Raw genomic sequence first — 114,956 nt, 5'->3', positions numbered from 1 at the left:
GCAGCGCCTTGCGGGCGGCGCCCACGAAGCGCGGGTGAATTCATTGCACGGTCAGGGTATTGCGCGACTCGGCACAGGCCTCGACGTCGAAGCACTCGCGGCGGACGGCCTGATCGAAGCAATCAGCGTCAGCGACGCCCGCGCATTCGCGCTCGGCGTGCAATGGCACCCGGAATGGAGACGCGCGGACAACGCGTTATCGACCGCGATATTTCGCGCCTTCGGCGACGCGTGCCGCCAGCGCATGAATACACGCAACCCTGCACGCATGTCCCAGGTCGCGGATCAAAACAGAGAGAACAATCATGCATGACATCGACGATTTTCTGAAAAAGCATCACGTCACCGAAATCGAAGCGATCATTCCGGACATGGCCGGCATCGCGCGCGGCAAGATCATTCCGCGCAGCAAGTTCGAATCGGGCGAATCGATGCGTCTGCCTCAGGCGGTGATGATTCAGACCGTGACCGGCGATTATCCGCAAAGCGATTCGCTGACCGGCGTCACCGATCCCGACATGGTGTGCGTACCCGACGCGAGCACGATCCGGATGATTCCGTGGGCAGTCGACCCGACCGCCCAAGTGATTCACGACTGCGTTCATTTCGATGGCACGCCGGTCGAAATCTCGCCGCGCTGCGTGTTGCGCCGCGTGCTCGATCTATACAAGGCGCGCGGCTGGAAACCGGTGATCGCACCGGAACTCGAGTTCTATTTAGTCGATATGAACCGCGATCCCGACCTGCCGCTGCAACCGCCGGTTGGACGTACGGGTCGCGCGGAAACCGGACGCCAGGCGTATTCGATCGAAGCGGTCAATGAATTCGATCCGCTGTTCGAAGACATCTACGAGTACTGCGACGTGCAGGAACTCGAAGTCGACACGCTGATACACGAAGTGGGCGCCGCGCAGATGGAAATCAATTTCATGCATGGCGATCCGCTCAAACTCGCGGACAGCGTGTTTCTATTCAAGCGCACCGTGCGCGAAGCGGCTTTGCGCCACAAGATGTACGCGACCTTCATGGCGAAGCCGATGGAAGGCGAGCCGGGCTCGGCGATGCACATGCATCAGAGCCTCGTCGATATGGAAACCGGCCGCAACCTGTTCACCGCCGCGGATGGCGAACCGACATCGCTTTTCACCGGCTATATCGCCGGCTTGCAGAAATACACGCCGGCGCTAATGCCGATCTTCGCGCCGTACATCAACTCGTATCGGCGCCTCTCGCGTTTCATGGCCGCGCCGATCAACGTCGCGTGGGGTTACGACAATCGCACGGTGGGCTTTCGCATTCCACATTCGACGCCGGTCGCGCGCCGCATCGAGAACCGCATTCCGGGTGTCGATTGCAATCCATATCTGGCGATTGCCGCGACCTTGGCCGCCGGCTATCTCGGCATCACGCAGCGGCTCGCCCCAACCGAACCGCTGGCGAGCGACGGCTATGCATTGCCCTACCAATTACCGCGCAATCTCGAAGAAGGCCTGACGTTGATGAGTGCGTGCGAGCCAATTGCCGACGTACTCGGCGAACAGTTCGTCCGCGCGTATCTCGCGCTGAAAGAGACCGAATACGAAGCGTTTTTCCGCGTGATCAGTTCGTGGGAGCGCCGGCATTTGCTGCTGCACGTGTGAGTGCCGCGGGTCAATCGGTCAATGAGAACTTTGAAAAGACGGAGGCGGTATGAGCTATAAGACTGACGATCTGATGTATGCGGAGAAAGGAGACGCCCGAGCTTGGCGCAACGATAGACGCGCCGACCTCGCAAGCCCCGTCGCGCAGCACCGCCGAATACCGCGCGCTCGATGCCGCGCATCACATCCATCCGTTCTCGGATATGGGCTCGCTCAATCGCGCGGGTTCGCGCGTGATCGTGAAGGCGCAAGGCGTGTACCTGTGGGACTCGGACGGCAACAAGATCATCGACGGCATGGCTGGACTGTGGTGCGTGAACGTCGGCTACGGACGCCATGAACTCGCCGACGCCGCCTTCCGGCAGATGCAAGAACTGCCGTACTACAACACCTTCTTCAAGACGACGCATCCGCCGGTGATCGAACTGTCGGCCCTACTCGCCGAGCTGACGCCCGCGCCGTTCAATCACTTCTTCTACTGCAACAGCGGCTCCGAGGGCAACGACACCGTGCTGCGCATCGTTCATCAATACTGGGCGACGCAACACCAGAGCGCGAAGAAGTTCGTCATCGCGCGCAAGAACGCTTATCACGGGTCGACGATCGCGGGCGGCACGCTCGGCGGCATGGCTTATATGCATGAACAGATGCCGTCGAAAGTCGAGAACATCGTGCATATCGATCAACCTTATTTCTTCGGCGAAGCGGCGAGCGGTCAGACGCCGGAAGAATTCGCGCTGGCTCGCGCGCGGCAGCTCGAAGCGAAGATTCTCGAACTCGGTGCGGACCATGTCGCCGCGTTTATCGGTGAGCCTTTCCAGGGAGCCGGCGGCGTGATCTTTCCGGCCGACACTTACTGGCCGGAAATCGAGCGTATTTGCCGCAAGTACGACGTGCTGCTCGTTGCGGACGAAGTGATCGGCGGCTTCGGCCGAACCGGCGAATGGTTCGCGCATCAGCACTTCGGCTTCGAGCCGGACCTGATCACGCTCGCGAAGGGACTCACCAGCGGTTACGCGCCGATGGGAGCGGTCGGCCTGCATGATCGCGTCGCCCGCGCACTGATCGACAATGGCGACTTCAATCATGGCCTCACCTACTCCGGGCATCCGGTCGCTGCGGCCGTCGCGCTTGCCAATCTGAAACTGCTGCGCGACGAGAAGATCGTCGAGCGCGTCAAAGCGGATACCGGTCCGTACTTTCAGAAGAGACTGCGTGAGACGTTCGCCGCTCATCCTGTCGTTGGCGAGATCAGCGGCGCGGGCCTCGTGGCGGGTGTGCAACTCGCCGAGGAGCCGCTCGCGCGCAAGCGCTTCGCGAACGGCGGCGATGTCGGCGCGCTGTGCCGCGACTTCTGCTTCAACGCCAATCTGATCATGCGCGCGAGCGGCGACCGGATGTTGCTGTCGCCGCCGCTCGTGATCAGCCGGCCGGAAATCGACGAAATCGTCTCGAAGGCAAAAGCGGCGATCGATGCGACCGCGCGGCAGATGGGCATGCTATGGTAAGGCGGATGAATGACCATTCGACAATGACGTCGTACAGAGTGTCATTTCTTTTATCCGTTCAACGCATCACAGGACCCACCCATGACCCACCAAATCGTTTTGCTCCCTGGACTGCTGTGCGACGGCGCAGTGTGGGCCGATCAGCGCGGCGCGCTTGGCGCGATCGGCGACTGCTTCGTGCCCGACTACGGCATGCGCGACTCGCTCGGCGCGATGGCCGAACTCGTGCTCGAGTCGGTTTCGGGAGACCGCCTGCTGGTCGCGGGTCATTCGATGGGGGGACGGGTCGCGCTCGAAGTGTTCCGGCGCGCACCGCAACGCGTCGCCGGGCTCGCGTTGCTCGACACCGGTTGCACGCCGCGTGCCGCCGGAGAGGCCGGCGAAAGCGAGCGCTCGCAGCGGCTGCGACTACTCGAACTCGCGCGCGCGAAAGGCATGCGCGCGATGGGCAACGAGTGGGCGCCCGGCATGGTCAACACTGATCGCCACGATTCCGCCGTCTACGAGGCGGTGCTCGACATGATCGAGCGAAGCACGCCAGATAAATTCTCGGCGCAGATCCGCGCATTGCTGGATCGTCCCGATGCGACGGCGCTGCTTCGCGACATCGCGTGCCCGACGATGATCGTGTGCGGACGCGATGACAAATGGAGTCCGTTGGCGCGTCACGAGGAGATGCACGCGCAGATTCGCGGCTCGAAGCTTCGCGTAATCGAACGAAGCGGTCATATGTGCACGATGGAGCGGCCCGACGATGTGACCGACGTGCTGGTCGAATGGGCTCGCTGGGCAGCCGGGTTCGAAACGGCTCGTTGATCTTTCGCTTTCCTTTCGTCAACTTCGACAAGGTCATTCAGTCATGAACGAATACTGCATGTTCAAGGGAAAACTGCTGCGCGCGGCGCCTTTCAAAGATTCTTATGTTGGCAGTCCGCACTATGTGATTACGGTGACTGGCAACGACAACACGCCATTCAACATCGTCGTCAATTCGGCGTCGACGCAACCGGGTGCAAGCGGTAGCGACGACGTGTACTTCTATGCCGACCTGAACTTCGCCGATCCGCTCACCGCAAAACTGCAGGCCCTGAACCTCGGCCTCTACACCAGTGGCTTTCCGCGACTCGATTACTTCCAGGACAGCAGCCTGCTCGACATTCACCGCATGCGACCGGTCCCCTACGAGGACCAGAACGGCAATCGCGCCGACGTCAACGACATCATCGACGAAATCCTGACCATCGACGAAAGCAAGCCGTCGCAAAGCCTGCCCTACGACAACGGCAGCGGCCAGTTGCATAACCGCGATTTCTGGACACCGACGACCGCGGGCATTCTGGTTTACGGGTTCGGCTTTCTGTTTCTGCCGAAGAAGGACGGTCTTCACGAAACCCACATGAATCAGGGCAATCCGCGCGGTCCGCATTACAACGAAAACGGCACGTTCCAGGACGGCGCGGTGATCGTGCAGCGCGCCGATGGATTTGCCGCCATGTTTACCGCGTTCCAGACGCAATATTTGCCGACCGATGCAGCCGGCGATCCGGCCGCGAATGCGGTGGCATTGCCTGTTTATATTCAACGAGGTTGATAGCCTCGCTACGTAAGCCGGGGCATCGCGACGGCCTTCCGCATCGATCAGCGCACGGTCGCGGCGCCTCGCCGCGGAATATGCCGCCGCACCACCGCGAGCGCGATCAGCACGACGACCATCGCGATACCGAGCATCAGCAGATAGCCCGATGCGCCGCCGGCCGTGATCACCGCGGCGCCCGCGAACGCGCTCAGAATCGCGCCGACGCGGCCGACCGCGAGTGCCGATGCGGTGCCCGTTGCCCGCACGCCGGTCGGATAGACGTAGGCGCACAGCGCGTACATCGTCGATTGCACCGCATTGACGAACAGCCCGTGCAAGCCGAGGCCGACGATCATCAACGCCGTATGCCGCGTCGCGCTGACACCGAGCAGCATCCATGCGCTCGCGACGCCGCCCGCGCAGCACAGCAGCAGCGGCCAGCGCGAGCCGTAGCGCCCGATCGCCAGCGCGCACAGCACCGCGCCGATTACGCCGCCAAGGTTGTACGCGCTCAGGCCATAGCCCGCGAGCGACACGCTCAAACCCTCGCTCGTCAGCATCGACGGCAGCCAGCTGAATGCCGCGTACACCGCGAGCAGGCACATGAAGAACGCGCCCCAGATCGCGACGGTGTCACGCGAACGGCCATCGCGAAACAGCGCGGTGAAGCCGACGTGTTTCTCGGCGCTTTGTTCGCGCACGTCGGTAAAGCTCGCATCGGCCGACACGTCGCGGGCCATGCGCCGCAGCAGCTTCGCGAGTTCTGGCCAGCGATGCGGACGGCGCGCCATAAAGCGCGGCGATTCCGGCAGCGCGGCGACGAGCACGATGCCGAGCACGAGCGGCAGCACCCCGCCCGCGACGAACAGACCGCGCCAGCCATAAACCGGCAGCACCTGCCCGGCGAACAGTCCCGCGACCATGCCACCGAGCGGCACGCACAGAATGGTCGCCGTGACCGCGAACGTACGAAAACGCGCGGGCGTGAACTCGGCGGTCAGCGTGGTCGACGTCGGTAGCGCGCCGCCGATGCCGAGCCCCGCGACAAAGCGCAGCGCCGCGATGGCCCCGACGTTCGGCGCCAGACTGATCGCGCAGGTCGCGAGACCGAACACGAACACGCTGCCGATCACGGCCCAGCGGCGGCCGAAGCGATCGGCGAACAGCCCCGCGAACGCACTGCCGATGCCCATGCCGATCAGCCCCGACGCGACCACCGGCGCAAACGCATTGCGCGTGATGCCCCACTCCTTGATCAGCATCGGAATCGCAAAGCCGATCAGCTGGCTGTCGAAACCATCGACGACGATCGACAGCGCCGCGAGCACCACCGCGATTTTCTGCAGCAACGTATAGGGGCCATCGTCGAGCGCATGACCGATGTCTACCGTGTTGCCGCCGCGCGCAATGCCGGCGAGCGCCGCGTCGTCGCGCGCGGTCGAGGTCGAGGGCGCGGCCGAAGCGGGAGGAACGTAGTTCATCGACATGTCTCCGTTGTTTGCGCTGCGCGCGCGTTGTTCGATTTTTTGGTGTCGGCAATTAGAACGGATAGTGACGCGGCGTGGTTTGCAGCGTGACCCAGTGCAGATCGGTGAATTCCGCGATCCCCGCCTTGCCGCCGAAGCGGCCGAAGCCACTCGCCTTCACGCCGCCGAACGGCATCTGCGCTTCGTCGTGCAAGGTCGGACCGCGGCGATGGCATCTTCAACGGTCGCGGCCGGCGCGCGCGACGCGACTTCGCCGTCGAGCGGATTACCGCGCTCGAAGCTCGCGCCGTTGCGCGCCTGTACCTGTTCGCCGCAGATCAGCATCGATACGTTTTTCATCGTAGGACTCCCTTCTTTTCGTAAATCGGAAATGCCGTTACGCGACGATCGCCTCGACGAGCGTGGGACCGCTTTTCCCGTCAGCTTCGGTCAACGCGCGGCGCAACACGCCGGCAAGTTCAGCCGCCTCGCTGACGCGCACGCCCGGGCAACCCATGCCCGCCGCGATCGTCACGAAGTCGAGTCCCGGCAGATCCGTGCCCTGCACGGTCTCGTTCGGCGCGAAGCCGAACACCGGCGCGAAATCCTGCAGCGCCGCGTAGCGGGTGTTGTTCAGGATCACGTACGTGATCGGCAACTGCATCTGCACCGCGCTCCAGATCGCCTGGATCGAGTACATGCTCGAACCGTCGCCGATCAGCGCGATCACGCGCTGCCCAGGCCGCGCCAGCGCGACGCCGACGGCAGCCGGCATGCCGTAGCCGAGGCCGCCGCTGTCCATCGTCATGAAAGTGCCGGGGCGCGGGATCGGCAGATAGGTCTGCATGACGGGCCGCGAGCTCGGCGCTTCCTCGACGACGATGCCATCGGGATCGCGCACTTCGGCGAGTGTCTGCAGCGCGAATGCGACCGACATCCGCTCGCCTTGCGCCGGCGGCAGCGCACGCGGCGCCGCGGCGCGCGGCGCAGGCAATTCGCGCGCTTTGGGCGCGGCGCGCGCGAGCAGGTCTTGCACACCGAGCCGCAGATTGCCGACCGCTACGATGCCTTGCGGCGTCCATGCCGCGACGCCCGGATCGTCGATCAACTGACACAGCCGCGCGCCCGGCGGCACATGCGGACCACTGCCTTCGACGTGGTACGTGAACGCGGGCGCGCCGATCACGAAGATCGCGTCGTGCGCGCCGAGCAGTTCGATGATGCGCTCGCGCATCGCCGGCAAAAAGCCCGCGAACAGCCGATGCGTTTCGGGGAAGCTGCAACGCCCGGTCATCGGCGCGACGTAGACGCGCGCGGCGTGCCGCTCCGCGAGCCGTACCACGTCTGTCGCCGCATCCGCGCGATCGACCGCGCCGCCCACCACGAATGCGGGCCGTGCGCACGCGTCTAGCACCGCGCCGATACGCTCCAGCATCGCCGGATCGGGACGCATGATGTGCGCGACCTCGCGATCGGCCACCCGTTCGGCCGGCTGATCCCAGTCGTCGGCGGGGATCGATACGAACACCGGGCCGCGCGGCTCCTGCATCGCGATCGCGTACGCACGCGCGATCGCGAGCGGCACGTCCTGCGCGCGGGCCGGCTCGATGCTCCATTTCACGTAGGGCTTTGGCAATTCGGTCGCCTGGGTCGCGGCAAGGAACGGGTCGAACGGCAGGATCGAGCGGGCCTGCTGACCCGCGGTGACGACGAGCGGCGTGCGGTTGCGAAACGCGGTGAAGATATTGCCCATCGCGTTGCCGACGCCCGCCGCCGAATGCAGGTTCACGAGCGCCGCGTTGCCGGTTGCCTGCGCGTAGCCATCGGCCATGCCGACCACGACCGCTTCCTGAAGACCGAGCACGTAGCGGAAATCCGCGGGGAAATCGCGGAACATCGGCAACTCGGTCGAGCCGGGGTTCGCGAAGATCGACGTCATGCCGACGCGGCGCGCAAAGTCGATGACCGCGTCGCGTACGGTCCATTGGGTGCCCTGCTCTTTCGTGTGTGCTGGCTTGTGCTGCGGCGCGCTGCCTGTCATGCGAGGCCTCCTGTGTGATGAGCGCGAAAGATCGACAGGCCATTATCACGGCCGCCGGGGTAACCGAAAATTGCCTAATTCGCTAAAAGGCATTACCTTTTGGCATGACCTACAACCTTCAACAACTGCAGGCGTTCGCGGTGATCGTCGAGAGCGGCAGCCTTGGACGCGCGGCCGAAGCGCTGCATATCACTCAGCCGGCGCTTAGTCGGATCATCCGCCGTCTCGAGGAACAGGTCGGCGCGCCGCTGTTCGAGCGGCACTCGCGCGGCATGCATCTGACCGCGGTCGGCGAAGCACTGCTGCCGCACGCGATCCTGTTGCAACGCGAAGCCGAACAGGCGCGCGAGGAAATCGACGCGATGCGCGGCCTCGCACGCGGCACGATCCGGGTCGGCGCGGTGGGCAGCATCGCGAGCCTGTTGTTGCCGCTCGCGGTCAGCGGCGTGTTGACGAAGTGGCCGAACCTGCGCGTGGAGATCATCGAAGGCGTGTGGGACCGGCTCGCGGATGCGCTGGTCAAACGTCAGATCGATCTCGCGCTCAGCATGGCCGTGCCCGACACCGACGAGATCACCGCGATCGCCGATTGCCGCTGGGAAGATGCGAGCTACGTGGTCGCCGCGCTCGATCATCCGCTGCGGGGTAAGCCCGACCTCAAGCTCGCCGACACGCTGGGCGAGCGCTGGGCGATTCCGCCGCGCGGCACCGGGCCGTTCGAGCACATGCAGAGCGTGTTTGCCGAGCGCGGGCTGGGTCTGCCGAACGTCGTCGTCGAAACCCGCTCGGTCACGGCGCTGAAGAGTCTGGTCGCGCGCTCGGGCTTTCTGAGCTGGATGGCGTCGACGATGTACGTGACCGAGAGCAAGGCCGGCGTGTTCGATACGCTCGGCGTGCCGGGCGTGGTCGGGCGGCGCACGTTGACCGCGTTCCGGCGGCGCCAGGGCATCCTGCCGAGTCCGGCGGTCAAGCTGCTGGAGCAGTTGCGGCAGTTGACGTCGGAGGGAATCAACGCGGGCTGAGCGCTTCCGGCACGCGCCGCCGATCGTGCATCAGTTCAACGGCAACCCGGCGATTCTCGGCGTGATCGGCGCGATCGGCGTGATGCCGCAATGGCCGACCGCTTTACTATTGCCGATCGTCAACACCATACTGTTGTACCTGTTCGTATTGCGCTTCTGAGGAGCCGCCGATGACCATCCAGCTCACCCGCGAATTCGCGTCGAAATTCGCCAATGTCGCGCTCGCTCACCTCACGCGCGAATACCCGAACAAGCTCACGCACTCGCTCGCAGGGCCGCACGACGTGCAGGGTCCGCGCGCCCTGCATCCGATCTTCTACGGCAGCTACGACTGGCATTCGTGTGTGCACGGCTACTGGTTGATCCTGCATCTGCTCGAACGCTTCCCCGATCTGCCCGAGGCCGCGCGCATCGTCGCGGTGGTCGACGAGCATTTCACCGAGGCGAACGTCGCCGGCGAACTCGCGTATCTGGACCTGCCGCACAACCGCGGCTTCGAGCGGCCGTATGGCTGGGCATGGCTGCTCGCGCTCAGCACGCAGTTGCAGTCGATGAAAATCTCCGAAGCCGCGAGCTGGTCGAAGACGTTCGTGCCGCTCACCGAGACGTTCGTCGAACGTTTCGAGGAGTTCCTGCCGAAAGCGACCTATCCGCTGCGCGTCGGCACGCACTTCAACATGGCGTTCGCACTCGCACTGACACTCGATTTCGCGCGGCATACCTCGCGCGAATCGCTCGAGGCGCTGATCGTCAGCACCGCGGAGCGCTGGTATCTGGATGACGTCGCGTGTCAGGCGTGGGAGCCGGCCGGCGACGAGTTCCTGTCGCCGTCGCTGATGGAAGCGGAGTTGATGCGGCGCGTGTTGCCGTCCGCGCAGTTCGCCGACTGGTTCGGACGATTCCTGCCGGACCTCGGCGCGAAAAAGCCGGCGACGCTGTTCGAACCGGTCACCGTCACCGATCGCAGCGACGGCAAGATTGCGCATCTGGACGGCCTCAATCTGAGCCGCGCGTGGTGCCAGCGTGCGCTCGCGCGTGCGCTGCCCGCCGGCGACGTGCGGCGCACCCTGTTGTTCGATGCGGCCGAGCGTCATCTGCGCTGCGCGCTGCCGCATGTGGCGGGCGACTACATGGGCGAGCACTGGCTCGCGACGTTCGCGACACTCGCGCTCGAAGCCTGAGCGACCGGAACCGAACTGAACCGGCTTTTAAAAAATAAAGCCGTACTGCTTGGCGCGCTTCAATGCGAAGCGCCCTTTTCTTTGCCCGCTCAAAGTCGTTGCCCGCGGCGGTAAAATCTCGCAAGGCAATTGCGCCGCTTAAAAGGTGGAAGTTTGACTGAGTTCGAGCAGGGTTTCATTTTGACCCGGCATTGGCGGGACACGCCCGCCGGCACGGAAATCGAGTTCTGGCTGGCGACGGACAGCGGGCCGCGCCACATCCGTCTGCGCCCTCAGCCGTCCGTTGCCTTCATTCCGGCCGAACATCGCGAACGCGCCGAAACGATCCTGCGCCGCGACGCGCCGCTCGATCTGCGTCCGCTCGAATTGCACGACTTCCAGCATCGGCCGGTCAGCGGGCTTTACTGTGCGCAATACCGGCAATTGAAGGGCTTCGAAAAGCGCTTGCGAGAAGGCGGCGTCGATGTCTACGAGGCCGATATCCAGCCGCCCGAGCGCTACATGATGGAGCGCTTCATCACCGCGCCGGTGTGGTTCAGCCGCGTGCCGCGGAACCAGGGCCCCTGGCTCGATGGCGAGCTCAAACCGGCCAACGGATATCGTCCGCCGTTGAAGCTCGTATCGCTCGACATCGAAACAAGCGCGCATGCCGAGCTTTATTCGATCGCGCTCGAAGGCTGCGGCGAGCGGCAGGTGTATATGCTCGGACCGCCAAATGGCAACCCCGCCGACCCCCTAGACTTCAAGCTCGAATACTGCGAAACCCGCGCGCAACTGCTCGAAAAACTGATCGAGTGGATGGAGCGGCACGATCCCGATGCGATCATCGGCTGGAACCTGGTGCAGTTCGATCTGAAGGTGCTGCAACAGCATGCCGAGCAGTATCGCGTGCCGCTGCGCATCGGCCGCGGTGGCGCGGTGATGGAATGGCGCGAACACGGTGTCACGCGAAATCACTTTTTCGCGGGCGTGGCGGGCCGTTGGGTCATCGACGGTATCGAGGCATTGCGGTCGGCGACGTGGAGCTTTCCATCGTTCAGCCTCGAATATGTGTCGCGTTCGGTGCTGGGCGAAGGCAAGGCGATCGACAATCCGTATCAGCGCATGGACGAAATCCAGCGCCGCTTCGACGAAGACAAGCCCGCGCTCGCGCGCTACAACCTGAAGGACTGCGAACTCGTCACGCGCATCTTCGCGAAGACCGAGCTGCTGCCGTTCCTGCTCGAACGCGCAACCGTGACCGGCCTGCCCGCCGATCGCAGCGGCGGCTCGGTCGCGGCATTCACGCATCTGTACATGCCGCGCATGCATCGGCAGGGCTATGTCGCGCCGAATCTCGGCGACGTGGCCGGCGCGGCAAGCCCCGGCGGCTTCGTGATGGACTCGCGGCCCGGCCTCTACGACTCGGTGCTCGTGCTCGACTACAAGAGCCTGTACCCGTCGATCATTCGCACGTTTCTGATCGACCCGCTCGGCCTCGTCGAAGGCATGCTGCATCCCGACGACGCGCACTCTGTGCCGGGCTTTCTCGGCGCGCGCTTCTCACGCACGCGTCACTGCCTGCCGTCGATCGTCGCGCAGGTCTGGCAGGCACGCGAAGCGGCCAAGCGCGAGCACAACAAGCCGCTGTCGCAGGCGCTGAAGATCATCATGAACGCGTTCTACGGCGTGCTCGGCTCGACCGGCTGCCGCTTCTTCGATCCGCGGCTGGCGTCGTCGATCACGATGCGCGGCCACGAGATCATGCATACGACGCGCGAGCTGATCGAGGCGCAAGGCTACGAAGTGATTTATGGCGACACCGACTCGACCTTCGTCTGGCTCAGGCACGCGCACGACGAGGAAGACGCCGCGCGCATCGGCCGCGCGCTCGTCGAACATATCAACGCGGCGTGGCGGCAGAAGCTGCAGGCGCGCTTCGGTATCGACAGTGCGTTGGAACTGCAATTCGAGCGGCACTACCGGCGCTTTTTCATGCCGACGGTGCGCGGTGCCGAGGAAGGCAGCAAGAAACGCTACGCAGGCCTTACGGTATTGCCTGACGGGCGCGAGGACGTGGTCTACAAAGGTCTCGAAACCGTGCGCACCGATTGGACGCCGCTTGCGCAGCAGTTTCAGCAGGAACTGTATCGGCGCATCTTCAAGCAGCAGCCGTATCAGGATTACGTGCGCGACTACGTGCGCGATACGCTCGCGGGCCGGCTCGACGATCAGCTGGTTTATCGCAAGCAGCTGCGCAGACCGATCGACGCCTACGAGCGCAACGTGCCGCCTCATGTGCGCGCGGCACGCGTCGCCGATGAGTTCAATCGCCAGCAGGGACGTCCGCTGCAATATCAGAACGGCGGCTGGATCAGCTACGTGATTACGGTGGCCGGCCCCGAGCCGCTCGAAACGCTGCGCTCGGCGATCGACTACGAGCACTATGTGACGCGGCAATTACAGCCGGTCGCCGACGCGATTCTGCCGTTGCTGCGTGACGATTTCACGACGCTGATGTCGGGCCAGAAACAGTTGTTCTGATCGTGGCGGCGAGCGTGCGGCCGCGACCATGGACGAATTGCCTACTTCACCACGCACGGCGGTTCAGCCTCTCCATCGAAGGGCGCTTTTATGCCGGAGTTGTAACCGTGCCGCCACATCCGGGATGGCTAAATATGTCAATTAGGCATAGGTAATCCATGATTAAAGGCGGAAAAAAACTAATCCTTGGTTTTGATTTGTAATCCTATCAGCGGTATTGCGCCATCATAATTCGAAGTATTCCAAATCGTCGCTTGTCAGTGCAATTGGACTGGATTTGCATTGTCTCTTGACCTAACCCTTTATTGTCCTATAGTGCCATTTGATCCGCCCCGGAAACATTGCGGGGACGCTGTGCGATATACCTGAGTCTGTAGCCCAACGATCTGCAACGACAGGAGAAGATGCATGAAAGCAATCCAAGCCGTCAGACTGGTCAGTACCGCCCTTCTGATTTCGGGTTCGATTCACGCCTATGCGCAGGCGAGCAACGCTAACGCCCCCGAGTCTGCACCGACCACGACGCCTGAAGCCCGATCGCATTACAAGTCGATGAAAGCAGCGAACCGGGCGCTACAACGTCAGGTTCGAAATGCGCTGGTGAGAGACAGGAGCATCTCGACGGCCAATATTACGGTTCGCGCCCGCGATGGTGCTGTCACGCTGCAGGGCAGCGTACCGCTCCAGGCACAGAGCGACCGGGCAACCGAGGTGGCGAAAGGCGTACCCGGCGTAACTTCGGTCAGGAACGCGCTGTCGATCCGTCCGGTCGGGACCTGAAGCGGCCCTGGACCGCACCTTGCAGGAAGATCGACTTTCTGACTGCGCATTCCATCGACCGTATAAGCCAACGCGGCACATGGCGGCGGCCGGCTCAAAAGCCGGCCGCCGCCATGTCGATATCTGCTCGATTTCGAGCCCTTTCAGCCCCCGTCAACCCAATCGGCAGCATCGCGCCCGGACTTTACTGTGTTGCGACGCAACAAGCCTTGTCTTTGGCAGGCGAAGCCTTCAATTGCGTCGCAGTTACCGGCGGAAAGAGCGTCGTCTGAAAAGCGGAAGTCTCCGGTGCGGTCGCTCGGCTATGCCGCTGAGCGACCCTGTGCTGAGAGATGTTCTTGCCCGTCTATCTCGAGATTTTTTCCAGCTCAAGCCCTTTTGTACGCGGTCCCATCAAACCGATCGCCAGCATCACGATCAACATCGCACCCGCGATGAACACGAACACGCCGGTCGTCCCGAAGTAGCGCAACACGGCCGCGATCAGAAAGGCCGTGAAAATCGCCGAAAAACGGCTCCACGAGTAGACGAAGCCGACCGCGCGCGCCCGGATGCTGGTCGGAAACAGTTCTGTCTGGTACGCGTGGTAACTGTACGAAATGATGTTACCGGCCAGCGTCAGGCACACCCCCAAGCTCACCAGCAGCACCGCACCCGATGCCTGACTGAACCACAACCCGCACACGATATTGACGCCGGCCATCACGACGATCACCGTCTTGCGCTCGAAGCGATCGCCGATAAAGAGCCCGATGATCGGACCGATCGGCGCAGCCAACGCGATCACGCTCGAATACATCAGGCTCGTCGTGATCGTGATGCCCTGCTTGATCAGCAGCGTCGGCACCCAGTTCGCGAAGCCATAGAAACCGACCGTCTGGAAGACATTGAAGATCGTCATCATCAGCGTGCGGCTGCGGTACGGCGGCACCCACATGTCGCGGAAGCTGCCGCGCGGTGCGACCGCCACCGGCGGCGCCGGCGGCGGCAGCTCGCGGCCGTATTCGTGGCGTACCTTCGCCTCGAGCGCGTTCATCACGCGGTCGGCTTCGGCGAGACGTCCTTGCTGCGCGAGCCAACGCGGGCTTTCCGGCAACACGCGGCGAATCCACCAGACGAATAGCGCCCCGTGCGCGCCGATCAGCACGACCCAGCGCCAGCCGTCCAGACCGAACAGCGTGCGCGGCACCAGCAGAAACGACAGAAACGCGACCACCGGCACCGCCGTGAAACCGACCGCCTGCTCGCACGCGAACGCGCGGCCGCGAATCTGCTTGGGCACCAGCTCGGAGATGTAAGTGCCGATCGTCACCAGCTCGACGCCGATGCCGACGCCGGCGACGAAGCGCCAGAAATTGAGGCCCGCTGCGGTCTCCTGGAACGCCATCACCACGTTCGCCGCGGTATACCAAAGCAGCGACCAGGTGAACACCGCGCGCCGCCCGAAGCGATCCGCGAGGAAACCGCACGCGATCGTGCCGATAAACAGGCCGCTAAACAGCGCGGCGATGAAACTCGCGACGCCCGTCGAGCCGAACAGGCTGCGCGTGGTCGCGCTCAGCAGGCCGCTTTTCACGAGGCCCGGCGCGACATAGCCGGAGTACAGCAGATCGTAGAGTTCGAAGAAGAAGCCAAGACTCAGCAGCACCACGAGCTTCCAGATGGAGCGCGTGGCGGGCAAGCGGTCGAGGCGCGCCGAAATGCTGCCGGCGTCGAGCGCTGCATGGCCCGTCGCCTGAGCGGCGGTGCTGCGGGCGGCGCTGCGGGCCGCGTCGGTGGAATGCGCCGCGTTGCCGCCGCTGCGCGCGACGGACCCCGCGTGATCGGGGGATGCCATGTTGTCTGTCTCCTTCTGTTGCGACTGCTTTTGCGGCAACGCTGATCGCTCGCCGCGGCCGGTCCGATGCCGGCCTTGTGTTTGGTCGCGCATCGCACGCGCCACGTTGCCCCGGCCGGAGTTCGGCCAGCATTCTAGCCGTGCGCGTGCTGCAATTGTTCGAACGTGGTGATTTTCCCGGCCAGCGCGCTCGCCGCGACCGTGTACGGGCTCGCGAGCCACACGTCGCCCGGGCCCGAACGGCCGGGGAAATTACGGTTGATCGCGCTGATCGTCACATCGTTCGCGTTGGCCGATTGTCCCGGTCCGCAGTTCGCACACGAGCCGCAGCCAGGCATCACGAGCGTCACGCCCGCGCGCTCGAACACCGGCAGATAGCCCTGCTCCTCGCAATACGCGCGCACCGCCATCGTGCCGAATTGCAGATACAGACGCGTGCGCTGGGGCACGCGCAGGCCGTGCTCGACGCCCCAGCGCAGCACCTCGTGATAGAAATCGAAGTCCTCGCGCTTGCCCGCGGTGCACGAGCCGCCGTACGCGATATCGATCGCGACGTCCTGTTCGAGCCGCGGCGCCGGCACGCCGTTGCCGGGGTCGCCCGGCCGCGCGAGCATCGGTTCGATCGCGTTCGCATCGATATGGATCGTGTCGCGATAGGTCGCGCCCGCATCGCTTTTCATCCAGTCTTCCAGCACGAAATCGACGCCGCGCCGCTCCTTCAGAAACGCGACCGTGCGCTCGTCCGGCTCGACGATGCCGGTGAAGCCGCCGAGCTCCGCGACCATGTTGGTCAGCGTCGCGCGTTCGTCGATCGACATCGCGCGCACCGCCGCGCCGCCGTATTCGAATACGAGGCCGATCGCGCCGCCCGAGCGGATCGCGTCCATCCGCAGCAGATGCAGCACGACGTCCTTCGCGGTCACGCCGTCGCGCAACTGGCCGTCGATTTCGATGCGCAGCGTCTCCGGCACCTTGCAGCGCACGTAGCCGGTGACCCAGCTATTGGCGATTTCGGTCGCGCCCGCGCCGAACGCGAGGCAGCCGAGCGCGCCCGAATGCGGCGTGTGCGAATCGGTGCCGCACGCGACCTGCCCCGGCAGCGCGTATTGCTCGGCCATCAACGCATGACAGATGCCCTCGGAGCCGGGCACGCCATCGAGCGCGCCGTGCGAGCGCACCGGATAGTCGCGCGAAAACGACGTGTGGCCTTCCATCAGATTCGCGACGCCCGGCAGCAGACCGTCGCGCACGTGCGGGATGCTCTGCGGCGCGAGCACCAGATGGTCCTGGAACGCGATGATGTGATCGGGCGCATGCAGCGGCGCGGGCTTGCCGAACGCGCGATGCATCAAATGCGCGCACATGCCGGTGAAATAGTCGTGGCTGAAGCGCCAGTCGGCTGCGATGAACACGCCGTCGCCGCGCTGCGCGCTCGCGGTGCCGGGATGCAGATGACGGTCGATGATTTTCTCGACCAGCGTTTTCGGCTCGGCGCACGGCGCGTCGTTCGGGGCAGCGCTCGCACGCTCTCCCGGCGCGGGCCAGTCCGCGAACTTGCTATACGCGAGCAAGCCGCCGCTGCGGATGATTTGCTGGGTGAGCGCGTCGCGGCCTTTCAGGAACTCCTCGATCGGCACCGCTTCACCCGCGAGCAGGCGATCCAGCACGGAAAAATCCGTCGTGGTCAAAATGCCGATGTTGTCGCAGTTCTGCTGATAGATACGCTCGAAGCTTTCGGCAACGATAAGTCGAATACCTGCGGACAATTCCGCGAGCGGGCTCGATTCGCGCGACGAGCCCTTGCCGTAGCGCTTGCCCGCCACCGTCACGCGAAACCCGCCGTCCTTCACCGCATTGCGGCCGATCGGCAGACGTTCGCCGGACTTGAAGCCGACGTACGGATACTGGCCGAGGCGCTCGTCATAGGTGAGCATCACGGTGACGGGCGTGATCTCGTCGGTCGACACGTTGTCGCGCAACGGCCCCGCCGTCTCGCGCGTGAAGTTTTCGCCGGCCAGTTGCGCCTCGATCACGGCCGGGTCTTGCGACAGGTACAGCACGCGGCCGTCCAAACGAATCGTATCGCTCATCACTGCATTCTCCTTGCGCCCACTATACGGCGCGCAAGGCCGCTGCCGAAGTGCCGGTGCGGCAACGCTGCCGTCTCGTTTCGCGAATGCTCGACTGTAGAGCCGCGGCGCGGCGTGCGTGCGAGGGATTGTCTAAGGCTGATTGCCGAGGAACGACACCAGCGCGGCCGCGCTCGCGCTCAACTGCTCGCGCGCCTTGAAGATGATGATCAGATGGCGCTCGGCCCAAGCATCGGCAAGCGGCAGCAGCCGCACGTCGAGCGTGTTCACGTAGAGCAGCCCGACTGGCTCGGGCACGATCGCGATGCCGAGCCCCGCATGCACCATCCGGCACAGCGCATCGAGACTGCTCACGCGCATCCGCACGTCGAGCTGCCGCCCCGCGCTCGCCGCCTGCTGCGCGAGCAAGCGCGTGAGCGCGCTTTCGCTGCGCAAGCCGACGAAGCTGTCGTGCAACAGATCGTCGAAGCTCACCCGTGCGGCGCTAGCGAGCCGATGCCCGCCCGGCACGAGCACCGCGAGCCGGTCCTGCCGGTACGGCACCTGCTCGAACGCCTCGCTGCCCACGACCGGATTGCAGATGCCGAAGTCCGCGCCATGTTCGTCGACGATACGCAGCACGTCCGCGCTGTTTTCCTCTTCGAGTTCGATCGATACATCCGGGAACGCGCGGCCGAACGCGGCGACGTCTTCGGGCAGAAACTGCACGATCGACGACAGATTCGCGACCACCCTCACACGCCCTTTGACGCCCGTCGAAAAGCGCGACAACTCCGCGCTCATCTGCTCGATATTGCCAATGATCGCGAGCGCGTAGCGCAGCACGGTCTCGCCGACCGGCGTCACGGTAATGCCGCGCGACTGCCGCTGAATCACCGGCAGGCCGATCAGCGCCTCGATCTCGGCGATGCGCCGGCTCACCGCCGACGACGCGATGAACTCGCGCTCCGCCGCGCGCGCGATATTGCGCTCCTGGCAAACGGCGACGAACAGACGCAGCGAAGTGAGATCGAGTTTCTTGAGCAGGTTTTCCATGGGACGAGGTGACGGGCCTTACGACAATGGCGGCGGATCGCCGGAATCGTGGACCTTATCGTCTCACGGCGCGCAGTGTTGCGCCATTGCGCCGGCTTCGATCCTCACAGCGCATCATGAAAGATGATGCCGACCGTATGCCGATGCCCCGAACGCAGGCGGCTCACGCCATGCCGCAGATTCACGCGATACGGCCCGCGCGTGCCCTGCACCGGCCGGCTGTTCACGGTGAACACGACCGCGTCGCCCTTCGCGAGCGGCACGACTTCGGCGCGCGACTGCATGCGCGGACGCTGCTCGGTCATCACGAACTCGCCGCCCGTGAAGTCGCGCCCCGGCTCCGACAGCAGCACCGCGACCTGTAGCGGGAACACGTGTTCGCCGTACAAATCCTGATGCAGGCAGTTGTAATCGCCCTCGCCGTATTGCAGGATCAGCGGCGTCGGACGCACCTGGCCGGCGTCATGGCAGCGTCGAATGAATTCCGCGTGCTTCGGCGGATAGCGCACGTCGATGCCCATCGCCCTATTCCAGCGGTTCGCGACCGGCACGAGGTGCGGATACAGCGCGCCGCGCAAGCCGTCGACGAGCGGCGGCAGCGGATATGCGAAGTACTTGTATTCGCCGCGGCCGAAGCCGTGGCGCGCCATTACGATGCGGCTGCGATACAGCGCATCGCGCGGATAAAGCGCGCTCAGCGCGTCGCATTCGCGCGGCGTCAACAGTTGCGGCACGGCGGCGCAGCCGTACTGATCCAGATCGTGTTCGATCCGCGGCCAGTCGAGGGCGTCGACGCGTTGGTCGATCGTTTGGGTGGGAGCGATTGCGTTCATCGTCGATGAGTGGGCGGCGGGGCTCGTTACCCGCGCCGTGAAAGTAGATAGCTCGATGAGCTTAGTGTACGAGCGTGGCGGCGGGAAAACACTCCGGGTCTTGCGGTCAAATTCGGCGGCACTGCACGGGTGCACGATTCACGCTACGCTGTCGGTATCGTTGCAGCCGCATTCGCACGGCCGCAACACGATTCATTATCTCCAGGGACAACCATGAAACAGCAGCTCACCATCGATTTTGTTTCCGACATCGCCTGCCCGTGGTGCGCGATCGGCCTGTCGTCGCTGCAACTCGCGCTCACGCGGCTTCAGGACAAGATCGACGCGCGCATCGTCGTGCATCCGTTCGAACTGAATCCGCAGATGGGACCGGACGGCGAAGACATCGTCGAGTATCTCGGCAAGAAATACGGCCGCACGGCCGCGCAGATCGCCGAAACGCAAGCGATGATCCGCGAACGCGGCGCGAGCGTCGGCTTCGATTTCGGTCCGCGCAGCCGTACCTACAACACGTTCGATGCGCACCGCCTGCTGCATTGGGCCGGCCTGAAGGGCCAACAGTTACCGCTGAAGCTCGCGCTATTGCGCGCGTATCACGCCGACGGCAAGAATCCGAGCAATCATGACGTGCTAGTCGAGGCTGCACGGTCGGTCGGACTCGACGCCAGTGAAGCGCGCGAAGTGCTGACGAGCGGGCGCGTATGCCACTGAAGTTCGCGAAGCGGAAAAGAACAATCAGGAAATGGGCATTCAATCGGTGCCGTCGATCATTTTCAACCGCCGCTATCTGGTGACGGGCGGCCAACCGGTCGAACAATTCGTGCAGGTGATCGAGGAGATTCTGGCAAAAGAGCCGGCCTGAGATCCTGCCAATTGCGAATGGAGCCCACATTGCACGCGCTGACGGCTTTAACAAAAAGAAGAAGCTGGAACGAGGTGCCCCGATGGGGGCTGATAATCGGCGGCGCGGCAATCATGTTTTTCGGGCAGATCGCGCTGATATTCGCTCAATACGCGCTGTGGGGCGCGCCGGCGCCGCATAAAATCCCGCTCGCCGATAAGCCGATCGTGGTTCAGGTGTTCTTTATCGTCATCCTGATGCCGTTGCTGGAGACGATCGTCGGACAATGGCTGCCCATTCGGCTCATTAACGGCGTTTTTCGTTTGTCGTGGCGGATTGCCGCGGTGGGGTCGATTGCGTTGTTCACGCTGATGCACGGTTACGTCGATCGTGCGGTCGTGTCCATTCTATTGGGTGCGGTGGTGCTGGCGGCGGTGTTCATCGTCGAAGCGAAGCGTAAGGGACGGCCCGTTCTGTGCACCTGGGTCACGCATGCACTCGCGAATGCTTGTGTGTTGTCGCTTCAACAAATTTGAGCAGGGATGGCTCGGGCCCATTGCCCAAGCCATCACGCGCGCCTAAAACCGTTTACAGATAGCTGCAAACGTAGTCGAGCGTTTCGACCACATCGATATCGAAGCGGCTCTTGCCCGGCACCGAGAACGATTCGCCCGCGCCATACGTCTTCCACTCGTCGCTGCCGTCGAGACGGATACGGCACTTGCCCGCCTGCACTTCCATCAGTTCCGGCGCGTCGGTGCCGAAGTTCAGCGTGCCGGGCAGGATCACGCCGAGCGTCTTGCGCGTGCCGTCGGCGAACAGCACGGTGTGCGACACGCACTTGCCGTCGAAGTACACATTGGCTCGTTTGACAACAGAAACCTGGTCGAATTGCGTTGCAGCCGTCATGGCGGTCTTCCTCTGGGTCATCGTGGATGGATGCGTTGCGGCCGGCTGGGCGCGGCAGACGGCGCGCGGTCCGCGCAAGCCGCCCGCGCGGGGCTCCGGTCCGGGCGCGAGCCCGCCATCATACAGGCTATTGATGGCGCCAATACGGTAAAGTCTGCCAGAAGCATATCGACACCTACACAGACTCATTCGACCCATGCGCTCTTCCGCTCCTTCCGCCGGCGCCGTACTGTTGCTGATCGATCTGCAACGCGCGATCGATCATCCGAGTTGGGGCGAACGCAACAATCCCGCAGCCGAGAAGCAGGTGAGCCGCCTGCTCGCGCATTGGCGCAGCCGGAGTTGGCCGGTGTGGCATGTGCGGCACGACTCGACGGAGCCTGGGTCGCACTATCGGCCGGGTCAGCCGGGACACGAATTCAAGGCGTCGAACCTGCCGTTGCCCGGCGAGCCGGTGATCGCGAAACGCACCAACAACGCGTTCATCGGCACCGGATTGGAAGACCGCCTGCGCGCCGCCGGCCACACGACCCTGGTCGTGGCGGGTGTCATCACCAACAACTCGGTCGAGGCCACGGTGCGGATGGCCGGCAATCTCGGCTTCCATACCTATCTCGTGGCCGACGGCTGTTTCACTTTTGCACGGGCGGACTGGAACGGAACGCTGCGCAGTGCCGACGACGTCCATGCGATGTCGCTGGCGAATCTCGATCAAGAGTACTGCACGGTCGTCACCACGGACGCGCTATTGGACAACCGGCAACCGCATTAGCCGGAACCCATAAACGGCCAATTTCCGGTACAGGAGGAGATGTGAGTAAAGTCAGCGTGAACAGCATAATGGGCGCAATTGCCGCGGCAGCGATTGCGATCGGCACTGCGACCTGTGCGAATGCACAAACTGGTGGCGGCATGCCGAACGATGCTTCCGCGCAAAGCCAATCCATCGCGGCGTCGCCGGCTCGCAACCGACCCGATAGCGAACTCGCGCGCGACGTGCGGCGCGCTCTCGCACGCACACCGAACCTGCATTCAACGGCGATTCACGTGCAGGCACGCCGCGGTATCGTGACGCTGACTGGTTGGGTGCCGCAGCGCGCCCAGGTGCAACGCGCGGGCAGTGTCGCGAGATCGGTGCGAGGAGTCCGGCAGGTGATCAACCATCTGAATGTGCGCACCCGAGGAGCCAGCGGTCACTAGCACAAAGCGAATAAAAGAAAGTACTCGGCCATTCAATCGATGCGCGAGTATTCGCCGCAATACTCAACGCCACATACGATAGCCATACACCGGCGGCGCGCGATACGCATAAACGCGCGGCTGCGCCCAATAGACCGGCGGATGATAAACCTGATAAGCGACAGGCGCGACCGGTTGAATCACCGTTTCCACGACCTGCGGCATTTCTTCGTATTGTGCCTGCGGATAAACCGGCACGTACTGCACGGGTGGCTGGGGATAGTCCTGCCGCACATACACCGGCGGGTTGTCGTAGACCGGTTGCATCTGCGCGTAGGCCGGCGCCTGCTGGTATTGCATTGGCGGCGGCGCGTATTGCGGCTGCTGGTAGACCTGCTGATATTGCTGTTGCGGCGGCGGCGGTTGCGGCACCTGACGCTGCGCGTACTGGACCGGCTGCGGCTTCTGAGGCTGCGGCGGAATGCTCGTGTACTTCGAGTTGTCGTCTTCGGGGACGCCCGGCGGCAGCGGCGGCACGTCGACCCGCGCGACGTCGGTCTTCACGGGTTGCCGCTGACCATGATTGTGCGAATCGATCATTGCCTGGTAGTCGGCCTGATCCTGCTTGCCGCGATTGATATAACCGTTGCGATATGCGCGGGCCACGTCAGACATCTTCGCATTCGGATCTTCTTTCATGCCGTCCGCATTGACTTTGTACTCGTTCGGACTGAGCGAGCCGGCCGGCACCGCGTCGTCGGACGCATACGCCGCTTCGGGTCCGTCGGCCCACGCTGGATAACACTGCAGCGTTAGCACCGAAGCGACCGTCGTCACCCCGAGCCCCCAAAGCGCACTTGTTCTCATGATCCACCTCGCGGCCGATTAAGAGTGTATTGAAAGCCGAACTTTTTACTTGCAGGCGTGGCTATTTCTCTGCGCGTGCAATTGTTATTTTCTAGCACATTCCTTTGATGCCGGCATTATTTTTTCTTTGCAAACGAGCGGTGTAGCGCACGACTGACACGGCGGGTCCCAATGCGAGGCAGGACAAACCCTGAGAGTCAAAGTTGCCGGAATGGACTGCCTGCTACGGCGACTCCGCATGCTGCCGCGAAGCAATGCTTTTTGCCATAAATCACGTGGCACCTACACGGCCTTTTAACGCGCCAGCCCGCATCGAGCACTGCGCGACAACTCGGCTTTCCCTATTGCGCGACCTGCCGTTCTCTGCTCGCGCGAAACTCAAACAATATGCATAAAGAACGATCCGGCAAATTCAAGTTGAATACCTTCCGAAAGATTCGCGGATTACGATCTACTTTATCGTTGCACGCGGCATTCGCTTTGCTGAGTACGGACATTTCCACTCTGCCTCGGAGGCAGCCCATGAAAGACTCCGTCACGCCACCCGCCGCGGATCGGGTTCCGCTGACCGCCGCGCCTGCATCGAGCACCGGTGACGAGGGCTCGCGGCCGCATCTGCGCGAGATTGCGTCGTTCGGGCATCAGGTGACCGGGGTGGCCGTCGCCGCGGACGGACGCATCTTCGTCAACTTCCCGCGCTGGACAGAAGACGCGCCGATCTCCGTCGGCGTACTCACGCCCGATGGCGACGTTCGTCCTTACCCCGACGATCGCTGGAACGGCTGGCGCAACGCCAGGCGTGACGAGTTGAACTCGCAGGATCGCTGGGTCTGCGTGCAGGCAATGCTGTGCGATTCGCAAAACAACCTGTGGGTACTCGACCCCGGCGCGCCGGCCCAGTCCTTTGTCGTGCCGGGCGCCCCCAAACTGGTCCGCATCGATCTTGCGACAGATAGCGTCGTCGGCTGCATCGCGTTCACGCCCGAGATCGCGCCGCAGGGCAGTTATCTTAATGACGTGCGCATCAGTCCCGACGGCCGGTTCGCCTACATCACGGACTCCGGAACACGCGGCGCGATCGTGGTGGTCGATCTCGGCACCGGTCAAGCGCGCCGCGTGCTCGACGGGCATCCATCGACGCAAATGGACCCGAGCGTCACCGTGCATGCAGGCGGCGCACCATTGCGGCGTCCCGATGGACGCGGCGTCGAATTTTCGGCCGACGGCATCGCGCTGACTCGCGATGGACTGTATCTGTACTGGCAGGCCTTGAAGGGCAAAACGCTTTACCGCGTCCCCACCGAAGCGCTTCGCGATACCGCGCTGGCGGCCGACGATGTCGGCAACCGCGTCGAGAAAGTGCTCGAGCATCGCCCCGCCGACGGGCTGCATATCGACCGCGCGGGACGCCTGCTGATTACCGCGGTGGAGGAACACGCGGTGAAGGTATGGGACGGTACGACCTTGACGACGCTCCTGCACGAACCCGGCCTGCGCTGGCCGGATACGTTCGCCGAAGGGCCGGACGGCACGATCTACCTGACCGATTCGCGCATCCCCGAGATGAACTGGTTCAAGCCGGGCCATCCGGACGCGCTGCCTTCGAGGCTGCTGATCATCGCCGACGTCGGTCCCTCAGTGTAGCCGGACGCCAAACCGGGCACGCGCAATGCTAGTGGAGGAAATGGAGCTGGCGCGTGCCAGCGCGCCTGCCGTGCATTCACGCGCCAACTGGCGCCGGGGGTCGAGGGATGATCGGCGAAACCTCATTCGCAACGCATTGCCCGCCTGAAAACGGACAGCCGATGGAGAACGTCGCATGACGATCGGCTGCCCCGAATGCGGCGCGCTCGAAGACATCCCGCCGCTCGCCGCAGATACCTACGCGCGTTGCCGCGCCTGTCACTTTCCGCTCGAGCGGCGTAACGGCCGAAGCCAGGCCGCGGCGCTCGCCTGCGCGAGCGCAACCTTCGTGCTGCTGTTTCCGGCCAATCTCGCGCCGCTGATGTACGTGCACATGCTCGGCGTCGAGCACTCGTCAGTGCTGTCGTCGGGCATCGTGCAGATGTGGAACGACGGCTGGTTCATTCTCGCGGTACTGCTCGGCACCTTCGGCATCGTGCTGCCATTCGTACGCTTTGGCGGCCTCGTGGCCGTCCTCGTCGCGCTACAAGTCGGCTGGCGTACCAGGGCAATCGGCGCGCTGTTTCGCTGGACCACCTCGCTCGATATCTGGGCCATGCCCGACGTCTATCTGGTCGGCTGCTTCGTCGGTTACGCGCGCGTGACGCAGAATCTGACCGGCACGATCGCCCCAGGCGGCTACTGTTTCATCGCCGCGGCGCTATTGTCGATGCTCACGCGCGCGGCGCTCGATCGAAGAACCGTGTGGCGCGCGATTGCCACGGACAACGAGTTGCCGGAACACGAAGCGCCGCTGTCGTGCACGGTTTGCGATCTGGTCGTGCCGATGTCGCAGGAGGGGTGTCCCTGCCCGCGTTGCGCGCTGACGTTGCGCGCTCGCAAAACCGACGCCGTCGTTCGCGCCGCTGCGCTGTCGCTCGCCGCGCTCGTACTGACGATCCCGGCCAACGTCTTTCCGATGACCAGTTCGATGCAACTCGGACACATCGAGTCAACCAGGGTCATCGACGGCGTCTACCAGCTGTTCCACGTGGGCCTGTGGCCGCTCGGCATCCTGATCATCTGCACGAGCATCGTCATTCCGGTGGCGAAGATCGTCGGCATGGGCTGGTTCATCGTCTCCGTGCGGCGCCGTTCGCGCCGGCATCTGCGGGTCAAGGCGCATCTGTATCGCCTGATCGACGAACTCGGACGTTGGTCGTTCGTCGACGTGTTCACGATTGCCGCGTTCGTGCCGCTGATCCAGTTCGACGGCATCGCGTCGGCCAGACCGGCCATCGGCGCCACCGCGTTCGCGCTGGTCGTGTTCCTGACGATGGCCGCTTCGCGCGCATTCGACCCGCGTCTGATGTGGGACGTCCACCCGCGGAGCAAGCGATGAGCGGCACGCGTCCCCGTCGTTCGCAAGCGCAGGTGCGGCGCAGCCCGTGGCCCGGCTGGATCTGGGCGGTGCCGATCGCAGCCTTCGCGATGGCCGGATGGCTCGGCGTTCGCGCGCTGACGCATCAGGACGAGACGGTCACGGTCATCTTCGACAACGCATACGGCATGAAGCCCGACGATACGATCGTCACGCTGCGCGGCGTGAAGGTCGGCGCCGTCTCGGAGATCACGCTCGCGCCCGATGGCCAGCACGTGCAAGCCGAGCTCAAGATAGATCGCGCCGAAAAAAAGTATCTGCGCAGCGAGACGAAGTTTTTTCTGCGCGGAGCCCACGTGGACCTCAACGACCCAGCGTCGCTCAAAGGCGTGCTGTCCGGCCCCGAGATCGTGATGGAGCCCGGACCCGGCAAACCGGCGTCGCGGTTCGACGGAGTCGATCGCCGCCCAGCGCTCGCACCGGGACACGGCCCGGTCGTCACTTATCTGGTGCGCTTCGACGGTGCGGTGGGCGACCTGAAGAGTGGTGCCGACGTGCAATTGCGCGGTTTCGACGTGGGCACCGTCACCAGCGTGCGCCTGAACTACGACGCACGCACGGGCGCGCTGAGCACCCCGGTGCAGATCGCGCTGAACCCGTCGCAGCTCGGCATCGTCGGCGCGCCGCCGCCGGCCAACGGCGACTGGCGCCCGCTCGTCGACGGCATGCTCGCCCGTCTCGTCGCCACGGGCTTGCGCGCGCACCTGTCGCAGGATCCGCCGGTCGTCGGCGCGGACAAGATCACCCTCGACTTCGTGCAAGGCGCGCCGGTCGCGACGCTCGCCAGCGAGGACGGTCTGCCCGTCATTCCGAGTGTCGCCGCCGCGAATCTCGACACGACGATGGCGAAGGCCAACGAGGTGATCCAGAAAATCGACGATCTTCCGATCCGACAAACCGGCGAACAGGTGCGCAGTATCGCCGCGCATATCAACGCGCTCAGTTCCTCGCCGCAAATCAAGGACAGCCTGACGCATATCGACCACTCCGTCGCGCAGATCGATCACACGTTGCAGCAGGTCTCGCCGCAGATCGGTCCGCTCGTCGCGCAACTGCGCGACACGGCGAACGCGGCGGATCGCACCGTTGCCGCGGCGAACCGTACGCTAGGCGGCGATGCGTCGAGTCAGAACGATCTGCCTGCCGCGATGCAGGAGCTAACGGACACCGCGCGCTCGATTCGGGCACTGGCCGACTATCTGGACCGCCATCCGGAGGCGCTGATCCACGGCAGGCAGCAGGAGACTCAATGATGACGAGATTCACGCTTCGCATCGGACGCGCCGTCGTGGCATCGCTCAGGACGAGCGTCTGGACGGCGGCGCTTGTCGTCTGCGTCGCCGCGATGACGCTCGCCGGATGCGGGCACAGCATGCCGACGCGCTATGTGACGTTGAACCCGATGCCCGCCGACGCGCCGCCAGCCACGGCGCCGATGCCGCCGATTCAACTGACCGCCGTGCATATTCCCGCAGTGCTCGATCGGCTCGAAGTCGTCACGCTGGCTTCGCAGAACCGTCTCACGATCGACGATAGCGACCGGTGGGGCGCACCGCTCGCTCAAATGATGCGCAAAACGCTTGCCGAGGACTTGCTCACGCGGCTGCCCGCCGGGTCGTTCGTCGTGCCGGATGCGCCCGCGCCACCAGGCACGCGCAGGCTAGTCGTCACCGTGTTGAACGCGACGGCCAACGCGAGCGGCACGCTGACCTTGCAGGCGGAGTGGACCCTGTTGAACGGGCATTCGGATCAGGCGCCGCTGCGGCAGCAAGTGACGCTCGATTCTGCGATCGACGGACACGATGCGCTCGCGCAGGCGGCCGCGTTGAGCCGCATTCTCGGCGACCTGGCCGACCGGATCGCGGCGTCGGTCGTCGCGCATTGAGCGAAGCGGTCTAGTTCGCTTCTCAGTCGATCACTGGGTACCGGTACCGCCTTTCATTGCGGAAATCCGGTCGAAACGCTGCTCGACGACGCGTGTTCCCCATTGCTCCCCTTCCGATTCGTCGCTCAGCCGAAAGCCTAACGACTCGTACAGATGACGCGCCGCGTCGAGCCCCTGGAAAGTCCATAAATAGGTTTGGTCAAAGCGCTCGTCGACGAAACGCATCGCATGCGCCAGCAATTGCCGCCCGATCCCGGAGCCGCGCAAGGAATCGTCGACGATGAACCAGCGCAAATGCGCGACACGGGTGCCGCCATCCCCATCGATCACGACAGACGCGAGCGTGCGGCCGTTTTCGACGTAAAGCCAAAGCCCTTTCCCTTCTGCCGGCAATGCGCCCGCGAACTCCGCCAGTTCCGTCGCGACCTTCTTTTCGAAGAATGCGCCGAAACCCCAGTGCTGCGCGTAATAGCGCCCGTGCAGACTCGCGATATCGCCGATACAGCCGGGTTGGTAGCCTTCCACGATTCCCGCGGACCCCGCTTCCGTCGCAGGAAGCTTGCTGACCTCGCCATGCGCGAGGGCGTCCGCATAAAGCGCGAGAGAACGGACCAGCGCCTGCTGGTCGGCGGGAACCATGCGCCGCAGCGCGCCGGACACGCGATCGGTCGCGAACCGGTCGATCTTCTTGCGCAGCTTCTGACCTTCGGCCGTCAGGTACAACTCGGAAGAACGGGCATCGTCGGCGCAGACCGTACGCTCGACCAGTCCGCTCGCCTCGAGCTTTGCGATCTGCCGGCTCGTATTCGATTTGTCGAGCCGCAGGATGGTCGCGAGATCTTTGGCGCTGATGCCCGGCGACATGCCGATCTCGATTACCGCATGCACGGCCGAGGGCGCCAAATCGCTGTCGGCGAGCGTTGCGCGCATGAAACCGAGTTCGCGAACCAGGCGGCGGGAAAACTCGCGCAGTTCGAGAATCGTCGTATCGCGAGGCTTGGCGGGGGCTTCGATCAGATCCATGATGGCGCTCACCTATCAGTTGCGTTGCGCAATCAATATAGTTGCGATCCCGCAACTTAAGCAAACGCTAAGTTGCAATCGGAAGCGTTGCAACGCAGCATCGGACCCGGCTTGCTTTTGCGTACAACCTCGTCAATAGCGCCGCTCTTCCATCAACCGCTTGACGGTCAACGCCAACGGCACGGTGAAGAAGATGTGCGACATGAACCCGCCGATAATCACGGCCGGGTCGAAATAATCCGGATGATTATCCGACGCGATCATGATCGCGGCATGCATGACGATCCACGCAAATACCGCATAGAACAGCGCAACCAGCGTCGCTTCATAGCCGCGGCGCCGGAAGTACGGCCAGATCGCGGCGAACAGCACGCCCCACGCGATCGCGAAGAAAAAATGAATGCCGGTGCCGACGATATACGCCCAGATGCCGAGCGAGGCCTGCACGTCTTTGCCGAACACGAGCCCCGTCGCATTGCGCGGAATGCCGGCAAGCGACATCAAATGCTGAGCGCCGACCCAGACGAGCGCTTCGTAAATCCAGATCACCACGGCGCCGACCAGGCCGCCGATCACGCCCGCGCGCAACGTCCCCCCGCGTTCGAGTGCACCGGACTCCGCGAGTCTTAGCCGCCGGTCCAAATCCCCTTCGCTGACGCCGAACTTGCCGACCATCTCTACTCTCCTCGAATTGGACTACACATCGGAACTTCAAATCGGAATGCCCAGCGGACAGTGCTGCTTCGTTGCGCGCCTTCGATGCGCGGCCTTTAAACGGCGTCGGGTACCTGGCGGGTCTTCAGAAACTCTTCGAGCGTTTCACCACGCATGCTCGCGTACACGCCGAGATTGGTGATCTTCACCACGCGCGCGAACTTCTCGAGCACGAAGAAAGACACCCCATAGCGGATCAGACCGATCCAGTCGGTGTTGTCGACCAGCGCGCGCTCTTCCGGCGTCAGGCCGGCCGCATCGTAAGCGGCGGTGCGATTTTCGAGCCACAGCGCGCGCGCCGACGCTTCGCGCATCTGCCAGAAAAAGCGGTTCAGACGCATCGCCTTCATACTCTGGCGGATATCGAACGGATACGTGCCGGTCAATTCTTCGACGCCAACCAGTTGCGGATTCATTACGCCACCTCTCCTTCGTAGATCGTCACGGCCATCGCGGTGCTGGTCGCAAGGTAGTAGCTGCGATGCAACTCGCGGACCTTCTGGCCGAGCGCGCCGCGCATCGCGAGCCACATGATCGTCTCGACGCTTTCCGCGCCGCCGAGGCGCACGTAGTCGACGTGCTTCATCCTGGCAAGACGCTCCGGATCGTTGACGATCAGGTCGAGGAACTCCATGTCCCATTCGGTATTGTTGAAGCCGCTGCGCTCGCCATGCACCTGGTGCGACAGCCCGCCCGTGCCGACCACCACGACCTTCAGATCCTGTTCGAACGATTCGATCGCGCGACGCAGCGCCTGGCCGAGCCGGTAGCAGCGATTCGCGGTGGGCAGCGGATACTGCAGCACGTTGACTTCGAGCGGCACCAGCGACAGCGGCCAGCCGCCCTGATGCGGCAGCATCAGCGAGAGCGGCGAATTGACGCCGTGATCGAGCGCGCGGTCCTGGAAGACGGTCAGATCGAACTCGTCGGCGACCAGTTGCTCGACGATATGGATCGCCAGATCCGGGTGGCCGGCGATGTCCGGCAGCGGACGCTTGCCCGCGCCTTCATCGGCGAATTCGTGGTTGGGCGACACGCCGAGCGCGAAGGTCGGATAGCAATCGAAGAAAAAGCTGTTCGCGTGATCGTTGTAGAACATCACCATCACGTCGGGCTTCTGCTCGGCCAGCCACTGCGCCACCGGTTCATAACCCTTGAACATCGGCGCCCATGCCGGTTCATTCTGCTTGCCCTTGTCGTACGCCAACCCGATCGTGGGTACATGGGACGTGCCGATACCACCAATGATCCTTGCCATATTCGTTCTCTTCCGTCACTTCGTGCTGCTGCCAATCGGATAGGTCGCCTAGCTTACCGCGCTAGTCACCGCGACCGTCTTGGGATACAAAGATAGAAATTGTGCCTCGATACGTGAAGTACGGGTATACCTCGAATTGTGCCGGAATGATGGGTAAAAACCCGGTATGCGGGCACCCGGCGAGCCGATGAACCCCTGCGCGACCCACGCCGCACAGGGCTCCCTCGGTATCCCAAGCCCGTGCGGCGTGCCTTCCGCGGCCTCCTCTCGCTCCGGCATGCGATAAATAAAACAGATGACCCGGAAAACAACTCGCAACGCACTTTTTCAAGGCTTGGAGCGGTGCTGCACGCATGGCTATACTGCGGTGCTTCCGACGAGCGACGAAACGATGAACGAGACGACCCAGCAAGCGATTGTGCAGACCTTACGCGAGAAGATCCTGTCGGGCGAATTGTCGCCCGGGCAGCGGCTCGTCGAAGCGCAGCTTGCGCAATGGCTCGGCGTGTCGCGCACGCCGCTGCGTTATGCGTTGAGCGTGCTGTCGGCGGAAGGCCTGCTCGATCGTTCGAGCTCGCGCGGCTATGTGGTGCGCCGCTTCAGCGTGCGCGACGTCCTCGATGCGATCGACGTGCGCGGCGTGCTCGAAGGGCTCGCCGCGCGCTCGGTCGCCGAAAACGGCGCGAGCCCTGCGCTCGCCGCCGCGCTCGAGGAATGCCTGCGCGAAGGCGACGAAATCTTCGAGCAAAAGCATCTGCAACCCGGCGACGACGTGCGCTACGCGCAGATGAACGGCCGCTTTCATGCGCTGATCGTCGAAGCGGCGCAGAACCAGGCGATCACGGCCGCGCTCAGCCTGAACGACAGGGTGCCGTTCGTGTCGCCGTTCACGATCGCGTTCGACGAAGCCGCGCGCGAGCGTCAGTTCATGATGCTGATGTACGCGCATCGCCAGCATCACGCGATCGTCGACGCGCTGAAGCAAGGCGAAGGCGCGCGCGTCGATGCGTTGATGAAGGAGCACACGCATATCTCGAAGGAAAGTCTCAATTTGTCGCTGCCATCGTTGCATCTGATCGCGGGCGCGGCATGAGCAACGACGCACTTTCCGCCGAAGCCAGCCAGGCGGCCGCCAAAGCGCCGCTGTCGGTCAGCAGCAAGGACCTGCTCAATCTCGCGCAATTGCGCGCGTTCCGGCTCGTCGCGGACATGGGCAGCGCGACGCGCGCGGCGGCCGCCCTGTTTCGCGCACAGTCGGCGGTCACGCGCTCCGTGCAGGAACTCGAGTCGGCGCTCGGCGTGCCGCTGTTCGATCGCGGTCCTTCGGGCATGCTGCCCACGCCGGTCGGCCGCGCGGTGCTGCACCGCTGCGAGCGGATCTTCGCCGAGCTCGAAGAGCTCGCGCAATGGTGCGCCGCGCGACAGACGCGCCGCCGGCCCGTATCGGAGGGCGCATTGCCCGCGTACCTGCTCAATACGCGGCGGCTGCAACTGTTCGCGGCGCTCGCGCGGCATCGGCATATGCCGAGCGCGGCAAAAACCTTCGGCATCAGTCAGCCCGCGGTGAGCACCGCGATCCGCGTACTCGAAAGCGGCTCGGGACTGAGCCTGTTTCATCGCAGCCCGCGCGGCATCCTGCTGACGGCCGAGGGCGAAACGTTCCTGCTGCACGTACGCCGCGCATTGAACGAACTGCGGCACATCCCCGACGATATCGCCGCATTGCACGGCAAGATTCAGGGCTCGGTGACGGTCGGCGCGTTGCCGCTCGGACGCACGCTGATCCTGCCGAAGGCGATCGCGCGAATGACCTCGGAAAATCCCGGCGTGCGGGTGGTCACCGACGAAAGCGCGTACGAGACGCTGGTGGCCGGTCTGCGCGCCGGCGACATCGACTTCATTCTCGGCGCGCTGCGCGACAACGACGCGACGAGCGGCCTGAAAAACGAGCGGCTGATGTCGGAAAACATGGTGGTGCTGGTGCGCCGCGGTCACCCGCTGACTCAAGTCCACAATCTGACCGTCATGGGTCTGCGCGACGCGCAATGGATTCTGCCGCGCAGCAACGCGCCGGCGCGTGCGCTGTTCGAAACGCAATTCAGGCGGATGAAGGTGAAGCCGCCTTTGCCGACCGTCGAGACCGCCGACCTCGCGGTGATTCGCGGGCTGCTGCTCGGCACCGACATGGCGGCGGCGCTGTCGGCGCAGCAGCTGCATCACGAGGTTCAATCCGGGCAACTGGTAGTGCTCGACGTACCGCTGCACAACACGCGGCGCGAGATCGGCCTGACGATGCGCGCGGCGGGTACGCCATCGCCGGCCGCACGGGCATTGATCGACGCGATCCGGCTGTCGGTCGTCGATGTGACGCGCACGGTCAGCATCGGCGCGACCTGAGCGTTGCCATCGATCAGTTCGCTCAACTGTTTCTGTCCGGGTCCGGCAGGCTGTCGAAAAACGCGCGCCACAGCGTGTCGGCGACGCGGATCTTCGCCGCGCGCGCCTTATCTCGCAGCGCATCGCGCCGCAGGTCGAACATCGACACCTGCGGGCTCTTCGCGGCCAATGCCGCATCTAGTATGCCGCCCGCTTCATCGAAGCCGATGAATGAGATGCGCGTGAGTAGCACTTCTTCATAAACCTGCGAAGACATGCACCGTGCTGGATCACCGCGCAACGAAGCGTGCCAGTTCCGCTGTGAATGCCATGCGGAAAGAGCATAGCGAATGACGTGTAAATGAAGCATCGCCGTATCATCTGCGGCGGCAATTCTCCGACAATAGAAGAGTGCTCAAATGAGCCCGCCAAGCCTCATCGACACCCGGAGAAAACGTAATGAACAAACGCCAGTTCCTGACCAGCGCCACGGTGCTGGGCGCGGCGGTCGCGCCCGCATTCGGCGCAAAGCGTGAGCACGCCGAATGCGCGCCGTCTCCAGTTCTCCTGACGATCTCCGGTGCGATCAGGAACAGCAATCGCGGCGCGCTCAATCCGGCTTTCGATCAACTGCTGGCGAAGCACCAGGTGAAGTTTTCGCAAGCGTATGGCGTCGATCTGCCGTTGCTCGCCAGCATGAAATCCGTGACGATCCATCCGACGATCGAATACGATGCGCACCTGCATACGTTCAGCGGCCCGCTGCTGACCGACGTGCTCGCGCATATCGGCGCACCGGATGCAGGCAGCACGCAAATCGTCATGCACGCGGTCGACGGCTACGCGGTGCAGACGACGCTCGACAAGGTGCGTGAGTATCACTTCATCGTCGCGACGCAAATGGACGGCAAGCCGCTGGCGCTCGGTGGCGTGGGGCCGTTATGGGCGATCTACGACGCGGATCAGATTCCCGAACTCGCGGCCAAGCCGCTGAAGGACCGCTTCGAACTGTCGCCGTGGGGCCTGTATCACATGCAGCTCACCGAGGCGTCATAGCGCGCCGCCGAATCGCTCGACGCACGCCTGCCGCACGCGCTCGACCGAGCTCGCCCAGTCTTCCCCTGGCGCGCGCCGGAACAGACGCAGCGTGTGCGGATACCACGGCGAATCGTCGCGCTCGTGCATCCAGCGCCAGTCCACATCTCTTTCGGGCAGCATTACCCAGCACGGCTTGCCGATCGATGCGGCAAGATGCGCGATCGACGTATCGACGCAGATCACCAGATCGAGTTGTGCGACGATCGCCGCGCTGTCCGCGAAGTCCGTCACGCGCGCGCCCAGATCGAGCAGCGGCTGCGCGAGCGGAGGATTGCGCGCTTCGTCCTCGCCCTGCCCCTTCTGCAAGCTCACGAAATTCAGGCCCGGCACGCTCCACAGCGGCGCGAGCGTGGCGAGCGACCGCATCGACCGATTCGCGTCGTTGTGATGCTTCGCGTTGCCCTTCCAGACCAGACCGACCCGGTGGCCGGACGGCAGCGCGTCGAGCGCGGGACGCCATTGTTCGATGAGCGCGGGCTCCGCGCTCAGTCGCGCGGGACGCGGAAGCGTATCCAACGTCGTGCGTAGATGCAACGGCACGCTAAGCGGACTGGTCCAGCAATCGTAGGTCGCGACGCGCGTGAGCGCTCCGTGGTGGTCGAGCACCGCATCGACGCCATCCACCTTCGCGATCAGCCGATGCAACGCCGGCGCACACGCAAACGCGATATGCGCGGCCCCCAGCGCCTTCAGCAGCGGAACATAGCGGCTGAATTGCAGCATGTCGCCGAGGCCGTCTTCCTGCCACAGCAGCACCGACTTGCCCGCGAGCGGCTCGCCTTGCCATTGCGGACACCTGAGCATCGTCTGCGACTGTCGATGAACGAAATGGGGCAGCTGATAGCGGCACTCGTAGAGTGGCCAGCCCTCGTCGAAGCGGCCGAAGCCGAGCAGCAACACGGCCAGGCTGAAACGCGCCTCGGCATAGTCGGGTTTTAATGCAATCGCCTGCCGATACGCGCTTTCTGCCTCGGCAAAGCGCCCGAGCTGGGTCAGCGCATTGGCAATGTTCGAGTGAGCCTCGGCGAGTTGCGGCGACACCGCGAGCGCTTGCTGGAACGCGTCGAGCGCTTCCGGAAAACGCTCGAGCACGCGCAGCACGCAGCCGAGATTGTTGTGCGCATGGGCAAGCAGAGGTTGGCAGCGAATCGCGTCTCGGTAAGCCTGCCCGGCTTCCTCGTAACGCTCCTGCCTGAACAGTGCCACGCCGAGGTTGTAATGCGCCTCCGCATAATCCGCCCGATGCGCGAGCGCTTCGCGGTACGCCGCCTCGGCCTCGCTCACGCGATCGAGATCGACGAGCACCGCGCCAAGATTGAGATGCGCTTCCGCATAGTCAGGCCGGATTGCGATCGCAAGCCGGCAAGCCATCTCCGCTTCCGCGAGCCGCTGGGTCGCCTTCAGCACACCGGCAAAATTATTGAGCGCTTCCGGATATTGCGGCTTGAGCGTCAGCGCTTCGCGATACGCGGCATCCGCTTCCGCGAGACGCCCGAGTTCCATCAGCACGCTGCCGAGGTTGTTGTGCAATTCGGCGTGGTCACGCAAGCCGCGCAATGCATGACGATAAGCCGCTTCTGCTTCCTGCGGGCGTCGCAGGTCGCGCAGCACGATGCCGTGGTTGTAATGCGCTTCGGCGTGGTCGGGGTGAATCGTCACCGCCTGCCGAAACGCCGCCTCCGCTTCGGCACGATAACCGAGCCCGTAAAGCACGTTGCCGAGTTGATAATGCGCGTTCGCGTCGAGCGGGCGCAGCGACACCAATCGCTGATACGTCGATTTCGCGGCCGACAGGCGGCCGAGCGAACTGAATAGCGAGCCGAGGCTCGCATAGACGTCCGCGTAATCCGGCTTCAGATACAGGCACTGGCGCCAATAGTTCTCCGCGTCCGTCCACTGACGCAGCGCGAACGAACACGCACCGGCAATATTCAACGCATCGGCCCGCTGATCGTTCGGCAAAGTGGCGTTTTCGAGCAGCGGCGCGACGAGCGGCAACGCGTCAGCGAACTGTCCGGCCGAACATAGCGCCACGGCCCGCTGGTTGATGTCGGCGATCGAAGAAGCAGGCGTCTGCGTGAGTGTCATGTGTCGTGGCGATGTTTCAGCGGCGCGGTCGTGCGGCGGGTGCGCCGCTGTTGCGCTGTTGGTTCGATACGCGCACCTTGCGCGCTTGCACAGCATAGGTGATTCACCTCGGCCTGAGCGCCCCGAACTAAGCGCTTTTTCACCGTCTTTTCCGCCGCTATACCTGACATTTACGAATGAGAGGATCGCGTGGTGATGCTAGAATCGCCCCCGTCTTTTCTTCGACGCTCATGACTCGACGCTCCCGCAACCACCTGACCGCATGGCTTGGCCTCGTCGCCATGTGGCTCGTCGTGTTCGCGCCGCTCATCAGTCAGTTGCTCGAATCGGGCCGCGGCCACGAGCCGATTGCCGTGCTGTGTTCGGCGCTTCATCCGACCGGCGCGAGCGATATCAGCGATGCGAGCGTCGTCGCTCAAACCAGTCCCGCCCCCGTGCATCTGAGCCACGACGATGCATTCGGCGCCTGCGGCTACTGTCATCTGCTCGAACACCACGTCGCGATGCCGACGCTCGCCGCCGCCGAGCCGCCGGCCGCGCTGCCGCTGGCCGGCACCGCGCCGCCCACGCTGTCCACCCGCTTCACGCCGCTGGGCGCGTTCCCGTCGGGACGTCCGCGCGCGCCACCTGTCGTTTCCTGATCGCTGCCGGTTCTGATCGCGCCTTCGTCGCCCACGTCGACGAAGCCTGCGATCACCTGTTCAATGCATCGAGGAAACGCCCATGTTCAACTTCGCGCTGCGAAGGCTGTCTTTTTGCGTCCGTCGTGACGCTGTCTGTTCCCCTCATCGCGCGGCTCGTCGTTCCGTTCGTTGGCCCGCGCTCGTGCCTGCTTTCGTGCCGGCTTTGGTTGCAACACCCGCGCAGGCCGCCGACGCGGATGCGACGCTGCCCCGCCGTCAGCGTCAATGCAAGCGCAAGTGCGAGCGCCGCACCGCGCGCCGTCGACCCGAACCTGCCCGCCTCCATCGAAACCGTCACGCGCGATCAGTTCGCGAACTGGAACGTCGTCAACACCGAGGACGTGCTCAAGTACCTGCCGAACCTCGCGGTACGCAAGCGCTTCATCGGCGACCTGAATTCGATCATCGCGGTACGCGGCACCAGCAATACGCAGAGCGCGCGCGGCCTCGTCTATGCGGACGGTTTGCTGCTGAGCAACCTGCTCGGCAATAGCTATTCGTTTCCGCCGCGCTGGTCTATGGTGTCTCCCGACGAAATCCAGCAAGTCGACGTAATCTACGGGCCGTTTTCCGCGCTGTATCCTGGCAACTCTTTAGGCGCGACGGTGCTGATCAGCACGCGCATGCCGAATCAGTTCGAGGCCACAGCCGACGTCAAGGCATTCACGCAGCACTTCAGCCTGTTCGGCGTGAACCAGAGTTTCAACGGCAGCGAAGCGAGCGCGTCGCTCGGCGATCGGATCGGCAAGTTCTCGTACCTGCTCGGCGTCAATCATCTCGAGAACACGAGTCAGCCGCTGCAATTCGCGACGCTCGCGCAATCGACCACGCCCGCGAAGGCCGGCGACACGCCCGTCACCGGCGCCCATTTCTACAACAACCAGACCAATACGCCGACGGCCGTGCTCGGCGTGAACGGCGAAGGCATCGAGCACACGGTGCAAGACCAGCTCAAGCTGAAGATGCAGTACGACTTCACGCCGACGCTGCAGGGCGGCTTCACGCTCGGCTACTGGCACCGGACCTACAACAGCGAAACATCGACGTTCCTGCGCGACGCGGACGGCAACCCGGTGTACAGCGGCAACGTATCGATCGACGGCTACCACTACACGATTCCGGCGGCAGCGTTCGCGCCGAGTCTCGGACACAGCGAGAACTGGCTCTACGGCGTGTCGCTGAAAACGCGCAATGCGACCGGTTGGAACGGCGAGGCGATCGCTTCGTATTACGACATCGGCAATAGCGTCGCACGCATCGCGAATGCCGGCGGCCCGGGCAATGGCCCCGGCACCGTGCTGTTCGGCGACGGCACCGGCTGGAAGACGCTGGACCTGCACGGCACCTACACGCCCGCGACAAACGAGGCGGGGCTGGCCAATCACGCACTGAGCTTCGGCTACCACTACGACAACTACTTCGTCGACAACCAGACCTACAACACGCTAGCTTGGCGCGACGGCGACGCGACCTCGTTCGCCAACGCGTTCACCGGCAAGACTCAGACGCAAGCTCTTTATGCGCAGGACGCATGGCGCTTTCTGCCGCGCTGGAAGCTCGTCTACGGCGTGCGCTATGAAGACTGGCAAGCCTACGACGGCGCGCAGTCGCTGCCCGGCACGACGATCGCGTACAGCGACGCCAGCCAGCGTCACTTTTCGCCGAAGGCGTCGCTTTCGTTCGATGTCAGCGACGATCTGACCTTACGCGCGTCGATCGGTCGCGCTTATCGCTTTCCGACCGCGAGCGAACTGTTCCAGGGGCAAATCAATGGCTCCGCGATCGTGAACAACAATCCGCATCTGCAGCCCGAGGACGATCTGTCGAAAGAACTGAGCGCCGAATGGGCGCACTGGAATGGCGTGTTCCGCTTGTCGCTGTTTCAGGACGACGTGAAGAACACGATCTTCAGTCAGACCGACACCACCGTGATCCCGAACGTGACGAACTTCCAGAACATCGGCAAGGTTCGATCGCGCGGCGTCGAAACGAGCTATTCGGGCGAAGACGTGTTCGTGCGCGGACTCGATCTGCTCGCGAGCGTCGCGTACACGCAGTCGAAGATCCTCGAAAACGCTCAGAATCCGGCCTCGGTCGGCAAGTACTTTTACCGCATTCCGCTGTGGCACGCGAATCTTGCCGCGACGTATCACTTCGACGCGCGAGCGGCGCTGACGCTCGCCGCGCGCTACTCGGGCCGTCAGTACAACACGCTGACGAATACCGACACGAACCCGAACGTGTTCGGCGGCACCAGCACCTACACGGTCGCCGACGCGAAGTTCACGTTCAAGCCGACGAAGCTCAGCGAACTCGGCATCGGCGTCGACAACCTGTTCGACGCGCGCTACTTCGTCTACCACCCGTATCCGGGCCGCACGTTTTATGTCGAAGCGAAGCTGCGTCTCTGAGTAACCCATCGCCCCATTTGCCCGACGAGGATTTCATGTCCACGACTCCAACCGCCGAACCCGTACGTGCGCAGAACGGTACGGCCGCTGCCGCCGCCAGCGGCCCCGCACATCCAGGCTATAGAACACTGTGGCGCTGGCATTTTTATGCGGGCCTCTTCGTGATGCCGTTTCTGCTCGTGCTCGCCATCACCGGCACGCTCTATTGCTTCCAGCCGCAGATCGAGCCGCTGCTGTATCGGCAGCGAATGGTCGTTGCACCGCAAGCGGTGCTGCGACTGCCCGACAACGTGCTGCTCGCGCGAGCGCGCGCGGCGATGCCGCCCGGCTCGATCGCGACGACCGCCGCGATCACACGCGATCCGCAACGCAGCGCCGAATTCGTGTTTCGGCTCGCGGACGGCACGCAGCAGAGCGTCTATCTGAATCCATACAACGGCGATGTGCTGGGCACGCTGAGCGTCGAGCGTCGCTTGATGCAGGTGGATCGCCTGATTCATCGCAAGCTGCTGCTCGGCAAGCCCGGCGAGCTGCTGATGGAACTGGCCGCATGCTGGACGCTCGTGATGATCGGCACCGGCATCGCGCTATGGTGGCCGCGCGGCAAAACGACCGCGCCCGCTGCGCTGCTGCCGCGCCTCGCGCTGAAAGGACGTCCGCTATGGAAAAGTCTTCACGCGGTGATCGGCATCTGGCTCGCGCTGGGCGCGCTGGCGTTCGTATGTACCGGTCTGCCGTGGACCGGCTCATGGGGCAAGCAGTTCAAGGCGTTTGCGACCGCGACGAAGCTGGGGGCGCCGCCGGGCGCGTGGGGCGGTTTGCCATTGCGCTCCATCGTGCCAGGAGCGCAATCACAACAGGCCGACCACGCGAGCGGCGCGAGCGCGCATGCCACGCATGCCGACATGGACTCGATGCCCGGCATGGTGATGGACGATCTGCCGTTGCCGCTGACGCCGTGGGCCGCGGGCAACTCCAGCGTGCCCTCTTCCTCGAACAGCGACGCGGCACAGCCTCTGTCGCTCGGTCATATCGTTGCGCTCGCCGCGTCGCTCGGCATCTCGGACGGCTACAGCATCGTGCTGCCGAATTCCGCAACCGGCGTCTACACGCTTTCCTGGTTCCCCGCGAATCCGCGAGACGAACGCACGCTGTACGTCGACCAATACAGCGGCGCGATCCTGAAGGACATTCGCTACGGCGATTACGGGGCGATCGCGAAGGCCGTGTCGTACGGCACGTCGCTGCATATAGGGCGCTACTTCGGCGTCGCGAATCAGATACTGTGCGCGGCCATTTCGCTCGGCCTTGCCGCGCTCGCTGTGACCGGCTTCGTGATGTGGTGGAAACGCCGGCCGCAACGCTCGCTCGGCGCGCCGTCGCGCGAGCGCGCCGCGCCGCCGATGCGTGGCTGGAAAGCCGGCCTCGTGCTGCTCGGCATCGTGTTCCCGCTGATGGGCGCGACGCTCGTCGCGGTTTGGCTGCTCGATCGGCTGGTTTTCGGCCGTGGCTCGCGACCGGAATTGAACGAAGTCGCCTGAAGCCAGGGCAAGCCGCGTCAGGCTCCGCTTGCGCTTCACGAGCGTTTACGATATATTTTGCTCGTTTATGATCGGTTTGCACCGAAACGGAGACGAGACCCATGCAGCGAACCCGGGAAGAAGCGATCAACGGGCTACTACGGGAGCAGCGCGAAGCGCTGATTCTGGAGCGATTGCGCACGCATGGTCGCGTGCTCGCGGCCGAGCTTGCCGCCGAGCTGCAGATCTCCGAGCACACGGTGCGTCGCCATCTGCGCGATCTCGCGGATCAAGGCCACTGCAAGCGGGTGTATGGCGGTGCGCTGCTGATGTCGCCAGCAGACAAACCCGCGGCGCTGCGCATGCACGAGGCCGTCGATCGCAAGGCACGCCTTGCCGCGGCGGCCGTGTCGATCGTTCGTCCGAAGCAGATCGTGCTGCTCGACGCGGGTTCGACGAACGTCGCGATCGCGGCGGCGCTGCCCGACAACGCCGGCCTGACCGTCGTCACCAATTCGCCCGACGCGTGCGCGCGGCTGCTGAACCGACCGGGGATCGACGTGATACTGATCGGCGGCCGCATCGCCGGGGGCGCGGCGGGCTCGCTCGGCGCGACCGCGCTGCTGCAGGTCCAGCAGATCCGCGCGGATCTCTGTTTTCTCGGCGCCTGCGCCTTCGATCCCGACGAAGGCGTCGCCGCATTCCACGCTGAAGATGCAGAACTGAAACGCGCGATGGTCAAAGCGAGCGGCCAGATCGCCATCGCGCTGACCTCGGAAAAGCTGATTACGGCGGCGCCGTTCGCGGTAGCGCCGGCTTCGTCGGTCGATTATCTGTTCGTCGAAGCGGACGTACCGGGCGCGCGTATCGCGAGCCTCGAGGCCGTCTGCGATAACGTGATGGTGGCACGCCCATGAACTCACTCGTCAGGGAACGCATCGCGACGCTCGCCGTCTTTCTCGCCAACGGTTTCGGCATCGGCGCATGGGCGGTCGAGGTGCCGCGCATCAAGGAAAGCCTGGCGCTCAGCGACACCTCGCTCGGCATCGCGCTGTTCTGCTTCGCGCTCGGCGCCATCGTTGCGATGCCGCTCGCGGGACAGCTCGCGCCGCGCGTCGGCAGCGGCCGCGCCACCGCGCTGCTCGGCGCGGCATTCGCGATCGCGCTGCCGTTGCCCGCGGTCGCGCCCGGCATGCTGACGTTGTGCGTGGTGCTGTTTGCGCTCGGCGCGTCGAATGGCGCGCTCGACGTGTCGATGAACGGACATGCGAGCGCGATCGAAACACGCTGGCGCGCGCCGATCATGTCGTCGTTTCATGCCGCGTGGAGCGCGGGCGGCCTGCTTGGCGCGGCGGGCGGCGCGATGCTGCAGAAAGGCGGCGTCGGCGTCCTGGGCGGGCTGCTCGTCCCCGATCTGTTCATTGCGGCCCTGATCATTTTCGCTGCAGGGTTTGCGCTACGCGATATCGGTCCGCGCGCGGCCGCCGCGTCGAGCGGCTTCGCATGGCCCGACAGCGCCGTGATGAAACTGGCGCTGCTCGCGTTCATGTGCATGCTCGTGGAAGGCGCGGTGGCCGACTGGAGCGCGGTGTACCTGCGCTCCACGTTGAATCAGGAAGCGAGCATTGCCGCGATCGGCTACTCCGCGTTCGCGTTTTCGATGGCGGCGTGCCGGATAGCAGGCGACGCATCGGTGCGACGCTTCGGCTCGAGCAAGGTCGTCGCGCTCGGCGGTCTGATCGCGTTCGCCGGACTCGCGCTGGTGCTGAGCCTGCCGACGGTGCTGACCGCCTGCGTCGGCTTCGCGATGGTCGGCATCGGTCTCGCGAATATCGTTCCGGTGATTTTCAGCGCGGCGGGCCGTTCGAGCGCGACGCCGGCGATCGGCGTGTCGATGGCGGCCACGTTCGGCTATGCGGGCTTTCTGGTCGGGCCGCCGCTGATCGGTTTCGGCGCCGGCGTGCTCGGCTTGCGCGCGGCCTTGGGTGTGCTCGTCATGGCCACGCTGATCGTGTCGCTGCTGGGCGGCAAGGCGGTGCGCGGCGCGCAACCCGCTTAGCCAGTGCTATTTCGCTTTCTTGTCGAGCACGGCAAGCGGCTTGCGAACGGGTAACGCATCGCGTCCCGCATGCTGACCCAATGGCCAGCTGAACGCGCCGAGCAGTGAGCTCGGCTGCGTGCCATCGTCGAGACCGGTGGCGGGCCACTCGTGTTTCGCGGGCACCCAGCGCGTGCCGAACACGTGATCCCACATCGGCAATAGCTGCGTGAAGTTGTGATTGAGATGCTCGGCGCGAATCGAGTGATGCAAACGGTGATACTGCGGATTGTTGACCCACGTGACGTAGCGGCCAAGGTCCACGCGCAAATTTAGATGCGCGAAGTAGTTGCCGAACATGAACACGATCGACGTCGCACCAACGATCCACGGCTCGACCTTGAACAGTACGCCGACGAGCGGATAAAGCAGGCAGCCCTTGATGAGCACTTCGATCCAGTGATGCCGCAACGTGATCGTCACGTTGAAATCCACCGCGCTATGGTGCAGCGAATGCAGCTTCCACAAGATGGGCCACGTGTGCTGCAAGCGATGAAACGCGTATTCGAGGCAATCGATCGTCAACAGTACGATCACGAACGAAGCGAGCGCGCCCCACCCGTGCGACACCAGCACCACCATGCCGCCGCCGAGTGCATTCACGATCGCGACGCTGGCGGCCGCGGTCAGCGGCTTCGTGGCTTCAACCAACGCCAGATACAGGCCCGCGTACGCCATGTTCAGACGCTGCCCCGCGCGCGATTGCAGCAATGCGGCCGGCCAGCGGCGCTCGAGCAACGCCCCCAGTCCCATCATGACCAGCACGAGCGCATAGCCTTGCAGCCACAGGCTCGCGTGGTGCAGCAATGCCGGAAACGGGCTCGACGCTAACATGGCATTCCCTGATGCAGCGGCTGCATACCGTGTAGAGGAGCGTTAGCATGATCTTCGCAGTCCGCTGGTCCGCGCGCAAGCGCCCTTTCGCTCGGGCCGCCGCGCATTCGGCTGCACCCGCAAGCACGGAAAAAATGGCGGGGTCATCGCTTCACGCCGTCACGATCGCGAGCGGACGTTACATACAGCCGTATCGTCCGCTCGCGTCGTCGTTGTTTGTCGACATCCGTTTGGTGGTGGCCCCGCCGTACTTCGCATGTTGCGCCAGGCTCCCCGAGCGCGAATCGCGAAGACGTTTGCTGCCGTCGGCATTTATTCACTGCGTGAAATTCCGGCTGCAACATGTGTAGTTCTTGTGCCGGACTTATTGCAACGGCTATGCCATGCTGCGACAAAGCGTTGCCACGCATGGACGGATACGTACCGATGCACTTCGAAGCGGGCCTGATCGCACGCGATGCATCGGAAATGAGACGCCGCGCGAATGTTCCGACGAGTTCGTGCTGGTGCGGACACATCGTTCGACGCGCGCGGGAATACCCGAACTCGGATTGACAGGTCAAGGTTTGCGACACGTTCGGCCAGGCTCGCCGGAGCGCGATGCGACGAAAGAGTACCTGGGTCAGGCGGACCGGCGTGTCGCAAAGTTGAGACGACAAATGGCTTACAGCAGCGCGGTCAATTGCGCGACCCGCAACACGAACTGCCGCAATTCAACGGCGGCAAGCGCCTTCTTCTGCGGCAGGTCTGCCAGCGATGCACTACCGGATCGAAGCGGCGCAACGAGAAAGCCGACGACACGCGCGTGAAGTCGAGCGGATAGCGCTCGAACTCGGGCCCCGTGCTGACGCCGTCTTTCGAGTAGTAGAGCGGTTGACCTTGCGGATTCTTGTGAAGGAACACGTCGTGTGCGGTCGAGCCTCGTACGATGCGCACCGCGAGCGGTTCTCGCGCCGCGTCTTTGCCGTTGTCGCTACTGGTGTCGAAGACGGCGCTCACGCGGTCGCCAGCTTTCAGATCGCGCGACAGATCGCGGCCGGGTCAAGACAACGAAGCAAGCATGTTCGATAGACGCCGGACATGGGCCTTGAATGCGTCGCTCGTTTCGCGGTTCGTGGTGGGATTCAGATGCGAGCTTTCGGCGAGTTCCGCCTGCTCGTGAAAATCGTTGGCGATTTTGCGCTTGATGTCGTCAGGCAGCGACCGCACGATGGAGACCAGCAAAGCCTCTTCGGCATGCAGCATGCCGAGAATCGAATGTGTGTCCATACGAGAACCTCCGGGGGGAACATCGTCGGTGCCGGCCGGCAGTGGCGCCGGCGCTCTTCATGTTACCCCGTTGATTCCGCGTCGTCTGACGTGCGCGTCACTCGGCGATCGAATAGCGCGACGGACGGGCGCGCGGCTGTTGTACCTCACGCTCGACGCGCGGACTCGCGCCGCGGATGAACAGGACCGCGCAAAACGCGATCATGGCCCAGATGCAAAGAAAGACGGTCAAAGCGCTCATGTCAGCTTCCGGAACTTCGGGACTGCGGGTTAGTACTGAGTTTGCTGCCGCGTTCGCCGTCAATGCAGCGTGGAGCGCTCGGGCGCACCGAACAGCAGCTCATCGATCAGGGCGGTGGTGAACGTCAGTTGCGTTTCGAGCGATTGGCGCGCGGCTCGCGCACCCGCTTCGTCGCTTCGGGCGACCGCCGCGTGTGCCTGCGTGGCGAGACGCAGGATGGCTTCGGAACCGCGTTGCAGTTCGCGCATTGCGATGTCGTCAGGACCCAGCGTCGGCTGATCCCATTCCGAGGTGGTGAGTTCAGGCAGGTCGGCGTCGAACCGGCGGGGTTTGTTGTGACGGGAAGACATCCGGGGCTCCTGACGGAAAAGCGCGATATACGCGACGGGACGAACTCAGTGTGCGCCGCCCCCCGGCGTTTCAATTCGCCGAACAGAAGCCGAATCTGAAGCTAATCCGGGGGCTTCGAGAAAAACGAGGGTTTTTACCGGGCAATCAGCGCTGGCGGGCCGCAAATCCCGTCGCCGGGGCGTCGGAATTTGCGGCAGCGGTAGGAAAACGTCTAGCTTGTGAAAGCGGAAAAGACTCGAGCGGCCTTAAGCTGCCGGAACCACGTCGATGCGCAATGCCTCGCCGCCGGCGGCAATCGCCAGCAGGTGATCGACGTTCGGATGGGCGCCCGGACGGTTGCGCGCGTCGTCCGTATGCTCGGCGAACAGCGCGAGGCCGTGTTCGGCCGCCTTCGCGTCGAGCGTGCCGAACGCGCCGCGCAGGTAGTTGTACACCGCGAGCGAGCCCTGCTTGCCCGGTTTGTTCTCGATGCTAGCGACCACGGCACCGCTGCCGTTGACCAGATCGATGCGTGCGATGCCGTCGATTGCCGGCATTCTGGCGAGATTTTCCTTGAAAACGTTGCTCGGTTCGATCATTGAAACCACTCCTTCCGTTCTAAAAATGCATGGCGGGCCGTATCTTATCCGATGGGCGGCGAGCGGGTGAATCTGCGGCCGCGACCTGGTTTTCCCAGCGAATGTTTCGCGCGGGCCATGACCTCGACAAACCAGAGATAGGGGTAGCAGCAATACCGGTAGCAGAAGTTGCCTTGTTAAGGAATCTCCGAGTCGGAACAATGCGGCATCGTGAAAGCGTTGATTGATAAGCCAGCAGGCGGGCAGCAATCGAGCATGCCGAAAAAAAGCCCGCTTGCGCGGGCAACCCTTCTCTGCGCAGCATCGCCACGCGCCAACATCTTCACCCCTTCGTCGCGCCAAACGTCAGTCCCGCGACAAAATGCTTCTGCATCGCGAAGAACATCATCACCGATGGCAGCGCCGCCAGAATCGATCCCGCCGAAACGAGATTCCACGCGGTCGTCCACTGCCCTTTCAGCGCGGCCACGCCGACCGTGATCGGCGCGGCGTCATCGCCTTGCGTCAGACACAGGGCCCAGAAATAGTCGTTCCACACGAACGTGAACACGAGGATCGCCAACGCCGCGAGCGCCGGACGAATCAGCGGCAGCACGATCCTGAAGAACACGGTCCATTCGTTCGCCCCTTCGATGCGCGCCGCCTCGACCAGTTCGAACGGCAGCTGCTTGATGAAGTTGCGCAGAAACAGCGCACAAAAGCCGGTTTGGAACGACACATGAAACAGAATCAGCGCGCTCACGGTATTGAACAGCCCGAGTTGCAACGACAGATCGCGCACCGGAATCATCAACACCTGGATCGGCACGAAGTTGCCCGCGACGAACGTCGCGAACAACGTGGAATTGCCACGAAAGCGATAGATCGCCAATGCAAAGCCCGCCATCGCCGCGAGTGCGATCGAGCCCACTACCGAAGGCACCGTGATCAGCACGCTGTTCCAGAAATAATGCAGCATCGGCGACGTCGTCAACGCCTCGCGATAGTTGTCGAACATCGCGAAGCGCTTCGGCCATCCCCAGTAATTGCCCTCGCTTAGTTCTTCGGTCGAACGCACGGACGTAACCAGCACCGCGATCATCGGCAACAGCCAGATCAGGAGTGCAATCGGCAACGTCAGTTTGTATGCACGGCGCGTGGCCGGCTTCCATTTGTCGATCGGAATCGGAAACATCAGCGGCTCCTTATTGCTCGGCGCGCAGCATCCGCCGCAGGTGATAGACGATGTACACGAGCATGATGCCGAACAGCACCACCGCGATCGCCGCCGAATAGCCGATGCGGTAATACTTGATTGCCTGGTCGTACATGAAGTAGGCAAGCACCGTCGAGCTTTCGAACGGACCGCCGCCCGTCATCACCGAAATCAGATCGAAGCTGCGCAGCGCGCCGATGATCGTCACGACGATCGCCATGAACGTCGTGGGCCGCAACTGCGGCAGGATCACATGCCACAGCATCGACCAGCCCTGCGCGCCTTCCATTCGCGCGGCTTCGATCTGCTCGGCGTTCAACGTGGTCAAGCCGGTCAGATAAAGAATCATGCAATACGCGGTTTGCGGCCACAGTGCCGCGAACACGATGCCGAAAGTCGCATAGCGCGGATCGCCGAGCACCGGCACGCCGCGGCCGAGCATCATCGCGAGCAGGCCGAAGGTCGGATCGTAGAACCACGAAAAGATCAGCCCGACCACCACGCCCGACAACACGAACGGCGCGAAAAACAGCGACTTGACGATGCGGATACCGGCCACCGCCTGGTTCAGATACAGCGCGACGGCGAGCCCCATTGGCGGTGCGAGCAGGAACAGCACGAGCCAGATCAGGTTGTTCCTCAGCGCCGTATAGAACGTCGGCGTATGGACCAGCTCGATATAGTTCGCGAGACCGATGAAGGTCGGCTCGGTCATCCCGTCCCAGTTGAAGAAGCTCAGGCGGATCGTCGAGAGAATCGGCCACACCACGTACACGGCCACCATGAAGCAGGCCGGCGCGAGAAACAGGAACGCGGCGCGCCGCTGCCGCCGCGCGGTCGGCGTCGGGCCGCGCCGGCGCGACGCGACCAGTGCGCCGCCAAGCGCGCCGCCCGGCGCCGGCAAGCTCGGCCCACCGGATTCAACAGGACCGTCGACGCTATGACGGCTGACGGAATGCGACACGATCAATCTCCCGATCCGATCTGATACAACGGGATGCATCGGACAGCGGCCTTGCGGCCGCCGCCGCTCACTTCTTGTAGATACGCTGACGCGTCTGCTCGAGCTGCGCGAGGATGTCGTCGAGTTTCGACGGATCGGAGACGAACCGCTGCATCCCCTTCATCCCTTCGTCGGCCATTTCCTTCGTCATGTCGCGATCGTAGAACTGCGCGATACCGCCCTTCGTATTCGACAGGATCTGGAAACCGATCTTCGAAATCGGTTCTTCAGGCTCCGGCGATTTGCTATTCGCCGACAACGAGCCGAGCCCCTGTGCGAGTTGTTCGCCGATCTCGGGCGTCGCGACGAAAGCAAGGAACGTGTGTGCATCGGTCTTGTTCTTCGCCTTCGACGGAATATGCAGCGATTCGACCGGCCCATCTTCGGCGGTCGGCACCTTGGAGTCGATGATCGGGAACTGGAAGTAGCCCATTTGCGGCTTCACGTTGTCCGGAAAACCGGCCGCAATGAACGTCCCCATCAGCATCATGGCCGCCTTGCCCTGGAACAGGAACGGCTGCACCGCGTCGAGATCGTAGGACAGTGAATTGTTGATGAAGTAGCCGTCGTCGATTAGTTGCTTCCATGTCGTATAGACTTTCTTCACACGCGGATCGGTGTACGGAATCTCGCCGGCCATCAGCTTCTGATGGAACGCGTTGCCGTTCAGACGCAGATCGAGGTAATCGAACCAGCCGGCCAGCGTCCACGCATCGCGGCCCGCCACCGCGATCGGCGTAATGCCCGCGGCCTTGAGCTTTTTCGAGGCGTCAAGAAACTCGTCCCATGTTTTTGGCTCGCCCTTGATGCCGGCCTTCTCGAACAGATCCTTGCGATAGAACATCCCCCACGAGTAGTACACGGTCGGCGCGGCATACTGCTTGCCCTTGTACGACGACGCTTCCTTCGTCGACGCATACATGCCGTTCCAGCCGTTCTTCTGCCAGTCGCCACTCAGATCATCGAACAGACCACGCTGCGCGTAATAGGCCATCCGTTCGCCGTCGTGCCAGTTGACGATATCGGGTGCGACAGTCGAAAGCCAACCCGGCAACTGAACCTTGTAGGCCTCCTCGTCGATGAACGACACCTTCACGTCGACATCGGGATGCGCCTTCTTGAACTCGTCGACCACCTGCTGCCACACCGCGCGCTGGCTCGCGCCCTTGTACGCGATGTTCAGCGCGAGTGTGCCCGCCTGTGCGGTGCTGACGACGGAGGTCCCCGCGGCGACCGCGGCTAGCGCGAGCGCCAACAGAATCTTGCGTGGTTTCAGTTTCATCCTGACTGTCTCCTTTATGCCAAGGTTTTTGCGACGTTGTCGCTTCTGTTTCGAATGACTGCGTGGAGTTGCTACGACTGGACTTCTATTACGAGCGGTAGATCGCTACACCTTGCGGCGCCAACTCGCGTGAACCTATCACAAAAGCGTCGTCGGGAATGTGGTCGAGCGTGCGGGCTTGATCGCCATAGTTGAACACATAGGTCAGCGCGCCGCGTCGGCTGATGCGCACGCTGTCGCCGAGCGCCTGCGTTTCGAGGCCCGCTTCCTGTGCGATCTGCGCGAACAGATGCACCGTTAGCGCGTCGTCGAACAGGCTCGCGAGGTAGTGGAACGCGCCGCTTCGCACGTACGCGGGATGACCGTCCGTGAAACGCGCGCGCACGTCGAACGAGGATGATGCGTCGCTGTCGATGAAATCGCGCCAGTGTCGCGCGAAGCCATCGGCGGCACCGCCCTGCTGTTCGAGCACTACCGCTTCGGTCACGTTCGGCCGCATCGATTCGACGCGCCACACGCGCAGCGGCAACACCGACGTCAATGCGCCAGGCGGCAGATTCGCCGGAATCCGCAGGTCGCGCGTCTTCGATCCAGTACGTGGGCCGAGCACGAATTGCGCGCCCGAGCGCGCGAGACGTTCGGCGAAATCGTCGGGCACCATCGGCAGCGGCGGCACGACGACGAGGCTATAGCCATCGAACGATGCATCGGCCGGCACGACATCGACGTCGAGTCCGAGCGAGCGCAAAGCCGAGTAGTACTCGAACGCGAAGCGCGGATAGTGAAAATCCGCGCCCTGCGGATGAATCTCGAACAGCCACTTCGCTTCGTAGTCGTAGACGAGCGCGACTTTCGAGCGGATCGACGCATTCGCATCGGCATTCGCGGCGAGCACCGTCTGGATTTCCGACGCCACCTGCGAGGCTTCATTGCCGCCGACGTCGAGCCGGTTATCGGGCGTATTGAGCCCCGCATGCATCTGCTCCTGCGCGAACGGCGCCTGACGCCAGCGGAAATACGACACGCAGCCAGCGCCGTGCGCGAACGCTTCCCAGCTCCACAGCCGCACCATGCCCGGCAGCGGCGCCGGGTTCCACTGCGCCCAGTTCACCGGCCCCGGCTGCTGCTCCATCACCCACAGCGGCAGCTTCGACATACCGCGATACACGTCGTGATTGAACGACGCGAAATCCGGATGACCGGTACGCAACCAGCGCGCCTTGAGGTCCGGCGCGAACCACTGTTCTTCGAGCGCGCCGAGCGGATAGCTGTCCCACGTCGCGACGTCGAGATCGGCCGCGACCTTGTAGTGATCGAATTCGGTGAAGAGCTGCATGAAGTTGTGCGCGACCGGCCGGCCCGGCGAATGCGCGCGAATGATCTCGACCTGCATGCGGTTGTAGCGCGCCACTTCGTCGGATGCGAAGCGCCGGTAGTCGAGCCGATGCGACGGATGCGCCTCGGTCACGGTGCCGACCGGCGCGTCGATTTCTTCGAAGCCGCGGTACTCCATGCTCCAGAACACCGTGCCCCATGCTTCGTTCAACGCCTCGATCGTGCGATAACGTGCTTTCAGCCACTCGCGAAAGCGCGCGAGCGCGGCCGGCGAATAGCTGACCACCGTGTAATGACAGCCGAATTCGTTATCGGTCTGCCAGAAAGCGACCGCCGGATGCTTGCCGTAGCGCTCGGCCACCGCCGTGCAGATACGGCGCGACGCCTCGAAATACGCGGGCGACGAGAAGTCGTAATGACGCCGCGAGCCGAACGCGCGTGGGCGTCCATCGGCGCCGACCGGCAGGATATCCGGATGACGATCGATCAGCCACTTCGGCGGTGTCGCGGTCGGCGTACACATGACGACCTTCAGGCCAGCCGCGCCGAGCACGTCGACGGCGCGATCGAGCCAGCCCCAATCGTATTCGCCGGGCGTCGGCTCGATCCGGCTCCACGCGAATTCTGCAATTCGCACCTGCTCGATGCCGAGCGCTTTCATCCGGCGCGCGTCGTCTTCCCACATCGACTCGGGCCAGTGCTCCGGGTAATAACAGACTCCTAAACGCATCCCTGTGTCCCCAATGTTCTTCAAGCGTAGTGTTCGACGGATTCGAGCGACGCGGCCGCGAAGCCGTCCTCGGTAAACAGATGACAGGCGGTACGTGGCACCCGCAGGCTCGCGCGATCGCCTGGGGCGAGGCGCGTGTTGCCCGGCGCCTTCGCGATCAGCACGGCCCCGCCGGGTTGATCGAGGTGCACGTAGCTGTGTTCGCCAAGCTGCTCGACGAGCGATACGGTGCGCGCGAGCACGCCGTCTTGCGACGCGGCCGATGCATCGACGAACTCCAGATGCTCGGGACGCACGCCGAGCGTGACCGGCTTCGCTGGCTGCAAGCCCACGCTGCTGACCGGCACGCGCACGTTCTCGCCGGTGTGATCGAGCGTGACGAGCACGCCTTGCGCGTCGAGCGAGGCCACTTTGCCCGGCAGGAAATTCATTCGCGGCGAGCCGATAAAGCCGGCCACGAAGCGGCTTTTCGGGCGGTGATACAACTCGAGCGGCGCGCCGATCTGCGCGATGCTGCCGTAGCGCTCGGTGTCCTTGCCCGAATGCAGCAGCACGATCTTGTCGGCGAGCGTCATCGCTTCGATCTGATCGTGCGTCACGTAGACCACGCTCGCCTTCGCGAACTGCTTATGCAGGCGTGCGATCTCGACGCGCGTTTGTCCGCGCAAGGTTGCATCGAGATTGGACAGCGGTTCGTCGAACAGAAACACGCCGGGCTCGCGCACGATCGCGCGGCCGATCGCGACGCGCTGCCGCTGCCCGCCCGACAGCGCCTTCGGCTTGCGCTCGAGCAGTGCCTCGAGTTGCAGGATGCGCGCGGCTTCACGCACCTTGCGCTCGATTTCATCCTTCGGGGTCTTCGCGAGTTTCAGGCCGAACGCCATGTTCTCGAACACGCTCATGTGCGGAAACAGCGCATAGCTCTGGAACACCATTGCGACGCCGCGTTGCGCGGCCGGCACGTCGTTGACGATCTTCCCGCCGATCGACAGGTCGCCGTCGGTCACGTCTTCGAGTCCGGCGATCATGCGCAGCAGCGTGGATTTGCCGCAGCCCGACGGGCCGAGAAACACGCAGAACTCGTTTTCGCCGATGTCCAGATCGACGTTGCGAATCACTGGCGCACCGTCGCCATACGCCTTCTGCACGCCTCGTAACGAAATGCTCGCCATTGCATCGACTCCGTGATTTAATCGGCGCGAAGTCGGAGATTAAGCGCTTAATCAGCGTGACCGAAAAAATCGACCGCAAGGCGATCGTTGGGTCTGTCTCCGATATCGTTCTGTACTTGGTTCGAGGGCAGATGTTGCCGCGCCTCGCGCCGCGACGCAAATGCCGGACAGCCATCCCAAATACTGACCTTGTCATGCCTACACTCAGCGAAGTCGCGCGTCACGCCGGCGTCACGCCTGCCACGGTGTCCAACGTGCTGCGCAATCGCGGCCGCGTCGGCGAAACGACGCGGCAACGCGTGCTCGACGCGGTCGCGGCGCTCGGCTATCGCCCGCATCTCGCCGCGCGCGCGCTCGCCGAAGGCCGCGCGCCGACGCTTGCGCTGATGGTCTCGAGCATCGCGAATCCGTTCTATCCCGAGTTCGCGCTCGCGGTCGAACGCGCCGCGCGCGCGAGCGGCCACTTCGTGATCATCTGCAATACGAACGAGGATCCGCTGAGTGGCCGCGCGTACCTCGACCAGATCGCCGGCACGCTTTCCGAAGGTGTGCTCGTGACCAACGCGAACCTGGATTTCGCCGATCTGCACAAGACCGAAGCGCGCGGCACACCAGTCGTGCTGTGCATGTGGGAGCGGCCCAGCGAGCCGCCCGGGTTGCCGTGCGTCGCGGTCGATTTCAGGCTGGCCGGCAAGCTGGCCGGCGAGCATCTGCTCGAACTCGGGCATCGGCGCTTTGGTGCGATCGTCGGCAGCAAGGCGTCGGGCATTCACGCGGCGCGCTACGAGGGTTTCGTCGACGCGTTGCGTGCGGCCGGCGTGACGAGGAATCGCGTGCGGCACGCGGTCGACACGATCCACGGCGGCTACCTTGCGACGCGCGCGCTGCTCGAAGCCGATCCGCAGCTGAGCGCGATCTTCGCGACCAACGACCTGCCCGCGCTCGGCGCGATGCACGCGGCCGCGGACCTCGGCCTGCGCGTGCCGCACGATCTGTCTGTGATCGGCATCACCGACATCCAGCTCGCGCGCGAGTCGCGTCCCGCGCTGACGACGGTGGCGGTACCGACGGTCGAGGTAGCGGGACTTGCGGTGGAACTGCTGCGCGAGCTGATCGAGACGTCCTACGGGCAAGCTGGACGCGCCGTGGGGGACGTGCCAGCGCACGTGCCGATGCGGATTTCGTCCGAGCCGAAACTGGTCGTGCGCGCATCGACGGCCGCGCCCCGCTCGCGTTGATGTGGCAGTAGCAGCCACGACGCAACGTGTAGTCGCCGACGCTCAGCCGGCTTGCCGCGCATCAACTCGCGCGACGAGGCACGCGCGCACCGACCGCCAACGCAATGCAGGCCAAGCCCGCGGACACCGCCGCGAACGCGACGTTGGCCCACAAATGCCCGACCCGTGTCGACAGCAGCGCTATGCCGACCGCCGGCAACGAGTTGCCGGTGTAACAGCACAGCAGATACGCCGATAGCAATTCGGCGCGTTGGTCCGCGGGCGCGATCCGGTTGACCTCCTGCAAGCTGCCGCGAAACCCGAGCGCGGCTGCGATGCCACACAACGCCGTCGCCGCGCTCAGCACCACGATCGACGCGGCGACCTGCGCCCAGAGCAGCAACGCCAGACTCGGCGGCAACAGCCAGAGACCGGCGAACATCGCGGTGCGGGCGGCGAGTTTCGACGTGACCATCACCGTGATCGTGCTCGCGGCGAACAGTTCGGCGACGAGCGCCCCGCTCAGCGCGGGGCTGTGCAGATGCATGCTGTTCGCGATCAGATTGGGCAGCAGCGCCGCGAAAAAGCCGAGCAGCGCGAAGGTCGCGAATGCGGTGACGGCAGGCACGACGAATGCCACGCGCAATCGCGCGGGTACGCCGATGCGCGGCGCGAACGACACCTGTGCAAACGTCCGGGCGCGCTCCTGCACGGTTTCACATGCGAGCGCCGACAACGCCGCGGTGAACAGAAGCGTCAACAGATAAACGACGAACACCGTGTGCAACGGCCAGGGCGCGAACTGCGCGAGCAGTCCGGTCAGCAGCGGCCCCACTCCGAGCCCGGCCAGATTGACCGCCGCGGCAAGACGGCTGGCGGGCGCCTTGTCGGCGCCGGCGTGCAATTCCGCGATCCACGCGGTCGCCGTGGCGGCACCGACGCCGATCGCAAGTCCGCTTGCCGCTCGGGCGACGAACAGCCACGTCGCATGCGTGGCGAATAGAAAGCACATCGTGCTCGCGATCGCGGCTGCGAGCACCAGCAGAGTGACCGATCGACGGCCGGCCTGGTCGGATACGCGACCGAATAGAAACAACGCGCCGAGGTTGCCGATCACGTAGGTCGCGTACACGAGCGTGATCGTCAGCTCGGACAAGCCGAACCGGCGTTGATAGAGCGGATAAAGCGGCGTGACCATCGTGCTGCCCGCGTACAGAACGCCGATCACGAGCGCGGCGGCGCTCAGCGATGCACGGGAGCCGAGTCGTCGCTGCCACCAATGCGAAGGCATGGGTCTCTCCGACAGGTTCACGTTCTGTCGACGCGAGCAAGTGCCGTTCCGCCGCGACCTCGCCTCCGGATTCAGCGAACACTGAAAAAGCGCGTTACGTGCCGCGAAATGTGTTTAAAAGCCATCGCTCAAGCTTCAAATAGCTTTCAGTCGATCCAGGACTTTCCCGAAGCACAAACGCGCTGCTTTGCACCGCAACACGCCTTCAAAGCCTTACCACGCGAGCCTTTCAGCCTGCACGCGGGGCGCCGCGCGGCAAATTTCCGCTTTCGCATTACCTTGACGATCGGCTGCGCGCCTGCTGTACTAAATCAACCAAAGTGATTTAGGTGATTTCGTTCGGACCACGTCGAATCGAAGCGTCATCGCCGAACGTCGACCCAGCAACTTTGCAGTTTCGATCTATCAGCAGTCTCACACGTCGTTGCCAATAACTGGAGGAGCGTCTCATGAATCTGAATTTCCACAGGCGTCCTGTCGTCAGGACAATCGTATCGATGTGTGCCGCGGCAGCGGCGCTGTGGTGCGCGAGCGCGAGTCAGGCCGCCGACCAGCCCGTCATCGGCCTGATCACGAAGACCGATACGAACCCGTTCTTCGTCAAGATGCGCCAGGGCGCGGACGCGACCGCGTCGAAAGACGGCGCGAAACTGATCACGGCCGCCGGCAAGTTCGACGGCGACAACGCGAGCCAGGTCACCGCGATCGAAAACATGATGACGGCCGGCGCGAAAGCGATCCTGATCACGCCGAGCGACACCAAGGCGATCGTGCCGAGCATCAAGAAGGCGCGCGCGGCCGGCGTGATGGTTGTCGCGCTCGATACGCCGACCGATCCGCAGGACGCGACCGACGCCCTCTTTGCGACCGACAACTTCAAGGCCGGCGTGCTGATCGGCAAATATGCGAAGGCCGCGCTGAACGGCAAACCCGCGAAGATCGCCACGCTCGATCTCGCACCGGGCGTGTCGGTCGGCGTACTGCGTCACAACGGCTTCCTCGAAGGCTTCGGTGTCAAGGAAGGCGATGCGTCGATCGTCTGCAGCCAGGACACGCGCGGCGATCAGGCGAAAGGCCAGACCGCGATGGAAAACTGCCTGCAGAAGGCACCCGATATCAACGTGGTCTACACGATCAACGAACCGGCCGCGGCCGGCGCGTATCGCGCGCTGAAGGCAGCGGGCAAGGACAAGGGCGTGATGATCGTGTCGATCGACGGCGGCTGCGAAGGCGTGCGCAATGTGAAGGCCGGCGCGATCGCGGCGACCTCGCAGCAGTATCCGCTGAAGATGGCCTCGCTCGGCGTCAGCGCCGGCGTCGATTACGCGAAGACCGGCAAGAAAGTCTCCGGGTATCAGGACACCGGCGTCACGCTGATCACCGATAGACCGATGTCCGGCGTCGATAGCAAGGACACGAAGTTCGGCCTCGATAACTGCTGGGGCAAGTAACGCGCATTGCACAGCGGCCCGTTGCGCGTCGTAGCGGGCCGCCATCTGATTCGCCGCGTGACCTTCAGGTCACGCTCATGTACCGAGGACTGCCATCATGTCGACTCCTTCCGCGCCCGCCGGCCGCCCGCGCCCGTCTTTCTCCGAGCATCTGCCATCGCTGACCGAAATCGGACCGTTGATCGCGCTGGTGCTGGCCTGCGCATTCTTTATTTCGCAGAGCAGCCGCTTTCTGTCGTTCCAGAACCTGTCGCTGATCCTGCAACAGACGATGGTCGTCGCGGTCATCGCGATCGGCCAGACGCTGATCGTGCTGACCGGTGGCATCGATCTGTCCTGCGGCATGGTGATGGCCTTCGGCTCGATCATCATGACCAAGTTCGCGGTCGTGCTCGGCGTGCCACCCATTCTCGCAATCCTATGCGGCATCGGCGCCAGCACATTGTTCGGCTTACTGAACGGTCTGTTGATCACACGCATCAAACTTCCCGCGTTCATCGTCACGCTGGGTACGCTGAACATCGCGTTTGCGCTCACGCAGATCTACTCGAACGCGGAAAGCGTGTCGAACCTGCCCGACGCGATCATGTTCTTCGGCAGCACGTTCAGGCTCGGACCGGCGGAAGTCACGTACGGCACCGTGCTGACGCTGCTGATGTATCTGGCCACGTGGTTCGTGCTGCGCGACACGGTGCCCGGCCGGCATCTGTACGCGCTCGGCAACAACGCCGAGGCCGCGCGGCTGATGGGCCTGTCGTCGCAGCGGATTCTGCTGATCGTCTACACGCTCGCCGGCGCGATCTATGGCATCGCCGCGCTGCTGTCGGTAGCGCGCACCGGCGTCGGCGACCCGCAGGCCGGGCAAACCGAGAACCTCGACAGCATCACCGCGGTCGTGCTCGGCGGCACGAGTCTGTTCGGCGGACGCGGGTCGATCGTCGGCACCTTGCTCGGAGCGCTGATCGTCGGCGTGTTCCGTAACGGCCTGACGCTGATCGGTGTGTCCTCGGTGTACCAGGTCTTGATCACCGGCATCCTCGTGATTCTCGCGGTCGCCGCCGATAAACTCTCGCACCGCGGCCGTTGATCCCGCACAGGAGCCTTGTCATGCTGACCTCCACCTCCCCTTCCACGTCCGCCGGCATGCCGGTTCTGCAAGCACGCGGGCTCGTCAAACGATATGGCAACGTGACCGCGCTCGACGGTTGCGATTTCGAAGTGCTGCCGGGCGAAATCCTCGCGGTGATCGGCGACAACGGCGCGGGCAAATCGTCGCTGATCAAGGCGCTTTCCGGCGCCACGGTGCCCGACGAAGGCGAGATTCTGCTCGACGGCAAACCGGTCAAGTTCCGCAGTCCGCTCGATGCACGCGCGCAAGGAATCGAGACCGTGTACCAGGAACTCGCGGTCGCACCGGCGATGAGCATCGCCGAAAACCTGTTTCTCGCGCGCGAATTGCTGAAGCCAGGGTGGCGCGGCTCGCTGTTCAAGATGATCGACAAGCGCCGCATGCTCGACGAAGCGACCGCGGCCATGAAAGACTTGCAAATCGGCATCCGCTCGATGCGCCAGGCGGTCGAAACGCTGTCCGGCGGTCAGCGCCAGGGTGTCGCGGTGGCACGCAGCGCGGCGTTCGCGCGTCACGTGGTGATTCTGGACGAGCCCACCGCCGCGCTCGGCGTGAAGGAAGGCAACATGGTGCTCGAACTGATCCGGCGCGTGCGCGATCGTGGTTTGCCGGTGATCCTGATCAGCCACAACATGCCGCACGTGTTCGAGATCGCCGATCGCATCCATATTCAGCGGCTCGGCCGGCGCGCGGCGCTCGTCAATACGAAGGACGTGCACATGTCGGAAGCGGTCGCGATCATGACCGGCGCGAAGGAAGCCGACGTGAAGGCAATCGCGTGACGCGCCGCTCAACCCGCTGAGCCACGAGGCCGATACACGACGATGGACACTTCCAGCACCAGCCCGCGTTCGCCGGTCAAACGCACGGTCGGCTCGAACCAGGTCGGCATGCGGCAATTCAACGAGCGGATCGTGCTGCAAACGATCCGCTTGCATGGCCCGCTGCCGAAGGCCGAGGTCGGCCGCCTCACGCGTCTTTCGATGCAGACGGTGTCGATGATCGTCGATCGGCTGATCGCCGACGGCCTGCTCGAAAAACAGGCGCGCGTGCGCGGCAAGATCGGCCAGCCGTCGGTGCCGATCGCGTTGCGCCCGGACGGCGCGTACACGATCGGCATCAAGGTCGGACGCCGCAGTCTCGACGTGCTCGCGATGGACTTCGCCGGGCGCATCGTGTGCCGCGACGTGTTCGAGTATGCGTATCCCGACCCGCGAACGCTGTTCCCCGCGCTCGAAAGCAAACTCGCGCGCGTGAACCAGACCCTCGGTGCGAAGGCCGGCAAAGTGGTTGGCGTCGGCGTCGCGGCGCCGTTGTGGCTCGGCGGCTGGCGCGACTTTCTCGGCGCGCCGCCCGGCGCGCTCGAAGCCTGGAACGACATCGATCTGCGCGCGCGCATCGCGACGATAAGCGGCCTGCCCGTCGAGTTCGCCAAAGACACCACGGCCGCGTGCGCGGCCGAACTCGTGATGGGCCAGGGCCGCGGCATCCACAACTTTCTGTATCTGTTCGTCGGCACGTTCATCGGCGGCGGACTCGTGATCGACGGCCGTCTGCATGGCGGTCCGCACGACAACGCCGGCGCGGTCGGTTCGATCCCGCTGCGCGAAGGCAGCGCACGCAAACCGGCGCGGCAGTTGCTGCACGCGGCATCGGGCTTCGTGCTCGAACAACTGTTCAGCGATGCGGGCGCGCCCGCCGCCGCGGCGCACGATCATCGCGCGCTGTCGCCCGAGTTGTGGCGGCATACCGAGCAATGGCTCGATAGCGCATGCCCGGCGATCGCAAACGCGCTGACCAACGCGGCCGCGCTGCTCGATCTCGAAGCCGTCGTGATCGACGGCGAGTTCGACCGGCTATTGCTGCGCGAGATCATTCGCCGCACCGAGCGCGTGCTCGATCGTTTCGAATGGGAAGGGATGGTGCGGCCGCAATTGCTGGAAGGCGCGATCGGCGCCGACGCCCGCGCGATGGGCGGTGCGATTCTGCCGCTCTATGGGCATTTCGCACCGGTCCATGAGCTGTTTCTGAAGCCGGCGGCGTCGGAGGCGGGTTTTGACGAGCGGTAAGCGGTTCAGTGCGCGGCAACTTTCGTCGCTGCTGGCGGCGCTTGCGCCGGCACCGTCGTCACGGTTTTCTGAACCGGCTTATCGAGCAACGGCTGCAACGCCGGAGCCATCGACTTCAGCAACTGCACCGCCAGCGCACTCGTGAAGTCGTAACGCGCGGCGTAGGGCTCGTGCACCCACGCGGTCAGCGTGCCGTAGAAGCGGTCGCCGAGCGCGAACACGAAGGTCGCGCTGCGATTCACCTTGCGCGACTCGATCAAGCGCGCGCCCTTCGCATACACGTTCAAGCGCTGATCGCCGGTGCCGGTCTTGCCATAGACTTCGAGCGTTTCGCCGTTCGGGAACGTCATACCTTGCGCGAGGCGCCTCGCGGTACCCCCCGTCACGACATCACGTAACAGCATCCGTACCTCGCTCGCGATCTCCGGCGACACCTGCTGCTGCGGCGCGATCACCGCGCGCCTGAAATGCGTTTCGTACGGCGTATCCTTCGCGAAGTCGATTTGCGTCAGCGTTTCGGTCGGCACCTTGTTGCCGCCGTTCGCGATCACGCCGATCAGTTGCGCGAGCGCCGCCGGACGATCGCCCGACGCGCCGATCGCCGCCGCATACGACGGCGTCAGCGACGCGAACGGATAGCCGAGCGCCTGCCACGATTTGCCGATCGCGTCGAACGCGCGCAGTTCGACCATGCGCTTGATGCGGCGATCCTGGGTCGCGTGATAGCGCGTCTTGAAGAGCCACGAGTAGGTGGTCAGTCGCACGTCCTGGCTTGCGGTTTCGATCTGCGCGAGCGTCGCATCGGGATGCTTGCGCAGATAATTCAGCGTCCACAGTTCGAGCGGATGCACGCTGGAGATATAGCCGCGGTCGTTCAGGTTGAAGCGGTTGATGCCGTACTTGTCGTACAGATTCGCGAGGTCTTCGTCGTCGAGCATCGAAGCCGACGGGGTGTTCTTCAGCGCCGCGTACATCATCTTGTTGAACCAGGCGTTCGATTGATCCGGCGCGACGCTGCGCAGAGCGGTTGCCACTTTCGGCGGCGATTTGCGCACGCCGAGAAGCAAGAGCGTGATCTGCTGATCGGGCGTCTTGCCGTGATACTTCGTGTAGAAACGCTTCATGTACACGCGGCTTTCCTGATCAGCGAAACGCGTCAGATACATCTTGCGGGTCGCTGTATCGCCGAGCCATTCCGACGACGGCCCGGTGGTCTGCACCATTTCATAGTGCACGATATCGCGCATCAGGCGCACGAACACGAGGTTCACCGAATGCTGGAACGCACGATGCACGGTCAGGATGCGGCTGTTGTCGTCGGACTCGAAGTTCGTGAAGGTCTGCGCGCCGCCGCCCGTAAAGAACGTTTCGCCGGGGCTCGCCGAGTATTTACGCTCGACGGCGGCGTCGAGCATCGGCTGCAGCGAGTGATCGCGCGTGTGCAGCAGATAGTCGATCGCCCAGCGCGTCAGCCGATCGTTCGGATCGGGCGTGACTGCTTTCAGTTCGGCATTGCTCAGCGAGGCGTAACGGGTGTGCAGATCGGTGACGATCTGCAGATACGTGATGACGGTGCGCAGTTTCGCGGTCGAACCCAGGTTCAGGCGCGCGCCCGAATTGATGTCGAACGGCTGGTTCACGCTATCGGTCTGCACGCGCACGAGGTTCGCGTCGCCGTGCCGTTCGAAAAGCGTGAAGCTGTAGGCGATATGCGTCGGATCGTCGGAGCCGCGCAGCATTTCGTAGCCGACGAGCCCCGCGGCCTTCGCGCCGTCTTTGGTCGCGGCGGCGGCGAGGCGCTCGGCGACGACCTGTTGCACGTCATTGTTCAGCGTGCCCGTCGCCTGCACGTCGAGGCGGTCCAGTTCATAGAAACTGCGCACGCCGAGCGCGGCGAGCAGATGCGAGCGCATCGACGTCACGGCCTTGCGCGACACGAACGAACCGAGGTCCGGCGTGCTGCGCGGTGCGCGATGCAGTTCGACGTGCGCCGCCAACGCCGCGTCGCGCAACTGCGCGCTGATCACGCCGCCATTCGCGAGCAGCCGCAGATAGCTGTCGGTCAGCCGTTCGAGCTCGGGATAGCCGCGCTGCAGGAAAAACGACGGCGCGCGCTGCGCGATCATCAGCGACAGCACTTCGCGAAACGCCAGGCCCTGGTCGGGCAGATTCGCGTCGGTCGACGGCGCCTTCAGCAGACGGTTGGTCTCGCGGAAATCGCGCCCATACCAGGCGGCGAGACCATCGCCGATCCCGTTGATTTCGCCGACGCCGGGCTGCGCGGCGAGCGGCACCGAGTTCAGATAGTGCACGACGATCTGTTCGCGCGCGGGCAGTGTTTGCGGTCCATTCAGATACGCGCGCACCGACGCAGACGCGATTTGCCGCAGCTTCTCCGGCGGCGTCGCGGTGCGGCCGCCCGCCGAGTGACGGAATTTCTCGATCTGCGTCGCGAGCGTGCTGCCGCCCGGCGTCTGCTGATGACGATTGAAAACGCGCGCGCCCTGGTCGACGAGCGCGCGGCTGAAGCGCCCCCAGTCGATCGCCGGATTGCGGTTCGGCTGACCCGGATCGAGCAGATAGCGGTCTTCGATGAACAGCAGCGAGTTCACGACGAGCGGCGGAATCGCGTCGAAGCTGTCGTACACGCGGCCCGGAAACTGAGCGCTGTATAGCGGCACGCCAGTGCCGTCGAACAATTGCAGGCCTGCCGTGTCTTTTTCGTCGTAAGGCAGGAACAGGCCGTCATCGGCCAGCGACAGCATGCGTTCTGAATCGCGCGCCTGCGAGCTGATTTCGAAGCCATGCTGCAACAGGCGCTGCTGAATGGCAGGCAACAGCGCGTAGCCGAGGCGCGCATCGTACGGGCCCTTGTCGGCTTGCGGAAAGCGGATGGAATGACTGGGACCGTCGGCGACCGAGAAACCGACGTCGCGGGTCAGCTCGGAAAGGTAGCGCGCCTGCAGCCGCGAGGTCTCGATCTCGATCTGCACGAGCCGCGCAATCAGCGCCATCGCGAGCAGGAAAAACGCGGCCAGGCCCCATTTGAGCCAACGCCAACTCCGCACGGTCACGGTGCTGGTCGCGCGAAGCGGAAACCGAAGCGGTGGCCGATTCATGGCTGCTCTCCCCGAGCGATGGCCAGGATGTCCAGCCTGGCTCAGTTCATATAAACCAGTGTAGCTCGGAACGAGAAACCGTCATCGGCTCAGATTGACGCGACAGTGTCGCGGCTACAACACCCGCTGGCGTCGAATGACAAAACGCGAACCGGCATGAGATATTGAAGGTCTTTTCACCCGAATACCAAACCGCCTTTTCGGGCGGTTTTGCCGTTTCTGGCGGCCCTTGCCGAAATAAAGTCGCTTTTTGGCTGGCATTCTTACCGGCAACCGGGCGAACGGCCGAGCAAGCCGGTGGCGGTGCGGCTAAGCTCGTGCTTTCGTCTGCGTCCGTTGTGTCTGCGCGCGCAACAGCGCGATGAACCGCTCCGCCGGCGGCGACAGCACGCCGCCCTTGCGCGTGACGATGCCGAAAGTCTGCGATGGCGATTTGAGCCTGACCGGCACGACGCGCAGCATCTTGTGCCGCACGAACGGCCCGGCAATCGCGCTCGGCAGCAGCGAAACGAGTTCGGCGCTGCTTTGCAGCAGCGCGACTGTCACGAAAGTGGAAGCCGTCGAAATCGGATTGTCGGGCATGTCGAGGCCGGCGAGATCCAACTCGCGTTCGAGCAGCGCATGCAGCGGCATATGTGACGGATACATGACCCAGCGATGCCCGCCGAGCTCGCTCAACGTCATCTCGCGACGCGGCAACGGCGCATGCTGATACCCGACCACCACCGCCAACGGCTCGTCGCCGAGCGGGCGATACTGATACTTCGACGGATCGGCCGCGACCGCCGCGCGGCCGACCACCAGATCGAGCCGGCCGTCGTCGAGCTGCGCGAGCATCCGCGCGCTGGTGTCTTCGACCACCTCGATCGACAGACCCGGTTGCGCCGCATGCAACTGGTTCAGCGCGGGTACCACGCAGTCGGGAATCGCGCCCATGATCGCGCCGAGCGCGAGCCGCCCGCCACGCCCCGAACGTATTTCCGCGACGTCCTGGCAGAGCGCGGTGAGGTCCGACGTCACGACTCGCGCATAGCGGATCACGCAATGGCCGAGCTGGTTCGGGATCATGCCGCTTTTCGAGCGCTCGAAAAGCGGAGCGTCGAGCATCGATTCGAGCTCCTGTAGCGCCTTGCTCGCCGCCGATTGCGTCATCGACATCACGCCGGCCGCTTTGTGCAGCGATTTGTGATCGTCGAGCGCGATCAGCAGATGCAGCTGCTTCATGCGCAGCTTCGACAGCAGGAGGTTGAGCGTGTCTTTCATTGGGCGGGTGAGTCGCAAAAGCGATCACGATATGGAAACAATTCAATATACCTGCGAGGCCAAGCGCCGTATAGTCGCCGCAGGAGACATTCATCCAGTTGCGCCGCTCGTTCGCGGGCTCGAGCGCAATCCTTCCATCCCAGCACGGACCACATCGCCATGAGCCAAGCGTCAAACTCCCCCGCCCTGCGCGGCGTCTTCCCCGTCGTACCGACGATCTTCGACGACGCCGGCCGCCTCGACCTCGAAGGCCAGAAGCGCTGCCTCGATTTCATGATCGACGCCGGATCGAACGGTTTGTGCATTCTCGCGAACTTCTCCGAGCAGTTCGCGCTGTCCGACGACGAGCGCGGCACACTGATGCATCTCTCGCTCGAACATGTCGCGGGCCGTGTGCCGGTGATCGTCACGACCACGCACTTCAGTTCGTACCAGTGCGCGGAGCGCAGCCGCGCCGCGCAGGCTGCGGGCGCCGCGATGGTGATGGTGATGCCGCCGTATCACGGTGCGACGATCCGCATCGGCGAACGCGGCATCTACGAGTTCTATCGCACGGTGTCCGATGCGATCCAGATTCCGATCATGATCCAGGATGCGCCGGTCAGCGGCACGCCGTTGTCCGCGCCGTTCCTCGCCCGCATGGCGCGCGAGATCGACAACGTGTCGTACTTCAAGATCGAAACGCCACAGGCCGCCAACAAGCTGCGCGAGCTGATCGAACTGGGCGGCGACGCGATCGTCGGTCCGTGGGACGGCGAGGAAGCGATCACGTTGATGGCCGATCTCGATGCGGGCGCGACCGGCTCGATGACGGGCGGCGGTTATGCCGATGGCATCCGCCTGATCATCGATGCCTATGCGGCCGGCGATACCGAGGGCGCCGCCGCGCACTATCAGCAGTGGCTGCCGCTGATCAACTACGAGAACCGCCAGGGCGGCCTCGCATCGTGCAAGGCGCTGATGAAGGAAGGCGGCGTGATCGCTTCGGACGCGGTGCGTCATCCGCTGCCGCAGATGCATCCGGCGACGCGCGAAGGGCTGTTGAAGATCGCGCGCCGGCTCGATCCGCTGGTGTTGCGCTGGGGTCGATAACACACGTTGAAATGCAGCGGGGCGCCCGCCGACGTGCGGGCTTCCGCGGGCTGGACGGCGACACGCGATTGCCGCTAACCTAGGGCGTGTCCACGAGCTCGCGCCCCATGCAAACTTTCTACGAAGCCACCGTCACTCGCTCCTGCGCCTATGCGCCGCTCAACGGTCGACGCAGCGCGCACGTCTGCATCATCGGCGGCGGACTCGCGGGACTCTCCACCGCGTTGGGACTCGCCGAGCGCGGCGTCGAAGACGTCGTCGTGCTCGAAGCGCAGCAGGTCGGCTTCGGCGCATCGGGACGCAACGGCGGCTTCGTGTTCGGCGGCTATAGCCTCGATTGCGCCGACCTGCTGAAGACGCTCGGCCCGGCACGCGCGCGCGAACTCTATGCGCTGACCACCGACGCGGTCGAGCTGATGCGCAAACGCATTGCGCGCTATCGAATCGATTGCGACGCAACCGATGCCGGGGTGATCCTCGCGAACTGGTTCGACGAACCAGCACGTCTCGAAGCGCAACGGCGTCTGATGCGCGATTCGTTCGGCGTCGACTGGGAACCCATCGCCGCCGACGAACTCGCCGCGCAACTGAAAACGAACCGCTATCACGGCGGACTGTTCGAGCGCAACGCGTTCCATTTTCATCCGCTCAAGTACGTCCTCGGCGTCGCCGCGGCGGCCGCGCAAGCGGGCGTGACGATCCACGAGCGCTCGCCGGTCGTCGGCTTGCGGCGCGACCGCGCGGGCTTCGTCGTAGAAACATCGCAAGGCGCGCTCGACGCGCGTCATGTCGTGATGGCGGGCGGCGGCTATGCGCGCAACGTGTACGCGCGCGTCGAGCGCGCGGTGCTGCCGATCGCCACCTACGTGATGGCGACCGAGCCGCTCGGCGAACGCTTGAACGACGCGATCGCGACGCGCGCCGCGGTCTACGACACCCGCTTCGCATTCGACTACTATCGGCCGCTGCCCGATACGCGCATCCTGTGGGGCGGCCGCATCTCGGTGCGTGATCGCGAGCCCGAGGCGATCGCGCGTCTTCTGCGGCAGGACTTGCTGAAGGTGTATCCGCAGCTGCGCGACGTGCGCATCGAGCATGCGTGGGGCGGACTAATGAGCTACGCGCGGCACAAGATGCCGCAGATCGGCCAGAGCACGGACGGCGTCTGGTACGCGGTCGGTTTCGGCGGACACGGCATGGCGCCGACCACGGTGTCGGGCGAATTGCTGGCCGCGGCGATCTGCGGTGAACGGCCGGTGCCCGATGCATTCGCGAGCTTCGGCCTCACGCGCACATACGGCGCGCTCGGTCTCGCGGCCGCGCAGCTCACGTACACCGCGATGCAAACACGCGACGCCCTCGCCGCGCGCCGCCGGCCCGCGCGACCGGTCGCGTAAGCGCCACCCAGGCCCCTCCGAAATACCTGCACCGATGCCCGAGACCCGCGCCAGAGGCCCATTTCGCCATGCTAGAATGCGCCGTCACTGCCGCTCGAAACCACAATGAAAAAGGGAAGCAAGGCCGCCGAGCCTGATACCAACGGCATCGTGTCCGGCGCACCGCACGCCGACGCGCGACGTACCGACACCAAGCGAGCCGACGCCCGGCGTGTTGAAGCCCGGCGTGCGGACGCCCCACGCAAATACGATCCCGAGCAGACGAAGCGCAACATCCTCGACGTCGCGACCCAGGAGTTCTCCGCGATGGGACTAACGGGCGCACGCGTCGACGCGATCGCGGAGCGCACGAACACCACCAAGCGCATGCTGTACTACTACTTCGGCAGCAAGGAAGGGTTGTACCAGGCGGTGCTGGAAAAGGTGTATGGAGACATTCGCGCGCTCGAACAGGATCTGCACATCAGCGAACTCGATCCGGTCGAGGGCATGCGCGCGCTGGTCGAATTCACGTTCGACTACCACGACCGGCAGCGCGACTTCGTGCGCCTCGTGACCATTGAAAACATTCACGGCGCGAAGTACGTCGAGCAGGTCAAGACGTTCAAAGGACGCAACGTCACTGTGATTCACACGATCGAGGATCTGCTCGCGCGCGGCATCGCGGCCGGCCAGTTCCGCAGCGACATCGATCCGATCGATCTGCATCTGATGATCAGTTCGCTGTGCTTTCATCGCGTGGGCAACCGGCATACGTTCGGCACCGCGTTCGGGCGCGATCCGTCGCATCCTCGATTGCGCGCGCGGCATCGGGCGATGATCGTCGATGCGATCTTGCGGTTCGTGAAGAAGGACGATTGACGCCGGTTGCGTAGCGACCGGCTGAAAATGAAAAACGGGATGTGGCTTTCACCACATCCCGTTTTTTTCGCTTCGACACCCGTCACCTGAAGCGACGTCTCAACAGGAAGCCTAATCCGCCAGCACGATCCGCTTGATATCGCCGACGATGAAGATATACGACAGCGCGCCGATCAACGCGATGACACCGATGAACACCAGCGCACCGACGAACGAACCGGTCGCCGCGACGATCAGGCCCACCACCAGCGGGGTCACGATACCCGCCAGATTCGCGGCGAAGTTGAAGATGCCGCCGGTCACGCCGAGCAGGCCTTCGGGCGCGATATCCGACACCAGCGTCCAGCCGAGCGCGGCCATACCCTGCGCGAAGAACGCCACCGACAGAATCGCGATCACGATCACGTTGCTCTCGACATAGTTGGCGAGAATGATCGTCGATGCGAGCAGCAAACCGGCGATGATCGGCAGCTTGCGCGCGACGTTCGGCGATTTGCCACGACGCAGCAGCCAGTCGGAAAACACACCGCCAAACATCACGCCGATCGACGCCGCGATGAACGGCATGATCGCGAAGAAGCCGATCTTCAGCCACGCCATGTGACGCTCGGTGGCGAGATACGTCGGGAACCACGTGAGGAAAAATACCAGCGTCGAATTGCCCGCGAACTGGCCGAGGCAGATGCCGGTCAGCTGACGATGCTTGAGCAGCTGGCCGATCGTGCGCCATTGAAAGCCGCTCGTCTTCGATGCCGCCGTATCGGCCGCACCCGCGACATCCTTGTGGCGTTGCGTGAGACCGCCGCCCGCCTCGATATAGTCGAGCTCTTCCTGATTCGCCGACGGATGATCGCGCGGCTCGCGATACATCAGCCACCACACCACGCCAAACGCGATACCGACGCCGCCGACCACGAGAAACAGCGAGCGCCACCCAAACGCGCCCATCAGCATGAACAGGAACGGGCTGAAAAACGCGAGGCCGATATATTCGCCGACCGTGTAGGTGCCGGTCGCCATCGCGCGTTCGCTTTGGGGAAACCACGTGGCGACCACGCGGCTATTGGTCGGGAAGCACGGTGCTTCCGAAACGCCAAGGCCGAGACGGAACGCGAACAAGCCGGCGATGCCACCCACGAGCCCCTGCGCGAGCGTGCACAGGGACCAGAACGTCATCGACAGGAAGTACGTGAGCTTGCTGCCGAAACGGTCGAGAAACAGGCCGCCCGGAATCTGCGAAGCCACGTAGCTCCATGAAAACACGGAGAACAGCAGGCCCATCAGGGCGGCGTTGATGCCAAGCTCCTTCGTCAACTGCGGCGCCGCGATGCCCAGAACGGTGCGGTCGAGATAGTTGATCATCGTGCCGACTGCGAGCAGTCCGAGGATCTGATAACGGGCTTTCGAACGGCGCGCGGGGCTGGCCGACTTGCTCTGCGCGGGCGAGCCCGCGGAACTGGATTGGAACGATTGCGTCATGTCGTACTGGTCTCCTCGATCAGCTTGGATGCCGGTCTCTACGCGGCCGGTTAGCGTTGCAACAGCGATTGAAAATGGGTGTAGACGCGCTCGGCGTCCGGCTCGAGCCCCGTAAAAATGCGCATCGCGTCGACCGCCTGGTAGACCGCCATGCCGCCGCCGCTCAGCGTGCGGCAGCCGAGCGCCTCGGCTGCCTGCAGCAGCGCCGTGCGAATCGGGAAATAGACGATGTCGGCAACCCACAGGTCGCGGTGCAGCAATTCGGCCGGCAGCGGCAGGCCGGGCATTTTAGCCATGCCGGTCGGCGTCGCGTGAATCAGCCCTTGGGCGGCGGCGAGCGATTCTTCGAGCGAGGTGCCCGCGCTGACCTTGGCTTTCGGGAAACGCGCCTGCAATTCGTCGGCGAGCGATTGCGCGCGGGCGGCATCGACGTCGAACAGCGTCAGCGACTGCGCGCCCATGTTCAGCGCCGCGTGCGCGACCGCCGCGCCGGCGCCGCCGGCGCCCAGTTGCACGACGCGTTTCAGCGACACGTCCGGCAGGCCGCGCTGAAACGCGCGCGCGAAACCGGACCAGTCGGTGTTGTGACCGATACGCTTGCCGTCCTTGAACAGCACGGTGTTGACCGCGCCGAGCGCGCGGGCGTCGTCGGACAATTCATCGAGCAGCGGAATCACCGCCTGCTTGCACGGATAGGTGATGTTCAGGCCGTTGTAACCCATCCGTTCGGCCGCGGTCAGCAGCTCCGGCAGCGCGGCGGTATCGAGCTTCTGCGCATCCAGATCGATGCGTCGGTACACGTAATGCAGACCGAGTTTGCTGCCCTCTTCCTCGTGCATTGCGGGCGTAAGCGAACCGCTGATGCCCGAGCCGATCAGTCCGACCAGAAAGGACTGGGGCGTGGCCCGCAAACTCGCCTGCGCATTGGCCAACGCGGTGATCTGCGCGTCGGACCGGGGATTTTCCTGAGTGTTCGCTTGAGTGTTCGCTTGAGTGTTCATTTGGCCGCCCTATTCTTAAGAATCGTCGCCATCCGTTCCAGCGCGAGCACATAGCCCTGCGTGCCGCAGCCGACGATGATCGCGTCCGCCACCGCCGACACATACGAGTGATGCCGGAACGCTTCGCGCCGATGCACGTTCGAAATATGCACCTCGACGACGGGCTTTTCGATCGCCGTCAGCGCGTCGGCGATCGCGACCGACGTGTGCGTGTACGCGGCCGGATTGATCACGATGCCGTCGACCTTGGTGCGCGCCGCGTGCAGCCAGTCGATCAGTTGATGCTCGGCGTTCGACTGGCAGAAGTCGATCGCGAGGTCGAGGCGTTCGCCCGCGTCGCGGCACAGCTTCGCGACGTCGTCGAGCGTTTCCGAGCCATAGATGGCCGGCTCGCGCGTGCCCAGCAGATTGAGGTTCGGTCCGTTCAGGACCAGTACGGAGGCAAAGCTCATGACAACGACTCCCACAAAATAAAGCGCGACTCGAACCGCGGCACTCGCGACGGTTCTTCGACGCATGGCGAAGTGTGCGCTCATCGGCCGTCAGCGTCATTCGGGGTTTCTACGAATTTGTACCATCTAGTTAGTTTGTATAGACTGTCGAAACTCCCAGCTAGCGTGGGGCATTCTGGTCCGCGTCTTGCTACAGTGTGTAACGAAGTAGCTCATTTTGCGCATTGCAGCAAGCCCGACAGGAAGCGTCCATAGGCGCGCCACAGTGGTTTGTCTCCTTGTTTCCCCTTCGTTTGTCCGTCTTTGCAGGAGCCGTTCATGCAACGTTCGATAGCCACCGTGTCGATTAGCGGCACCCTCGTCGAGAAGCTGAGCGCGATCCGCGCGGCGGGCTTCGAAGGTGTCGAAATCTTCGAGAACGACCTGCTGTATTTCGACGGCTCGCCGGCCGACGTGCGCCGCATCGCCGATGACCTCGGCCTGAAGATCATGCTGTTCCAGCCGTTTCGCGATTTCGACGGCGTCAGTCCCGAGCGGCTCGAGCGCAATCTCGACCGCGCGAAGCGCAAGTTCGACGTGATGCATGAGCTCGGCACGGACCGCATCCTCGTGTGCAGCAACGTGTCGCCCGAGACGATCTGCGACGACTCATTGATGATCGACCAGTTGGGCGCGCTGGCGCGCGCGGCCGAAGCGGCCGGCGTGATCGCCGGTTACGAGGCGCTCGCCTGGGGCAAGCACGTGAAGACCTACCGCCACGCGTGGAAACTCGTCGACGCCGTGAACCATCCGAGCCTCGGGCTCGTGCTAGACAGCTTTCATACGCTGTCGCTGAACGACACGCCCGACGCGATCGCCGACATTCCCGGCGAGCGCATCGCGTTCGTGCAGATCGCGGACGCGCCGAAGCTCGCGATGGACGTGCTCGAATGGAGTCGCCACTACCGCTGCTTCCCCGGCCAGGGCGACTTCGATCTCGCGAACTTCACCGCGCAGGTCGTCAAAGCTGGCTACAAGGGCCCGCTCTCGCTGGAAATCTTCAACGACGGCTTTCGCGCCGCCCCCACCACGATTACGGCCGCCGATGGCCATCGCTCGCTGTTGTTCCTCGAAGAGCAAACTCGCGCGCTGCTCGAAGAGCAGCAGCAACTGCAGAAAACGACCGGCGAGCTGTACCGCTCGGCCGCCGCACCCGCGCACGTCGGCTATCAGTTCCTCGAATTCGCGGTCGATCACACCACCCGCGCGCATCTCGCCGACTGGCTCGGCAAGCTGCGCTTTCGCCAGGCCGGCCAGCATCGTTCGAAGGACGTGACGCTGTATCAGCACGGCGCGGCATCGATCGTGCTGAACGCGGAGCCCGATTCGTTCGCGAATGCGTTTTTTCAGCAGCATGGCTTGTCGCTGTGCGCATCGGCGTTTCGCGTCGACGACGCGAGCCAGGCGTTCGAGCGCGCCGCCGGCTTTGGCTACTCGCCGTTCTCCGGCCAGATCGGGCCGAACGAACGCGTGCTGCCGGCCGTGCAGGCACCGGACGGCAGCCTCAACTATTTCGTCGACGAAACGCCGGATCAGCCCACGCTGTTCGAGGCCGATTTCGTGCTGACTGACATCAACGGGCCGACCGAGGTGGGACCGCTCGAGCGCATCGATCACGTGTGCCTGTCGGTGCCGGCGAGTGCGCTCGACACGTGGGTGCTGTTTTTGCGCACCGCGTTCGGCTTCCAGGCCGAGCCGGGGGTGCTCGTGCCCGATCCGTACGGCCTCGTGCGCAGCCGCGCGCTGCGCAGCGCCGACGGCTCGGTGCGGATCGCGCTGAATGCATCGGTGGATCGCCACACGGCGGTGGCCGAGGCGCTGCACACTTATCACGGCTCGGGACTGAACCACGTCGCTTTCAGTACCGGCGACATCTTCAGCGCGATCCCCGAGTTCGTCGCCGATGGCGTGCCGGTCCTGCGCATTCCGCGCAATTACTACGACGACCTCGCGGCCCGCTACGCGCTGTCCGACACGCTGCTCGAAGCGATGCGCGCGAACAATATCCTGTACGACCGCGACGAACGCGGCGGCGAGTTTTTCCACGCTTATACGGAGCAACTCGACCAGCGCTTCTTCCTCGAAATCGTCGAGCGGCGCGGTGGTTATGACGGCTACGGCGCGGCCAATGCGGCGGTGCGGCTCGCGGCTCAGGCACAGCGCCGCAAGTAACGGGCAGGCAGACACGCGAGGCACGGCGGCGGCATCGTCATTCGAAAGTCGCCGCGACGATACTGGATTTGGTGTTTCAGGCACGCGATTTGCGCGCTCAATCGGTCAGTTGGCCGTCTCGATATAATGGCGGCTGTTTTGGGTCCAGCCCGCGCGACGCGGTGGACCCGCGGCCGAATCGCCGAATCAACGCCAGGAGAGATATGAAGAAGTTCGCTGCAGTCCTGTCCCTTTCGCTGCTTCTCAACGCTTGCGCGTATTTCCAGAAGGACCCCGATTCCGGCGAACCCGTCACGGACACGACGACGCAGCGCTCCGTCGACGACGTGGTCGCCTGTCTGACGCAGTTGGCCAATCACCACAACGCCGCGTTCAGGTCGACCGGCATCCCGCAAGGCCAGATGCTCGATTTCGGCGACTCGAACATCATCAAGGTTCGCAGCGACAATGGCGCGACAACTTACCGTTTCTATGCGGGCAAGCGTCATGTAAGCAACCTGTGGATCGAATCGGCAGCCAAGACCTGCGCGCCATAAGGCTTGGTGGCGCATAAAGGCGAAGTTGCGGGGGCCGGAATCTGACCCATTGCAACGTTCATGTCACGGTGTTACAGGACAATGGAGTCTTAAGAATCGTTTAAGACTTCGTCCGCAACATCCCCGGACATGTCCCCGCACGAGGTGCGCTCTATGAACCAGCCCGAACCGAATACCAACGAAACGCCGGCCAAGCGGCCCACTATCCTGCGCCGTCTGTTGAGCCATCACGAACTCGCGACGCTGCTGCTGCTGTTGCACGCACCGATCGATGCATCCGCAAAACCCGAAATTCCGCAGCTTTACGAAGCAGGTCTCGTCGAGACCGTTTCGAACGACGCGGGCACGCAGCATATTCGCCTGACGTCCGAGGGTAATGCGGTGTTGCGGGGGCTCGGAGTGAAGTAAAGCACGACCATCGTAACTGTTTGAGGCCGCGGCAACGACCGACGTTACCGCGGCCTTTTTCATTCAGGCCTCTCAAGCCTGCCACACCCCATACCCCGCCTCGCGCAACCCGATCGCCAGTTCCACTTCCATATCCTGCGCGCCGCGGTAAGGCATCGGGTTGAACACTTCGTATAGTTCGGGCATCAGACGCAAGCCATAGTCGCGCACATATCGATTCGCCTGAACGCCTGCCTTGTGCCGATCGAAGCGCAGGTCCGGGTCGAGCCCGGTCATGCCGACGTACACGCACGGCTTTTCGAAACGGTAATCGGGATTCGCGCGACGAAAGCGCGCCTCGCTCCACACCTTGTCGTCGAGCGCGACGACGTACACGTAATAGTGATGTCCGCGACCGGCCATGACACGCCCGACGCCGCTCAGCCGCGCAGCGTGCCGTGCAGCAACATCCGGTATTCGGTCGGTGTGACGCCGACGGTCGCCTTGAATTGCCGCGTGAACGCACTGTGATCGGTGTAGCCGCAACGCGCGGCGACGTCGGTGACCTTGTCATGCGAAACCAGCAGCGCGGTCGCCGCATCGAGTCGCGTTTTCAGGAGCACCTGGCGCGGCGTCAGATGAAACACCTTGTGAAAGTAGCGCTCCAGCTGCGCGACCGACATGTCCGCCATCGCCGCAAGCTGCTTCAGGTTCAGCGGCTGCACATAATTCTCCTGGATCGATCGCACGACGGCCGCAAGCCGGCTGTAGGCCGGGTGGCTGCTTTCGTCGGCTTTCAGATCGCGGGATATGCCCGCAAGGCCGACCACCTTGCCGCTCGCATCGCGCAACGGCTGTTTGCAGGTCAGGCACCAGCCCGGTTGACGGCCCGGATACAGATGCAATTCGAGCTGATCGAGCATCTGGTTGCCGACGCCGATGATCGCCTTGTCCTGCGCGGTATAGATGCGCCCGAAGCGGCGCGGAAACACGTCTTCCGCGGTCTTGCCGAGCAGCGCCGCCTTTTCCTTGAAGCCGCAACGCGAAGCGAGCGTACGGTTGACGAGCGCGTAGCGCGCGTCCGCGTCCTTCACGAAGAACACGACATCCGGCATTGCATCGAATACCGGCTCGAGCAACCTGAAATGCGACAGCATGCCGGACAGCGTCGTATCGTCCGGTTCGAGCGGATGAGCCAGCGTGTTCATCGTGCGGTTCCGTTGGTGCGTGCCTGGTTGATTGCGTTGGGTTGCGTTCGCGGATTACTGCGCCGGTGCGACCGCGCAGCCTGATTGTGCAGTCGATAGCGATCGATTATAGAGCCGCGCGCCGCCTGCCAATATCTGTCGAGGGTAAGCGCGAAGCCGTCACAGCGCCGCTGTCGGCGGCTCGGCGGCGCTCATCAGCGTGCCAATTTGCGCCGGGCTGAATGGCGGACGCGGCGCGGCGGCCGGCCAGCCGAAGTACAGGCTCGCGGCCGCGCCGCAGATGCGCCCCTGGCAAGGGCCCATGCCGCAGCGCGTCTGCAGCTTCGCGTCACGCCAGTCGGCGCAGCGGCGCACCTCGCCGACGCTCACGTCCTCGCAACGGCACAGCAGCGTCGCATCGGCAGGCGGCGTGCGAGCAGCCTCGCCCAATGCGAACGACGCCGCGACGCGCGCGCCAAAGCCCCGCCAGCGCGCGCGCTGCGTAACGAGCGCCGCCAGTGCGGCGCGTTGGGTAGCCACCGCGCCGCTCGCCACGAGACCGGCGATCTCGCCTTCCGCGCAAGCGAGTTCCGCGCCGCCCACGCCCGTGCACTCGCCCGCCGCATAAACGCGTTCGAGCGAGGTGCGCTGCCCAGCGTCGACGGCGATTTCGCCCGCGTCGTTGATCGCGCAGCCGAGCGCCTGGGCAAGCGTGACGTTCGGCAGCAGTCCGTAGCCGCACGCGACGCGCTCGCAATCGAGCGTCACGTCGCGCTCGCCGCGCCGGATCGTCACCTGCTCAACGCGCTCGGCGCCGCGGGCTTCGCGCACGATGCTGCCGCTCCAGTAGCGCAGTCCCGCGAAGCCGCGCGTGAGACTGAACGCCTGACGCAGCTTCGCAGGCTCGCGCAGCAGCGACACGCCGAACCGCGCGACCTTCGCCGCCGATGCCTGCTCGACCACCGCGATCACATGCGCGCCGGCCTCTCGCGCGGTGGCGAGCGCCGCCATCAGCAGCGGGCCGCTGCCGGCGATTACGATGCGTTCGCCGCGCACCGGCATGCCGCCTTTGATCAGCGCCTGCAATGCGCCCGCGCCGGTCACGCCGGGCAAGGTCCAGCCGGGAAACGGCAGAAGACGCTCGCGCGCGCCGGTCGCAAGAATCAGCCTGTCGTAGGTGATCGACACGCCGCCTTGTTCGGCGGATTCGAGCAGCAAAGCTTGAGCGCCGAGCGGCGCGATCACGCGCGTCGCTGGCCAGTAAGTGAAGTTTCGCTGCGATAGCAACGCCGCGAGCAACGCATGCAGCGGCGCTTGCGGCGGATAGCCGGGCCCCTGGCGCCAGATCTGGCCGCCGGCGCGCGGGTTGTCATCGATCTGCGCGACCGTCGCGCCTGCCTGCGCCGCCGCTCGCGCGGCATTGAGCCCGGCCGGACCACCGCCGATCACCACGATGTCGAAGTGCCGCGTCATGCGTGTACTGTCCCGTTTCGTGTCTGCACCCGCTGGCCGTCGCGGCACAGCGTCTGGCACGCGAGCGCATGCGCGCGACCGTCGATCGTCACGCGGCACTCCTGGCACACACCCATCCCGCATAGCGCGGCGCGCGGCTCGCCTTTGACCGACAGACGCGAGCCGCGGATGCCCGCAATAGCGAGCGCAGCGGCCACGATCGTGCCGGGTTTCACTTCGATGCTGCAACCGTCGACCGTCAATCGGATGCTAGCCGCGTCAGGGTCAGCCATGGGCCACCTGTTCAGCAAAACGGACCGGCAGATAAGGTTCGAACGGAATCGGCGCGGCGTGGCCCGCGATCTGCGCGGCGAGCAGTTTCGCGGTCGCGAGCGAGGTCGTTACGCCAAGCCCTTCGTGACCGACCGCAAGCCACACGCGGGACGTGGAATCAGAGCCAACTTCGGGCGCAAACTCGCCGGCCGGTCCGATCAGCGGCAGGCCGTCCGGCGACGCCGCACGAAAGCCCGTCCACGCGCGGATGCCGCTGAGCGTCGGCAACGCCGGCAGATACAGCGCTGCGCGTTGCAGCATCTGCGCGAGCACGGGCATCTCGACGGCGGGATCGGTCGTTTCGAATTGGCGCGACGAGCCGATCAGCAATTGCCCGGTCGGACGCGGCTGCGCGTTGAACGCGACCGACGTGCCGGTCGCGTGATGTGCGCTCTTGACGTAGCCGAGCTCCAGCAGTTGATGACGGATCAGCCCCGGGTAGCGGTCGGTGATGAGCAGATGGCCTTTCTTCGGCTGCATCGGCAGCGACGGCAGCAATTGCGCCGCGCCGAGGCCGTTCGCGACGACCACGTGCGCCGCGCTGATGCACTCGCCGCTCGCCAGCGTCACACCGCCCGCATCGATCGACATGACCTGCGCACCGAGCCGCACGCTGATATTCGCCGCGTGCGGCGATTGGGTGAGCAGCCATTCGGCAGTGGTCGGCGCATACACGATGCTGTCGTGCTCGATGCGCAAGCCGCCGGCCATCGATGGTGCGAGCGCCGGTTCGCAGGCGCGCAACCCGGCCGAGTCCACCAGTTGCGCGGCGACGCCTTGGCTTCCAAACGCCGCATGCATTGCGCGCGCGGCTTGCCACTCTTCGTCGTCGGCTGCGACCCACAGTGTGCCGCAGCGCGCGAACGCGTCACGCGCGCGCAGCTGCGGCGCGAGTTCGAGCCACAGCTCGCGCGAATAGCGGCTCAGTGCGAATTCGGCGGGCGAGTCGTTCATCACGACGATGTGGCCCATGCCGGCCGCCGTCGCGCCGCCGCCGATGCGCTGCGCGTCGAGCACGTCGACGCGCATGCCGAGCGCGGCCAGTTCCGCCGCGCACGCGGCACCGACGATACCCGCTCCGATGATCAGCGCGTCCGGGCTCATGCGATCCGGATACCCCACGCGAACGGATCGCGCTCATCGAAACACAGACGCCCCTCGGCCATGACGTGCGCGTGACCGGTGATGGTCGGAATCACATGGACGCCGTCGCCCGCGGCGCGATAGCTTGCCTCGAACACGCTGCCGATGACGCTCTCCTGGCGCCACACCGCGCCTTCAGCGAGCTTGCCGTCGGCCGCGAGACACGCGACCTTCGCGCTGGTGCCGGTGCCACACGGCGAGCGGTCGTACGCATTGCCCGGACACAGCACGAAGCTGCGGCTGTCGAGGCCCTCGCGCGAGCCCGGTCCGAACAGCTCGATATGGTCGATCAGCGCGCCGTTCGCGCCGGTGAGATTCTGTGCGATCAGCGCGTCGCGAATCGCCGAGCTGAATGCCGTCAGGCTCGCGATGTTCGCGGCTTCGAGCTCGTGTCCATGCTCGGCGACGAGGAAAAACCAGTTGCCGCCCCAGCCGATGTCGCCGGTCAGCACGCCATAGCCAGGCACGTCGACCTGCACGGCCTTGCGGTGGCGATACGCGGGCACGTTGCGCACCGCGACGCCGCCGTCTTCGTTCAGCGCCGCCTCGACCACGCCGACCGGCGTTTCGATGCGGTGCCGTCCCGGCCCGATCCGCCCCATGTGCGCGAGCGACACGACGAGCCCGATCGTGCCGTGCCCGCACATGCCGAGATAGCCGACGTTGTTGAAGAAGATCACGCCGGCCGCGCAGCCCGGATCGTCGGGCTCGCAAAGCAGCGCGCCGACCACCACGTCCGAGCCGCGCGGTTCGGTGACGATGCCGGCACGCCAGTCGTCGAAGCGGGTGCGAAAAACGTCGAGCCGTTGCGCGAGCGTGCCGCCGCCCAGATCCGGGCCACCGGACACCACGAGGCGGGTAGGCTCACCGCCGGTGTGCGAGTCGATGATGTTGAGGGTTTTCATGTCGCCCATGGTAGGAATCGCGGGCGGGTGGGTCTTGGTGCGCGTGCGCGCGGATTGAGACGATTTCGGCATACCGGGACGATGCGTGATCCGCCGCGCGCGCGGCGCGGGGAACGTCCCGCTATTCGGTATCGGCGCCGACAAACATCACTCCGGGCACGGCACCGAACGCCGCTGGCCAGCCCAACGGCCGATAACGCGGATTTCAGCATATACCCGGCCGACTGCAAATCTTCACCCCCCGAGCACAGGGTCGCCGACCCGCAGCAACCGGTAGCCGCTCCTGTATACAGGTTGCAGCCGGAAGCCATTACGCGGCTCGATCGCGAGCAACAGACGCAGCCGCGACACGTGACTGTCGATGGTCCGCGTGTATTCGCGCAGTTCACGGCCCCACACCGTCGCGAAGATATGGTCGCGCGACATCACGCGATCGATGTTGGAAAAGAGCAGCACCGCGATCCGGTACTGCGTGGGTGACAACGGCACCGGCTTGCCGCGCAGCGCGACGGCCCGGCGGACCGTGTCGAAACGATAAGGGCCGATCTCGAAGCAGGTCGCGGCGCTGAAGCTCACCGGGTAAGCGCGCCGCAGCAGCGCCGCGACTCGCGCGCGAAACTCGGCGTCCCGCAACGGCAACGCGAGGTATTCGTCGGCGCCGCCAGCGAGCGCGCGCACCATGCTTTCCTCCGACCTATCGTTCGACACGAACATGATCGGCACGTGCTCGCCTGCCACGACGCGCATCGAGCGCAACAGGTCCGCGCCGGCGGGCCGCGTATCCTGCCAGTCGAGCACCAGCAGATCCATCGTGGAGTGCACGAGCGATTTCGACATCGCGCGGCCGTCGTCATACGCCGCGCAGAAATGGCCGGCTCTCACCAGCATTGATTCAATGGACCGACGCATGACCGGGTCACGCTGAAGGACAGCAACGCGCATGGAATGAACTCTCGATAAGGACTCGCGAGCCATTCTCCGGGACGCACCCCGATCCCTCCCTTCGGAGCATTCCTAATTTCCGCGCTTTCTTCGCTCAATTGGGCGCTTCCGCGGCACTCCCCTTTCATCCTGTAAAATCCGCGCCGGCCTCAGTCGTCAGCGCGCCCGCCCTATCCGGACGGCGCGCCCGTGTTCCGTGCTCTACCCAGCGCTTGCCACACTTCTCGCCAGACGACCGCCGTATGTCCACGCGTGACCCGCGTGGCTCCCAATTCAACGAAAGACATGGCAATGCAAGCAACAAATCTGGGTGGAGCACAGGCTGTCACCCCACGCCCGCTTGGGCACAGCGATTACAAGACACTCGGTCTCGCCGCGCTCGGTGGAGCGCTCGAGTTCTACGACTTCATCATCTTCGTCTTCTTCGCGCCCGCGATCGGCCAGCTGTTCTTCCCGGCGGCGATGCCGGACTGGCTGCGTCAGGTGCAGACTTTCGGCATTTTCGCGGCCGGTTATCTGGCGCGGCCGCTCGGCGGCATCATCATGGCGCACTTCGGCGACCTGTTCGGCCGCAAGCGCATGTTCACGCTGAGCGTGCTGCTGATGTCGGTGCCGACGCTGCTGATGGGCCTGATGCCCACCTACGCGAGCATCGGCGTGCTCGCGCCGGTGCTGCTGCTGCTGTTCCGCGTGATGCAGGGCGCGGCGGTCGGCGGCGAAGTGCCGGGCGCATGGGTGTTCGTGTCCGAGCATGTGCCCGGGCGGCACGTCGGCTATGCGTGCGGCACGCTGACGGCCGGCCTCACGGCCGGCATTCTGCTCGGCTCGCTGATCGCGTCGGCGGTCAATCGCCATTTCACGCCCGCCGATATTTCCGATTTTGCGTGGCGTATTCCGTTCCTCATCGGCGGCGTGTTCGGCATGTTCTCGGTCTATCTGCGCCGCTGGCTGCACGAGACGCCGGTGTTCGCCGAGCTGAAGCAGCGCAAGGCGATCGCCGCGGAAGTGCCGCTGAAGGCCGTACTGCGCGATCACGGCCGCGCGGTGATCGTGTCGATGCTGCTCACGTGGATGCTGTCGGCGGCGATCGTCGTCGTGATCCTGATGACGCCGACGCTGCTGCAAAAGCAATTCCACATCGAGCCGGCCACCGCGCTGCTCGCGAACTGTGTCGCGACGCTGTGCCTGACGATCGGCTGCGTGATGGCGGGCTCGATCGCCGGACGGATTGGCGCGGGTCGCACGATTTTCGTCGGTGGCGTTGCGCTTGCAATCACGTACTACGTGATGTTTCGCCAGTTGGCCGTCGACACGTCCATGCTCGTGCCGCTGTATGCACTGGCCGGGCTGTTCGTCGGCGTGATCGGCGCGATTCCGCTCGTGATGGTCCGCGGATTCCCGCCGGTGGTGCGCTTCTCCGGCATTTCGTTCTCGTACAACGTCGCATACGCGGTGTTCGGCGGTCTGACGCCGATCGCCGTGTCGCTGATGATGAAGTCGAACCCGCTGGCCGCGCCGCTGTATGTCGCGGCGATCTGCGTGCTGGGCGCGCTGACCACGCTGTTCATCAAGGACGCGCCGCAGGGGCGTTAAGCCGACGCCGGAGCTCGCTTCGTCGAACCGCATCCAGCACGTCGACGAGGCGCTACGCGACGGCGCGGCCTTCGACGCGCCGTCGCTCGCACGGGCGACATCCATACTTCACGCCACGCCGAAACGTGGCACGCTGCATCGGGCATACGATGCAGTCATGAACTCATCCAAATCCTCCTTTTCGCCCGCCCTCGGCCGCGTTCTCGCGACCGTCAGCGTCGGCTTCGTGGTCACGCAACTCGACGTGACCATCGTCAATATCGCGCTGCCACGAATCGGCGCGGATCTGCACGCGAACGTCGCGGGACTGCAATGGGTCGTCGATGCGTACACGCTCGCGTTCGCCGTACTGATGCTCTCGGCCGGCGCGCTCGGCGACCGCTTCGGCGCGCGGCGCATGTATGCGTGCGGAATCGTGCTGTTCGCGCTGGCGTCGCTGGCCTGCGGGCTCGCGCTCGACGCCCCGATGCTGGTCGCCGCACGCGCGGTGCAAGGCATCGGCGCGGCCGCGATGCTGCCGAATTCGCTCGCGCTGCTCAATCAGTCGTTCGGCCACGAACCGAAGCTGCGGGCGCGCGCGGTCGGCCTGTGGACCGCGTCCGGCGCGATTTCGATCGCGGCCGGGCCGGTGGCCGGCGGTCTGCTGATCGCCGCGTTCGGCTGGCGCAGCATCTTTCTCGTCAATCTGCCGATCTGCGCGGCGGGCCTGCTGGCGACGCTGCTGTGGATTCCACATCTGCAAACCGCGCAGCGCGGCGCGCCCGCCGCCGCTCGCGGCAACACCGGCGCGATACCGCGCGGCATCGATCTCGGCGGCCAGTGTCTCGCGATCGTCGCGCTGACCGCGTTCGTCGCCGCGGTGATCGAATGGCGGCCGCTCGGGCTTGCGCATCCGCTGGTCGCCGGCGGCTTCGTGCTGGCGCTGCTGGCGGCGGTCGCGTTCGTGTTCGTCGAAGCGCGTGTCGCGAGCCCGATGCTGCCGCTGTCGCTGTTCGGCACGCGCACGTTCAGCGCCGCGGTGCTGTTCGGCATCTGCGTGAACCTGACGTACTACGGCATGGTGTTCGTGCTGAGCCTCTACCTGCAGCGTGTGCGCGGCTACACGCCGCTGCAGGCGGGCCTCGCGTTCCTGCCGCTGACGGGCGGCTTCCTGATCTCGAACGTCGCGAGCGGCTGGGTGATCGGCCGCTTCGGGGTGCGCGTGCCGATGATCCTCGGTGCGATCACGGCCGGTCTCGGCTACGGCCTGCTGCATCTGGTCGATGCCGACACGCCGCTGATTGGCCTGCTGCTGCCGTTTTTGCTGATTCCGTCGGGCATGGGACTCGCAGTGCCCGCGATGACCACGGCGGTGCTCGCATCGACCGAAGCGCGGCGCGCGGGCACGGCGTCGGCGGTATTGAACACGGCGCGCCAAGCCGGCGGCGCAGTGGGCGTGGCGGCGTTCGGTGCGCTCGCGGGCGGCGCCGCCGCGACCCAGATCGTGCCGGGGATGCAGGCGGCGACGGCTATTTCGGTGGGATTGCTGGTGCTGGGTCTGGTGCTTGCGTGTTTCGTGCATCCTGAGCCGCACGCGACGGCATCGTCTGGGCGCGGGGCGAGAGCCGCGAGTAAGTAAACGGTGCGTGTCACGCAGGCGCCTATAGCGACGCCTCCTGAATCGTGCCCGTATCGATCGCGCGCTCGATCAGGCCTTCGTTGCGCGCCTTCGCAATCGCATCGGCGACCAGTTTTTCCGGGTCCTCGATCTCCGCCTTCAGCGTACCGATGAATCCGGACGCATCCAGAACCACCAGCGTCTTAGCAGAATCGGCGAGGCTGATGATCACGCGATGCGGCGTCGCCCCTTCGCCGAGACTCGCGCACAGTTGCGTGACCTTGCCGCCGATCATTTGCTCGAAGTTCTGAATCATCATCTGCTCCCTTGAATGGCGCGGATTGGAACCCTGCTGGTAGCAGGATCCGGGCCGCGCCCTACAGGCCGCCGAGTCCGCTGCGCGGCGCGCGCGCGTTGTCGACGCTCAGACGCCCCGCGCCGGTGACGAACAGCAGCAGGAAACCGCCCGCGATTCCGATGTTCTTCCAGAAATGAATCACCATGTCGTGCTGCAGCGCGGGGTCGGTGATATTCCAGAAGTCGTGGCCGAGCACCGCGGTCGCGACCGTATACACCGCCATGATCAGCGCAAGCGGTCGCACCTTGAAGCCGATCACGAGCAGCAGGCCGCCGAGCACCTCGACCGCGGTTGCGATCGGCGCGGCGATCTGCACGAACGGCACGCCCTTCGAATGCAGGTAGCCGACGAAGCCCGCATAGCCCAGCAGCTTCATCACCCCGCTCCACAGGAACAGCACGGAAAGCGCAAGACGGGCGATGAAAATAATGCCGAAATCGACGGGACGCGACATGGGGGGACTCCTGTAATGAATAAGCAGCAGACCCGAATAGACGGGCTCAGTTCCCCGCCTCGCCCCTGAGCATATGTGCAATGGCGACGATTTCCAAGCCCGCTCAGGCTGGTGGATAGGTGGCGACCTCGATCAGGTTGCCGTCCGGATCGCGGCAATACACCGAGGTCATCTTGCCGCGCGCGCCGTCGCGCTCCACCGGCCCCGCCTCGATCGCTAGGCCTTGCGCGAGCCAGTGCGCCTTGACTTCGTCCGGGCTCGCGGTGGTCACGAAGCACAGGTCCGCCGTGCCCGGCACCGCCTCGCGCGACGTGAACCAGACGACGGTATCGGCCGACGCGGGACGCAGATTGATCTTCTGGTTGCCGTAGCTCATCGCCACGCGCATGCCGCTGCGCGACATGAACTCGGTGCGTCGCATGCCGAGCATCCGCGCGTACCACGCCGCGCTCACTTCGACGTCAGCGACGTTCAGAACGAGATGATCGAGACTGTCTAGCTGGAAGCTCATGGTTGTGCGTGCGGCGCGTCCGGCGCGAGCAACACGCCCTTCGTGAACACGAAGCAACCATAGCCGCGCTCTTCGCCTGTCGCGATCACGCAGTATGCGCGGCGCGCACGCTCGTAAAACGCGAAGCGCTCGATCGACACGAAGGGCACCTCGCGCCCCTCTCCCGCATTGACTTCGGCTTGCGCTTCGCGCTGCACCGCGGGAATCGCGTGCGGCTCGCCCACGACTTCCATGCGCGAGGCGGGATGCTCGACGAAGGTGTCGAGCGGCAGCACCGACAGCACCGCGCGGATCGCGCGCGGCGAACTGACGCCGTCGAGGCGCAGCGGCCTGCCGAGCACGGTCTCGCGCGCGACCGCGTCGGCCGGGAAGTTGGCGTCGCAGATCACGAGCTCGTCGCCGTGGCCCATCGAGCGCAGCGCGTGCAGGATATCGGCGTTCAGCAGCGGGTCCAGATTTTTCAGCACGGGGTCTCCTGGTCGTTCGGTTGGGAACATGCCGCGGCGGTGAGGTCGTGCGTGTCACGCAATCATCCGCACGACGATCGATTGTAGCAAGCGCGTCGCGGGTCTTGCGGCGCTGCGCTCGCACCGCATTGCCAGCGCAGCCATCCGACCACGGCGAGCAGCACGAGCCCCGCGCCGCCGAGCACCGGCTCGCGCCAACCGAACAGTGCGATGAACATGAACGCCCGCGCGCCGCCGAGCAGCGCAAAACCGGCGATCGCGCTCGATACCGCATCGAACGCGGCCGCGACGCGCAGCAACGCGAGATGGACTTGTGCGGGCCTGGCGGCGGCGGGGTCGTGCATGATCGTCTCCGTGAAAAGCGCCTCAGGCGGCGCCGGGGGTTTCGTCGAGGAAACCGGTGACCGCTTGCAAGCGTCCATGCGCGTCCACCACGCCGAAGTCCGAGCCCTTCACGATCGCCTCGCCGGCGGGCGTCGTCAGTGCCCAAGAGAAGCGCAGACGATCCGCGAAGCCGTCGACGTCGGTCGTGCGGCGAAACGTGTGATGCGGAAAACGCTCGTGCACCGCGCGGATCATCGCGTCGATGCCATCGTGGCCCGCCCCCGCCAGCAGCGGGTCGCGATAGTCGGCGTCGGCGCTCCACGTGGCCGCAATCAACTCGCGACGACGCGCGCCATCGGTTTCGTTCCAGGTATCGAAATAACGGTCGATCAGATCGGTATGTGCATTCATCTCAAACTCCTCGATTGGCAGGACTGAGCACTTCGCGCGTCATACGCATCGCATGCGGCGGGCTCGGAGTGAAGATTGACTGTTCGCGTGCATTGCGTCGATTACGTGAGAGGTAATCAAGCCGATGCAGCGTCTTTCACTGTCCTTCACGTCAAATAGGCCATTCGGCCGAGTCGTCAAGAAACCTTCGCATCGCTAACCTCACGAAGCCTGCCGATGACATCGCGAGGCGGGCAATGCAATGAACAGGAGGACGGCTTGGACCGCTTTATCGAGACACTTTTTTCGCTTGCGCGACCGTATCCTGGGGGATACAATCATCCGCAGATCGAAACACCGCGCGTGTACACGATCAACTGCACCGATGAGTTCGATCGTTGGCTTCACGGCCTCACCGACCTCAAGGCGAAGGCGCAAATTCTCGTGCGAATCCGGCGCGCGGAACGCGGGCTGTTCGGCGACGCGAAGTTGCTGGAAAACGGCGTGTTCGAGATGCGCATCGATTGCGGCCCGGGTTACCGGGTCTATTACGCGCGCGAGGGGCGCATGATGTATCTGCTGCTTTGCGGGGGTAACAAGTCCACGCAGCAGGCCGATATCAGGCATGCCGGAACAATGTGGGCAACCATCAGAAAGGAACGGTCATGAGCAAGATCAAAACGGCACGCTTCGACGCATCGAAGTACCTCGACAACGACGAAATGGTCGCGGCCTATCTGAACGCCGCGCTCGACCAGGGCGACTCCGATCTGCTGCTCGCCGCCATTGCGGACATCGCCAAGGCACGCGGCATTACGAAGATCGCCGCGGCAGCGGGCCTGGGCCGCGAAAGCCTGTATAAGACACTCGCGCCCGGCTCCAAGCCACGCATGGACACGGTCCTCAAGCTGGCGAGTGCGATCGGCGTCAAATTCACCGCCGTGCCGCTGCGCCTGGCCGCCGCCTGAGCGGGGCGCCGCGCTGGCCACGGTGCCGCCCGCGTTCGCACGTGGCGGCCGAGGCCGGTGCAATCGTTGGTGCGAATCGACGGTATCGGCCGCGCATCGCGTTGGTTGAAATTGGCGGGGCATTACCTCTCAGGTAATCGATTGCTTGCACGCTTTGGCTATCATCGGTGGCATGAACACACTCTCTATCGCACCAACGGCTCCGTCATCCCCGTCGAGAGGCACTCGGGCGGTCGGCGAACTTCTCCGCGAATGGCGGCAACGGCGGCGCATGAGTCAGCTGCTGCTCGCCACGGAGGCCGACATTTCGACGCGCCATCTGAGCTTTGTCGAATCGGGGCGCGCGCTACCGAGCCGGGAAATGGTCATGCATCTCGCCGAGCGTCTCGACGTGCCGTTGCGCGCGCGCAATGCCCTGCTCGTCGCGGCCGGCTACGCGCCGCTGTTTCGCGAACGTCCGCTCTCCGACCCGCAGCTCTCCGCCGCGCGCGAAGCCGTCGAACTGGTGCTCAAGGGACACGAGCCCTACCCGGCCCTCGCGATCGACCGGCATTGGACCATCGTCGCGACCAACAATGCGCTTGCGCCGTTGTTGAGCGGCGCGAGTCCCGAACTGCTGAAGCCGCCGGTCAACGCGCTGCGACTGAGCCTGCATCCGCAAGGCATCGCGGCGTCGATCGTCAACTGGCATGCATGGCGCGAGCATGTGCTGGCCCGGCTGCAACGGCAGATCGACGTCAGCGGCGACGACACGCTGAGCGCGCTGCGCGACGAGTTGGCCGGCTATCCCGCGCCGCCTGATGCAGACGCGTCGATGCGGGACGATGCAGTCCTCAACCAGATCGCCGTGCCCTTGCGGCTTCGTACGCCGCTTGGCGTGCTGTCGTTTTTCAGCACCACCACGGTGTTCGGCACGCCGGTGGACGTTACGCTGTCGGAACTCGCTATCGAGGCGTTCTTTCCGGCGGATCAGCAAACCGCGGCCGCGCTGCGCGAGTTTGCCGAACACCAGCGCGGCTAGTCCCCCGCGTACCCCGTCCCGACTCACCACGAACAAGTGATATGTCCGTCAACGCCGACACCCTGCTCATACGCCAACTCGGACCCGCCGACCGGGACGCCTATTTCCAGCTTCGTCTGCGCGGGCTGAAGGCGCACCCCGCTTCGTTCGGACAAAGCTACGACGAAGCGCTCGCGAAAGGCGCCGCGCAGCATGACGCGACGTTGCTGGGCTCGGAGGCGGAAGGCTCGTTCCTACTCGGCGCGTATGCATCGGCGGATGCTCCGCTGATCGGCGTCGTCGGTCTGCTGCGCAACCAGGCCCACAAGGAACGGCACAAGGCGAACGTCGTCGGCATGTATGTCGCACAGGAAGCGGCTGGTCGTGGGGTCGGGCGTGCGCTGCTCAGCGAGTTGTTGACGCGCGCCGCACGCGTCGACGGTTTGCGGCAGGTGCAACTGACGGTGGGTAGCCGCAACGACGCGGCGCGCAAGCTGTATCAATCGCTCGGCTTTCGCAAATATGGATGCGAAGTCAGCGCGTTGGACGTCGACGGCGAATTCCATGACGAGGATCTGATGGCGAGATTCCTCGCATAGCGCCTCGGAAGCACTGAGAGCGCCCCCCTGAGGCCGATTCCGGTGCCTCGGAAGGTTGTAAATATCGGCGCCCATCGCAGCAACATATCTGTCAGGCATCCTGCACGGCTCTGGCTCCTCGCCGTCCTCGCCGGCAATGTAATCGGCACACATTTGCGACCGCTTTTCGGTCTCGGGGCCGAACGAATCCGCCCGTCCGCCTGCCGACCGCACGGAGCCGTTACAAATCCCGCCCTGGCTCGCGCAGTTGTAACTGGGGGCGGATCTTGCCGTTACACCCCTCATCCGTCCCTAGCCCGCGGCGCAAGACGAGTACTTATTACCGTCTATTCCATCGCTTTCCATTTCCTTTCCAATTCAAAACGAATTTTCCAATCGCCGCTCGGTGGCAGATGCGTGGCGCGAACAAGTACGCTCGGCGCCCACCCAGCAAGGGTTTTCAGGGATTAGAGGCGACTCTCGAAAGGTTAAAAATCCACTTGGCATCATTCATTACAACGGCGTGAAAAAGTTACCGAAAAATGATGTGGTTTTTCGAGATATTTTTTTGTGGAGGGATTGATTTCTGGTTTTACCCTTCATACAATTCGTCCCGAGCTGTTACGAAATGTAACGTCTTGTATCAAATGTTCGCTGTCTGTAGCGAGTAGCAACATGTAGCCGGAGGCAGCGTTTCCGGCGAGGCAGAAAAGACATAACGGCGCAAAGCCGACATAGAAATTCGGGGCTTCGGAAACAGAGAAAATGGACCGTAGCAGCGAGACGCTGGATTCAATCCGCGAGATCAATTTGTCTTACATCATGCTCGCGCAACGCATGTTGCGCGAGGACAAACCGGTCGGAATGTTCCGGCTGGGACTGTCGTCGGAACTGGCTGATTTGCTTGCCGGGCTGTCGCTCGCGCAAATCGTCAAACTGGCCTCTTCCGACCAGCTTTTGTGCTTCTTCCGTTTCAACGACCACGCGATGCTGTCGGCGTTGACGCAAACGACGAAGCACGCCGCAGTTGCACCGACCCACACGGCGATCCTGCTTGCAGGTCAGCCCGCCGAGCAATTTGCCTGATCGAGATGACTGCAATGCTCAAGCGAAGCCTGACCGAAGATGCACAGGAAGTATTTCGCGCGATCGCACTGATCGAGCTCGGCGCCCGCATGCAGGTGCTCGAGAGCGAGCTGACGCTGTCGCGCGACCGTATGATCCGCCTGTATCGCGAGGTCAAGGGCGTATCGCCGCCCAAGGGCATGCTGCCGTTTTCGGCGGACTGGTATATGACGTGGCTCGCGAACATTCACGCCTCGCTGTTCTACAACACGTACCTGTTCCTGAAGAACGAAGCGCGCTGCTCGCATCTCGATGCGCTGACCAAGGGATATCGGTTGTATCTCGAACATTGTCAGCACAGCGAAACCGAGCCGGTGCTCGATCTGACGCGCGCGTGGACGCTCGTGCGTTTCTTCGACGCGGACATCCTGCAGCTGACCAGGTGCTGCCGCTGTACCGGCAAGTTCGTCGCGCACAAGCACGACCTGCAGCACAACGTCGTATGCGGCGCGTGCCAGCCACCGTCGCGTGCCGGCAAGACGAAGAAGGCAGCCGCCGCGCGCCGGGAAGCGCTCGGTGCGGCGCAGGCCGCGCAGGCCGCCTGACCGTTCGAGGCGCCCGTCGCGAGACGCGGCCAAGCCGATTCCGATCCAAACCGAAGCTCACGTGGATCCGCGCAGTGATTGAACTGCGCGGATTTTTTTGCCTGCGCGCCGAGCCAACCGGCGTTGCGAATAAGTCCTCGCCGCCGGTCAGATCAAGCGACCAGGCCCGCCGTCTGGACCACGAGCCACAGATTCGCGGCACTAACCCCAACAAACAGCGTCCACACGAGCAGCCGCGTAGGAAGCGTGTTGGCGAACTCGCCCATCAGCGAACGGTCGCTCGTCATGTGGATCAGCGGATAAAGTGCGAACGGCAGTTGCAGGCTCAGCACGACCTGACTCGCGACGAGCAGTTGGCCGACAGCGCCATTGCCGAGCATCCGCACGCCGATCAGCGCCGGAATCAGCGCGAGCGCTCGGGTGATGAAGCGCCGCTGCCAGCACGGAATCTTCATCTTCAGGAAGCCTTCCATGATGACCTGCCCCGCCACCGTGCCGGTGAACGTCGAGCTTTGTCCCGACGCGAGCAGCATGATCGCGAACAGGAACGCGGCGAAGCCGGTGCCGACGATCGGCGCTAGCAGCCGGTAGGCGTCCTCGATCTGCGTGACCTGGTCGTGGCCCGTCGCATGAAACGCGGCGGCCGCGAGAATCAGGATCGCCATGTTGATCAGCGCCGCGAGCACGAGCGATGCGATCGTGTCGATACGCGACATGCCGATCGCCGAGCGGATGCTGGCCGAATCGCGCTTCACCGCGCGGGTCTGCACGATCGACGAGTGCAGATACAGGTTATGCGGCATCACCGTGGCGCCGAGAATGCCGATCGCGAGATACATCGACTCGCGCGAATTCAACGCCTGCCACGACGGAATCAGCCCCTGCGCGACCGACGGCCAATGCGGCCTGACGAGCGCAAGCTCGATGATGTAGCCGACGCCGATCGTCGCGATCAGGCCGAGCATGATCGCTTCGAGGTCGCGAAAATTTTTGCCCTTCAGGCCGAGCACGATCAGCGTGTCGAACGCGGTGAGCAATACGCCGGTGGTCAGCGAGCAGTTGAACAGCAGATGAAACGCAAGCGCCCCGCCGAGCACTTCGGCGAGATCGCAGGCGATGATCGACAGCTCCGCGAGCAGCCACTGCGCACGCGCGACGCCTGGCGAATAGCGCGTGCTCGACAGTTGCGCGAGGTCGCGCCCGGTCGCGATGCCGAGCCGCATGCTCAGGCATTGCAGCGCCAGCGCCGCGAGGCTCGACAGCAGCACGACGAACAGCAGACTGTAGCCGAAGCGCGAACCGGCTTCGATCGCGGTGGCCCAGTTGCCCGGGTCCATATAGCCGATCGATACCAGCAGGCCGGGCCCCGCGAATTGCAGGATCTTTTTCCAGAACGGCGCGCCCGCGGAGACGGCCACCGAACCCTGTACCTCGGACGGGCAGAACGGCGCTGTGGCGGTTGTAGGTAGTTTGAACAGCAAGCCGGAAATCTCTCGGGAGGAATCGACGCGACGCCTCGGGCGGGCGTCGCAAACGGCCTCAAGTGTACAGAGAAACTTCCGGCAATGTCCCGCTAAGCGCGTAGCGGCCGACGTCGCGCACGCGGTAGTCGAGCGGATCGTGCAGCGTGTGCACGCGCGCGTTGCGCCAGAATCGATCGAGCGCGAGCGGCGCATGAGTCGCGCGCGCGCCGCAGGCGTCGAAGAGTTTTTCGCCGATGTCGAGCGCCGCCCGATGCGCGACGATCTTCGCTTCCGAGGTCGCGAGCGCGACCCGCGCACGGCTCTCGGCATCGAGCGTTGCGCGTTGCTGCCACGCTTCGTCGAGCGCGTTTGCGGCGCGCGCGGCCAGCGCCGCGGCGCTGACCGTCTGGATATGCATCTCGCCGAAGCGCTGGATCAGGTAGGGGTCGTCGGTCGCTTTGGCGACGCCGGACGCGATCCACGGCCGGCCATGTTCGTGCACGTAGGCTCGCGCCTCTTCCAGCGCACCCTGTGCGATCCCGACGAACAGATTGGTCAGCACCTGTTGCGAGATCAGTGTGCGCAAGCTCGCGTGCGGCGTGTCGGGTCGTTCGAGCACCTCGTGCGGCTCGACCCTGACGCGCGCGAACGACACGCTGCCGCTGTCGGTCTGCCGCTGGCCGATCGGGTCCCAGTCATCGTGAACGGTGATGCCTTCGCGCGTGGTCGGCACCGCCGCGAATAGGGGTTTGCCGGTCGATGGATCGCGAGCGGACACGGTCATCATCTGCGAGCCGCGCGTACCGGAACAGAAGCCTTTCTGGCCGTCGAGCAGGTAGCCGCCGTCGTGCGTCGAAGTAGCGATGAGGCGCGTATCCAGCGGATTCACCGCATTGCCCCACCACCAGCGATGCTCGACGGTGCCACGCAGATATTTCTCGCGCTGCCGTGAATTGCCCCACAGGTCGATGCTGACCACCTGCAGACAGGTGAAGCCGACCAGATGCGCGAGCGCGCTATCGACGCGCGCGAGCTCACGCACCACGTCGTAAATCGCGGACCAGCGCGCGCCAGCACCGCCGAATTCGCGCGGCACGGCGAGCGTCAGCAGGCCCGCGTCGGCGATCCACTGCTTTTGCTGCGCGGCATGACCGCCTTCGCGATCGCGCTGCGCGGCGCTCGCGCGCAGAGCGGCTAGCAGTGTGGTGAGGTCGCGCGCGCAATCCGTATGCTGCTGCTCGCTAATCTGCTCGATGCCGTCATGCACGAAAGTCACTGGTTTGCCCTGAGGTCGTCATTGGCTGGATCGGACGATGATAAGGAGCCGCGCGCACGTGGTCTACAAAGCGATTTGCACATCGAAAGCGCGAAAAACGATTTGCATGAAAAACGCCGGGCGGCGCTTGCGCGCGGCCCGGCGTGGTTGATGAGGCTGATGAAGCGCTTGCTACAGGGTTAGGTATTCAGCGCTTCGCCACTTGCTGTTGCGCCGAAACGGCTGCAGCTTCGGCCGCGGAACCGGAAGCACCAATCGGCACCGGCACCGCCCCCACCGCCGTACCCCCCGCCGTCACGTCGCCCCAACCGCCGCCGAGCGCGCGAATCAGATTCACGGTCGCGACCGCCTGCGTGCCCGCCAAATGGCTCGCCTGCAATTGCGACTGCAGCACCTGCCGCTCGCCATCGATCACGTCGAGATAGCTGACCGCGCCCTCCGTGTACTGCGTGCGCGACAGATGCGCGGCGCGCTGCGACGCATCGACCGCGTCGTTCTGCTCGCGCATCTGATCGTCGAGCAAACGCAGATCGGCGAGATTGTCTTCGACTTCACGGAACGCCACGAGCACCTGCTGGCGATATTGCGCGACGTCCTCGTCGTACTTCGAACGCGCCTGCGCGAGATTGGCCTTGCGACGGCCGCCGTCGAAGATCGGCATCGTCAGCGCGGTACCCACGGCCGGACCGAGGATGAACGCGCGGCTCGACCACATGAACAGATCGCCGAGCGTCGCCGATTCAAAGCCGAACGCACCGGTGATATCGAGCTTCGGGAAGAACGCCGACTTCGCGAGCCCGACGCGCGCATTCGCCGCCTGCATCGCGCGCTCGGCTGCCGCGATGTCAGGCCTGCGTTCGAGCAGCGCCGACGGCAAACCGGCCGGCACGCGCACCGTCACCAGCGCGAGCGGCTGTTCCGCGAACGTGAAATCCGCGGGCGGCTTGCCGAGCAGAATCGCGAGGCTATGCTCGGAGGCCGCCCGCTGCCGCGCGACGCCGACCGCATCGGCACGCGCGCTGGCGAGCTCGTTACGCGAACGCGACAGATCCAGCTCGCTGATATCGCCTTCCTTGAAGCGCCGCTGGACGAGCTTCAGCGTGTCCTCGCGCAACTCGACGGTGCGACGGTACAGATCCTGGTCCGTGTCGAGCTCGCGCAACTGGAAGTAGTTCTGCGCGACGTCGGCCTGCAACGACAGTTGCACTGAACGGAGCAGCGCTTCGCTCTGCTGCTCGTCCGAGCGCGCCGCGTTCACGTTCGAGCTGACGCGCCCGAACAGATCCGCTTCATACGACGCGCCGACCTGCGCGCGCCAGATCGTGCCGGTGGTGCCGCCCGCGCTGTCCGGCTGGAATTGCGATGCCGCCGACGCGCGTTCGCGCGTCGGGCCGAAGCCCGCGTCGAGCTTCGGGAACCAGTCTGACTTCGCGGCCTGCGTGACCGCGCGTGCTTGCTGCACGCGCGCGGCCGCGGCCTTCAGGTCCTGGTTCGCAGCGGCGGCCTGCTCTTCGAGCGCGTCGAGTTGCGGGTCGCCGAACACCTTCCACCATTCGCCGCGCAGCGCGTTGTCGGCGGGCTCGGCCGGCTTCCACGTGCCGTTGTTTTGTGTCGCCCCGGCCGAACCAGCCGCCGCCCCCGACGCCGCCGCAGCCGACGTCTTCACCGCGGGCGCTTCCTTGAACGCCGCCGGCGTATCGACATCGGGACGCTTGTACGTCGGCTCCACCGAGCAAGCGGCCAGCAGCGCAATCAGCAAACCGCTCGCGGCGGCGCGGCCCCATCCGCGCAAGGATACAAAGCGAGATTCAAAGCGTTTCATTGTTGTTTTCTCCTCAGGCGTCCGTAACGGGCGCGCCATAGCGCGGCGCATCCTTCTGCGCGACGTGTATCGTCCCGCCCGCGAGCGAACGCAGCACCACATAGAACACAGGCGTCAGCATCAGGCCGAACAGCGTGACGCCCAGCATGCCGAAGAACACCGCGACGCCCATCGCGTGACGCATTTCCGAGCCCGCACCGCTCGACAGCACCAGCGGCACCACGCCCATGATGAAGGCGATCGACGTCATCAGAATCGGCCGCAGACGCAGACGGCTCGCTTCAATTGCCGCCTGCAGCGGACTGCGTCCATCGTGTTCGAGTTCACGCGCGAACTCGACGATCAGAATCGCGTTCTTCGCCGACAAGCCCACCAGCACCATCAAACCGATCTGCGTGAAGATGTTGTTGTCGCCACCGGTGAGCCATACGCCGGTCAGCGCCGACAGCACGCTCATCGGCACGATCAGGATCACCGCGAGCGGCAGCGTCAGGCTTTCGTACAACGCCGCGAGCACGAGGAACACGAGCAGCACGCTGATCGGGAACACCCACAGGCCCGCGTTGCCGGCGAGGATCTGCTGATACGTGAGGTCGGTCCACTCGAGCTTCACGCCGCGCGGCAGCACTTCGGCCGCCACGCTTTCGGCCGCGGCCTGCGCCTGTCCCGACGAGAAGCCGGGCGCCGGGCCGCCGTTGATGTCGGCCGCCGTGTAGCCGTTGTAGCGCACCACCATCTCCGGCCCGTAGGTCGGCGTCACCGTGACGAGCGACGACAACGGCACCATCTCGCCCGCCGCGTTGCGCGTCTTCAGTTGCAGGATGTCGTCGGCGCGTTGACGGAACGGCGCATCCGCCTGCACACGCACCTGATACACGCGGCCGAAGCGGTTGAAGTCGTTCACGTACAGCGAGCCCAGGTAAATCTGCATCGTGTCGAACACGTCCGTGACCGGCACGCCGAGCTGCTTCGCCTTCACGCGGTCGAGATCGACATTGAGTTGCGGCACGTTGATCTGATAGCTGGAGAAGGTCGGCCCGAGTTCGCGCGTTTGCGCCGCGCGCTTCACGAAGGCTTCGGCTGCTTTGTTCAGTTCGGCGTAGCCGACCGCGCCGTGATCCTCGAGCTGCAACTTGAAGCCGCCGAGCGTGCCGAGCCCGAGCACTGGCGGCGGCGGGAACACCGCGACGAACGAGTCCTTGATCGCGCCGTACTGCTGGTTCAACGCACCGGCAATCGCGCCCGCCGACAGCTTCTTGTCGCCGCGCTCCTTGAACGGCTTCAACGTGACGAACACGATGCCCGCGCTCGAACTATTCGTAAAGCCATTCACCGACAGACCCGGGAACGCCACCGCGCTTTCGACGCCCTGTTGCTTCAGTGCGATCGCACTCATATCGCGAATCACCTTCTCCGTGCGATCGAGCGACGCACCGTTCGGCAACTGCGCGAACGCGATCAGATACTCCTTGTCCTGCGCGGGCACGAAGCCGCCCGGCACGATCCGCGCCATCAACACGGTTGCACCGACGAGGATCGCGTACACCGCGAGCATCGCGCCCTTGCGACGCAGCACGCCGGTCACGCCGCGGCCATAGGCTTCCGACCCACGATGAAAGACCTTGTTGAACTGCTTGAAGAAGCCGCCGAGCACACGGTTCATCACCCGCGTCAGCCAGTCCTCCTTCTCGCCGTGGCTGCGCAACAGCAACGCGGACAATGCCGGCGACAGCGTCAGCGAATTGAACGCCGAGATCACCGTCGAGATAGCGATGGTCATCGCGAACTGCTTGTAGAACTGGCCCGTGAGACCCGTCATGAACGCGAGCGGCACGAACACGGCGACGAGCGTCAGCGCAATCGCGATGATCGGCCCGCTCACTTCGCGCATCGCCTTGTAGGTCGCATCGCGCGCACTGAGCCCGCTTTCGATGTTGCGCTCGACGTTCTCCACCACGACGATCGCATCGTCGACGACGATACCGATCGCGAGCACCATGCCGAACAAGGACAACGCATTGATCGAAAAGCCGAATGCCAGCAGCAGCGAGAACGTACCGACGATCGACACCGGCACCGCGATCAACGGAATGATCGACGCGCGCCACGTCTGCAGGAACACGATCACGACGATAACGACCAGCGCGATCGCTTCGAGCAGCGTGTGGATCACCGCCTCGATGCTCGAACGCACGAACTGCGTCGGGTCGTAGACGATCCGGTATTCGACGCCGGCCGGCATGTCTACGGCGAGCTCCTTCATCGCCGCGCGCACTTGCTCCGAAATCGCGAGCGAGTTTGCGCCCGGCGCCTGATTGATCGCGAGCGCAACCGCGGGCTTGTTGTCGAGCAGCGAACGCAGGCCGTATTCCGACGCCGCGAGTTCGATCCGCGCGATATCGCGCAGATAGGTCACGCCGCCATCGGGCGCGGTCTTCACGATGATGTCGCCGAATTCGCTCTCGGTCTTCAACCGGCCGCGCGCGTTCACCGACAACTGCAACTGCGTGCCGGGCACCGACGGCGATGCACCGATCACACCGGCCGCCACCTGGATGTTCTGCTCGCGAATCGCGTTGACGACTTCAGTCGCGGTGAGACCGCGCTGCGCGACCTTCTGCGGATCGAGCCAGATCCGCATCGCGTAGTCGCCCGAGCCCCACAGCTGCACTTCGCCGACGCCCTGAATCCGCGCGAGCCGATCCTTCACGTTCAGCAGCGCGTAATTGCGCAGATACGTCATGTCGTAGCGATCGTTCGGCGAGATCAGGTGCACGACCATCGTCAGTGTCGGCGAACTCTTGATCGTCGTCACCCCGAGTCGCTGCACGTCTTCAGGCAGACGCGGCAGCGCCTGATTGACGCGGTTCTGCACGAGCTGCGTCGCGAGGTCGGGATCGGTGCCGAGCTTGAAGGTGACCGTCAGCGTCAGATTGCCGTCGCTATTCGCCTGCGACTGCATGTACAGCATGTTCTCGACGCCATTGATCTGTTCTTCGAGTGGAGCTGCGACCGCCTCGGCGATCACCTTCGGGTTCGCGCCCGGATACTGCGCGTGCACCACCACCGAAGGCGGCACGACTTCCGGGTACTCGGAGATGGGCAGCTTAAACAGCGAGATGATGCCCCCAAGCAGGATCAATACCGATAGCACGCCTGCAAAGATCGGGCGATCGATGAAGAATTTGGATATGTTCATTGGAAGCTCTTAACTTTGGAACATGCGCGTTGGAACACGCGGCTCACGAATTGCCTTTCGCGCCGGTGTCCGCCGCCTTGCCGTGCGACTGTGCGAGCGCGGCGCTGTTCGGGTCATCGTCGGTCGTCATCGGCACCATGTGTGCGCGCACCGCGTCGCCGGGGCGCACACGCTGAACGCCGTTGACGACGATGCGGTCGCCCGCCTTCAAACCGTCCTTGACGACGCGCAGATTGCCCTGCATCGAACCCGTCGTGATCTCGCGATAAACCACGTGGTTGCCTTGATCGACGACCAGCACGAACTTCTTGTCCTGGTCGGTGCCGACCGCGGCATCGTCGATCAGTAGTGCCGGATGCGGGGCGCTACCGCCCACCTTGACGCGCGCGTAGAGGCCCGGAATCAGCGCCCCGTCCGCGTTGTCGAACTTCGCGCGCACGCGGATCGTGCCCGACGACGTGTCGAGCCGGTTGTCGACCGACTCGATCGTGCCGCTGCGCGAATAGCCGGATTCATCGGCGAGACCGAGTTCCACCGGCACCTTGCCGCCGTCCTTCGCGCGGCTCAGGTATTGCAGATAGGTCTGTTCGTCCGCGTCGAACGATGCGTAGATCGGCGACACCGACACAAGCGTAGTGAGCGGCGCCGAGCTGGCGCCGGCCGACACGACGTTGCCGACCGTGATCTCCGCGCGCGACACGCGGCCCGATACCGGCGCGACGATCTTCGTGTAGCCGAGATTGATGCGCGCCGTTTCGAGCGCGGCTTGCGCGGCCTTCAGGTTCGCGCTCGCCTCGCGCGCGGCGTTCTGCTTCTCGTCGTAGTCGCGCTTGGCGATCGCGTTGTCGACGATCAGCCGTTGCGCGCGTTCCCAGTCGCTCTGCGTATAACCGGTACGCGCCTGCGCGGCCGCGAGCTGGGCTTCCGCGCGATCGACTTCGGCCGCGTACGGACGCGGATCGATGACGAACAGCGTGTCGCCCTGCTTGACCAGCGCGCCGTCCTTGAAGTTGACCGACACGATCGTGCCTGGCACCTGCGAACGCACGTCCACTTTCTGGACGGCTTCGAGACGGCCCGAATAGGATTGCCAGTCGGTGATCGTCTTCTGCACGACGGTCGCCACGTCGACTTCCGGCACGATGGTCGGCGCGGCCGGCGAGCTTGCATCCACACGGATCGCGCCGAACGTGCCGAGCCCGGCAAGAACGACGACCACTAGCGCGGCAAGCGCCACGCGGCGGCGGGAAAGAGGAAGGATAGTCATGTGTAGCTCCCGGTATCGTTGATTGAATTTCTGTTTATCGATGAGCGCGCGCATCGAAGCGCCACTGGAAAAAGCGCACCGCTTCCTGCAAAGCGGGCGGATGATCGGCGAGCGCCGCGTGCGACACGCTCGGAAAGCGCACCACCTGGGTCTGCACGCCCGCGTCGATCAGATTGCTTGCATACTTTTCGGCCTCGACATGCAGCACGTCGTTCTGCGCGGTGGCGATCAGCGTGGCCGGTAAGCCGGCGAGCCGCGACGATTCGAGCGGCGCCGCATACGGATGCATGCGCTGCGACGCTTGCGGCAGATACGCGCGATAACACGCGGCGCACTCGCGCGCGGTGATGTCCGAACCGAGCCGCTTCTCGTCGCCAAGCCGCGTCAGGCTCGGGTCGAGCATCGGACCGAACAGCGCCTGCGCGTTGATCTGCACGTCGCCACGATCGCGCGCAATGAACGCGAGACAATTGGCGAGTTGGCCGCCCGCGTCATGCCCCGCCACACCGATCTTTCTGCTATTGCCACCAAACGCTCGCGCCCGCGTCTGCACCCACAGCGCCGCGCGATGCGCATCTTCCGGCGCGGCTGGAAACGGAAACCGCGGCGCGAGCGAATAGCCCACCGACACCACGAGCGCCGGTAAGTGTTCTGCGAAATACCGCGCGGCGAAGTCCGCGCATTCGATCGAACCTTTCGTAAAGCCGCCGCCGTGAAAATAAAGCAATACCGGCAATGCAGTTTTTTTCGTCAGCCGATACAGGCGTAACGTAATGGGCTGAGCGTACCCATCGATACCCACGTCGGTGACTTCAAGTGTTGCGTCATTGGCCTCAGCGTCAGTGTCTTCGGCGGAAACGCCGATGGAAACGGACGGGTACGGCGATTTGAATGCATCCATGTCGAGCCGCGCAAAATGCGCATAGAACTTCAATGGTGCGAATTGTGGGTTCAGCAGACTCGCAAATAAATGCCTATAATCCGGCAACACAATTCGGTGCCTTTGAACAATCCGGTTGCGATTGTTTTTGCGGACTCCATTCCCGCCTGCGCACCAGCCCCTACTGGAGGTTTGCAATGGACCGGCTTCAGGCCATGCAAGTGTTCACACGTGTCGTCGACACCAACAGCTTTACCCGCGCAGCGGAGACGCTCGACCTGCCGCGCGCATCGGTTACTACGATTATTCAGAACCTCGAAGCGTTTCTCGGCACGCGGCTGATGCACCGGACCACCCGCCGTCTGTCGCTGACGCCCGATGGCGCCGCGTACTACGAGCGCTGCGTGCGCATCCTCGCTGACGTCGAAGAGACCGAGGCGAGTTTCCAGAGCGGCAACAAGAAGCCGCACGGCAAACTGCGCATCGACATGCCGGGCTCGATTGGCCGTCTGCTCGTGATTCCGGCGTTGTGCGAATTCCACACGCGCTATCCGGACATCGATCTGCAACTGGGCCTGACCGACCGGCCCGTCGATCTGCTGCAGGAGGGCGTCGATTGCGTGGTACGCGTCGGCGCGCTGCAGGATTCGTCACTGGTCGCACGCCGCATCGGTCTGTTCGAGGGTGTGACGTGCGCGGCACCCGAATACATCAAGCGCGCGGGGATTCCCACTTCGCTCGAAGATCTCGAAAATCACAAAGCCGTCAATTACTTCTCGAGCCGCACGGGACGCACGCTCGATTGGGCGTTCCTGGTGAACGGCGACGAGGTAGAGGTGAAGATGAAGAGCATCGTGTCGGTCAACGACGCCGATGCTTACGTGACCTGCGGGCTCGAAGGCTTCGGCCTGATTCAGCCGGCGCTCTTCATGGTGCTGCCACATCTGCGCTCGGGCCAGCTCGTCGAAGTACTGCCGGAACTGAAACCTTTGCCGATGCCGATTTCGGCAGTCTATCCGCACAGTCGTCATCTGTCGCCGAAAGTCCGCGTTTTCGTAGACTGGATTGCGGAGCTGTTCGATCGTTGCCCATTGCTCAGCGGACGCGGCAGTCTCGACGCCACCTGCACGAAGCGCACGTTCGAGCAGCGCGAGTCCGCGCCGGCGCTCGACACACCGGTGATGTCCGAATGGGTCGCCTGAAGTACGTTAATTGAAACAGTGAATTCCAGCCGCGGCGCCAATGCCGCGGCAAACGTGCAAATGCACTGCTTCTGCTAGGCTCGCTCGCGATTGTTCCTGAATCGCGACTATTCATTTCGCAAAACCGCGATTTATCCGCAACGCGTCAACGTCTACATTTCACCCTGTCGCAGCGCCATCACGCTGCCAATGAATCGACAGGAGTGAATCATGAAACGCAATCTGTTGGCAGGCCTCGCCCTGTCGCTGCTCGTCAGCGTTCCGGCATTTGCGGAAGGCGGCGGCGGTATCGGCCGTGCAGGAACCTATGACACGCAACCGGCGCCAAGCGCGAGCACGAAGACGCGCGCCGAGGTCAAGGCCGAACTGGTCGCCGCGTATCGCGACGGCTCGCTGCCCTCGCTGAATCGCACGTCTTATCCGAACAAAGGCCTGATCGGCCAGACGCAGGCCGCGCGCATCGCGTTGCAGGAAGGGACCAACGGCGAAGTGACGCGCGTCGCGAAGGGCCAGTAACGAGTTGGCAGAGGTTGATTCGGAAACCGGCGCGCCTGCCGCACGAGAAGCGCGCCTCTTCATCAAGGAGCACATCATGACACCATCGGAACTCGATAACTGGGATACCGATACGCCCGTGTGGACGCCGTATCGCCCGGTACAGCATTGAGTGTTGGCTTTCTGTCGTTCACGGCACTCGCCGTTATGCGCCCGCGAAGTGGCTTCGCGGGCGCATTTGCATTGAAGCGATCGAAAGCGCAAGCCGTTTTTTGCTGACCCGGCAGCGTTCAATCGGTGCCGTATTTGGGTGACCGTGGCCCGTACAGCAGTCCGTTCGGCGGCCCGGCATGCAGAAGCCGATAGCTCGTCACGCCGGCGATATCGTGTCCCTTGTCCGTCAGCGAATCCGCAATCTGCTTGACTGCAGCCGTAACGAGCATGCCGAGCAGGCCACCTCCAGCATAGTTGTTGCCTTCGTTGCTGTTGGCGCTGGCACTACCCTGCCATAGCACGTCACCGCTCTTGAGATCGACCAGCCGGGCGGATGCCGTAACGACTGTCGCACTGTCGACGACGTGATATACGGTGCCGTACTGCGTGATCTTCGAATACAGGGCCGCGTCGGCACCGAAGATTTCGCGCAGCTTCGCAGGCGAGCTCGCTTCGATCTCCGCCGCCATGGTCAGGCCGTTCTGCCTGAACGTTTCATCCATCACCGCCACCGGTATCACGTAGTAGCCCGATTCGGCGAGCGGCATCGTCATCTGCGAGAGCATGCTGTTGGTCGCCTGTACGTCCGCCGTTTCGTTGGTCGGTGGCAGCAACAGGATCGAGTGCGGCCGGCTGTTTTTGAACGCCGTGTAGTCGGCGTGCTTCACAGGTTGCGCGCACGCGGCCAGCAGCGCGACCGTCGACAGCGCAAAGCCGAGCCTGAAGGTAAGTATCTTGGACATGGTGGCTCGCTCAGGGCTGTTTCGGTTTTTTCATCAGGAAGTCCATGTAGATCGAGGATTCCGGAAACAGCTGCTTTTCGGACTCGAACTCCTGCATGGCCTGGGTGTCGTTGCCGACACTCGCGTACAACATGCCCAGTTGTGCATGAAATCCGGGCGGTGGCGTGTGCCCCTTGCCGCGGATGTCCTGGAGGGATTTCTCAAGCGCCTCGATCTGCTCCTGCGGTGCCTTTTCTCCCTTCAGATAGTCGTACACGGCCGGCTGGTAGCCGGTCCATTGATAAAGCGGCTGGGGACTGTTCGCCGCGCATCCCGCGAGGAGCACGGCTGCCGTCGTTACTGGCAAATAGATTCCACGCATCATGCGGTTATGTTTCATCGTGAATCGCGTCATCATGTTGATTGCAGGTGCGGTTGGAAGTGGATCGAACGCAATAGACCTGCACGCACTTACTGTGCGGCCTTGAGCGTGCCTGCATCGACCTGCTCGACGAGGTGATTGACGGCCTCCTGGATCGCCAGATCGAGCACCTTGCCGTTCAGTGTGGAGTCGTAGCTGGCCGTGCCGCCGAAACCGATGACTTCACGGTTCGAAAGGCTGAACTCACCCGCGCCCTGGCTCGACGCCACGACTTCGGATGTCGTCGTATCGACGACGTTCAGGCTGACCTTTGCATAGGCCACCTGACTCTTGCCGCGACCGAGGATGCCGAACAGCTGCCGGTCGCCGACCTCCTTGCGACCGAATTCCGTGACATCGCCGGTGACGACGAAGCGGGCACCCTTGATCGACTGCGCCTTTTTGAGGAAGCCCGCTTCCTGGCGGATTTCGTCGAGGTTGTCGCGATCGAGCACATTGAAGCGGCCGCTCTGCTGGAGAGACGTCATCAGGATCGTTTTGGCCTGACCACCGAGACGGTCAACGCCGTCCGAGAAGATCCCGCGCATATAGCTCGAGCGGTTGTCGAACTTGCCGACTGAAACGCCGATGGGTTGGCCCACGGCCGGTTTCTGCGCGCTGGCGACGGGCGGCACCGGCAGTGAGCGTGAGGACTCGGTTGCACATCCGCCCAACGCCACCAGGACGGCAACAGCCACGGTTCCCAGCGCATATGTTTTGGATAACTTCATTTTGCTTTTCCTTTTTGTTGAAATGCCGAAAACCCGGATAGCGTCGGCGGGGCGAATATCAGAATTGCGCGGTCACCTGGAAACCCAGGGTGACCCGCGAAGTTGAAAAGCCCGATGGTTTATAGATCGGCGTACCCGCGAAGAGGTCATAGGCGAGCGCACCTAACTTTGCCGATGCGCTGCCGCGCACACCGATCACCGCACTCGCCAGTTGTGTACCGACGAGAAATGCGGCGTTCGGCCCGAACACGTGGCCGTAGTCGATACCTGCGTACACAGATTGACCCGTCGAGCCGATTGGTACCTGAAGCTCATTGCGCCAGAAGAAACCGCGCTCGGCGGCCAGCATCGTTTCGCCGTCGAAGCCGCGCACCGTGTAGCGGCTGCCGATGGTCAGGTCATCGATATAGTTGAGCGTGTTGTTGGTGAACTGGCCGTGAACGCTTGTCACGTAGCGTAGCGGCTGGTTCGCGATCTGGAACGGCACCGACAGGTTCGCGTCGAGCACAGCCATGCGGAAGCGGTAAGTCGGACCATTCTCGTAGAAGTCTGGTGTCGCCCCAAGTCCGCCCACACCCTGACGGTACGCGAGACTGCCGTCGAACTGCGACGCGCCGAAGTAATGACGGTCAGTTAGCGCCGCCTCGATGAAGGTGTTATTGCGATGCTGCTGCGGAATATCGGTATCTTCGATGAAGCTCTCGCCAAAGCGCTTCGTCAGCCGGAACTGCACACCAAGCACGTTGTTCTGGCTGCGCATGAGGACACGCGCCAGTTTGAAATCGACCGTCTGCGAATTGCCGCTCGACACGAAAGTCGTGTTGACGCCCGCGATCTGCTGATAGTACGTGTTCGTATAGGCGGACAGCGTGCCGGTCCAGTAACCCCACGGAACGGAATAGAAGCCGTTCCATCCGTGCGAGCCGAGACCTTTGTCGCCAAATTCGAGGTCCTGACTCACGCCGACGTTGAAAATGTCATTCAGCCCGAGCGGGTTGTCGATACCCAGGCTCAGGTTGCCCTGCAGCTTGCCGGTGGCCCGCGTGCCCGAGTTGTCCACCGAAGCGACCACCGTCCACGGCTTGGTCCGATTTACCGTCACGACAACATCGCTTTCGCCAGGTACCTCCGTGGGTTCGATTTTCATGTCCACGTCCTGGCTGCTGACGCGCTTCATCTGTTCAAGTCCCTGCTCGAGGTCGCGCAGGTTCAGCAGGTTGCCATCTCGCGTCGGGAATGCCGACTTCCATGTGCCGCGCGTGGCAGGATCGGCAAAGCGAACCTGCCCGATCACACCCGGCACCAGTGCGAACTTCAGCGTCCCGGTTGAAAGATGCTGTTCGGGCAGCAGCACGCGCGTGGTGATGTAGCCCCGGCTCAGGATGACCTGTTGCAGTCCCTTCGTGAGCGTGTCGAGTCCTGCCTTGCCCACGCATTGCCCCGTGTAGTGGTCGAGCCATTCGCGGGCGAACGCAAAGCGGTCAAGCGGCAATGCGGATGCGCCTTGCGAGCGCACTGCATCAGACAGCGTTGCAGGAACGTCTAGCACCAACACATCGATGTGGAAGCACGGCGTTTCAGCTGGCAGTTCAGGCCAGCCCGAGGCGCGCTCAGCTGTCGAACGCACTGAAGGCGCATTGACAGTGGCGTTGCGTTCCTGTGCATTGCGTTGCTGCTCGACCTGCTGGTTCTGCTCGGCGTTCGCGCGTGCCGCTGCTGCTTTGTCCGCTGGTGTGGGCATCGGCGTCTGCTGCGCGTGGGCGAGCGTTATCACGGCTGTGAGCGGCAATGCCGCCAGCCTTTTGCGGATTTTCATGCGGTTTTTTTGGATAGGCGACTGAGCTGCCAGTCAGGCGATACTCTATGGTTAAAAAGCGCCCTCTGATGTTTGGACGCAAGCAATATCAAGTTGAGGTGTCGCCTCCACCGTCGCTGAGATGCTTAAACTCCCAAAATAAGACGACGGAACAGCAAGCCAAAGTTAGAAAATAAATAGGAAATAGTTCCTGCAATCCATCTGGATTGCCCGCGAGCACCGCCAAACCTACAGCCACCCCAATATAAATCACCGATAGCACTGCGCACACAACGAAGAAGCGCTTCCATAGTTGCCCACTATCGAGTCTTGGCTTTCCAGAAATTGCTTGTTTCTCGTTATACGTTTCGAAAACAAACAGAGCAACAAACGTTATGGCGACAAGTATCGCCCTTACGAGCGCTGCATTCCAGCTCTCTCCCCGAAGTCGGGCCATTGCCACCAAAACAACCGCTATATGAAGAAAGAACAGCCCTCTCCGGCGGGTCCGTGGCACTGCGCGCCTAAATGCTTCCAGCATCGAACTCTTATCCATTCCTTATCCTTCATCTTGTCGCTGAGACCCCAGCCTCTTCAGCTTGAAGATGTCTCGGATCAACTTGAACGAGATCGCAATAAACAAGGTTACATAAAGAGGCATCCCAGCCAAAGCCGGCCTCCATCCTGCCCCCTGCACAATAGAGACCCCTAAAAAAGCCGCTACAATTCCCGCCAAGGATAGATACGCTTTTATGTACAATCGCAATAGCTTTCGCCATTCATTTTTCATCATTTCGATAACCTATTTTGAATGGCCGTCTGAATAGGACCTGCTGCGCCTTGAATTGCTTGATTCAAAACGCTGCCCAGTGGAGCAGGTAGGGCTGCTTTCGCCCCAGAACCCAGAGCCGAAGAAATTGTAGCTCCTGCTGCAGCGGCATCTGGGTTATTTCCTGTCATTCCGGCAACCCCAAAAGCGCCAACACCGCTCACTGCAGCGTTATAGCCATTCGCACCAATTTTTCCGAACCTTCCTAATCCAGCAATGGCAGCGCCACCTATCGCAAGTGGGGTACTCAGACCACCCACCATTCCAGCTAAATACGAGTTGGTGATGTTTGGTGCGTCGCTACCCGGCACATTCTTAAAGTTATAGTAACTTCCCGCGTAGTCAAATCCCCCCGCAAGAAGCGCCGCAGTTACCGCTTCCGGCCCAAGCGCAATGACCACAGCAGCGGGCACACCGTAAAGCGCACCTGTCTTCATATTGGCGGATGCCGTATCTGCATTGGCACCTTGCGCTTGAATCGCCGCATTCAGCGTTGCGTCACTGCACTGCGCTCCCGCTCCGCACGCCTGCGATACCAGGTCCTTTTTCTGATGGTTCATCTGGTTGTACAACTCGACCGCCGATCCAGTAGCCGCGCCCGCCGTACCGCCCACCAGCGCGCCACCTACACCCGCCGTCACATTCGCAGCGAGGTTGCCCAGCAGATCCGATCCAGTTTCAGATGCTACCCCCTTCGAAATGCCTTCCAGTTGGGGCGCAAATTTCGACGACAGGCCCGCCCCGGCAGCACCACCGATAGCCCCGAACGTGCTGCCGCCGCCGAGGCCACCAATCAGCGCGCCGCCGGCCGCGTGTAACAGCGCGCGATTGTCGCCACCCTCGGCCCATGCTGCGGCTGCGGCTGCGTCACCCGCGTCCTTTGCCGCTTGCTCTTTCGCTTCAGCATATGCGCCAATACCCAGCGCGACTACCTGGCCTGCCGCCTGCGCCGCCGCCATCGTGTCCGCCTGCTGGTTCAGGATGTCGTTCACGTCCGGCGTTTTCGAGACCGTCCCGTTGGTATCCGTCGTGTCGCGGCTGAGGCTCGCCACATCCTGCGTCTGCTTCGCGCCGTCCGTGATATTGATCGCACCCGCGCTCACAGCACTGCGCGTGGTGGCGCTTTCGTCGCCATTCTCGTTCTGCGAGATCATCGGCGTAACGCCGGGTGCGCCACTAACAGAACCCGGACCCGTCGCCTTGCCGGTGTTGCCTACGCCCACGCCCGCGCTGATACCGTTGCTCGACGCGCTGTAGTGCGACTGGTTCTCGATATCGCTGAACGTCAGCGTGCCCGTCGTCAGACTGTTCTTCGACGCATCGGCGTCGCTCGCAATCACCGCACCCTTCAGGTCGGTATTGCCGTTGACGTTGATGTTGAAACCGCCATCACCCGCCTGGATACCCGCCTGCTCATTGACCTGGGCATAGCTCGAATCCCCGTGGCCGTTCTGGGCGCTGAAGCTCGCGCTGCCACCGCCCTGGCTGACACTGAAGCCGCCGCTCACACTGCTCTGATGCGCGGTGCTCGCGGTCGTATCCTGCACGCTTTCAACGTTCAGGTTGCCGCCAACGTTGGCCGTGACCGCACCACCGCTCACATTCGAGCCGATGATGTTTGTATCGCCGCCGCTCACGATCGTGACGCTGTTCGCCCCGCTCACGTGCGAATTGTTCTGCATCGTTGCGTCGCTGTTCGCGTCGCCATGCGCATTTGACATCGACGCCGACACGCCGAAGCCCTGCGTGCCGTAGGACACGCCGACGCTCGCGCTGCTCGACTTGTTCGTGCTGGCGGTGATATCGGTATCGGTCGAATTGAGCAGATTGACCTGATTCCTGGCGGCCAGCACCACGTCATTCGCGCTCACGTTCGAACCGGCAATCGTGATGTTGCCCGAGCCCGCGGTTCCGTCACCCGTTGCAACAAACGTGGTCGTGCCACCTGCCTGGACTGTCGAGCCGGCATGCGTCGTCTGGTCCTCGTTGAACGTATTCCTGCTCTGACTGGAACCGAAACTCAGTTGCGCGCCGATGCTCGGCGCATTCGGACCCTTGGCGCCATCGGCCAGCGCCTTGGCCCCTGACACGGCCATGCCAGCGTTACCGCCCGCCGCGATGGCATGCAGCGCCGTTGCGCGCCCGTCGCTGTTGCCGCTCGCAAGGCTCTGCCCCTGCTGGACAGCGCTGTTGATCGCATCGCCCACGCTGCCGGACAGGCCCAGCGTGAAGCCGCTCTGCTTCATCTCCTGCGTTTCGTCGTGGTGTGACGTATTCGTCGCCGCGTCGATGATGACGTTGGCCGCCATGCCCGTGACGTCCTGGGCGGCCAGCACGGCACTGCCCGTGACATGCAGGTCGTTGCCCGCCGCCATCGTCACGCTGCCGTTCGTGCTGCCGACCAGACTGCCGTTGTTGGTGACGGTGCTGTCGTGCGTGGTGTCCTTCTGCTCGCGCGTGCCGTAGTTGATGCTCGCGCCGCCGCCACTCATCGCGCCGAAGCCCGAAGCCTGCTCCTCGTGAAGCGTGCTGCGCTCGCTCGTATCCTGGGTGGTCGTGATGTTCAGATCATGGCCCGCCGCGAGCGTCATGTCGTTCGTTGACGCAACGGTGGACCCGTTGATGTTCAGATCGTGCGCCGCACTGGCCGCCACGGTATCGCCCGATACGGTCGAACCGACCGATAGCACCGTATGCGAGGTGGACGTGTCGGTGATCTTGTTGCTCGACAGCGCATTCGAATGGTTCGTCTGCGACCAGTGATCCGCATCGTGAGTTTCCGTCACCGCGCCGACCGTGATATCGCCAGTCGATTGCAGGATGACACCGCCACCGGTCGCGCCGTTGACACCGCCCGTGCTCACCGATGAGCCGAGAACCGAGAGATTGCCCGTTCCGCCCTGGCCCGCCGCCAGCGCAACGGTGCCGCCCGCGTTGATGCTGCTGCCCTGGGCGGTTTCGTCGTAGGTCGAATCCTTGTGGTGCGCGAGTTTGCCGCCCATCGACTGGCCGATATACGTGGCGGTGTCCTTCGCCGCAGTCACCGTCAGGTCGCCACCCGCCACCATCGTCGCATCGCCGCCCGCCTGAACGTGCGCACCGGTCAGCGTCGTATTGTTGCCCGAGACGGTGGTGAGGTTACCGCCGGTCGTGATCGTGCTGCCAACGCTGGTTGTGGTGGTGCTGTGGTAGCCATTCAGGCCGTCAGTGGTTCCCGCATCATGGGTGGCCGTAAGCGTCGTGGTGCCCACGTTGATATCGCGACCCGCCGCGATGGTCGCATCACCCCCGGTCTGGATCGCTGCGCCGCTCATGGTCACGTCCCGGCCCGCCATGACGGTCGCACTGTCCGATGCCGAAATCGTGCCCACCGACTGGACCGCCATGCCGGTTGCGCTCGAAGTGAAGCCGGCGTTGCCACCCGTTACCGCGGCCTGGGCGGTTGTGCTCTGGTTGACGATATCGCGGCCTGCGCTGACTACCGTATCGACGCCGCCAATGCGACCGCCGATGTTCGTCACATCCTGCACGGCGGCGACCGTCGTCGCGCCGCCGCTTCCGATCACGCCCCGGTTCACGATGTTGTTGCCGATGACCGTGGTCGCCACGTCACCTGCGACGTGGGCGCTGTTCGTCACATCGCCGGTCGCGTTCAGGTTCACGCGGTTACCGGCCACCAGCGCACCGCTGCCCTGAAGATCAACGGTGCTGGACTTCGCGAGATAAACCTGGGGTACCAGTACCGTCTGCTGCGAGCCGTCCGGCAGTGTGACGGTCTGGCTCACCAGCCACACCATGTCGGTCGTCAGTTGCGCCATCTGGGCATCGGTCAGCCCGACGCCCACCGTGAGATCAAATGCCTTCGCATACGACACGCCGTTGTCCAGCAGCGCCGTGTATTCGTCCAGGTTGCTGGTGTAAGGCCCGAGGAACGTGCGCCCGGTCAGTTGCGTGACCTGTTCCATCACCAGTTGCTGCTCATACATGCCGTCACCGAGACGCTTCTCGATCACCTGCGGATTCAGGCCGAGCTGGGCGAGCATGTAGTCGCTTGAAATGAACTTCGAATAGCTCGTCAGGCGCGGATCGGTGACGACGAGATAGGGCGCGCCGGGTGCGCTCTGATACGTGTACAGCGCGCTGGCCGGAAGCTTCAGACCAGCACCGAGCGTCTGCGTGCGGTTACCCGAGGCGCTGGTGCTTCCCAGCTGGGTGCCGGTTGCGTCACCGCCGGATACGCCTGCGCCGGTGACTGTCTGGCCTACCCGATCCACCGAGCCGATGGTAATGTCCTGGGCGTCGGTCTGGACGGTCTGGTTGGCCGTCGCAATCGCGGGCAGCGAGGCAACCGTGGTGGACGGCAACGGCACCGCGTTATCTTTGACATCCGTCCTCGTGTCGTTGCTGTCGCTGATCTTTGCGTGCCAGTAGTAGGTCGAGACATCCGTTTGCGTGCCGGTCTGCTGCAACAGGATGCCCGTATCGTTTACCGAGCCGCCCGTCGCGCGGCGCACGAGGTCCCCGCCTGCGGCCATGGTGGACGAGTCGTTGTTGATCGTGCCGCCGTCCGCGTTGACGCGGATCGAACCCTGCGCCTGGATCGCCGCCGCCGTGCCGGGGTTCAGAAGCTGGTCGGTCACGGTGGTGATGGTGGACGTGCGGCTCAGTTCAACGTAATCGTGGCTGTCGTCGCCAAGCGACGTATTGATCCTGACCTGGTCCGGTGCGATGTTCTTCGCCGGATCGAAGTCCGGATAGAAAGCGATCGTGACCGTACCGTCGCTGTTCTGCGTCAGACTCTGGTAATACTGCACCGCGTTATTGGTAATGGTGCGGGTCTGCGGGTCCGCGACACAGTAGGTGGTCGGGCACACCCTGTAGGTATCCGTCAGTGGCGTAGTGAGCGAGAACGTCTGGCTGGTAGCGTCGATGCTGGTCACCTGCGAAGCAGGCAACGTCACGACCAGTGGCTTGGCCAGCTTGCCGATGACCTGCCCACCGATGGCCCCTGTGCCGCTGAAAATCCACTGCTCATAGATCGCGCTGTGGTAGCTGGCGACCTCGTCAACCGGCATGCCCATCGTCCACAGCGTCAGCGTTGGCCCCTCGGTCGTGACAGGCGTCCCGGCTTCAGTCTGAACGCCCGTGCGCTGGTTCGTGAGCGTGTGCGCGGCCACGTCGATATCGCCCGCCGCCTGGATGCTGGCCGCGCTGTTCGTGATGATGCCGGTCTGGTTCGCGAGCAGACCCGTGGAGTCGCGCGCATTGTCGCGCGCCAGTTCCAGGTTCCCGCCGCTGTAGATCAGGGCGCCGTCCGCGTTCGTCAGCGAACTGCCCGCGTAGACTCCAAGGAACGATGCCCCCGCGATAACCGCCTGCGCGCCCTCATTGGTCACGTCGGTGGCGTTGACGATGACGCTGTTCCCAATCACCGCGCCCGTGTTGTTCAGGCTGGCGCTGTTTGTCGTGACCGCATCGCCCTCGATCGTGCCTGCGTTCGCGATGTCGCCGGTGGCATTGACGGTGGTCGCCGCCGAATTCATGTCCGCGCCGGCCGCATTAACGACATTGGCCGCGCTCACCGTCAGCGCGTTGCCTGCTTCCAGTGCAGCGGTGTTCGTGAACGTGCCGCCAACACCGAGTGCCAGGTTGTTGTCCGCATGCAGGGAGGTTGCGGCATTGCTCGCGAAGTCGCCTTCGAGGGCCAGCGTGAGGTCACGGCCCGCCGTCATCCCGCCGTCGCCCGCGAGCGTACCGCTCATGCCGATGTCGCGATTGGCGCGCACCGCGCCGCCTGCGTTCGACATGGACGCCACCCGCAGCGACACGTCCTGCGCGCTCTCGATGGCGCCGCCATCATTGATGAGCGTCGCGGCGGGCTGGTTCAGGTTCAGCGCCGTGCCGCCATAGAGCGTGCCAGCCGTGTTATCGACCGTATCCGTGATGGCAAGCGTGGCGCCGCCGCCCGCCACCAGCTGCCCGCCTAAGCGGTTCACGAGGTTCTGCGCGTTAGCCTGTACATCGCCGTTACCGCCCAGCCCGCCCGCGGTGTTCGTGATCGTGCCGGCAGCGCTGAGAGTGGTCTGTCCGGTTCCCGCGTTCGTGATCGAGCCGGACGTGTTGTCAATGTCCGAACCCGCAACGGCGAGCGTCCCGGCCGCGCCGTTCGCGGCAATCACACCGCCCGCGTTGATGATCCTGCCGCACGCGTCGAGCGTCAGGTCTGCACCGCTCTGTGCCGAGCCGCCCGAGTTGTCGAAATCGCCCTGGGTGGAAACCGTGAGGCCCGCGTCGCCGTAAATCTGCCCGGCGTCGCGGTTGACGATGCCGCTGGCGGCGGCGATGCTCGCGGATTGCTGCGCGGCGAGCCTGCCACCCGTATTGTCGAGCGAGGCCGCTGCGGTCTGCAGCGCGCCGTTCGTCGCAATCTGGCCGCCAACGTTGGAGAGTGCGCCTGCCGAACTCACGGCCAGCGTGCCTGTACCCGCGTGCGCAACCTTGCCGCTGTCGTTCGTGATCGACTGCGCGCTCACCGTGAGGTGCTGCGCGTTGGAGGCAATCGTGCCGCCCGTGTTATCCAGCGCGCCGCCCACGGTGATTGTCTGGTCAGTTGCACCCGTCTGCTGGATCGTGCCGTCACGGTTGATGAGCGCACCCGTGCTCGATACGCGCAACTGGTCGCCGTCGATCAGGCCCGAGGTGTTGTCGATGGATGCCCCGGACACCGCGATATCCGTCGCAAAGAGTTGCCCCTGCACGTTGGAGAGCGCACCCGTCGCCGTGGCATTGAGCGAACCGCCGGTCGTCACCGTTGCGCCTGATGTGTTCAGGTCGCCGCCCGTTGCCGTCAACGCAATGTCGTCGTTTGCTAGCGTGCTGCTACCGGCGAGATTGAGTGACGCCCCCTGAAGCGATGCGCGGCCACCCGCGAGGTTCTGGCCGGTCGCGGACAGGATACCGGATGCGCTCAGGTTCAGATCGCCGCTTTGACCGGCAATCCCGTCGGCGTTGATCCCGGCACCCAGCGTGCCGGTCGAGGTGAGGTTGCCCGCACTGAGGCTCAGGTTCTGCTGCGCGTAGGTCGAGCCGCTGTTCTGCACATCGCCCGCCGCTGACACCGCAAGATTGCCGCTCGCGGTTGTCTTGCCGGTGAGAACCAGCTTGCCCTGCGTCGTGAGCGTCAGGTCACCCGCCTGGGCGGCGATCACGCCCGCATTGGACACCCCGACACCGTATTCATTGCTGGCCAGCACGATACGTTGCGCGTACATTCCGCCAAGCTGACTCACGTCGATCGACACACCTGGCGCGGCACCATCGCCTGCAATCGGGGGAGCGGCGAGCGTATCGTGATTGACCTGATTCGCGCCCGTAACGACGTTCAGGTTGTTCGCGTAAATGGCAGCGTTGGCCTGCACCGCGCGCGCGATGAGGTCCACCCGGTCGATATCCGGGTTATTGAGACCCGCGCCTTCGACTGTAATGAGGCCGCCAGTCACGTTAAAGCCGCTCAGGTTGCCGCCCGCATCGAGTATCGGTGTACCGGTGGTGAGAACGCCGCGCGTGGTATTGATGAAGCCGCCGCCGTCAACTATGATGCCCGATCCGTTTGAGACGACGACCTCGGCCTTGCTCCCGGCCACCTCAAGAAAGCCGCGCAGCTGACTGGGCGAATTGCTGTTGACCTGGTTGAGAATGATCCGCGCGGACTGGCCTGGCGAAAGATTCGCGTTACCGTTCACCTGGCCTGCGAGTTGTGTGTTCGTGATAGACGGCGAGTTATTGAGAATGGCGCCGTTTTTCTGTACGTCGAACTGTCCGTATGTATTGACGGATACACCAGCGGAAGACGGACGGTTGATGTCTACCTGTGGCAGACCATTCTGCGTCTGGATGACATTCGGCGCGTGCGCGCCCGATGGCACGATCTGCGCATCCGAGAGAGCGGGAGCGAATCCGGCGAGCACCAGCACCGCGAAGGCCGCGTGACGCATCGCGAACAGCGTGAGGGATGGCAGCGCGACCGGTGCGTCGGCCTCACCGGAACGGGCATTCCCATGTCCGGTTGCAGTCTCCGCAACGGCGACGAGCATACCCCGAAGCTTGCTGAACACAAGCCGATAACAACGGTTATTCATTGCCTATACCTGTGATCCCCGATGAAGCCCTGCGCAATGCAACGCCATCAAAAGGTTATCAAGGAGAGCAAATGAAGACTACGAGACAATTCTGAATTATTCTGAATTTGTCGATATTTAACGATCGCAGTTGTCTACCG

General features: G+C 64.0%; 101 protein-coding genes and 5 pseudogenes (1 of these 106 only partly in view). 48 read left to right on the top strand and 58 right to left on the bottom strand.

All coding sequences use genetic code 11. From position 1 onward, the window contains the following. From QFZ91_RS41700 to QFZ91_RS41680, 5 genes and pseudogenes are all read left to right on the top strand, one after another. Positions 1-313 carry the end of a gamma-glutamyl-gamma-aminobutyrate hydrolase family protein gene (locus QFZ91_RS41700; RefSeq protein ID WP_429570879.1) on the top strand. The gene continues 497 nt to the left of window position 1, outside the view, so the window shows 313 of its 810 coding nt (coding positions 498-810); the start codon falls outside the window, past its left edge; the stop codon is at positions 311-313. Next, entirely contained in the window at positions 306-1,640 is a 1,335-nt protein-coding gene (locus QFZ91_RS41695) for a glutamine synthetase family protein (RefSeq protein WP_184225066.1), read from the top strand. Before QFZ91_RS41700 ends, QFZ91_RS41695 begins: the two co-directional genes overlap by 8 nt. 49 nt (positions 1,641-1,689) lie before the next feature. After that, positions 1,690-3,148, top strand: a pseudogene (locus QFZ91_RS41690) (aspartate aminotransferase family protein). A gap of 81 nt (positions 3,149-3,229) precedes the next feature. Next, a complete protein-coding gene (locus QFZ91_RS41685; protein WP_429570878.1) occupies positions 3,230-3,964 on the top strand; it encodes an alpha/beta fold hydrolase in 735 nt (244 codons plus the stop codon). Between the two features lie 43 nt (positions 3,965-4,007). Next, positions 4,008-4,739: a DUF2278 family protein gene (locus tag QFZ91_RS41680; RefSeq protein ID WP_429570877.1), complete on the top strand. Its 732-nt coding sequence runs from the start codon at positions 4,008-4,010 to the stop codon at positions 4,737-4,739. A 47-nt stretch (positions 4,740-4,786) separates the two neighbouring features. Here the strand turns inward: QFZ91_RS41680 and QFZ91_RS41675 are convergent, their stop codons facing one another. From QFZ91_RS41675 to mdlC, 4 genes and pseudogenes are all read right to left on the bottom strand, one after another. Next, entirely contained in the window at positions 4,787-6,205 is a 1,419-nt protein-coding gene (locus QFZ91_RS41675) for an MFS transporter (protein ID WP_429570876.1), read from the bottom strand. 58 nt (positions 6,206-6,263) lie between these two features. After that, a pseudogene (locus QFZ91_RS41670) lies at positions 6,264-6,425 on the bottom strand (aldehyde dehydrogenase family protein); the annotation flags it as partial. After that, the gene (locus tag QFZ91_RS41665; protein ID WP_368714904.1) at positions 6,368-6,550 is read right to left on the bottom strand and encodes a hypothetical protein; all 183 of its coding nucleotides are present in this window, start codon (positions 6,548-6,550) and stop codon (positions 6,368-6,370) included. The pseudogene QFZ91_RS41670 and the gene QFZ91_RS41665, both read right to left, overlap by 58 nt. A 37-nt stretch (positions 6,551-6,587) precedes the next feature. Continuing rightward, positions 6,588-8,231, bottom strand: a complete 1,644-nt coding sequence (mdlC, locus tag QFZ91_RS41660; protein ID WP_429570875.1) for a benzoylformate decarboxylase — start codon at positions 8,229-8,231, stop codon at positions 6,588-6,590. Between the two features lie 104 nt (positions 8,232-8,335). Here mdlC and QFZ91_RS41655 point away from each other — a divergent pair, with 104 nt between their 5' ends. The 5 genes from QFZ91_RS41655 (at position 8,336) to QFZ91_RS41635 (ending at position 13,737) form a co-directional block, all read left to right on the top strand. Continuing rightward, positions 8,336-9,253 (top strand): LysR family transcriptional regulator, encoded by a 918-nt coding sequence (locus QFZ91_RS41655; protein ID WP_429570874.1) that lies wholly within the window; start codon positions 8,336-8,338, stop codon positions 9,251-9,253. A gap of 25 nt (positions 9,254-9,278) precedes the next feature. After that, complete coding sequence (locus tag QFZ91_RS41650) at positions 9,279-9,413, top strand: hypothetical protein (RefSeq protein ID WP_429570873.1); 135 nt, start codon at positions 9,279-9,281, stop codon at positions 9,411-9,413. A gap of 10 nt (positions 9,414-9,423) precedes the next feature. Beyond that, complete coding sequence (locus QFZ91_RS41645; protein ID WP_429570872.1) at positions 9,424-10,434, top strand: DUF2891 domain-containing protein; 1,011 nt, start codon at positions 9,424-9,426, stop codon at positions 10,432-10,434. Between the two features lie 153 nt (positions 10,435-10,587). Further along, positions 10,588-12,957 (top strand): DNA polymerase II, encoded by a 2,370-nt coding sequence (locus QFZ91_RS41640; RefSeq protein ID WP_429570871.1) that lies wholly within the window; start codon positions 10,588-10,590, stop codon positions 12,955-12,957. A gap of 408 nt (positions 12,958-13,365) precedes the next feature. After that, a complete protein-coding gene (locus tag QFZ91_RS41635; RefSeq protein ID WP_368595876.1) occupies positions 13,366-13,737 on the top strand; it encodes a BON domain-containing protein in 372 nt (123 codons plus the stop codon). Between the two features lie 346 nt (positions 13,738-14,083). Here QFZ91_RS41635 and QFZ91_RS41630 read toward each other — a convergent pair whose 3' ends face one another. The 4 genes from QFZ91_RS41630 to QFZ91_RS41615 all read right to left on the bottom strand — a co-directional run bounded on the left by QFZ91_RS41630 (position 14,084) and on the right by QFZ91_RS41615 (position 19,532). Then, positions 14,084-15,574, bottom strand: coding sequence for an MFS transporter (locus tag QFZ91_RS41630; protein WP_429570870.1), 1,491 nt, complete (start codon positions 15,572-15,574; stop codon positions 14,084-14,086). Positions 15,575-15,708: 134 nt separating this feature from the next. Then, positions 15,709-17,664 carry an aconitase family protein gene (locus QFZ91_RS41625; protein WP_429570869.1) on the bottom strand — a complete coding sequence of 652 codons (1,956 nt, stop codon included), beginning with the start codon at positions 17,662-17,664 and terminating at the stop codon, positions 15,709-15,711. 132 nt (positions 17,665-17,796) lie between these two features. Continuing rightward, complete coding sequence (locus QFZ91_RS41620; RefSeq protein WP_429570868.1) at positions 17,797-18,699, bottom strand: LysR family transcriptional regulator; 903 nt, start codon at positions 18,697-18,699, stop codon at positions 17,797-17,799. Positions 18,700-18,803: 104 nt separating this feature from the next. After that, a complete protein-coding gene (locus QFZ91_RS41615) occupies positions 18,804-19,532 on the bottom strand; it encodes a 2OG-Fe(II) oxygenase (RefSeq protein ID WP_013092117.1) in 729 nt (242 codons plus the stop codon). 213 nt (positions 19,533-19,745) lie between these two features. Between QFZ91_RS41615 and QFZ91_RS41610 the strand changes: the two are divergent. Both QFZ91_RS41610 and QFZ91_RS41605 read left to right on the top strand, forming a co-directional pair. Next, positions 19,746-20,394, top strand: a pseudogene (locus QFZ91_RS41610) (DsbA family oxidoreductase). A gap of 29 nt (positions 20,395-20,423) precedes the next feature. Beyond that, on the top strand, positions 20,424-20,909 hold the full coding sequence (locus QFZ91_RS41605; protein ID WP_429570867.1) for a CPBP family glutamic-type intramembrane protease: 486 nt from the start codon (positions 20,424-20,426) through the stop codon (positions 20,907-20,909). 52 nt (positions 20,910-20,961) lie between these two features. Here the strand turns inward: QFZ91_RS41605 and QFZ91_RS41600 are convergent, their stop codons facing one another. Continuing rightward, positions 20,962-21,282 (bottom strand): pyrimidine/purine nucleoside phosphorylase, encoded by a 321-nt coding sequence (locus tag QFZ91_RS41600; protein WP_008917257.1) that lies wholly within the window; start codon positions 21,280-21,282, stop codon positions 20,962-20,964. A gap of 196 nt (positions 21,283-21,478) precedes the next feature. On the opposite strand from QFZ91_RS41600, the gene QFZ91_RS41595 reads away from it, so the two are divergent. After that, positions 21,479-22,054 carry a cysteine hydrolase family protein gene (locus tag QFZ91_RS41595; RefSeq protein ID WP_429570866.1) on the top strand — a complete coding sequence of 192 codons (576 nt, stop codon included), beginning with the start codon at positions 21,479-21,481 and terminating at the stop codon, positions 22,052-22,054. Positions 22,055-22,095: 41 nt separating this feature from the next. Next, on the top strand, positions 22,096-22,482 hold the full coding sequence (locus QFZ91_RS41590; RefSeq protein ID WP_429570865.1) for a BON domain-containing protein: 387 nt from the start codon (positions 22,096-22,098) through the stop codon (positions 22,480-22,482). 63 nt (positions 22,483-22,545) lie between these two features. Here QFZ91_RS41590 and QFZ91_RS41585 read toward each other — a convergent pair whose 3' ends face one another. Further along, positions 22,546-23,328: a hypothetical protein gene (locus QFZ91_RS41585; RefSeq protein WP_176379392.1), complete on the bottom strand. Its 783-nt coding sequence runs from the start codon at positions 23,326-23,328 to the stop codon at positions 22,546-22,548. A 522-nt stretch (positions 23,329-23,850) separates the two neighbouring features. Here QFZ91_RS41585 and QFZ91_RS41580 point away from each other — a divergent pair. The 4 genes from QFZ91_RS41580 to QFZ91_RS41565 all read left to right on the top strand — a co-directional run bounded on the left by QFZ91_RS41580 (position 23,851) and on the right by QFZ91_RS41565 (position 28,277). Next, positions 23,851-24,972: an L-dopachrome tautomerase-related protein gene (locus tag QFZ91_RS41580; RefSeq protein WP_429570864.1), complete on the top strand. Its 1,122-nt coding sequence runs from the start codon at positions 23,851-23,853 to the stop codon at positions 24,970-24,972. A 175-nt stretch (positions 24,973-25,147) separates the two neighbouring features. Further along, positions 25,148-26,353: a paraquat-inducible protein A gene (locus QFZ91_RS41575; protein WP_429570863.1), complete on the top strand. Its 1,206-nt coding sequence runs from the start codon at positions 25,148-25,150 to the stop codon at positions 26,351-26,353. Further along, positions 26,350-27,645 (top strand): MlaD family protein, encoded by a 1,296-nt coding sequence (locus QFZ91_RS41570; RefSeq protein ID WP_176379389.1) that lies wholly within the window; start codon positions 26,350-26,352, stop codon positions 27,643-27,645. The genes QFZ91_RS41575 and QFZ91_RS41570 overlap by 4 nt, the downstream gene beginning before the upstream one ends. Then, positions 27,642-28,277: a PqiC family protein gene (locus QFZ91_RS41565; RefSeq protein WP_176379388.1), complete on the top strand. Its 636-nt coding sequence runs from the start codon at positions 27,642-27,644 to the stop codon at positions 28,275-28,277. The genes QFZ91_RS41570 and QFZ91_RS41565 overlap by 4 nt, the downstream gene beginning before the upstream one ends. A gap of 30 nt (positions 28,278-28,307) precedes the next feature. On the opposite strand, the gene QFZ91_RS41560 is transcribed toward QFZ91_RS41565, so the two are convergent. The 4 genes from QFZ91_RS41560 to QFZ91_RS41545 all read right to left on the bottom strand — a co-directional run bounded on the left by QFZ91_RS41560 (position 28,308) and on the right by QFZ91_RS41545 (position 31,272). Continuing rightward, positions 28,308-29,300, bottom strand: coding sequence for a bifunctional helix-turn-helix transcriptional regulator/GNAT family N-acetyltransferase (locus QFZ91_RS41560; protein WP_429570862.1), 993 nt, complete (start codon positions 29,298-29,300; stop codon positions 28,308-28,310). A gap of 132 nt (positions 29,301-29,432) precedes the next feature. Next, entirely contained in the window at positions 29,433-29,975 is a 543-nt protein-coding gene (locus tag QFZ91_RS41555; protein ID WP_429570861.1) for a hypothetical protein, read from the bottom strand. A gap of 95 nt (positions 29,976-30,070) precedes the next feature. Further along, the gene (locus QFZ91_RS41550) at positions 30,071-30,430 is read right to left on the bottom strand and encodes a protocatechuate 3,4-dioxygenase (protein ID WP_176106500.1); all 360 of its coding nucleotides are present in this window, start codon (positions 30,428-30,430) and stop codon (positions 30,071-30,073) included. Next, positions 30,430-31,272: a gallate dioxygenase gene (locus QFZ91_RS41545; protein WP_176106501.1), complete on the bottom strand. Its 843-nt coding sequence runs from the start codon at positions 31,270-31,272 to the stop codon at positions 30,430-30,432. The genes QFZ91_RS41550 and QFZ91_RS41545 overlap by 1 nt, the downstream gene beginning before the upstream one ends. 391 nt (positions 31,273-31,663) lie before the next feature. On the opposite strand from QFZ91_RS41545, the gene QFZ91_RS41540 reads away from it, so the two are divergent. Next, complete coding sequence (locus QFZ91_RS41540) at positions 31,664-32,365, top strand: GntR family transcriptional regulator (protein WP_429570860.1); 702 nt, start codon at positions 31,664-31,666, stop codon at positions 32,363-32,365. Then, positions 32,362-33,669, top strand: coding sequence for a LysR family transcriptional regulator (locus QFZ91_RS41535; RefSeq protein ID WP_176365944.1), 1,308 nt, complete (start codon positions 32,362-32,364; stop codon positions 33,667-33,669). The genes QFZ91_RS41540 and QFZ91_RS41535 overlap by 4 nt, the downstream gene beginning before the upstream one ends. A gap of 22 nt (positions 33,670-33,691) precedes the next feature. Here QFZ91_RS41535 and QFZ91_RS41530 read toward each other — a convergent pair whose 3' ends face one another. Beyond that, a complete protein-coding gene (locus QFZ91_RS41530; RefSeq protein WP_429570859.1) occupies positions 33,692-33,925 on the bottom strand; it encodes a hypothetical protein in 234 nt (77 codons plus the stop codon). A gap of 182 nt (positions 33,926-34,107) precedes the next feature. Between QFZ91_RS41530 and QFZ91_RS41525 the strand changes: the two genes are divergently transcribed. Then, the gene (locus QFZ91_RS41525) at positions 34,108-34,704 is read left to right on the top strand and encodes a molybdopterin-dependent oxidoreductase (RefSeq protein WP_176106505.1); all 597 of its coding nucleotides are present in this window, start codon (positions 34,108-34,110) and stop codon (positions 34,702-34,704) included. Here the strand turns inward: QFZ91_RS41525 and QFZ91_RS41520 are convergent. Continuing rightward, positions 34,699-36,834, bottom strand: coding sequence for a tetratricopeptide repeat protein (locus tag QFZ91_RS41520; protein WP_429570858.1), 2,136 nt, complete (start codon positions 36,832-36,834; stop codon positions 34,699-34,701). The two genes, QFZ91_RS41525 and QFZ91_RS41520, sit on opposite strands and share 6 nt — an antisense overlap. Before the next feature lie 230 nt (positions 36,835-37,064). On the opposite strand from QFZ91_RS41520, the gene QFZ91_RS41515 reads away from it, so the two are divergent. The 5 genes and pseudogenes from QFZ91_RS41515 to QFZ91_RS41495 all read left to right on the top strand — a co-directional run bounded on the left by QFZ91_RS41515 (position 37,065) and on the right by QFZ91_RS41495 (position 43,507). After that, positions 37,065-37,475, top strand: a complete 411-nt coding sequence (locus tag QFZ91_RS41515) for a DUF2946 domain-containing protein (RefSeq protein WP_429570857.1) — start codon at positions 37,065-37,067, stop codon at positions 37,473-37,475. Between the two features lie 82 nt (positions 37,476-37,557). Next, positions 37,558-39,928, top strand: a pseudogene (locus tag QFZ91_RS41510) (TonB-dependent receptor). 35 nt (positions 39,929-39,963) lie between these two features. After that, entirely contained in the window at positions 39,964-41,469 is a 1,506-nt protein-coding gene (locus QFZ91_RS41505) for a PepSY-associated TM helix domain-containing protein (protein ID WP_429570856.1), read from the top strand. A gap of 101 nt (positions 41,470-41,570) precedes the next feature. Next, positions 41,571-42,365 (top strand): DeoR/GlpR family DNA-binding transcription regulator, encoded by a 795-nt coding sequence (locus tag QFZ91_RS41500; protein WP_429570855.1) that lies wholly within the window; start codon positions 41,571-41,573, stop codon positions 42,363-42,365. After that, the gene (locus tag QFZ91_RS41495) at positions 42,362-43,507 is read left to right on the top strand and encodes an MFS transporter (protein ID WP_429570854.1); all 1,146 of its coding nucleotides are present in this window, start codon (positions 42,362-42,364) and stop codon (positions 43,505-43,507) included. The genes QFZ91_RS41500 and QFZ91_RS41495 overlap by 4 nt, the downstream gene beginning before the upstream one ends. A gap of 183 nt (positions 43,508-43,690) precedes the next feature. Here QFZ91_RS41495 and QFZ91_RS41490 read toward each other — a convergent pair. Continuing rightward, a pseudogene (locus QFZ91_RS41490) lies at positions 43,691-44,128 on the bottom strand (sterol desaturase family protein); the annotation flags it as partial. 299 nt (positions 44,129-44,427) lie between these two features. On the opposite strand from QFZ91_RS41490, the gene QFZ91_RS41485 reads away from it, so the two are divergent. After that, positions 44,428-44,730, top strand: a complete 303-nt coding sequence (locus tag QFZ91_RS41485; protein ID WP_429570853.1) for a hypothetical protein — start codon at positions 44,428-44,430, stop codon at positions 44,728-44,730. 328 nt (positions 44,731-45,058) lie between these two features. Here QFZ91_RS41485 and QFZ91_RS41480 read toward each other — a convergent pair whose 3' ends face one another. From QFZ91_RS41480 to QFZ91_RS41435, 10 genes are all read right to left on the bottom strand, one after another. Beyond that, positions 45,059-45,379, bottom strand: coding sequence for a hypothetical protein (locus QFZ91_RS41480; protein WP_429570852.1), 321 nt, complete (start codon positions 45,377-45,379; stop codon positions 45,059-45,061). Positions 45,380-45,421: 42 nt separating this feature from the next. Continuing rightward, entirely contained in the window at positions 45,422-45,649 is a 228-nt protein-coding gene (locus QFZ91_RS41475; RefSeq protein ID WP_176106509.1) for a hypothetical protein, read from the bottom strand. 97 nt (positions 45,650-45,746) lie between these two features. Further along, on the bottom strand, positions 45,747-45,890 hold the full coding sequence (locus QFZ91_RS41470) for a hypothetical protein (protein ID WP_176379374.1): 144 nt from the start codon (positions 45,888-45,890) through the stop codon (positions 45,747-45,749). 59 nt (positions 45,891-45,949) lie between these two features. Beyond that, positions 45,950-46,240 carry a hypothetical protein gene (locus QFZ91_RS41465; RefSeq protein ID WP_429570851.1) on the bottom strand — a complete coding sequence of 97 codons (291 nt, stop codon included), beginning with the start codon at positions 46,238-46,240 and terminating at the stop codon, positions 45,950-45,952. A gap of 246 nt (positions 46,241-46,486) precedes the next feature. After that, complete coding sequence (locus QFZ91_RS41460) at positions 46,487-46,819, bottom strand: DUF2322 family protein (protein WP_429570850.1); 333 nt, start codon at positions 46,817-46,819, stop codon at positions 46,487-46,489. 322 nt (positions 46,820-47,141) lie between these two features. Continuing rightward, on the bottom strand, positions 47,142-47,993 hold the full coding sequence (locus tag QFZ91_RS41455) for a carbohydrate ABC transporter permease (protein ID WP_368714879.1): 852 nt from the start codon (positions 47,991-47,993) through the stop codon (positions 47,142-47,144). Positions 47,994-48,003: 10 nt separating this feature from the next. Further along, positions 48,004-48,978 (bottom strand): carbohydrate ABC transporter permease, encoded by a 975-nt coding sequence (locus tag QFZ91_RS41450; RefSeq protein WP_429570849.1) that lies wholly within the window; start codon positions 48,976-48,978, stop codon positions 48,004-48,006. Between the two features lie 67 nt (positions 48,979-49,045). Next, positions 49,046-50,299 carry an ABC transporter substrate-binding protein gene (locus QFZ91_RS41445; protein ID WP_429570848.1) on the bottom strand — a complete coding sequence of 418 codons (1,254 nt, stop codon included), beginning with the start codon at positions 50,297-50,299 and terminating at the stop codon, positions 49,046-49,048. Positions 50,300-50,387: 88 nt separating this feature from the next. After that, entirely contained in the window at positions 50,388-52,364 is a 1,977-nt protein-coding gene (locus QFZ91_RS41440; protein ID WP_429570847.1) for a beta-galactosidase, read from the bottom strand. A gap of 20 nt (positions 52,365-52,384) precedes the next feature. Beyond that, entirely contained in the window at positions 52,385-53,536 is a 1,152-nt protein-coding gene (locus QFZ91_RS41435) for an ABC transporter ATP-binding protein (protein WP_429570846.1), read from the bottom strand. 194 nt (positions 53,537-53,730) lie between these two features. On the opposite strand from QFZ91_RS41435, the gene QFZ91_RS41430 reads away from it, so the two are divergent. Next, positions 53,731-54,774: a LacI family DNA-binding transcriptional regulator gene (locus QFZ91_RS41430; RefSeq protein ID WP_368599134.1), complete on the top strand. Its 1,044-nt coding sequence runs from the start codon at positions 53,731-53,733 to the stop codon at positions 54,772-54,774. A 61-nt stretch (positions 54,775-54,835) separates the two neighbouring features. Here the strand turns inward: QFZ91_RS41430 and QFZ91_RS41425 are convergent, their stop codons facing one another. Further along, complete coding sequence (locus tag QFZ91_RS41425) at positions 54,836-56,044, bottom strand: MFS transporter (RefSeq protein ID WP_429570845.1); 1,209 nt, start codon at positions 56,042-56,044, stop codon at positions 54,836-54,838. Between the two features lie 449 nt (positions 56,045-56,493). Between QFZ91_RS41425 and QFZ91_RS41420 the strand changes: the two genes are divergently transcribed. From QFZ91_RS41420 to QFZ91_RS41405, 4 genes are all read left to right on the top strand, one after another. Further along, on the top strand, positions 56,494-57,495 hold the full coding sequence (locus QFZ91_RS41420) for a sugar ABC transporter substrate-binding protein (RefSeq protein WP_429570844.1): 1,002 nt from the start codon (positions 56,494-56,496) through the stop codon (positions 57,493-57,495). Between the two features lie 97 nt (positions 57,496-57,592). Beyond that, positions 57,593-58,582 carry an ABC transporter permease gene (locus QFZ91_RS41415; RefSeq protein ID WP_176106521.1) on the top strand — a complete coding sequence of 330 codons (990 nt, stop codon included), beginning with the start codon at positions 57,593-57,595 and terminating at the stop codon, positions 58,580-58,582. Between the two features lie 20 nt (positions 58,583-58,602). Then, on the top strand, positions 58,603-59,406 hold the full coding sequence (locus tag QFZ91_RS41410; RefSeq protein ID WP_429570843.1) for an ATP-binding cassette domain-containing protein: 804 nt from the start codon (positions 58,603-58,605) through the stop codon (positions 59,404-59,406). A 42-nt stretch (positions 59,407-59,448) separates the two neighbouring features. After that, positions 59,449-60,693 carry an ROK family transcriptional regulator gene (locus tag QFZ91_RS41405; RefSeq protein WP_429570842.1) on the top strand — a complete coding sequence of 415 codons (1,245 nt, stop codon included), beginning with the start codon at positions 59,449-59,451 and terminating at the stop codon, positions 60,691-60,693. Positions 60,694-60,698: 5 nt separating this feature from the next. Here the strand turns inward: QFZ91_RS41405 and QFZ91_RS41400 are convergent, their stop codons facing one another. Both QFZ91_RS41400 and QFZ91_RS41395 read right to left on the bottom strand, forming a co-directional pair. Continuing rightward, positions 60,699-63,812, bottom strand: coding sequence for a transglycosylase domain-containing protein (locus QFZ91_RS41400; RefSeq protein WP_429570841.1), 3,114 nt, complete (start codon positions 63,810-63,812; stop codon positions 60,699-60,701). A 309-nt stretch (positions 63,813-64,121) separates the two neighbouring features. Next, entirely contained in the window at positions 64,122-65,075 is a 954-nt protein-coding gene (locus tag QFZ91_RS41395) for a LysR family transcriptional regulator (RefSeq protein WP_176379359.1), read from the bottom strand. Between the two features lie 159 nt (positions 65,076-65,234). Here QFZ91_RS41395 and QFZ91_RS41390 point away from each other — a divergent pair, with 159 nt between their 5' ends. The 3 genes from QFZ91_RS41390 (at position 65,235) to QFZ91_RS41380 (ending at position 68,425) form a co-directional block, all read left to right on the top strand. Beyond that, positions 65,235-66,167, top strand: a complete 933-nt coding sequence (locus QFZ91_RS41390) for a dihydrodipicolinate synthase family protein (protein ID WP_429570840.1) — start codon at positions 65,235-65,237, stop codon at positions 66,165-66,167. A 107-nt stretch (positions 66,168-66,274) separates the two neighbouring features. Beyond that, complete coding sequence (locus QFZ91_RS41385) at positions 66,275-67,564, top strand: NAD(P)/FAD-dependent oxidoreductase (protein ID WP_429570839.1); 1,290 nt, start codon at positions 66,275-66,277, stop codon at positions 67,562-67,564. Between the two features lie 105 nt (positions 67,565-67,669). Beyond that, positions 67,670-68,425 (top strand): TetR/AcrR family transcriptional regulator, encoded by a 756-nt coding sequence (locus tag QFZ91_RS41380; RefSeq protein ID WP_176379355.1) that lies wholly within the window; start codon positions 67,670-67,672, stop codon positions 68,423-68,425. A gap of 111 nt (positions 68,426-68,536) precedes the next feature. Here the strand turns inward: QFZ91_RS41380 and QFZ91_RS41375 are convergent, their stop codons facing one another. Genes QFZ91_RS41375 through aroQ form a run of 3 tightly spaced genes read right to left on the bottom strand, consistent with a single transcriptional unit; the run spans position 68,537 to position 71,357 of the window. Then, on the bottom strand, positions 68,537-69,904 hold the full coding sequence (locus tag QFZ91_RS41375; protein WP_429570838.1) for an MFS transporter: 1,368 nt from the start codon (positions 69,902-69,904) through the stop codon (positions 68,537-68,539). Between the two features lie 50 nt (positions 69,905-69,954). Beyond that, the gene (locus tag QFZ91_RS41370; protein WP_429570837.1) at positions 69,955-70,905 is read right to left on the bottom strand and encodes a shikimate dehydrogenase; all 951 of its coding nucleotides are present in this window, start codon (positions 70,903-70,905) and stop codon (positions 69,955-69,957) included. Then, positions 70,902-71,357 carry a type II 3-dehydroquinate dehydratase gene (aroQ, locus tag QFZ91_RS41365; RefSeq protein ID WP_176106530.1) on the bottom strand — a complete coding sequence of 152 codons (456 nt, stop codon included), beginning with the start codon at positions 71,355-71,357 and terminating at the stop codon, positions 70,902-70,904. The genes QFZ91_RS41370 and aroQ overlap by 4 nt, the downstream gene beginning before the upstream one ends. A 318-nt stretch (positions 71,358-71,675) precedes the next feature. Here aroQ and QFZ91_RS41360 point away from each other — a divergent pair, with 318 nt between their 5' ends. The 3 genes from QFZ91_RS41360 to QFZ91_RS41350 all read left to right on the top strand — a co-directional run bounded on the left by QFZ91_RS41360 (position 71,676) and on the right by QFZ91_RS41350 (position 74,512). Further along, positions 71,676-73,568, top strand: a complete 1,893-nt coding sequence (locus QFZ91_RS41360; protein ID WP_429570836.1) for a bifunctional sugar phosphate isomerase/epimerase/4-hydroxyphenylpyruvate dioxygenase family protein — start codon at positions 71,676-71,678, stop codon at positions 73,566-73,568. Positions 73,569-73,771: 203 nt separating this feature from the next. Continuing rightward, positions 73,772-74,104: a hypothetical protein gene (locus QFZ91_RS41355; RefSeq protein ID WP_176379349.1), complete on the top strand. Its 333-nt coding sequence runs from the start codon at positions 73,772-73,774 to the stop codon at positions 74,102-74,104. Positions 74,105-74,257: 153 nt separating this feature from the next. Beyond that, entirely contained in the window at positions 74,258-74,512 is a 255-nt protein-coding gene (locus QFZ91_RS41350) for a hypothetical protein (RefSeq protein WP_176106533.1), read from the top strand. A 72-nt stretch (positions 74,513-74,584) separates the two neighbouring features. Here the strand turns inward: QFZ91_RS41350 and QFZ91_RS41345 are convergent, their stop codons facing one another. The 7 genes from QFZ91_RS41345 to QFZ91_RS41315 form a co-directional block, all read right to left on the bottom strand. Continuing rightward, positions 74,585-74,914, bottom strand: coding sequence for a hypothetical protein (locus tag QFZ91_RS41345; RefSeq protein WP_429570835.1), 330 nt, complete (start codon positions 74,912-74,914; stop codon positions 74,585-74,587). A gap of 17 nt (positions 74,915-74,931) precedes the next feature. Further along, complete coding sequence (locus tag QFZ91_RS41340; RefSeq protein WP_176120213.1) at positions 74,932-75,699, bottom strand: AraC family transcriptional regulator; 768 nt, start codon at positions 75,697-75,699, stop codon at positions 74,932-74,934. A gap of 159 nt (positions 75,700-75,858) precedes the next feature. Further along, positions 75,859-77,151 carry an NAD(P)/FAD-dependent oxidoreductase gene (locus QFZ91_RS41335; RefSeq protein ID WP_368714873.1) on the bottom strand — a complete coding sequence of 431 codons (1,293 nt, stop codon included), beginning with the start codon at positions 77,149-77,151 and terminating at the stop codon, positions 75,859-75,861. Continuing rightward, positions 77,148-77,423: a (2Fe-2S)-binding protein gene (locus QFZ91_RS41330; RefSeq protein WP_429570834.1), complete on the bottom strand. Its 276-nt coding sequence runs from the start codon at positions 77,421-77,423 to the stop codon at positions 77,148-77,150. The genes QFZ91_RS41335 and QFZ91_RS41330 overlap by 4 nt, the downstream gene beginning before the upstream one ends. Continuing rightward, positions 77,416-78,567, bottom strand: a complete 1,152-nt coding sequence (locus tag QFZ91_RS41325) for an NAD(P)/FAD-dependent oxidoreductase (protein ID WP_429570833.1) — start codon at positions 78,565-78,567, stop codon at positions 77,416-77,418. The genes QFZ91_RS41330 and QFZ91_RS41325 overlap by 8 nt, the downstream gene beginning before the upstream one ends. Beyond that, positions 78,564-79,520, bottom strand: a complete 957-nt coding sequence (locus QFZ91_RS41320; protein WP_429570832.1) for a 4-hydroxyproline epimerase — start codon at positions 79,518-79,520, stop codon at positions 78,564-78,566. Before QFZ91_RS41320 ends, QFZ91_RS41325 begins: the two co-directional genes overlap by 4 nt. A gap of 225 nt (positions 79,521-79,745) precedes the next feature. Beyond that, positions 79,746-80,453 carry a response regulator transcription factor gene (locus tag QFZ91_RS41315; protein ID WP_429570831.1) on the bottom strand — a complete coding sequence of 236 codons (708 nt, stop codon included), beginning with the start codon at positions 80,451-80,453 and terminating at the stop codon, positions 79,746-79,748. 291 nt (positions 80,454-80,744) lie between these two features. On the opposite strand from QFZ91_RS41315, the gene QFZ91_RS41310 reads away from it, so the two are divergent. Beyond that, a complete protein-coding gene (locus QFZ91_RS41310) occupies positions 80,745-82,046 on the top strand; it encodes an MFS transporter (protein ID WP_429570830.1) in 1,302 nt (433 codons plus the stop codon). A 157-nt stretch (positions 82,047-82,203) separates the two neighbouring features. Continuing rightward, the gene (locus QFZ91_RS41305) at positions 82,204-83,664 is read left to right on the top strand and encodes an MFS transporter (RefSeq protein ID WP_429570829.1); all 1,461 of its coding nucleotides are present in this window, start codon (positions 82,204-82,206) and stop codon (positions 83,662-83,664) included. A gap of 22 nt (positions 83,665-83,686) precedes the next feature. Here the strand turns inward: QFZ91_RS41305 and QFZ91_RS41300 are convergent, their stop codons facing one another. The 6 genes from QFZ91_RS41300 to QFZ91_RS41275 form a co-directional block, all read right to left on the bottom strand. After that, on the bottom strand, positions 83,687-83,959 hold the full coding sequence (locus QFZ91_RS41300; RefSeq protein WP_013092174.1) for a hypothetical protein: 273 nt from the start codon (positions 83,957-83,959) through the stop codon (positions 83,687-83,689). Positions 83,960-84,020: 61 nt separating this feature from the next. After that, a complete protein-coding gene (locus QFZ91_RS41295; protein ID WP_176379340.1) occupies positions 84,021-84,455 on the bottom strand; it encodes a DoxX family protein in 435 nt (144 codons plus the stop codon). Between the two features lie 103 nt (positions 84,456-84,558). Beyond that, on the bottom strand, positions 84,559-84,966 hold the full coding sequence (locus QFZ91_RS41290) for a VOC family protein (protein ID WP_429570828.1): 408 nt from the start codon (positions 84,964-84,966) through the stop codon (positions 84,559-84,561). Beyond that, on the bottom strand, positions 84,963-85,433 hold the full coding sequence (locus QFZ91_RS41285; RefSeq protein ID WP_429570827.1) for an RbsD/FucU family protein: 471 nt from the start codon (positions 85,431-85,433) through the stop codon (positions 84,963-84,965). The genes QFZ91_RS41290 and QFZ91_RS41285 overlap by 4 nt, the downstream gene beginning before the upstream one ends. 62 nt (positions 85,434-85,495) lie before the next feature. Continuing rightward, positions 85,496-85,777: a hypothetical protein gene (locus QFZ91_RS41280; protein ID WP_429559938.1), complete on the bottom strand. Its 282-nt coding sequence runs from the start codon at positions 85,775-85,777 to the stop codon at positions 85,496-85,498. A gap of 22 nt (positions 85,778-85,799) precedes the next feature. Next, the gene (locus tag QFZ91_RS41275; RefSeq protein WP_368599113.1) at positions 85,800-86,168 is read right to left on the bottom strand and encodes a nuclear transport factor 2 family protein; all 369 of its coding nucleotides are present in this window, start codon (positions 86,166-86,168) and stop codon (positions 85,800-85,802) included. Between the two features lie 258 nt (positions 86,169-86,426). Between QFZ91_RS41275 and QFZ91_RS41270 the strand changes: the two genes are divergently transcribed. The 6 genes from QFZ91_RS41270 to flhC all read left to right on the top strand — a co-directional run bounded on the left by QFZ91_RS41270 (position 86,427) and on the right by flhC (position 90,363). Beyond that, positions 86,427-86,816, top strand: coding sequence for a type II toxin-antitoxin system RelE/ParE family toxin (locus QFZ91_RS41270; RefSeq protein WP_368599112.1), 390 nt, complete (start codon positions 86,427-86,429; stop codon positions 86,814-86,816). After that, the gene (locus tag QFZ91_RS41265; RefSeq protein WP_013092181.1) at positions 86,813-87,115 is read left to right on the top strand and encodes an addiction module antidote protein; all 303 of its coding nucleotides are present in this window, start codon (positions 86,813-86,815) and stop codon (positions 87,113-87,115) included. Before QFZ91_RS41270 ends, QFZ91_RS41265 begins: the two co-directional genes overlap by 4 nt. Before the next feature lie 172 nt (positions 87,116-87,287). Then, entirely contained in the window at positions 87,288-88,136 is an 849-nt protein-coding gene (locus tag QFZ91_RS41260) for a helix-turn-helix domain-containing protein (protein WP_368599110.1), read from the top strand. A 41-nt stretch (positions 88,137-88,177) separates the two neighbouring features. After that, positions 88,178-88,714 (top strand): GNAT family N-acetyltransferase, encoded by a 537-nt coding sequence (locus QFZ91_RS41255; RefSeq protein ID WP_429570826.1) that lies wholly within the window; start codon positions 88,178-88,180, stop codon positions 88,712-88,714. 744 nt (positions 88,715-89,458) lie between these two features. Continuing rightward, positions 89,459-89,779, top strand: a complete 321-nt coding sequence (gene flhD / locus QFZ91_RS41250; protein WP_018434215.1) for a flagellar transcriptional regulator FlhD — start codon at positions 89,459-89,461, stop codon at positions 89,777-89,779. A 14-nt stretch (positions 89,780-89,793) separates the two neighbouring features. Next, positions 89,794-90,363: a flagellar transcriptional regulator FlhC gene (gene flhC, locus QFZ91_RS41245; RefSeq protein ID WP_176106550.1), complete on the top strand. Its 570-nt coding sequence runs from the start codon at positions 89,794-89,796 to the stop codon at positions 90,361-90,363. A gap of 152 nt (positions 90,364-90,515) precedes the next feature. Here flhC and QFZ91_RS41240 read toward each other — a convergent pair whose 3' ends face one another. The 6 genes from QFZ91_RS41240 to QFZ91_RS41215 all read right to left on the bottom strand — a co-directional run bounded on the left by QFZ91_RS41240 (position 90,516) and on the right by QFZ91_RS41215 (position 100,291). Further along, entirely contained in the window at positions 90,516-91,844 is a 1,329-nt protein-coding gene (locus QFZ91_RS41240) for an Nramp family divalent metal transporter (RefSeq protein ID WP_429570825.1), read from the bottom strand. A 58-nt stretch (positions 91,845-91,902) separates the two neighbouring features. Next, positions 91,903-93,102 (bottom strand): acyl-CoA dehydrogenase family protein, encoded by a 1,200-nt coding sequence (locus tag QFZ91_RS41235; RefSeq protein WP_429570824.1) that lies wholly within the window; start codon positions 93,100-93,102, stop codon positions 91,903-91,905. A 187-nt stretch (positions 93,103-93,289) separates the two neighbouring features. Then, entirely contained in the window at positions 93,290-94,924 is a 1,635-nt protein-coding gene (locus QFZ91_RS41230; protein WP_429570823.1) for an efflux transporter outer membrane subunit, read from the bottom strand. A 13-nt stretch (positions 94,925-94,937) separates the two neighbouring features. Further along, positions 94,938-98,123: an efflux RND transporter permease subunit gene (locus QFZ91_RS41225; protein WP_429570822.1), complete on the bottom strand. Its 3,186-nt coding sequence runs from the start codon at positions 98,121-98,123 to the stop codon at positions 94,938-94,940. A 43-nt stretch (positions 98,124-98,166) separates the two neighbouring features. Next, positions 98,167-99,390, bottom strand: coding sequence for an efflux RND transporter periplasmic adaptor subunit (locus QFZ91_RS41220; RefSeq protein ID WP_176379330.1), 1,224 nt, complete (start codon positions 99,388-99,390; stop codon positions 98,167-98,169). Positions 99,391-99,424: 34 nt separating this feature from the next. Next, a complete protein-coding gene (locus QFZ91_RS41215) occupies positions 99,425-100,291 on the bottom strand; it encodes an alpha/beta hydrolase (RefSeq protein WP_429570821.1) in 867 nt (288 codons plus the stop codon). 176 nt (positions 100,292-100,467) lie between these two features. Between QFZ91_RS41215 and QFZ91_RS41210 the strand changes: the two genes are divergently transcribed. Beyond that, complete coding sequence (locus QFZ91_RS41210) at positions 100,468-101,472, top strand: LysR family transcriptional regulator (RefSeq protein WP_176365981.1); 1,005 nt, start codon at positions 100,468-100,470, stop codon at positions 101,470-101,472. A 210-nt stretch (positions 101,473-101,682) separates the two neighbouring features. Beyond that, a complete protein-coding gene (locus QFZ91_RS41205; protein WP_176106557.1) occupies positions 101,683-101,988 on the top strand; it encodes a DUF4148 domain-containing protein in 306 nt (101 codons plus the stop codon). 269 nt (positions 101,989-102,257) lie between these two features. Here QFZ91_RS41205 and QFZ91_RS41200 read toward each other — a convergent pair whose 3' ends face one another. The 6 genes from QFZ91_RS41200 to QFZ91_RS41175 form a co-directional block, all read right to left on the bottom strand. Further along, complete coding sequence (locus tag QFZ91_RS41200) at positions 102,258-102,923, bottom strand: DUF799 domain-containing protein (protein WP_429570820.1); 666 nt, start codon at positions 102,921-102,923, stop codon at positions 102,258-102,260. Between the two features lie 10 nt (positions 102,924-102,933). Beyond that, on the bottom strand, positions 102,934-103,302 hold the full coding sequence (locus QFZ91_RS41195; RefSeq protein WP_429570819.1) for a DUF4810 domain-containing protein: 369 nt from the start codon (positions 103,300-103,302) through the stop codon (positions 102,934-102,936). Between the two features lie 71 nt (positions 103,303-103,373). After that, the gene (locus tag QFZ91_RS41190; RefSeq protein WP_429570818.1) at positions 103,374-104,054 is read right to left on the bottom strand and encodes a CsgG/HfaB family protein; all 681 of its coding nucleotides are present in this window, start codon (positions 104,052-104,054) and stop codon (positions 103,374-103,376) included. 58 nt (positions 104,055-104,112) lie between these two features. After that, positions 104,113-105,870, bottom strand: coding sequence for a ShlB/FhaC/HecB family hemolysin secretion/activation protein (locus QFZ91_RS41185; protein WP_429570817.1), 1,758 nt, complete (start codon positions 105,868-105,870; stop codon positions 104,113-104,115). Positions 105,871-105,958: 88 nt separating this feature from the next. Further along, the gene (locus QFZ91_RS41180) at positions 105,959-106,405 is read right to left on the bottom strand and encodes a hypothetical protein (RefSeq protein ID WP_429570816.1); all 447 of its coding nucleotides are present in this window, start codon (positions 106,403-106,405) and stop codon (positions 105,959-105,961) included. Between the two features lie 233 nt (positions 106,406-106,638). Further along, entirely contained in the window at positions 106,639-114,816 is an 8,178-nt protein-coding gene (locus QFZ91_RS41175; protein ID WP_429570815.1) for a hemagglutinin repeat-containing protein, read from the bottom strand. Positions 114,817-114,956: the final 140 nt, after the last annotated feature.

Source organism: Paraburkholderia sp. JPY419 (assembly GCF_050435705.1).
Lineage (GTDB): Bacteria > Pseudomonadota > Gammaproteobacteria > Burkholderiales > Burkholderiaceae > Paraburkholderia > Paraburkholderia youngii.
This window is presented reverse-complemented; position numbering and strand designations above follow the sequence as displayed.

Bases quoted from the DNA above. Each gene is read 5' to 3' on its own strand.
- QFZ91_RS41695 (WP_184225066.1), top strand. From the start codon at position 306: ATGCATGACATCGACGATTTTCTGAAAAAGCATCACGTCACCGAAATC.
- QFZ91_RS41685 (WP_429570878.1), top strand. From the start codon at position 3,230: ATGACCCACCAAATCGTTTTGCTCCCTGGACTGCTGTGCGACGGCGCA.
- QFZ91_RS41680 (WP_429570877.1), top strand. From the start codon at position 4,008: ATGAACGAATACTGCATGTTCAAGGGAAAACTGCTGCGCGCGGCGCCT.
- QFZ91_RS41675 (WP_429570876.1), bottom strand. From the start codon at position 6,205: ATGAACTACGTTCCTCCCGCTTCGGCCGCGCCCTCGACCTCGACCGCG.
- QFZ91_RS41665 (WP_368714904.1), bottom strand. From the start codon at position 6,550: ATGAAAAACGTATCGATGCTGATCTGCGGCGAACAGGTACAGGCGCGC.
- mdlC (WP_429570875.1), bottom strand. From the start codon at position 8,231: ATGACAGGCAGCGCGCCGCAGCACAAGCCAGCACACACGAAAGAGCAG.
- QFZ91_RS41655 (WP_429570874.1), top strand. From the start codon at position 8,336: ATGACCTACAACCTTCAACAACTGCAGGCGTTCGCGGTGATCGTCGAG.
- QFZ91_RS41645 (WP_429570872.1), top strand. From the start codon at position 9,424: ATGACCATCCAGCTCACCCGCGAATTCGCGTCGAAATTCGCCAATGTC.
- QFZ91_RS41635 (WP_368595876.1), top strand. From the start codon at position 13,366: ATGAAAGCAATCCAAGCCGTCAGACTGGTCAGTACCGCCCTTCTGATT.
- QFZ91_RS41630 (WP_429570870.1), bottom strand. From the start codon at position 15,574: ATGGCATCCCCCGATCACGCGGGGTCCGTCGCGCGCAGCGGCGGCAAC.
- QFZ91_RS41625 (WP_429570869.1), bottom strand. From the start codon at position 17,664: ATGAGCGATACGATTCGTTTGGACGGCCGCGTGCTGTACCTGTCGCAA.
- QFZ91_RS41620 (WP_429570868.1), bottom strand. From the start codon at position 18,699: ATGGAAAACCTGCTCAAGAAACTCGATCTCACTTCGCTGCGTCTGTTC.
- QFZ91_RS41615 (WP_013092117.1), bottom strand. From the start codon at position 19,532: ATGAACGCAATCGCTCCCACCCAAACGATCGACCAACGCGTCGACGCC.
- QFZ91_RS41600 (WP_008917257.1), bottom strand. From the start codon at position 21,282: ATGACGGCTGCAACGCAATTCGACCAGGTTTCTGTTGTCAAACGAGCC.
- QFZ91_RS41595 (WP_429570866.1), top strand. From the start codon at position 21,479: ATGCGCTCTTCCGCTCCTTCCGCCGGCGCCGTACTGTTGCTGATCGAT.
- QFZ91_RS41585 (WP_176379392.1), bottom strand. From the start codon at position 23,328: ATGAGAACAAGTGCGCTTTGGGGGCTCGGGGTGACGACGGTCGCTTCG.
- QFZ91_RS41580 (WP_429570864.1), top strand. From the start codon at position 23,851: ATGAAAGACTCCGTCACGCCACCCGCCGCGGATCGGGTTCCGCTGACC.
- QFZ91_RS41575 (WP_429570863.1), top strand. From the start codon at position 25,148: ATGACGATCGGCTGCCCCGAATGCGGCGCGCTCGAAGACATCCCGCCG.
- QFZ91_RS41570 (WP_176379389.1), top strand. From the start codon at position 26,350: ATGAGCGGCACGCGTCCCCGTCGTTCGCAAGCGCAGGTGCGGCGCAGC.
- QFZ91_RS41565 (WP_176379388.1), top strand. From the start codon at position 27,642: ATGATGACGAGATTCACGCTTCGCATCGGACGCGCCGTCGTGGCATCG.
- QFZ91_RS41560 (WP_429570862.1), bottom strand. From the start codon at position 29,300: ATGGATCTGATCGAAGCCCCCGCCAAGCCTCGCGATACGACGATTCTC.
- QFZ91_RS41555 (WP_429570861.1), bottom strand. From the start codon at position 29,975: ATGGTCGGCAAGTTCGGCGTCAGCGAAGGGGATTTGGACCGGCGGCTA.
- QFZ91_RS41550 (WP_176106500.1), bottom strand. From the start codon at position 30,430: ATGAATCCGCAACTGGTTGGCGTCGAAGAATTGACCGGCACGTATCCG.
- QFZ91_RS41545 (WP_176106501.1), bottom strand. From the start codon at position 31,272: ATGGCAAGGATCATTGGTGGTATCGGCACGTCCCATGTACCCACGATC.
- QFZ91_RS41540 (WP_429570860.1), top strand. From the start codon at position 31,664: ATGAACGAGACGACCCAGCAAGCGATTGTGCAGACCTTACGCGAGAAG.
- QFZ91_RS41535 (WP_176365944.1), top strand. From the start codon at position 32,362: ATGAGCAACGACGCACTTTCCGCCGAAGCCAGCCAGGCGGCCGCCAAA.
- QFZ91_RS41530 (WP_429570859.1), bottom strand. From the start codon at position 33,925: ATGTCTTCGCAGGTTTATGAAGAAGTGCTACTCACGCGCATCTCATTC.
- QFZ91_RS41525 (WP_176106505.1), top strand. From the start codon at position 34,108: ATGAACAAACGCCAGTTCCTGACCAGCGCCACGGTGCTGGGCGCGGCG.
- QFZ91_RS41520 (WP_429570858.1), bottom strand. From the start codon at position 36,834: ATGACACTCACGCAGACGCCTGCTTCTTCGATCGCCGACATCAACCAG.
- QFZ91_RS41515 (WP_429570857.1), top strand. From the start codon at position 37,065: ATGACTCGACGCTCCCGCAACCACCTGACCGCATGGCTTGGCCTCGTC.
- QFZ91_RS41505 (WP_429570856.1), top strand. From the start codon at position 39,964: ATGTCCACGACTCCAACCGCCGAACCCGTACGTGCGCAGAACGGTACG.
- QFZ91_RS41500 (WP_429570855.1), top strand. From the start codon at position 41,571: ATGCAGCGAACCCGGGAAGAAGCGATCAACGGGCTACTACGGGAGCAG.
- QFZ91_RS41495 (WP_429570854.1), top strand. From the start codon at position 42,362: ATGAACTCACTCGTCAGGGAACGCATCGCGACGCTCGCCGTCTTTCTC.
- QFZ91_RS41485 (WP_429570853.1), top strand. From the start codon at position 44,428: ATGATCTTCGCAGTCCGCTGGTCCGCGCGCAAGCGCCCTTTCGCTCGG.
- QFZ91_RS41475 (WP_176106509.1), bottom strand. From the start codon at position 45,649: ATGGACACACATTCGATTCTCGGCATGCTGCATGCCGAAGAGGCTTTG.
- QFZ91_RS41470 (WP_176379374.1), bottom strand. From the start codon at position 45,890: ATGAGCGCTTTGACCGTCTTTCTTTGCATCTGGGCCATGATCGCGTTT.
- QFZ91_RS41465 (WP_429570851.1), bottom strand. From the start codon at position 46,240: ATGTCTTCCCGTCACAACAAACCCCGCCGGTTCGACGCCGACCTGCCT.
- QFZ91_RS41460 (WP_429570850.1), bottom strand. From the start codon at position 46,819: ATGATCGAACCGAGCAACGTTTTCAAGGAAAATCTCGCCAGAATGCCG.
- QFZ91_RS41455 (WP_368714879.1), bottom strand. From the start codon at position 47,993: ATGTTTCCGATTCCGATCGACAAATGGAAGCCGGCCACGCGCCGTGCA.
- QFZ91_RS41445 (WP_429570848.1), bottom strand. From the start codon at position 50,299: ATGAAACTGAAACCACGCAAGATTCTGTTGGCGCTCGCGCTAGCCGCG.
- QFZ91_RS41440 (WP_429570847.1), bottom strand. From the start codon at position 52,364: ATGCGTTTAGGAGTCTGTTATTACCCGGAGCACTGGCCCGAGTCGATG.
- QFZ91_RS41435 (WP_429570846.1), bottom strand. From the start codon at position 53,536: ATGGCGAGCATTTCGTTACGAGGCGTGCAGAAGGCGTATGGCGACGGT.
- QFZ91_RS41430 (WP_368599134.1), top strand. From the start codon at position 53,731: ATGCCTACACTCAGCGAAGTCGCGCGTCACGCCGGCGTCACGCCTGCC.
- QFZ91_RS41425 (WP_429570845.1), bottom strand. From the start codon at position 56,044: ATGCCTTCGCATTGGTGGCAGCGACGACTCGGCTCCCGTGCATCGCTG.
- QFZ91_RS41420 (WP_429570844.1), top strand. From the start codon at position 56,494: ATGAATCTGAATTTCCACAGGCGTCCTGTCGTCAGGACAATCGTATCG.
- QFZ91_RS41415 (WP_176106521.1), top strand. From the start codon at position 57,593: ATGTCGACTCCTTCCGCGCCCGCCGGCCGCCCGCGCCCGTCTTTCTCC.
- QFZ91_RS41410 (WP_429570843.1), top strand. From the start codon at position 58,603: ATGCTGACCTCCACCTCCCCTTCCACGTCCGCCGGCATGCCGGTTCTG.
- QFZ91_RS41405 (WP_429570842.1), top strand. From the start codon at position 59,449: ATGGACACTTCCAGCACCAGCCCGCGTTCGCCGGTCAAACGCACGGTC.
- QFZ91_RS41400 (WP_429570841.1), bottom strand. From the start codon at position 63,812: ATGAATCGGCCACCGCTTCGGTTTCCGCTTCGCGCGACCAGCACCGTG.
- QFZ91_RS41395 (WP_176379359.1), bottom strand. From the start codon at position 65,075: ATGAAAGACACGCTCAACCTCCTGCTGTCGAAGCTGCGCATGAAGCAG.
- QFZ91_RS41390 (WP_429570840.1), top strand. From the start codon at position 65,235: ATGAGCCAAGCGTCAAACTCCCCCGCCCTGCGCGGCGTCTTCCCCGTC.
- QFZ91_RS41385 (WP_429570839.1), top strand. From the start codon at position 66,275: ATGCAAACTTTCTACGAAGCCACCGTCACTCGCTCCTGCGCCTATGCG.
- QFZ91_RS41380 (WP_176379355.1), top strand. From the start codon at position 67,670: ATGAAAAAGGGAAGCAAGGCCGCCGAGCCTGATACCAACGGCATCGTG.
- QFZ91_RS41375 (WP_429570838.1), bottom strand. From the start codon at position 69,904: ATGACGCAATCGTTCCAATCCAGTTCCGCGGGCTCGCCCGCGCAGAGC.
- QFZ91_RS41370 (WP_429570837.1), bottom strand. From the start codon at position 70,905: ATGAACACTCAAGCGAACACTCAAGCGAACACTCAGGAAAATCCCCGG.
- aroQ (WP_176106530.1), bottom strand. From the start codon at position 71,357: ATGAGCTTTGCCTCCGTACTGGTCCTGAACGGACCGAACCTCAATCTG.
- QFZ91_RS41360 (WP_429570836.1), top strand. From the start codon at position 71,676: ATGCAACGTTCGATAGCCACCGTGTCGATTAGCGGCACCCTCGTCGAG.
- QFZ91_RS41355 (WP_176379349.1), top strand. From the start codon at position 73,772: ATGAAGAAGTTCGCTGCAGTCCTGTCCCTTTCGCTGCTTCTCAACGCT.
- QFZ91_RS41350 (WP_176106533.1), top strand. From the start codon at position 74,258: ATGAACCAGCCCGAACCGAATACCAACGAAACGCCGGCCAAGCGGCCC.
- QFZ91_RS41345 (WP_429570835.1), bottom strand. From the start codon at position 74,914: ATGGCCGGTCGCGGACATCACTATTACGTGTACGTCGTCGCGCTCGAC.
- QFZ91_RS41340 (WP_176120213.1), bottom strand. From the start codon at position 75,699: ATGAACACGCTGGCTCATCCGCTCGAACCGGACGATACGACGCTGTCC.
- QFZ91_RS41335 (WP_368714873.1), bottom strand. From the start codon at position 77,151: ATGACGCGGCACTTCGACATCGTGGTGATCGGCGGTGGTCCGGCCGGG.
- QFZ91_RS41330 (WP_429570834.1), bottom strand. From the start codon at position 77,423: ATGGCTGACCCTGACGCGGCTAGCATCCGATTGACGGTCGACGGTTGC.
- QFZ91_RS41325 (WP_429570833.1), bottom strand. From the start codon at position 78,567: ATGAGCCCGGACGCGCTGATCATCGGAGCGGGTATCGTCGGTGCCGCG.
- QFZ91_RS41320 (WP_429570832.1), bottom strand. From the start codon at position 79,520: ATGGGCGACATGAAAACCCTCAACATCATCGACTCGCACACCGGCGGT.
- QFZ91_RS41315 (WP_429570831.1), bottom strand. From the start codon at position 80,453: ATGCGCGTTGCTGTCCTTCAGCGTGACCCGGTCATGCGTCGGTCCATT.
- QFZ91_RS41310 (WP_429570830.1), top strand. From the start codon at position 80,745: ATGCAAGCAACAAATCTGGGTGGAGCACAGGCTGTCACCCCACGCCCG.
- QFZ91_RS41305 (WP_429570829.1), top strand. From the start codon at position 82,204: ATGAACTCATCCAAATCCTCCTTTTCGCCCGCCCTCGGCCGCGTTCTC.
- QFZ91_RS41300 (WP_013092174.1), bottom strand. From the start codon at position 83,959: ATGATTCAGAACTTCGAGCAAATGATCGGCGGCAAGGTCACGCAACTG.
- QFZ91_RS41295 (WP_176379340.1), bottom strand. From the start codon at position 84,455: ATGTCGCGTCCCGTCGATTTCGGCATTATTTTCATCGCCCGTCTTGCG.
- QFZ91_RS41290 (WP_429570828.1), bottom strand. From the start codon at position 84,966: ATGAGCTTCCAGCTAGACAGTCTCGATCATCTCGTTCTGAACGTCGCT.
- QFZ91_RS41280 (WP_429559938.1), bottom strand. From the start codon at position 85,777: ATGCACGACCCCGCCGCCGCCAGGCCCGCACAAGTCCATCTCGCGTTG.
- QFZ91_RS41275 (WP_368599113.1), bottom strand. From the start codon at position 86,168: ATGAATGCACATACCGATCTGATCGACCGTTATTTCGATACCTGGAAC.
- QFZ91_RS41265 (WP_013092181.1), top strand. From the start codon at position 86,813: ATGAGCAAGATCAAAACGGCACGCTTCGACGCATCGAAGTACCTCGAC.
- QFZ91_RS41260 (WP_368599110.1), top strand. From the start codon at position 87,288: ATGAACACACTCTCTATCGCACCAACGGCTCCGTCATCCCCGTCGAGA.
- QFZ91_RS41255 (WP_429570826.1), top strand. From the start codon at position 88,178: ATGTCCGTCAACGCCGACACCCTGCTCATACGCCAACTCGGACCCGCC.
- flhD (WP_018434215.1), top strand. From the start codon at position 89,459: ATGGACCGTAGCAGCGAGACGCTGGATTCAATCCGCGAGATCAATTTG.
- flhC (WP_176106550.1), top strand. From the start codon at position 89,794: ATGCTCAAGCGAAGCCTGACCGAAGATGCACAGGAAGTATTTCGCGCG.
- QFZ91_RS41230 (WP_429570823.1), bottom strand. From the start codon at position 94,924: ATGAAACGCTTTGAATCTCGCTTTGTATCCTTGCGCGGATGGGGCCGC.
- QFZ91_RS41225 (WP_429570822.1), bottom strand. From the start codon at position 98,123: ATGAACATATCCAAATTCTTCATCGATCGCCCGATCTTTGCAGGCGTG.
- QFZ91_RS41220 (WP_176379330.1), bottom strand. From the start codon at position 99,390: ATGACTATCCTTCCTCTTTCCCGCCGCCGCGTGGCGCTTGCCGCGCTA.
- QFZ91_RS41215 (WP_429570821.1), bottom strand. From the start codon at position 100,291: ATGGATGCATTCAAATCGCCGTACCCGTCCGTTTCCATCGGCGTTTCC.
- QFZ91_RS41210 (WP_176365981.1), top strand. From the start codon at position 100,468: ATGGACCGGCTTCAGGCCATGCAAGTGTTCACACGTGTCGTCGACACC.
- QFZ91_RS41205 (WP_176106557.1), top strand. From the start codon at position 101,683: ATGAAACGCAATCTGTTGGCAGGCCTCGCCCTGTCGCTGCTCGTCAGC.
- QFZ91_RS41200 (WP_429570820.1), bottom strand. From the start codon at position 102,923: ATGTCCAAGATACTTACCTTCAGGCTCGGCTTTGCGCTGTCGACGGTC.
- QFZ91_RS41195 (WP_429570819.1), bottom strand. From the start codon at position 103,302: ATGAAACATAACCGCATGATGCGTGGAATCTATTTGCCAGTAACGACG.
- QFZ91_RS41190 (WP_429570818.1), bottom strand. From the start codon at position 104,054: ATGAAGTTATCCAAAACATATGCGCTGGGAACCGTGGCTGTTGCCGTC.
- QFZ91_RS41185 (WP_429570817.1), bottom strand. From the start codon at position 105,870: ATGAAAATCCGCAAAAGGCTGGCGGCATTGCCGCTCACAGCCGTGATA.
- QFZ91_RS41180 (WP_429570816.1), bottom strand. From the start codon at position 106,405: ATGGATAAGAGTTCGATGCTGGAAGCATTTAGGCGCGCAGTGCCACGG.
- QFZ91_RS41175 (WP_429570815.1), bottom strand. From the start codon at position 114,816: ATGAATAACCGTTGTTATCGGCTTGTGTTCAGCAAGCTTCGGGGTATG.